This window comes from Bacillus sp. GM2 (genome assembly GCF_056155945.1).
This window is the reverse complement of the sequence record NZ_JBRKSZ010000008.1, coordinates 985,172-1,100,514: the sequence shown is the minus strand read 5'-3', so window position 1 is coordinate 1,100,514 and position 115,343 is coordinate 985,172. Positions and strand designations below refer to the sequence as shown.

The following is a 115,343-nucleotide window of genomic DNA, read 5'->3' as shown; positions in this document are numbered from 1 at the left end:
ATGTTCTGTTCCTAGTCTCGTTAAGCTTAATATGGGTCATGCTTCTGTATCACATGTTTTTGATGCAGGGCGGATTCCGCCACTATATGACCTTCGAACGGAACATTCCGAAGTGGAAAGAGAACGTGAAGGATCTCCCGAAGGTCAGCGTTCTGATTCCGGCGCATAACGAAGAGGTCGTCATTCGGCAGACGCTGAAGGCGATGGTCAACCTCTATTATCCGAAGGACCGGCTGGAGATTATTGTCGTCAACGACAATTCATCCGACCGGACGGGTGACATTGTGGATGAATTTTCCACGCAATACGGCTTTATTAAAATTGACCAAACCGCCGCATGCCGGAAAGGGAAAATCGTCGGCGCTCAACTGCGGTTTTGCCGAGTCAAACGGGGACGTCATTTGTGTATATGACGCCGACAACACGCCGGAAAAAATGGCTGTTTATTACCTTGTCCTCGGGCTCATGAATGATCAGAAAGCCGGAGCGGTGGTGGGAAAATTCCGCGTCATCAATGCGGCGAAAACATTGCTCACAAAATTTATTAACATCGAAACGATTTGTTTTCAATGGATGGCACAGGGCGGGAGATGGAAATGGTTCAAAATCGCCACGATCCCCGGCACCAATTTCGCCATCAGAAGAAGCATTATCGAACAGCTGGGCGGCTGGGATGATAAGGCGCTGGCCGAAGATACCGAGCTTACGATCCGGGTCTACAACCTCGGCTACCACATCCGCTTCTTTCCGGCGGCCGTCACTTGGGAACAGGAGCCGGAAACGTGGAAAGTCTGGTGGCGTCAGCGGACAAGGTGGGCTCGCGGCAACCAGTATGTCGTCCTGAAATTTTTGGCTCAGTTTTTCAAGCTGAAGAGAAAACGGATTATTTTTGATTTGTTTTATTTCTTTTTTACGTATTTTTTGTTTTTCTTTGGCGTCATCATGTCAAATGCGATTTTTGTCATCAATTTATTTTATAATCTGCATCTTTCATTCGGTTTTTTGTCTATCATTTTATGGGTTTTGGCTTTCTTTCTATTTATGACGGAGGTCATGATTACACTGAGCATCGAAAAAACAGAAATGAACAGGCAAAACTTTTTCATCGTTTTTCTGATGTACTTTACATACTCGCAGGCTTGGATTGTGCTCGTGATTTATTCTTTATTCGTAGAAATCAAGCACCGCCTGTTCAAGCAAAAGGTTACATGGTACAAAACAGAACGATACAATCAAAAGAAAAGCGGGTGACTTTTTTGAAATATATCATCATATGTCTGGCAAGCTTCTTGCTGATCACGGCGACGGGACAAGCGGCTGCAGCCAAAGACGTTACAGTAGACGGCTCGATCCTGGGGGAAAACAGCCGGGAACAAGCCAAGCAGCAAGTGCTCACAAACGATCTCTTGACCTTGTACGGGGCAAAAGACAGCGCCGAGCTGACGTATCAAATACCGGCGGGCGCCTCCTCTACCCATCAGCAGCTTACACTTAAATACGAGGCCTCAGACCTTTTAATCTCACCGTCTTCTTTAACAGCCGAGATTGATGGCGAACCGGTCAAAACGGTTAAGCTTGAAGGGAATAACGGGAAGAAAACGCTGAAGCTCTCGCTGAACAAAAGCCAGTCGTCTCCAGGGTTTCACAGCTTATCACTGAAGTTCTACGGAGTGGTTCATGAAGGCGTCTGCGTCAGACAGGACTCCTCCGGGAACTGGATCAAAATTTATCCGGACAGTCGTCTGAATATCGGGGAAAAGAACGAATCTAAAGGAGCGGCGCTCGAACATTATCCTTATCCGTTCGCCCAGTCCGGCAGCTCCGTGGAAAAAACGGCAATCGTCATTCCGGACCATCCAAGTTCGGCTGAAATCGAAGCGGCAGTTAAAACAGAAGCATACCTCAAAACGGTTGACAACAGCATCAGCACGAAGATCTTGGGTGAATCTGACCTGGCGAAGATCGACAGGCCGACGATTGTGATCGGCGTTCACCATCACTGGAGCGGCAAAGTGAAAAAGCTGTTGAAACAAGCGAAACTCGAAGCAAAAGAAGACAAGCTTTTGCTTGCGAAACGGATGCTCAAAGCAAAGGATAAGCAGCAGCCTGTATTGTTTGCGGCCGCAGCATCTGATGATGTGCTTTCTGAAAAAATCAGCGTCATCACCGACAAAACGTATGCCGCCCAGCTCAGCGGCGACACGCTGGCAATCGGCAAACTTCAGCAGCATAGCAAACGGGGCGGCAGCAAGCTGACACTTGAGGATTTCGGGGCGGGGGATTTGACAATCGGTTCGGGACAGACATCTTCCGAGCATTTTTATTATCCCGCGCCAGCTCTATTAGACAAGAATCAGCCTGCAAAGCTTTCGCTTGCGATGAAAAAATCGAAAACGATTCAAAAGCAGGCCGGCCAAAGCGACTTAGCTGCGGAACAGGCGGAGCTGAAGGTCATGATCAATGGCCAGCCTCATTCCGTCGGACTTGACGATATAGGAAAAGAAGACAAAAACGGCTTTTACCATGTTTCTTTAAAAGTCGATCCGAAACTTTTGCAAAAAAGCCGTTACATTGATATTCAATTTGCCGCTTCAGGCTTGAAAGAGAACAACCCTTGCTACGCGGTGAACGAGGACAAATGGATTTTTATCGATAAACAAAGTGCATTGTCTTACCATGTCAGCGACACGTCAGCTTCAGCAGATTTTCAAGCGTGGCCGCTTCCCTACGCGGGTGATCATAACAATAAAACGCTGATGATCCTGCCCGACAATGCGGATCAGTCGAAGATTGATGAGCTTTCGCTTGTAGTCGGCTCCTTCGGCAGCGAAGCCCGGCAGGCATTCACAGTAAAAACATCCTCGGAAGTCAAACCGGATGACGTGAAAGGAAGAAACGTAATCTTCATCGGAAGCGTCGATCAATTCTCTCTGCTGAAGGAAAAAACAGCCGAATTGGCTGTTCCGACGGCGAAAAACGGAACATTTGATGTGTCATCTTTTCAAATGCTGAATGAAACGACAAAACAAGTCGCGTTTACTCAAACGTCGCTGTGGGATTCAAATTACTCGATGGCTGTTTTCGCGCCGTTTAAAGGGCAAGGCACAGCAGTCACAAAAGAAATGATCAACTTTTTGAACAGCAATGATTTCGCAGCAACCGTTGTGAATGAAACGGACAGCCATCAGCTATTTACAAACCATCAACAGCTGACAGCAAAATCCGCCGAAACCAAGACGGATGATAAACAGGAAAGCAATCAGCAGCATGTGCTGTACATTGCCATCCTGATCGTAATCATAGCGGCAGCGGTTATTTTGATCTTGACAACGGCAAGGCGCAGAAAAAGAAAGGCCAATGCCGGCCGAGGGATTGACGAATAAAACAGGGGCTTGCTTTTAGCCCCTGTTTTTTTATAAGTATTCAACCTGTTTCTCATATACACCCTTCGCAATTTTAGCTAAAACATCGATTCCCCTTATAATATCTTCATCCGCCGCGGTTAGGCTGATTCGTATACACTGGTGTGAATGCGCCAGGCGCCGGGATTGACGGTGAAAGAAAGATGATCCGGGAACGATAATGACTCCATCCGCTTTCATATACTCATACAGCGCTGCATCGGTCACCGGCAGGTCTTCAAACCACAGCCATCCGAAAAGCGATCCTTCCCCTTGATGCAGATACCATTTGATGTCTTCAGGCATCTTGCATAAAAGCGTTTCCTTGAGCAGCATGAATTTATTGCGGTAATATGGCCTGACTTCATTCAGCGACACGTCGGCGAGGCGCCCGTCATTCAATACTGATGCAGCCATATACTGCCCCAGCCTTGAAGAATGGATCGCCGCATTCGACTGAAAAGCTTCCATTGCCTGAATATACCGGGACGGCCCGATGGCGATTCCGATCCTTTCGCCAGGCAGGCCGGCTTTTGAAAGGCTCATACAGTGAATGATCTGCTCGTTGAAAATCGGTTCCATGTCGATAAAGTGAATCGCCGGAAAAGGCGGAGCATATGCGGAATCAATGAACAGCGGAACATTCGCTTCTCGGCATGCGTCTGAAATGAATGCTACATCTTCTTTAGGCAAGATGTTTCCGCAAGGATTGTTCGGGCGCGATAGCAAGACAGCACCGATGCACGGATCGGTCCGCATCCTCTCTAAAAACCCCTTACGGTCGAGCTCATATCGAAACGTATGATCATCCAATTTCGATATGAGCGGAGGGATCCCCTCAATCATCTCCCGCTCCAGTGCCGCCCCGCTGTATCCCGAATAGTCAGGCAGCATCGGGATCAAGGCTTTTTTCATCACAGATCCGCTTCCCATTCCGCAAAACGAATTGATCGCCAGAAAAAACAGCTGCTGGCTTCCGGCTGTAATCAACACGTTCTCTTTTCGAATGCCGGCGCTATACCGCTCTGAAAAGAAGCGGACAACACTTGCAATCAGTTCATCGGTTCCATAGCTCGATCCGTATTGGCCGATCACCGAAGAAAACCTGTCATCGTCAAGGAGATCGGCAAGAGCCGACTTCCACATGGCTGACACGCCGGGCAAAATCATCGGATTGCCCGCACTTAAATTAATGTATGACCGTTCACCGCCGGCCAGGACTTCCTGAATATCGCTCATCACAGCCCTGACCCCTGTTTTCTCAATCATTTTCTCTCCGATTTTGCTTAATGGCGGCTTCACGCTTCCAGTCTCTCCCGTTCAAATCGAAGACGGGGAGTTTCGATTTTCTTATTGATCTCGTCAATGAAATACTGTTCCGGGACGCTGAATCGCTCGCCTTCCCGTCCCGGAGGCAGGTATTGTCTGACATAGCGCTCCGCGGCCTCTTTGTATGCCGTGTCATCCTCGATTTCTTCCAGCTGTTCAATTTCGGCCACAAGCTTTCTTAAATCGTCCATGCAGCGTGGAAGGTCAAGCGACACGCGCTTCTCTTCTCCTTTTTGAATGGAACGGCCGTTTTCAATCATCCAGCTGAACAGAAAATAGCCTGTCCCGGAATCAAAATTCCGCGTTGCATTATGCTGGCTCGGATAGCGCAGCAGCCGCTCATACAAAACAAATTCGATAATTTCCTCCCAGCCGTCATATTGCCGCTCCCACAAGGTCAGGATTGCTTGGCAATCGACCTTGACTTCTTCTAAAATGCCTGCGAAAAAATTCATTTTCGCCTGAATATGGAGATGAAAAGGTTTTTTTCCGCAATGATGAAAATAGTCGTGAAGGTAGCCCCACAACACCCTTGCTTCATATGTGCGGTCGGGGGAAAGCTGAGCCGACTTGAAAGGCGCATGTTCAAAAATGGCCCTCGCTCTTTTGAGCGTGTCCTCATGGTAAATGTGATAAAACTTATTAAAGTAGAAAATCGCGAATGTCTGTGATGTGATTTTCTCTTTTGTTTTCACATTTTCAGGGAAGAATACGATGCATTTTTCTTCCGTGAACCCCTTTGTTCCGGCGAGCAGCTTAAGGGATTGGCAGCCGTTTTCAGGATGAGGCAGATCCTCTTCTATCGGCCTCATCATGGCAGGTTCTTCACGAACGGCTAAAAAGGCTTCAAAATAGCAGCCTTTCGCATGAGGCCCATTCGGCGTCACGATCGGCGCCGCAAAAAAGGTCGTCTCCTGATCATGCGGAGCCCGGTAAGCCGTCAATAACCGGTCAAAATACGGCGTCTCCCCTAATCCGCGGCTGATCCAATCCAAAACGTCCTCTTTAAACGCCTCTTTTGCAGCCGTTAAGTGAACCGCTTCATAAATGGCTCCTGCGTCTTCAATCAATTGCAGCAGAAGCTGTTCCGCCCTTTCGTGATGCTCTGTAATCTGTCCTTTATCATTTTGGTACGTCTGCAATTCATGTATGTTCGGTACAATCTGCCCGTTGACCATGTTTACAATGTCCCCTGTCAAAGTCGTCATCGGCTTCCTCCTTCGATTGATTTAAGCCCGTGGATTGTAAAGCACATCGGTACTTCCCCAAAATCTTTAATGACTTTCAAACGGTGTTCATCGGCTGCTTTAATCGTCGTGATGCAGCCGTCAGCCGCGTTTGAAGCGCAGGCCAGGGCCGCTTGAGCATTGCTGGTGACAAATTGGACTTGACTGCTGAACAGCTTTGCCAGATGAGCCGGAGCAGGGTGTGAAGCGACGATTTGAATATCCGATGCCATCGTGTGCTGTTTTGCGGCAAACACCATGTTGTATGTAGGCATCACAAAACTGTCTATAATCTTTAAGTCCGCTAGATTCTCAAATACGATTTGATGCAAAAACGGGTAAACGGCGCAGCCTAAGAGGACTGAATTTTCTGTCGATTTAACATGGAGCAGCGCTTCTTCCAACGTTTCATAAAGCCTGACTTCCCCGCGGACCCCTTTATTTTTGAGCCATAGCAGGCCGGCTTTTTCACAGTTCGTGCCTTTGGGACCGAGCGTATGGACAATCATCACGGCTTGCTCTTTGTGCACTTTAGTCGAGATCATCTTAACCTCCTATTGTACCCGTCAAATTATTTTGATAAATGATATGAAGCTCATCATCCAGCTCCCGGTAGAAAGCTTCACATTCTTCATAAGAATGATGGCTTGTTAATATAAACCCCGGATAACCGGAAAAGTGCGGGTACGGGAGGATCTTTGCGCCTCTTCTCATAAATTGAAACACCCGCTTAACCTCCTGCCTCTGTTTGACTTCTTCCAGTCCGTCGATTTTTTCAAAAGTGCCGGAGCCCTGTACAGGAATGATATAATTGCCGGCTGTCCTTACAGGCCTGATCTCGCCTTCAAACTCGCTGCTCTCCAGCGGCTTTAATGCATTTTGCAAGACAAGCTGCATAAAGTTGATGCCTGTGCTCTCTTTGACGATGTAATGGGAAACCCCTGAACCGCCGATTCTGGCGCCCACCTCGATAACATAAGGTGTTCCATCCTTGTCCAGCCTCAGCTCTGTATGAGCCGGCCCCTGGTGAATGCCCAGCGCTGAAACAGCGCCCGTCACTTCCTTGACGATCGCAAGGCGCGTCTCTTCTTTCAATTGAGCCGGAGCAATATAGACCCCTTCTTCAAAAAACGGCCCTTTGCTGTTCCCTTTGTATCCAATCGAAAGAACATGTACGTTTCCTTGAATCGACAGCGTTTCAATCGCGAATTCCGGCCCATCGATAAATTGCTCGGCTACGATGCCCGTTTTGCCGTGCACGAATCGATTGAGGTCCCTTTGGTTGACGGCCTCGACTTTCCGGACGGCCTCCTCAAGCTCCTTCCGATCATCAACACGGACGACGCCCTGGCTTGAGAAGCCGTTGACCGGCTTGACGACTAATGGATACGACAGTTTCCTGTTTTCCAGGTCAGCGAGCGTATGGAACTCGTGAAAAACCGGCGTATTCAATCCGTTTTGCTGAAGTATGCTGCGGGTTTTATTTTTATTGCGGCAGTTTTCCATTGTTGTGAAAGGAAGCCCCGGCAGATTCAAAGCTTCAGCAGCTTTTGCCGTGAAAGGCAAAGCCGGTTCAAACAGTGTCATCATGCCGTCAAACGGAAATTCGACAAATGTCTGCCTGACGACATCCATCGCCGCTTCTTCATCTTCAAACAACGGCAGCGGCACACAGCGTTCCACAGCCGGAAGATTGCCCGGGAAATCTTCGGCCGAATTGTAAAAGAACGTGACCTTCAATCCTAAACGCTCAGCTTCTTCAAAAATAAATGGCAGGTGCTTATTTTGACAAATGATGGCCAAGTTTTTGTTTCGTTTCGTCAATTTTCGCGATCCTCTCTTCTTTTTTTAAGTTGATGAACATCACACCGAATATGACAAACAGCGTTCCTAAATAAATATTCGCATTCAGTTTTTCATCCAGAAACAGAAATCCGATATAGAGCGCAATGACAGGGGAGATGAACAAGTGGGAAGTCGCTTTTGAGATGTGCCATTTTTTAAGCAGATAAATGTTGATCCAAAAACCCAAAATCGAGCCGACAACCGCTAAATAAAGCAGCGCATAAAGACTCACACCGGAAAACGTTCTTGTCCCGCTTTCAAAGATGAGGCTGCTGATGAGCAATACCGCTCCGCCGCTCAGCATTGAAAGGGAGTTAAAGCTTAAGATCGGAAGCGAACGAATTCTCTGCTGTACTTTGATTTGAATAAAAGCCGAGCCAAACATCGCACACAAAATCACAATCATTGCGACAATTTCAATAACATCGACTTTGATCAGCAGTTGGTTGCCAAACACGATTGTAATGCCGAGCAAAGCCAGGCATATCCCCCATTTCTGCAGTTTCGTCGCCGGTGTCCCTTTGACGAGGCGGTTGATCATCAGGGCAAAGACTGAAATGCTTGCCGCTAATATAGACACCAACCCGCTCGGCAAATAAAGAGAGGCCCAATAAACAGATCCGAATGGAACGGAAAAATACATGATGCCGTTCAAAAACGACAGCACTAGCAGTTCCTTTGACAGAACAAACTGCCTCCGTGCCAACAGAAACGCCGCGATCAAAATGCTTGCGATCATGAACCGCATGCCGGCGGACCAAAATGGAAGGCTGTCACTCAGCCCGGCTTTTTGAAAAGCCCATGTCGTCCCGCCGATCAAACATAACACGATAAATAAAATATGAACCCGATACTTTAAAACGTTTGTCAGCATATAGCATTCACCTGATTTAGTTATTGTCTTGCTGTCATTTATTTTCAGAAAATAAAATCTTTTCTGATCAAAATGGATTATGAGGGAAATTATAACTATTATATCAATTACAGTCAATCATACTTTTGAACCTTTAGAATATCTTTACAAATACTGCGAACAAAAAAACACTCACTTCGATTAAGTGAGTGGAGGCGATATTGGTTTAGCTTATATTTCTATCTTTTGGGTGCATACCGCTTTTCCGGATGACCCGAATTCTCTCATCTTATGTTTAACCGTTTCTTTGACTGCGCTGATCCCTGGCGTCATATAGGCGCGGGGTTCATATAAATCGGGATTGTCTTTAAATATGCTGCGCGTTTTCTCAGTCCAGGCCACCATGCATTCGGTATTAATGTTGATTTTCGCATGGCCCAGACGGATCGTTCTTGCGATTTGATCAGCCGGGATGCCCGAAGCTCCATGGAGAACGAGCGGAATGTCCGTTACCCGTGAGATTTCTTCCATTTCCTTAAATCCCAAATTAGGCTCGCCTTGATATTTTCCATGAACGGAGCCGAGCGCGGCTGCCAAAGCATCGATACCGGTTTCTTTGACAATCCGCTCGCATTCACCGATGTCGGCATACTGCACTCCGCCGATAAGCCCGTCTTCCATGCCCCCTACGGTGCCAACCTCTGCTTCAACCGAAACATTGCGGACCCCGGCATATGACACGACCTCTTTTGTCATGGCGATATTTTCATCGATTGGTGAATGCGAGCCGTCGATCATGACTGAGCTAAAACCCGCGTCTATCGCTTGCTTGCAGCGCTCCGGACTTTTGCCATGGTCAAGGTGAAGCACGACGGGAACGGAGATCGACATTTCCTCAATCAAAGCCGCAACCATTGCGGAAACCGTTTTAAATCCGCCCAAATAATCGATGAGCCGATCTGAAGCGGCTGCGATGACAGGTGACCGTTCTTCTTCCGCTGCCTCTAGAATCGCTTTTGTCCATTGAAGGCCATTAATATTAAATTGACCGATTGCATAATGATGTTCCTTTGCTTCTTGAAGAAGTTCTTTCATGGAAACGAAAGCCACGTTCACCCCTCCTATCCCGTATTAAATCTTGAAGTATTTTGAAACAACTTCAACTGTTGTTTCTTTGGCCGTTCGAATCGTTTCTTCCGCGCTCAGCTTATAGTATTCAGGTCTGAACAATTCAACTGATACGACATCCGAAAAACCGATGTCTTTCAAAGTTGATAAGTGGGCATCCAAGTCGATGGCTCCCTGTCCCGGCCAAACACGGTCTTCATCTCTTAAAAATCCGATTGGAAAGTCTTCCGTGTCATCGATATGATAAATGAAGATTTTCTTGCCGTCCGCCTTTTTTAAATCCTCAAGACTTGAGCCCATTGCATGGAAGTGGAAGCTGTCAAAAACAAGGCCGACATTATCGCGGTTCACGGTCATGACGATGTCATAGGCCTGGCTGAACGTATTGACTGTGCACTCCGGATGACCGACAAACTCGACAGCGATCTTTACACCATACGGCTCAGCGATGTCTGACAGCTCTGTCAGCACTTCGACGGAGCTTGCTTTAATATCTTCTTTTAAGATTTTTTGTTCGGTGACAAGCGGTACCGCGACCACATATTTCACACCAAGCGTTTTGCATGTTTCCATCATGCCTTTAAATTCTTCGATGATTTCACGGCGCCCTTTTTCATCGCGGTTGTTGAAAAAGACAAGGGCATTCAAGGCCAGCGGCTTAATATGATGCGTTTGAAAATACTCGGCTAACTCTGAGAGGGAATGGTCTTTTACATACTCAGGCAGCTTATCCATCGTCCGGATTTCGATATAGTCGTATCCGTGCTTCTCACAGTATTCGAGGTCTTTTGCAAGGTTTGAATTTTCCAACGTCGTTGCTTCATTAAAGCATAGCTTCATATTAGATTCTCCTTATCTAAATATCCTTGTGAAGAGCGAGTTCGGCAGGGCGCCGAACTCAGGGGCTTATCCTAGTAATTCCTGTTTCAACTTTTCAAGCATGAATCTGCTTGATTCATCCGCTCTTTCGTCAACCCAGGCAAACACGGCATTCGTCGCAATTCCGTCGAACTTCATCTCTCTCAGCTTTCTGAAAATCGTATCAAAATCGACCTCGCCTTGGCCAATGTCCAAATGCTGGTGAACCGTTACTTTCGCGTCAGGCGGATTTACGATGTAGCGAAGGCCATGAGCCGCTTTATGATTATAAGTATCTGCGAATAAAACATGTGTGAGGCGGTCGCCGGCTTCGTCAAACATGGTCTCGATGTCGCCTTTTCCGTCGTCATAGAAGAATGTGTGCGCAGTCGAGTAAACAAGATTGATCCAGTCCTTGTCAAGCGCTCGGATCATATCCATCGCACCTTTGTGTGTTTCGATAAAATCGTATGGATGAGCTTGAAGATTGAGTTTAATGCCTTCTTTTTCAAAGACTGGCAAAAGCTCATCCATGGATTTAATAAATTTTTCTTCGCTTGTTAAAGGATCGTATTTTGAACCGCTGAATTCGCTGTTCATCAAATCGACTTCAAGCTCAACCGCAATTTCGATCGCCCTTTTCCAATTGCGCACCGCTGCCTGACGGCGATCTTCATCAGGACCGGCCCAGTGGTAAAGCGGAAGGAGCGATGAAAGCTTAACACCGGTATCTCTTAAAAGCCGCTTTAATTGTTTGATTTTAGCTGAATCGACTTTCGGATATTTATAGAATGGACAAAAATCTTCGCGCGGCGATAGTTCGATATATTCGTAGCCAAGCTCCGCCGTTTTATAGACCGTTTCCTCCAAAGTTAAATCATCGCGATACATCGATGGATCCAATGCTAATTTCATACTTTTCACTCCTCGAAAAGTTTTTATTTTTGAACAGTTGTAAACGTTTGATAGAATTCCGGTTTCTCTTGAAGCGCCACAGGTTCTTTCTGTCCGGATTCCTGAGCTTTCACACAGGCGTCCGTCGTTACGGCGGCGATATAGCCGTCCCATGCAGTCGGCCCGCTGACCTCGCCTTTCTGTTGGATCGAGTCAATGAAATCTTGGATTTCTACATCGTAAGCGTCTACAAAGCGGCGCTGCCAATCCATGAGGATATCCGTCGAGAATTTGCCGGCTTTTCTGAGAGAGATGCTTGATGGTTCAGGAAGCTTCACGATTCCGTCTTCTCCGACGATTTCACACTGGATATCGTAGCCGTATTTGCAGTTGACATAGATTTCCGCATTGATCACGACTCCGCCTTTCGTTTCGATGATGACGATTTTCGGATCACGCAAATGAGGAAGCGCGTTTTTCGATTTTTTCGGATAAATGACCTGAACTGATTCGTAGTCGTCATTGATCAGCCAGTGCAGGGCGTCTATTTCATGGACAAGCGTATCGACAACAGCCATATCTGTCGTATAGTTGTCGCCTACAACCGGGTTGCGGTGCGCACAGTGGATCATGAGAGGCTCGCCGATGACCCGGTTGTCGATCGCTTCTTTCAGCTGTACGTAACCGCTGTCATAACGGCGCATAAAGCCAACTTGAACGAGACGTTTGCCCGCTTTGATTTCTTCATTGACGATCCGCATGCATCCTTCCGCAGTCGTCGCCAGAGGCTTTTCGCAAAATACGAATTTGTTCGCTTTAATCGCTTTCAAAACGCTTGATTCATGAGCCGGTCCCCAGCTTGTGACTAAGACGGCGTCTACATTTTCGGCTGCGATGAGACTGTCGTCATCCGGATAGACCTTGGCGTTCAGGCTGTAGTCTGTTACAACTTGCTGAGCTGCCTCCTGGTTTACATCGGTGACCGCGACAATTTCGCCGCCCGCTAATTTATTTGTGATGCGGTTGATGTGTTCTTTTCCGATTGCTCCTGTACCAATAACACCAATGCGTAATTTCATTGATAGCCACTCCTTCAAAAATAGTTACATAATTTTTCTTGTTTGCACTTGCCCAGCTTGAGCCGGAGGAGTCCCGTACAGCTCTTCCTGAATTTGTTCAAGCGACTTACCGGATGTATTCGGTGCAAAAAAGAGCCCGATGAGCATGCTGGCCGTTACACATCCAAGGAGAATGGCCGCCATAAATGCAATTCCAAAATTCGAGATGATCATTGGAACGAAAAGGCTCCAAGCCCCGATTGAGATACGAACGAGAAAGAACATCAATCCTTGTGCAGATGCGCGATATTCCGTCGGGAAAATTTCACTCGCCCATAACTGATAGTTGGCCTGTTGCCCGGCCCCATTGTTCATGCCGATCATCACGATAAAGAGGATGAGGATCGGCATGCCTTCTGCCGGAAGCAGAAACAATGACCAGCCGATAACCGCTGCAAATGCGGAGATCCCAAACACCGTCTTCCTGTATTTGTCTGCAAACGGCATGAAGATAAAAGCGACGCCAAGCCCGGTGAAAATAAACAGCCCCATCTGCAAAATGTTTGCCATGGTCGCTGACACACCGCCGACCTGCTGATAAATGTAAGGCATGAAAAAGCCCATGACACCTGCAGCCAGATTCCAAATTAAGTACACGCCCATTAAAAATAAAATGCTTTTCAAATACTTAGGCTGAAGCAAATCGAGATAGGACGTCTTCGGCTTCCTGACGGCTTGAGCCGTTTCGGATTGATCCTGCCAGGCATCGGATTCCGGCAGCCTTTTCCGCAGAACATAGGTGATCAATGCGATAACGAGCAAATGCCCAAACACGATTTTATTGCCCAATAAGCCTAAATCACCGAGCAGGACCGACAGCAGCAGAACCACAACCGCTCCCGCAGCCCATGCGACTTGCGCAACACCGCAATGACGGGCCCTGTTTTTCTTAGGTGCGTTCTCTGCGATGATCGTCCAGGAAGCCGTAATATCAGCTCCTACCGATAAACCGATAATCATGTAACCGCTTAACAAAAAGGGAAAGCTGGTGCCGAACAATACTAAACAAATCCCCAGTGCATAAACCAGCATACTGTTCGTATAGACAGCCTTTCGGCCAATTTTGTCGGCCAAAAAGCCTCCGAGCAGCGCTCCGATTGCCGCTGAGATGGCGTTGGCGCTAAACGCGCCGAGCAGTCCGATCTGTGTATCAGAAAGCTTCAGGTAACTGACCCATAAAGATAATCCTGCCGATCCTGCGACAATGGAGCCTGCATCAATGTAATTTGCCAAAGCTGCTGCGACGGTTCGTTTATTGAATGGTGAGACTGCTGCACTTCCATTGCTCAATTTAGAGCCCCCTTAATTGGTTGCTGGGACATTCAACAAGTGACGATCGATGTACTTTCTGGCGATCAATGCGTATTCAAGCGGGTTGGCAACATCGGGATCCTGCTCTGCTTCCACAACGATCCAGCCGGAATAGCCATGCTTTAGAAGCATTTTATAGACTTCTCTAAAATCGATGCAGCCGTCGCCTGGAACTGTGAACATCCCTTGCAAAAATGCCTGTTGGAACGATTTTCCTTCCTGTTTGCATTTCTCCATGATCTTGAGGCGCGCGTCTTTAAAATGAACGTGCCCAATCCGGTCCATATGCTTCTCTAATATGTTCAAATAATTTCCATCTGAAATGTAGGCATGCCCAGTATCATACAGAAGGTGCACGAGTGCAGGGTCAGTTCCCGCCATGAGCCGGTCCACCTCTTCCTCTGTCTGCACGCCTGTGCCGAGGTGGTGATGATAGACAAGCTTCAGGCCGTATCGGCCGGCGATTTCCCCGAGGTGATTTAAACCTGCAAATAGCCGCTGCCATTCTTCATCGTTGAAATAAGGCTTTTCTTTAAACACGTTTTTATCCAAGCCCTGCACACTGTACGTCTGTTCTGATACGACCGCAACATCGGCATGGACGTCTTTCAAGTACTGGCAGTGAGCCGCAAATTCCTTGGCTGCTTCTTCAATGCCGTCCCGAATGATATAGCTGCTGAACCACTTGCCGGCAATCCTTAGGTTCCTCAGCTCGAGCTCTTTATTGAGAATGGCCGGTTCCGGAAAAAAGCCGCCCACTTCTGTGCCTTGAAAGCCTGCAACAACAATGTCGCTCAACAAATGCTGAAGTGTGTTTCCCGCGCCGATTTCCGGAATATCATCGTTCCGCCACCCTATGGGGGCGATGCCCCATAGAATTTGTGTCTTGCCCATCCTGGTGCCTCCTTTAATACTGCTTTGCAGATTTCAGCATTTTTTCTTTTGCTTCATACGCCTTTTGCACGCTTTCCTGTTCGGAAACCTCTGCAACACCTACGTGCCACCAGCTGTCATAGCCGTCCGTCATCGTCTTCGGCAACACCTTCATTTCGATCAATGTTGAGACATCTTGTTTTTTGGCATCTTCAAGCGCCGCTTTTAATTCTTCAATCGTGTTCGCTTTGTAGGTTTTTGCTCCATACCCTTCGGCCACTTTCGCGTAGTCGACATTGAGAATCTGATTGTCTGCTGTTCTGAATTCGCAGAAGTAGCTGCCGCTTCCATGGTCCATTTGCAGGTTGTTGATACAGCCGAATCCTGAGTTGTCAAAGAGCAGCACGTTGATTTTTTTATTATATTGAATTGCTGTAATGAGCTCTGAGTGGAGCATCAGGAAGCTTCCGTCTCCGACCAGTGAATAAACCTCTCTATCAGGATGAGCCAATTTCAAGCCGAGTGTTCCCGATACTTCATATCCCATGCAGGAATAGCCGTATTCCAAGTGGTACGTATTCGGTTCGTTTGAATGCCACAGCCGCTGCAGATCCCCCGGCAAAGAGCCTGCTGAACAAATGACGACGCTGTCCGGATCAACTGTTTCATTGATCGCGAGCAATGCCGTTGTTTGCGGGAGCTCGGTTTGCAGCACATCCGCGTATTCGTTGAGTATTTCTTGAGAAAAATGATCTTTAATTTCAGGTGTGAAGTTTTCACGCTTAAATGTTACCTTGCTCAAACGGTCACGCTCAGCAAGCCACTCGTCTTTCAGTTCCTTGATGATTGAACCGAATTCGCTCTTATAGCCTTCCAATAAACCGTGCAGCTTGCCGAGCGTTACTTTTGCATCGGCAACGACTTGGAAAGCATCCAGTTTATATGCCTGCATTCTGCTGACATTGATGTTTAAAAACTTTGAGTTGTCAAAGTCAAAAGCGGTTTTTGATGATGTCGCGAAATCGGTGTAGCGCGTGCCGATTCCGATGATCAAGTCAGCCTCGCGAGCCGCTTTGTTTGCCGCCAGCGTACCTGTGATGCCCATTCCGCCCAAGTTGTTGGCAAAATCAGCTTCCACTGTGGATTTCCCGGCCTGGGTTTCCACCAGCGGAATATTGTAAGCTTCAGACATGGCGATCAATTCGTCGCGCGCTCCGGAATATTTCGCTCCGCCGCCGACCAAGATGAGCGGTTTTTTGCTCGACTTGATCAGCTCCGCCGCTCCCTTCAGTTCACGCTCGCTCGGCTCTTTGCGATCAATATAGTGAACGCGTTTCTCAAAAAAGCTTTCATCGAAATCATAGGCTTCCCCTTCAACATCTTGAGAAATGCAAATCGTTGCAGGACCCGCCTTTGCAGGATCTGTCATCACTTCAAAAGCGCGAATCAGACTGCTCATCAACTGTTCAGGGCGCGTAATCCGGTCCCAATATCTCGAAACAGGCTTCAAAGCATCGTTCGTCGTAATCGCCGCACTGTATTCCTGTTCTACTTGCTGAAGAACAGGATCAGGCTGTCTTGTTGCAAATGTATCGGCCGGAATCAAGAGGACCGGAATATTGTTCGCAAGCGCCGTACCTGCAGCTGCCACAAGGTTAGCTGCTCCCGGTCCGACTGATGTTGATACAGCATAGATCTTCCTCCTCAGCATCTGCTTGCTGTAAGCCATTGCCGCATGTGCCATTCCCTGCTCATTCTTGCCTTGAAACACCTTTAAATGACCCGCATCCTGTTCAAGCGCCTGGCCGATGCCAACGACGTTCCCATGGCCGAAAATCGTAAAGATCCCCTCGACAAACGGTGTTTCTTCACCATCTACATGGATGTACTGCTGATTTAAGAATTTAATTAACGCTTGTGCTGTGGTTAAACGTATTTTCTTGCCCACAAACGATCCCACCTTTATTCATATTCTTCATTTAAGACTGAGCCGCGATAAGCTCTTCAATCTCGGCGACTGTCGGCATCGCTTCAGATGAGCTGTGCTTGGAAACAACAATGGATGCGGAAGCGCTTCCGTATTTCAGCGCAGTTTCAATATCTTTGCCTGAAACGAGTCCGTAGAGGAAAGCGGAAGCGTATGAATCCCCCGCTCCAAACGTTTTTAAGACCTTCGTTTTGTATGCTTTCGCCCGGAAGATGCCTCCGGATTTGCTGTATGCATATGAACCTTCGACACCGTGCTTGATAACGACAAGATCTGCGGAATGTGCAAACAAATGCTGAACAGATTCTTCATTGCTGCCGCCGCTCTTATTTTCCATTACATCAAACTCATCACGCGTTCCGATGACAATGTCTGATTGTTCGGCAACAAGCGTATAGTAAACGGACGTTTCCTCCGCAGATGTCCACGTATATGGACGATAGTCAAGCTCAAAGACCACTTTCACTTGATGCTTTTTCGCCAGCTGCACGGCTTTCAGCACCGCTTCGCGGGAAGGGCTTTTAGCCAGCGCCGTACCTGACACAAGAAGCATCTTCGATTTTGCAATATAGTCTTCGTTCACTTCAGAAGGGGCAAGGTAAAGATCTGCAACATCATCCCTGTACATTAAAATGCTGCATTCTTCAGGGCTTAAAATTTCTGTGAAAGCAAGCCCCGCTTTATGTCCGTCTTTATCAACCGCCATTTGTGACGTATCGACACCCGTATTTCTCATATAGGTTTCGATGAATCTGCCGTGCTGGTCATCCGGAATCTTCCCGATAAAGCCGGTCTTCAATCCTAATTTGGAACTGCCGATTGCAATATTAGCCGGGGAGCCGCCGACATATTTTGAAAATGTCATCGTCTGCTCCATCGGCCTGTTGTATTCGACTGCGTTTAAATCGATACATGCGCGGCCGATCGCTACAATGTCAAATTCTTTCTCTTCATTAAACGTATACCTCATCTTCAACAGCCTCTCCTTGCCTTATTGTTAGCGTTCCAAAATCCATTCATGGTCAGGGTCGTTATGAAACTTCCATTTCCGCGTCGGCCCTGCCATCACGTTTAAATAATAGGATGTGTATCCGTCAGGCACCCCGACAGGATGGTATCCGGCCGGCACGATGACAACGTTTCCATTTTCAACAGTCATCGTCTCGTCGATAGAACGGTCATCTGTGTAGACGCGCTGAAATACAAAGCCTTGCTGTGGGTCAAGTTCATGGTAGTATGTTTCTTCTAAAAAGGACTCTTCAGGCAGGTTGTCTTGATCATGCTTGTGCGGCGGATAGCTGGACCAGTTTCCGCTTTCAGTGTAGACTTCGACGACTAAAAGGCTGTTCGCTGAAGGATCTGAATCCGGAAGTATGTTATGAACGGTTCGTTTATTGCTGAATTTCCCGCGGTTTTCAATACCGTTGTCTTCAGCTTTGATCAGTTTCGTCGGCAGCTGATTTTCAGAAGGGGAATAGCACAGGGCAACTCTTGCCTCTGTAACCGCGGTAATGCCGAACTTGCGGTCATTTGACACATACACGCTGTCGGTCGGCTTTCTTTCGAAAACGCTTTCTCTCGTGCCGATATTTTCAAATGTCTGTTCATGATCGGTTACGGTAATCTTTCCGGTAAGCGCGACGATGCAGCATTCTTGTTTGCTCAGCGATTCTTCATAGCTGGATCCCGGTGCGAGATCAAGGACTTTAAACTCGACATAACTGAGATCCGAATTCGATTTTTTCACTTCGTGTACAAGCTTCACGCCTTGTGACAGCTCATTCGCCTGCGGCTTGCGCAACAAATGACTCATGGATAAAGCCTCCTTTTCAAACTTGAAACATGATCCGAACAGCGCGGGAACCGCGCCGCTCGGTTTTTTCACAATTAATTGAAGTCAGGCGCCGGATATCTTGCAGTGACGACCTTTTTGCGCGTATAGAAATCGACGCTGTCTTTTCCGTTCGCATGCAATGTGCCAAAGAACGAAGACTTCCATCCTGAGAACGGGAAGAATGCCATCGGAGCCGGTACGCCCAAGTTGATGCCGAGCATTCCCGCATCAATGTTTTCACGGAAATAGCGGATCGCATTCGAATTCGATGTGAACAAACATGCGCCGTTTGCAAATTCGGATTGGTTGGCGATGTCAACCGCTTCTTTCAAGTTCTTCACACGGATGACTGACAATACGGGAGCAAAAATCTCGTCTTTCCAGATCGTCATATCAGTTGTGACATTGTCAAAGATTGTCGGGCCGACGAAATAGCCTTCATCTGTCACATTTTCACGTCCGTCGCAGACAAGTCTCGCACCCTCTTCAACTCCTTTTTGTATATAGCCGAGTGTGCGTTTCTTGTTGTCTTCGCGAATGACAGGTCCGAGGAATACACCGTCGTCTAGTCCGTTTCCGATTTTGACTTCAGATGCTTTCTGAACCAATTTCTCCATGAATTCATCTGCGATCCCTTCTTCAACCGTCACTACTGCACATGCCATACAGCGTTCGCCGGCAGATCCGAAAGCAGCGCCGATAATATTTGTTACCGTGTCTTCAAGATTGGCATCGTTCAGAACGATGGTGTGGTTTTTAGCGCCTGTCAGCGATTGAACGCGTTTCAGGTTTTCGCTTCCTTTTTTATAGACATATTCTCCGACCGGTTTTGAACCGACGAATGAAATCGCTTTAATTTCCGGGTGTTCGAGAATGCCGTTTACTACATCATGAGCACCGTATACGACATTGAAGACCCCTTTAGGAAGTCCGGCTTTTTCAAACAGTTCAACAAGCTTTTCCGTCAGGAGCGGCGTACGCTCGGAAGGTTTCAGAATAAATGTGTTTCCTAACGCAATGGCCATCGGGAACATCCAGCACGGTACCATCATCGGGAAGTTAAATGGGGCAATTCCGCCGACGACTCCGATCGGGTAACGGTAGTTCGCCGCTTCAACATCGGTTGCAATTGAAGCAAGTGAATCTCCCATCATCAGGGATGGCGCTCCAGCTGCAAACTCGACATTCTCGATGCCGCGTCCAACTTCGCCCAACGCTTCTTTCGTGTTTTTTCCGTTTTCAATCGTGATGAGGTGGGCGAGCTCCTCTTTATGCTGAGTCAAAAGCTGCTGAAAGTTAAATAGAATTCTTGCCCGGCGCGGAACGGCCACTTTTGACCATGTCTTAAACGCTTCAGCCGCTGTTTGCGCTGCGTATTCGATATCCTCGCGCGTCGAAATCGGCACCTGGCAAAGCACTTCTTTCGTCGCAGGATTGACTACATCTTCGTATTTGTCGGTTTTGCTTTCAACCCATTCTCCATTAATATAGTTTCTTAACTTTCTGATTTCTGCCATTCTTATAACCTCCTTGAATATTAAACATCTCCTGGTACAGATGGGGCAGGTTCCAACCATTATGTATGAATGCCGAACGGCTCTTCATTGCATAACGGATTTTCGCAAAAAACAGGAATTAAACGCTTACAAAAGAAATTAATGAATAGAACGATGATTTTATCAAAAGAACCGCAACGCAATAAAACGTTTACACTCAGAAATTTCTCAACTTTATCACGTTTTGGTCACTTCTTGGTTATATTCTAATCCGCTCTTACCCATAAGTCAATCAAAATCATTAAATTTTTCTTTTGTAAGATTTATAGAAAACCTTAAAATGATTTAGAAAAACATTGTATAATAAAAAGGAACAGGACAAATCTTGCAAAAAATAATCACCAATGTCATCATTTTTTAAACAATTATTGGTTAACTTTTGGGTTTATTATATATATTTAGCCAAATATACTAGAAGGAGATACTTGGTATGAAGTTAATGCGGATCAAAGAAATGGAAGAATATATTTTGACCAATGGCACCGTTTCGCTTGATGAGCTTTGCCAGGTCTTTAATGTTTCCAAAAACACGGTCAGACGCGACATTAACAAGCTGACCGAGAAAGGAGTCATAAAAAAAGTCTACGGCGGCGTAACGGCGATCGAAAAAACGGCCTTAATCCCATTTGAAAACAGAACCATTCAAAACAAGGATGCCAAGATGAAAATCGCGCACTACGCTTCACGCTTTATTGAAGACCATGACCTGATCTTTATCGATTCCGGCACAACGACCCAATCCATATTGGAAACTCTTGATCCAAATAAAAATGTAACCGTTTTAACGAACAGCCTCGACATTATCAACGCTGCTGCCGCGATGCAAAATATAAACTTGATCATCATCGGCAGCAACTACAAACGGAAAACGCAGTCCTTCGTCGGCATGGATGATCCGGGAACATTGGATAAATATAATATTAATAAAGCTTTCATGTCGGCAACAGGAGCAACACTTACCCATGGACTGACAAACTCCGATCTGCTTGAATATGAAATTAAAAAGAAAATATCCGAAAAAGCAAAACAAGTATACTTGCTGGCCGATCATTCCAAATTCGGGAAGTCGACCTTGCTGACGTACGCGCCGTTTCACAGATTGCACGCGATCGTCACATCTCAGGCGCTGGATGAGGAATATCACGAGTACTGTAAAGAGCGCAACATTGAAATCCATTTGGCAAAACATGTATAGTTGAATTGGACATCCTTGACCGGCTGTATCCAAGCGGCCGGCCAAGTTTATTGATCAACATATCATTTCAGGAGGGGAATCCAATGAAAAAAGTTAAAGTTGGCAAATCAGATTTGCACGTATTCCCGATTGGTTTGGGAACCAATGCCGTCGGAGGACATAACCTTTATCCGAATCTCAATGAAGAAACGGGAAAAGAATTGGTGCGGGAAGCGATCAGAAACGGCGTCACATTTTTAGATACCGCCTACATATACGGCATCGGCCGTTCCGAAGAATTAATCGGCGAAGTCCTCAAAGAATTCAACCGCGAGGATGTCGTGATTGCGACAAAAGCCGCCCATAAGAAAGAAGGCGACGATTTTGTCTTTGACAACTCCCCTGCATTTTTGAAAAAATCCGTTGAAGAAAGTCTGGAGCGTCTGCAAACTGACTACATCGACCTTTTCTATATCCATTTCCCTGATGAGAACACGCCGAAAGACGAAGCGGTTCAAGCGCTCCATGAACTGAAGCAGGAAGGCAAAATCAGAGCGATCGGGGTATCCAACTTTTCGCTTGAGCAGCTGAAAGAAGCGAACAAAGACGGATTGGTGGATGTGCTCCAAGGCGAATACAACTTGCTGAACAGGGAAGCTGAGGCGACATTCTTCCCGTATACACAGGAGCATAACATCTCATTTGTTCCTTACTTCCCGCTTGTCTCCGGATTGCTCGCCGGAAAATACAGCGAAGATACAACGTTCCCGGAAGGCGACCTGAGAAGAGAAATGGAAAACTTCCAAGGCGAACGCTTCAAAGAAAACATTAGAAAAGTGAACCAGCTTGCGCCGATCGCGGAAAAACACAATGTTGACATCGCACATATCGTGTTGGCCTGGTACTTGGCAAGACCTGAAATCGATGTGTTGATCCCGGGCGCCAAACGCGCAGATCAGCTGATCGACAACCTCAAAACGGCAGAAGTCAATCTGTCTCAAGAGGACATTGATTTCATCGACCGGCTGTTCGCCCGCTAAATAATCAGGAAACCTATCTTAAAAGATAGGTTTCTTTATTTTTAAAATCATATTGACAGCGCTTCCATTTTTGGTATGATAGGAAAGAAGTTAATACAAGTGACGTAGAATGGGAGATTCACAATAAGACCCTCTTGTGCCAGGGGTTTTTTTGTGGATCTCTCTTTTTATTCGTCACATAAGGAGGCGAAAAAAAACCGGAAACCAACATTCTGCATACCGACTTGAAAGGGGAAATCATTTGATGAAAAAACTTGTCCGCAGCATCTTCCTTATAACAGCTGCAATCGTTGCCGCCGGTTTTGGACTCAGCGGGCATGCGGAGGCCGCAAGCCATTCCCAGCCGCAGCTCAATCCGAGTCAGCTATTAAATGTCGCACACCGCGGCGCATCGGGTCATGCTCCCGAACATACGCTTTTGGCTTATAAGCTTGGGCAAAAAATGAAAGGCGATTACATAGAAATCGATCTTCAAATGACAAAAGACGGACATTTGGTCGCCATGCACGATGAGACATTGGATCGCACGACCAATGGTACGGGTTTTGTCAAAGACTATACGCTGAAAGAAATCAAACAGCTTGATGCAGGCTCCTGGTTTAACGAAGCATATCCTGAGCGGGCAAAAACGGAGTACGTTGGGCTGAAAGTGCCTACCCTAGAAGAAATCATCCAAACATTCGGGAGAAGCGCGCGCTACTATATCGAAACAAAATCACCGGAAGACTATGATCATATGGAAGAAAAGCTCCTGGACATTCTGAAGCAATACAAACTGACCGGGGCAAACATTCATTCAAGCAAAGTCATCATTCAATCTTTTAGTCCTGAAAGCTTACAAATCATTCATAACGCTAATCCAAACATTCCGCTTGTGCAATTATTATGGTACGACAAACCGGCTGCCATTACTGACGCCGAATTAAAACAATATCAATCTTACAGCGTCGGACTCGGCATGAACTTTGACCGCATTGACCGGGCATACGTGCAAAAAATTCGAAGCACCGGCATGCTGGTCCATCCTTATACCGTGAATGAAAAAGAAGATATGAAGCGGCTGCTCGATTGGGGAGCGACCGGAATGTTCACCAACTTTCCGGACCGGCTGCGCGATGTTTTGCGTGAAAAGAAGTAAATGAATAAAGAAGGGGTATACCATGTTAAAACTGTTTAAACCAGCACCGCCGATTGAGCGGATGCCGGACGATCAAATTGATTCGGAATATAAGAAATTCAGACTGCAAGTTTTTCTCGGCATCTTCATCGGTTATGCGGCATACTATTTAATTCGCAAAAATTTCTCGCTTGCCATGCCTTATTTAATCGAAGAGGGATTTTCAAAGTCGGCGCTCGGCTTTGCCTTATCCGCTCTATCCATCTCTTACGGGCTGAGCAAGTTCGTGATGGCCACGATATCAGACCGGAGCAATCCGCGGATGTTCCTGCCCGCCGGTTTGATCCTTTCCGCTGTCATCAGCTTGTTGATGGGGTTTGTTCCTTTCTTCACCTCATCGATCGCCATTATGTTTATCATGCTGTTCTTAAACGGCTGGTTCCAAGGCATGGGGTGGCCGCCGTCAGGACGCGTCCTTGTCCACTGGTTCAGCGTCAGCGAAAGGGGAAATAAAACAGCCATATGGAATGTCGCCCACAATGTCGGCGGGGGACTGATGGCGCCTATAGCCGTTGCCGGCGTCGCCATCTTCTCAGGCATTACGGGATCTGCTACAGGCTATGAAGGCGTATTTATTTTGCCCGCCTTGGTCGCCATCGCCGTTGCCGTCATTTCTTACTGGCTGATCCGGGATACGCCGCAGTCTGTCGGACTGCCTCCAATCGAGGAATACCGCAACGATTATTCAAGCAAGTCGAAGAAAACATTTGAAACGGAATTATCAACGAAAGAAATCCTCTTTAAATATGTATTAAATAATAAATGGGTGTGGGCGATCGCACTTGCCAACATTTTCGTGTACTTCGTCCGCTACGGCGTTCTGGATTGGGCGCCAACCTATTTAAGCGAAGAAAAAGGCTTTGATATGAGCAAATCAAGTGTCGCTTATTTTCTGTATGAATGGGCGGGGATTCCGGGGACATTGCTTTGCGGCTGGATCTCTGACAAATGGTTTAAAGGGCGCCGCGGACCGGCAGGCTTTGTCTTTATGGTAGGTGTTTTGATCGCGGTGCTTGTATACTGGTTCAATCCAGCCGGCAATCCGATGATCGACATGGCATCATTGATCGCGATCGGATTCCTCATTTACGGTCCAGTTATGCTGATTGGTCTTCAGGCACTTGACTTTGTTCCGAAAAAAGCGGCAGGTACGGCTGCAGGATTGACGGGTCTGTTCGGATACCTGGGCGGAACCTTGACGGCAAATGCGCTGATGGGTGTTATCGTCGATGCATCCGGCTGGAATGCGGGCTTTACGCTCTTAACCGCTTCATGTGCAATCGCAGCACTCATCTTTGCGATGACATGGAATGTGCGGGGACAGGAAGTTGTGAAACATTAACATCAAAAAAAGATACATCTCGCCTAAAGCTGAGATGTATCTTTTTTATTTTTATGCCATCACTTTGCATATATCATTCGTAAATTCAACGGGGTCTTCGATTGGCAAGCCTTCTATCAGCAGCGCCTGGTTGTACAGGATGCCGGTGTACAGCTTGAATTTATCTTTGTCGTTTTCAAAAGCATCCTGCAGTGTTTTGAAGACTTCGTGATTTGTATTGATTTCCAATGCTTTATCAGCCTTTACGTGCTGGTTGTCAGGCATTGCGTTTAAGATTTTTTCCATCTCGATGGTGACTTCTCCGTCAGCGGCAAGGCATACAGAGTGTGTCTTCAGCCGTTTTGACGCCCTTACGCTTTTCACTTTTCCATCCAGGGTCTTTTTCATCTCTTCAAAAAGGTCTTTGTATTGGCTGTCGTCCCCGTCTGATTGATTTTGCTCATCATCGTTTTCGATTCCGAGGTCGCCGCTGGATACCGACTTGAATTCTTTTTCTTGATAATTCGCCAGCATTTTGATGGCGAACTCATCGATGTCCTCGGTGAAATAAAGGATTTCATACCCTTTTTCCGAAACCAGCTCGGTTTGAGGAAGCTTTTCAATTCGGTCATACGAGTCGCCTGACGCATAGTAAATGTATTTTTGATCTTCAGGCATTCTGGATACATATTCATCAAGGGTGACCAGCTTTTTCTCTTTTGATGAATAGAAAAGCAGCAGGTCTTTCAGCATATCTTTATGAGCTCCAAAATCATTGTATACCCCAAATTTAAGCTGTCTGCCAAACGATTGATAAAAAGACTCGTATTTTTCTCTGTCATTTTTCAGCAAGCTTTTCAGCTCATTCTTGATTTTTTTGCTGATGTTTTTGGCAATCAGCTTCAGCTGCCTGTCATGCTGGAGCATCTCCCTCGAAATGTTGAGCGATAAGTCTTCTGAATCGACCATTCCTTTGACAAAGCTGAAGTGGTCAGGCAGCAGGTCCGGACACTTTTCCATGATCAGTACACCGTTCGAATACAGTTCAAGACCCTTCTCAAATTCCTTCGTGTAGTAGTTGAACGGAATATTTTCAGGGATGAATAAAATCGCATGATATCTCACTGCGCCGTCCACGCTTGTATGGACGTGAGCGAGCGGCTTGTCAAAACCGTAACGCTTTTCCGTATAAAACGCCTCGTATTCTTCATCTTTCAGTTCGCTTTTGTTTTTTCGCCAAATCGGCACCATGCTGTTGACTGTCTGTTCTTCCTGAACTTCTTCAAATTCATTTTCAGCGTCTTCTTTCGGCTTGTTAACGGTGACATCCATCTTGATCGGATAGCGGATGAAATCAGAATATGTTTTGATGATCGCTTTTAAGCGATGAACATCCAAGTATTCATCATAGTTTTCGTCGTCTGTATTTTCTTTCAGCTTCAAAATGACATCGGTTCCCGCTGATTCTTTCGCAGCCGGTTCGATCGTATAGCCGTCGGCCCCCGCTGATTCCCATTGATACGCTTCATCGCTGCCATGGGCTTTTGTCATGACGGTGACGGTGTCCGCAACCATAAAAGCGGCGTAGAAACCGACGCCGAACTGGCCGATAATATCGTGCCCGTCTTTTAATTCGTTTTCTTGTTTAAACGCAAGCGAGCCGCTCTTGGCAATGGTTCCAAGATGTTCTTCAAGCTCTTCTTTCGTCATGCCGATCCCGGTGTCCGCAATCGTCAGCGTTCTGTTTTCTTTGTCTGCGGAGATTTTTATGTAGTAATCATCTTTGTTAAACGTCAGTGAATCGTCTGTCAGCGCTTTGTAGTAGATTTTATCGATGGCATCGCTCGCATTGGATATCAGCTCCCTTAAAAAGACTTCCTTTTGGGAATAAATCGAGTTGATCATGATGTCCAGCAATCTCTTGGATTCTGCTTTAAATTCTTTTTTAGCCATCTGTCTCTCTCCTCTTTTGCTCATATGATATACATATATCGTTCGATTCTGTTCACAAATTAAATAACACACTGCCTGCACGATGTCAATTCATATGGCAGCGGTTTGACAACCGGCACTCCGCTTCATATAATGTGTGGTGAAGGTAAATTTGACCAAAACGAGGTGGAAAGGAATGAAAATCTTATCAACTGTTCTTAAAAGAGAATTGGCTTAAAGACGGGAGAAGTCTGCCCTTTTTTAGACAAGCCATCTCGGGAACAGTTTGATATGATTTGACATCCTTTCTTGCTGTATTTTAAATATGTAGCGGGTAAGGTGTAGTTTGCCTTACCCGTTTTTTTTGCCGGACAGGATAGCGAGGCTTCACGCTGTTCTCTTTTGATGGCTTGTTTTTTCAAAAAAAATAAGCCTGAAGGAGAGAATCACCATGAGTATTGTTCATGTCACGAATCTGACCCATATATATGGAGACCGTATTATCTTTCAAGACGCCGGGTTCCGCCTGCTGAAAGGCGAACACGCCGGCCTTGTCGGTGCAAACGGAGCCGGAAAATCGACATTGCTGCGGATTTTGACAGGCAGCCTTCTGCCCGATCACGGAAACATTGAATGGCAGCCAAACATTCGGGCCGGCTTTCTTGAACAGCATGCCAAGCTGACGAAAGGCACAACCATCCTTCAGTACATGGAGCAAGCGTACGACCGGCTGTTTGAAATCGAAAAGCAACTGAATCGGCTTGCCGAAAAAATGGCCGACGCCGAAGACAATCTGGAGGCCATTTTGAAAAGATACGGAGAGCTCCAATCCGAACTGGAGAGTTCAGGATTTTACCAAATCGGAACGAAAATTGAGGATGCCGCTCAAGGCCTCGGCTTTACGGAAATCGGGCTTGATCAGGATGTCGCGGCTTTAAGCGGCGGGCAGCGTACGAAGCTCCTGTTGGCCAAACTGCTGCTTGAAGAACCTGATGTGCTGCTGTTGGATGAGCCGACCAACTATTTGGATGCGGCCCATATTGAGTGGCTGACGGGGTATTTGAAAAACTATAAGCACGCCTTTCTCGTGATCTCACATGACGAACACTTCTTAAATGAGATCACGACGGTGACATTCCATCTGGAGCATCAAACGATCAAACGGTACTCCGGCAGCTATCAATATTTTCTGAAGGAATATGTGCAAAGCAGGGCACAGGCTGAAGCCGCATACGCCAAACAACACAGGGAAATTAAAAAGCTAGAGGGGTTTATCGACCGGAACAGGGTCCGAAAGGCGAAGCAGGCCAAAAGCAGGGAGAAAGCATTAAGCAAAATCAAGCGAATCGAAAAACCGACAGATTCTTATGTCCCCAGCTTTTCATTTAAAACGGGGCGAAATCCGGCGATGACCGTACTCAAAACGGAAAATCTTGAGGCGGGCTACACCGTTCCATTATTTAAGCCTCTTTCTCTGACCGTAAAACGGGGCGATAAAATCGCCATTACCGGAGAAAACGGCGCCGGAAAATCGACGCTCATTAAAACGCTGCTCGGTGATCTCAAGCCTCTTAGCGGCACCGTCACAGCAGGACAGCATTTACAGGCGGCCTATTTCAGACAGGAAAGTCCGGCTTCTCATCATACACCGCTTGAAAAATTGCGGGCGTTCTTTCCTGATCTATCGGAAAAAGACATCAGGCAGACGCTCGCGATATCCGGTTTGACGCCAAAGCATATCAGCCAGCCCCTTGCTACGCTAAGCGGCGGTGAACAGGCAAAGGTCCGGCTGGCGGAACTGATGCTTTCAAACAGCAATCTGCTTGTTCTTGATGAACCGACAAACCATCTTGACACATCGGCAAAGCGTGCGTTAAAGCAAGCGCTCTGCGACTACAAGGGAACGATTTTGCTCGTTTCCCATGAACCGTCTTTTTATGAAGACTGGGTGACTCATATTTGGCGGATTGAAGCATGGCGCCGCAAATAGGTAAAAGCCGGCCTTTCGAAGGGCCGGCTTTTTCATTTGGACAATACAAGCTCATGAATGGCGTGAGCAACGCCGTTTTCGTTATTCGTACGCGTTTCATAATCGGCCGAAGCTTTTACCTCAGGGATCGCATTCCCCATGGCGACTCCGCATCCAGCCCATTCGATCATCGACATGTCGTTTCCGTTGTCTCCAATACAGATCACTTCTTCTTGCGCGATGCCTAATATGTCGGCAAGCTGCTGAACGGCATTTCCTTTACTTGCCGCAGGGTGAAGAATTTCATAAAAGAACGGCGAGCTTTTCACCATTGTATAACGTTCCTTGACGTCTTCCGGTATTGCTGCGATCGTCCGATCCAGCTTTTCCGGTTCATCAATGTACATCGCCTTTGGCGCGAGAAGGTCTTTCGGGATTTCTTTGATCGTCCGGAACCGGAGCGGCACTTTGGTGACGTATGATTCGTGAACAGTATACGGGCTGATTTCCCGGTTTGGCGTATATAAATAAGCAGAATCAAAAAAATGCATCGGCGTATCAAGCTTTTGGCTAAGCTCATATAACGATTTCACATCATCATAGCCCAGTGTCAGCTCTGACACGACTTCTTGAGTGTGCGTATTTTGAACGAGCGCTCCGTTATAGGCGATGACATAATCGCCGTCTTCATTTAGATTCAGTTCTTCCAGATAGCGGCTTACACCGCCGAGAGGACGGCCCGTGCAGAGAACGATTTTGACGCCTTGCTTTTTTGCAGCATGCAGGGCATTCCGAACTTCCTCTGTTACTTCATGAAGATCATTCAACAATGTTCCATCCATATCTATCGCGATTAGTTTGTACATTTTACACTCTCCCTGATCAGAATCGAGCCCTAACGTCGTACTTATGACCCATACCTTCTTTATTGTATCACAGCTTTTCCCCGTCATTTTCGTCTGATGCCCACGGAAAAAACGCCTTACAGCAAATAAGGCGTTTTTCGAGCCGCTTGGCCTGCTTAAAATATTTCCTGCAGAATCGGATCTTCATCAAGGATGCGAAGCGCTTTTTCGCGATAGCCGGCTTCATGCAAGTACGTATAGCGGTTCGGCTTGACAGTGTGCGACAAATTGATCGCTTCGCGAAACTCATCTTTGTTCAGATTCAGTGTTTTCACATATTGAAAAAAGCCTGTTCTCGTAAACACCTTTTCAATCCGCTCAGCCCGGTGATCCTGTACATGAGCCATGATGTAGGTGGCTACCCCGACTTGAATGCCGTGCATCTGCGGTTTTTCCGCAATTTTGTCCAACGCATGGGAAATCAGGTGCTCAGAACCGCTGATCGGCGCGCTGTTTCCGCTGATTTCCGTGGCGATGCCTCCCATTGTCAAAGAGCTGACAAGCTCTTTTAAAAAGATCGGCTGTTTAATATCCTGCATCGGTGTACGGACAAAGCTGTTGACCGCTTTCTTGCTGAGCATCGACGCAAACGCATTTACATCGCTGACCCCGTGCCGCTCTTCAAACTCCCAATCATAAAGTGCCGTAATATTGGACATCAAATCGCCGATCCCCGCCAAAATAAAGTGCTCCGGCGCTTTTTGAATGATACTCAAATCAGCTATGATTCCATACGGAACCCTTGCCGGCACGGTTGTTTTTTTTCCTTCGACTTGAAGCGAGCAATTGCTGCTCGCAAACCCGTCATTGGATGCCGACGTCGGAATGCTGATGAACGGGGTCCGCTTGGAAAAAGCGATGTATTTTCCGCAATCGACAACATACCCGCCGCCCATGGCAATGATGACATCGTAATTCCCGATTGAAAATGCCTGCTTCAAAAGCTCCTGTATGTCCAGGTTGGACGGCAGCAAAACAGCTTCTACTTTGACATGTTGAAAGGCGGCTTTTAATGAGTGCTCATACTGCTGATAGGAAAAATCGTCAAAAAACATGATCGCCTTGTCAAACTGATGCTTTCTCAATATCTCATCCAACCGGCCAAGCACGCCTTCACTAATGTCCAAAACCGCGGGAATGGCTATGCTGGTAACCTGGCGCGGCATTAGACGATCCGCCCTTTTTCTTTAAGATACTGTTCAATGTCTTCAAATGTTTCAACGGCTACAAATGGCACCCCCTGCTGACGAAGCAAATCCTGGAGCGCATCCTTTGCAAATGTTACATCCGCAAATTTAGCCGGGTGGGAATCCGGTTCACTGTCACCTGCAAAATAAATCGTCTCGTACTCTTCTTTCAGCTTCTGAATGACCTTTGATTTATCAATCCCATAGCGCTCAGAGTAATGCCAATGATTCTCATCAATGTCCAAATGAACATTGTCTTCTTTAAAAAAGCCTTTATTTGAAAAGACCTCAACGTCTGTAATCCCGTATTTCTTTAAAATATAATGAATGTAATAATTCGTGCCGGCGCTTAAAATGTAGAAATCGCCGCCGTTTTTCTGGACATGCTGAATGAAGTCTGGCACATATTCATCAATTGGTATGGAATGAATGTCATCAATGATTTTTTGCTCGCTTTGATGAATTGAAGCAAAAACAGTTCCCAAAAACTCGATATCTTTTAATTCTCCGGCCTTCCACTTCTTGAACAATTCACGGCCTTCCGGAAAATATTTATCAATGACCATCCAGTAAAAATCCTGTTTGGAAATCGTCCCATCAAAGTCTGATACAAATGCCCATTTCTTCATACTGCATACCTCTTTTCTATGGTATTTTAAAAGATTAGATTCATTATACAAAAAGTTTGCGAAACATTGAACATAATATTATTTCTTTTTTGTGTACTTTCGTTCACAAGCTGAATCATCTGCCTCTCTGAAAAGAGACATATATGATCATTCTTGATCTGTACGCTGTTTACCTTTTTCCGTCACGGCAAATTTGCGCTTCATCGTTTTAATGTTTTCCGTCTTGCGAAACCTGAGCGCAGACCAATCTTCATCTATTGCAATTTGCCGAACCGGTTCATAGCCTTGGTCCGCAAGCAGTCCGGCTACTGTGTCGCGGCTGCAGTCCGATCCTTTGTAGACTTTCGAAGATTTTTTCGGGTAGCAAAGCCAAAACAGTCCGTCTTCAGCCAGATGACGCTCAGCCTCTTTAGCTAAAGCCTGCAACTTTGCGTTGGTCGCTGCGAATACCTGAACAAAATCGTACCGGTCAGCTTCGGCCTGATGATCGACATGGCCTTGAAATTCAGCCATGATGCCGCTGTATGCCTCTGGCGGATTCACGATCAGTACAGGCTGTCCATTATCCTTGAACTGCAGTTTTTTGATCACCGTGTTCGTTTCTGCCATACTTCATCAATCCTTTTTCTGTTTATAGTAACAAATTAACCAAAACAGCACTAATCATACTTAGCAAAAAAAGTGATAGACGAAAGAGGGATTCATTTGCTATATTTACATTGATAATGCGAATCATTATCACTTAGATAATTTCATATGCTTTATATCAACAGGAGGGTCAAGTGAAAAAGAACTTATTGATAATCGGTTTAGTTATGCTGTTGTGTATCGTGATCAGCGCCTGTGGAGGCGGCAATTCGTCAAACAGCAACAAAGAAAAAGCGTCTGAAGAAACGACAAGAACATATCAATCAACGCGTGGAAAAGTAGACATTCCAACACATCCAAAGCGCATCGTGACAGACTTTTATGCCGGTGAACTGTTCACGGTCGGCGCCAATGTCGTCGGCTCCGGCTCGTGGTCTTTCTCCAATCCGTTTTTAAAGGACCGTATGAAAGATGTGACAGATTTAGGCGACCCAATTAATGTGGAAAAAGTCATGAAACTGAAGCCGGATTTAATTGTTGTCATGAACGATGAAAATTACGACAAACTGTCCAAAATCGCACCGACCGTTGTGATTCCTTATAATACGGCGAAAAATGTTCAGGAAACCGTTAAGATGTTTGGCGACATTGCAGGAGCTAAAGAAGAAGCTGAACAATTCCTTGCCGATTTCGAACAGAAATCGAAATCAGCAAGGAAAAAAATCGCTCAAGTCGTCGATAAAAAGGCTACTTTCGGTATTTATGAAAACACAGAAAAAGGACAATTCTGGGTGTTCAATGACAACGGCGGCCGCGGAGGCCAAGCCGTGTACAACGCGCTCGGCTTAAAAGCGCCTGAAAAGATTCAAAAGGACATCTTCAAAAAAGGCGACATCAAAGAACTATCCTTGGAAGTCGTACCTGAATATGCTGCCGACTACATGTTTGTAACAGACTATAACCCGAACGGCGACAGCAAGACGCTGGACAAACTCAAGCAGTCTTCCATTTGGAAAAACCTTGACGCCGTCAAAAACAATCGTGTCTTTATCAACGACTTTGACACGTTCTACCCGTACGATCCGATCTCTGTCAGCAAACAGGTTGATTTGATTACGGAAATGCTGGTGAAGCGTGAGAAAGAGAATAAGTAAAAAAGCTGGAATTTCCAGCTTTTTTTATTGTTTTCTTTCTTGAATGTTTGAAATCTTAAAAGCAAATTGAAAGATAAAAAAGAAAGGAATGTAGAAAAGAAAAAACATCAATATTTGAAATGATAACCCTTCCAAAGTAAATGGATAAGAAATGTCATGAAACAGAAAAGATAATGCCATCCAAACGACAAAGGCAAACAACCCGGCTTTAAAGCCAAGTCCCCTCTTTTTTCTCAACAGACCTTTGCTCACAAGCCTAATAGAATAATAGCCGCTGCCAATGAAAAAAAGAATGATCAGTAACAGATTGCTCGGTATCTCGTATGAGGTCGTGATAAAGATGGAAATAAAGATGAGTGAAAGAAGAAGCACAAACCCTTCATATCCAACTTTTCTTTCCTGGTCAGCCTTTTGATTTTCACTCATTACGTTCGCCTCCTCTCTACTATTTCTATTTAAACCAACAGAAACCATGTTAACAATAAACATCCATGAAAACAATGATTTAACACGCATGCCCCCCGCTGTTTCACGTGAAACAAAAAACACAGCGAAAAATAGATATTTTGGAATCAATTGCGTAAAATGAAAATAATGACAAAAAAGGGAGGGATCATGATGGGAATCAAAAAGGTTGGACAAATTGGGGTACCGGTTCAAGACCGCGGCGGGCTGCGGCTTCTTCTCAGTCTCCCGGAAAAAGATGAATTTGCTCATGCAAGCTCCGTCATCTATTTTCAAGTTGAAGATTTGCCGGCAGTATATAATGAAATCGCTACAAAAGGCGTTTCTTTTCCAATAGAGCCGCATGTGGCGGCGAAAATCGAGCAAACGGAAACCTGGATGGCCTTCTTTAAAGATACCGAAGGAAATACCCTCGCTTTGATGAGTGAAATGCAAGTCTAAAAAACAGCTGAGCACCTCAGCTGTTTTTCACATCATCACAAGCCGATTGACACGTACGATTTAATTCACAGGCGGCGCATTTTCCTTTCCGGCTTCGTCTGACAAATTTAATAAGCGTCCATGCCGCATAACCGAAGATGAGCGCTCCGATCGTGATATTAAACAACATGCCCTCACATCCTTCCTATGATAACCCAAGCAATCTTCCGCCCTGATAAATCAAGAACGCGATCGCATACGCAATGGCCAGTCCGTAAACAATGGACAGGAACATCCACTTTTTCGAGTTTGTTTCTTTTTTAATCACCGCGACTGTCGCGAGGCATGGTACGTATAAAAGAACGAAAGCCATAAATCCGTAAGCGGCCAGCGGTGTAAATTGCTCAGCCATCATGCCTTGCAGCTGGGCTTCAGGTACGAAATAGATGATGCTCATCGAAGCAACGACAACTTCCTTCGCCAGAAAACCGGTTAATAGTGATGCCGCTGCCTGCCATGTGCCGAACCCCAGCGGCATCAACAACGGTGCGAGCACTCCGCCGATCATTGCTAAAAAGCTGTCATCCATCTCAACGCCCGTTCCACCGGGCCCTGTATACGATAAAAGCCAAATGAGGACAGAACCGCCAAAAATGTAAGTCCCGGCTTTGCGGACGAAACCTTTGCCCTTTTCCCATGTTGCCCGCCACAATGTACGCGCTTGAGGCAAACGATAAGGCGGCAGTTCAATCACGAAAAACGACTTTTCTTCTTTGAGCTTGGATGAGGATAAAAACTTCGCCAGCACCAGCGCCGCAGCAATGCCCAGCACATACAAGGTCAGGACGACGAAAGCCTGATGAGCCGCAAAAAAAGCCCCTGCAAACAAAGCATAAACCGGCAGCCTTGCCGAACAGGACATAAATGGCGTCAGCATAATCGTCAAAAGTCTTTCCTTAGGCTGCTCTACAGTTCGTGCAGCCATGACGCCCGGAACATTGCAGCCGAAGCCGATGATCAGCGGTATAAAGGCTTTACCGTTTAAACCGATCGCCTCCATCAGACGGTCCATCACCATGGTCACACGCGCCATGTACCCGGAATCTTCGAGCACCGAAATGAAGAAAAACAGAATAAAAATCTGCGGGACGAAAACGAGGACACCGCCGACACCGGCAATGATCCCATCGAGAATGAGCGCCTCGATAAACGGGCTGGCTCCCATTGCCGACAGTGCCGAAGCCGTCCATTCCGTCAGCGGTCCGCCGATGAAACCGTCCAGTGTATCAGACAATGGAACACCAAGCCAGTCAAACGTCAGCATGAACATGAGATACATGAACAACAAAAAAATCGGAATGCCAAGCACCGGATGCGTAACGATCTGATCCACGCGTTCAGTCAGCGTCTGTTTTCGATCTGACTGATATTCAACAGAGGATGACATGATGCGGTCAATCCATCGTTCTCTCTCATTGTAAATATGCTGATGCAGCGATTTTGCGGATTGTTCCTGAAGAAGGCGTTTTTCTGTCTCCTCGTAAATTTCCTTTAACCGTTCGCTGTCGGCCGCGTCTTCCAGCTGCTCTTTCATTTTCGAGTTGCCTTCCAAATATTGAAGAGCCATCCACCGTTTTAAAACGCCGGGACGTTCCGGTATGATCGACTCGATCCTGCCAATCGCTTCTTCTACTGTGCTTCCGTAATTGATGACGAGCGGCTTTGTTCTCTTTTCTTTTTCAAGAAGCAAATGCCGGCTCAGTTCATCACACCCTTTGCCGCTACGGGCAATCACAGGAATCACCGGAACATCTAGCGCTGCAGACAACTTTTGATGATCAATGAAGACGCCTCGCTGTCCTGCGACATCGATCATATTTAAACCGATTGTGAGCGGATGACCAAATTCGAGGAGTTGCACAGTTAAGTGCAAATTCCGCTTTAATTGGGATGCATCGACAATATTCAATATGTCTGAAAATGATTCGTTGAGCAGGAAGTCAGTGACGACCCCTTCATCGCGGGACAGCGGGCTCAATGTATAAACGCCGGGGAGATCGACCATCATTCCTTGTTTATGGCGAAGCAGTCCCACCTTTTTCTCAACGGTCACCCCGCTCCAATTTCCGACATACTCATAGGAGCCTGTCAGCGCATTAAACAATGACGTCTTCCCCGTATTCGGATTTCCGAAAAGGGCAATCTGCCGGCTGTTCATAGTTTTTCAATCCTGATCTTTTTTGCTTCTTCAAGCCGTATGCCGAGGCACTGTCCGCCTGACTCAAACATGAACGGTCCGCCAAACGGCAATTTCCGCTGCACGCAAATTTCAGCTTCTTCTTTCATCCCGAGCTGTATGAGCCTGCGCTGAACAAGTTCATTCACTTCTGAAAAATCTATGATTCTTGCTCTCTCTTTTTGTTTTAATTCAGCTAAAACCATTGTTGAGGCCTCCACCTTATGAAAATGATAATCGTTATCATAATATGATTATAGGCAATAAGCCACCTTCCATTTAAAAGAAGATGTGTCAAAACCGGAACATTTTTGCGAGAATATAAAAAAGCGAAAAGCTCCGGCGGTGCAACCTGCCGTTCTGGCTTTTCGCTCTATCAATCTAAGTCGTTAACCGGCATGATGGCTCACTTTTTGCTCGATTCTCCTCTTTTTCGGCACGTAAATTTTTCCGACAAACATATAGCCGTACTTCAATTTATTTACAGCCCAAGATATGAAAACCGCAACGCCTGTAGAGATCGAAAACAAGAGCAAAACAGCCGAAACCGTACCGATGCTTTCAAAGCTCGTTAAAATGACCAACCCGAAAATCAGGATAAAAGCGTGCAATAAATAAATAGAAAAAGAATAGTTGCTGATCATCATGATCAGCTTCGGCACCGACTTCAGTTTTGAAAACAGGTGAAAGCATAAGAAAATGATGCTTGTTGAATAAAGCAGGATATCCGGACGCTTTGACGTCACTGCGATGTCTTGTCCGAAGTAGGAAACCGCTACAATGAAACATCCGGTCACAGCAGCCGCTGCATATACCGCATGCCTGTATCGTTCCAGCAATGCCAAAAAGCGCTCGTAATTTTTGCCGCAATAATAGGCCAAACAAAAATAAAAGAGCCAGCCGGGAAACGGCACCCATGAAAAAGGAAACGGCGCCTCTTCCTGTACAACCGGAGGTTGAATGAACGTGAAATAGCTCAAATAAGCCGCTGTGACCGCAAAAGAAATCGAAAGCACCCATTTAGGCGACGCCTTTTGCAAAAATGAATGGAAGCACATGTGCAACAAGTAAAATTGAAAAATGACGAGGATGAAATATCCGATGAAATTCCCCAGGAAAATATTCGCCAACAGTTTTTTTAAAATGACCGATGCATGAAATTGCTGCATCATCAGACCAGCGGTCATAAAAGCATCCAAAACAGCGATAAATAGAAAAGGGATGAAAATCGTTTTAAACCGCTTTTTTAAAAACCCTTCCGGAACGCCGCCAGGGTAAGCATGCGCGAGCAAAAATTCGGAAATAAAAATAAACGCAGGCGTACTGAACATCAGAAGCGTCCTGAAAGATTCAACAACCCGGAAAACCGTATCTCCAAGCATGTCCGCCCGCACCATGAGCACCATCGATATCGCATGAAGCAAAACAACGCTTAAGCAGGAAATAAAGCGAATAACAAATATTTCTTTTACCTGCAAATCGATCACTCCTCTTTCAAATTTGAAATAATATCAAATTAACATAATCATCCAAATGAAGAAAGAGGCAAAATACATAGGTCCCAAATTTTCCGGCTGCAAGTATAAAAAAAGCTTGTAGAAAAACACAGGTTTCTCTACAAGCTTCGGTTAGACGCAGTCTAATCTTTTTTAAATCGCCGCTTTTATCTGTTTTGTATAGTAGAAGCGGACAATGAAGTAATATATAACCTGGATGGCGAAGAACACGCCGAGCACCATTGCAGATTCCTTGAAGAGGTTGTACTGAAAGGCATGCGATAAAGCGGTCAGCGCCACAGCTCCATGGACAAGGGCAACAGCGATAGGCGCGAAGAACAGAATGCCGATCTGCCTGTTCAGCACTTTATGCAGTTCCCGGTCTGTTAAGCCCATTTTGGCAATCGATTTGAATTTCTGCTTATCATCGTCCAAATCAGTGTACAATCGGAAGTAGAGAAAACTTCCTGCTGAAACGAAGAAGACGATTCCGATAAACAGTCCAACAAATAATACCGGGCCATACCCTTTGCTTATATCATATACCTCATAATCTACAGCCGCGAAATAAATCCGATCCAGTTTCTTTTGCAGAACCTCCCCGGCTTTCACTAAAGCCATGCCGTCAGATTCTTTTGCCTGCCAGGCATAGAACCGGTTTTCGCTTTTCGGTTTTTTCAACTGTGCGAAATCTTTGTCTGTCACAATATAATAACTGTTTTCAGATAACGCTTTTGAACGGACCGTTTTGTCAGCCTGCAGCTTTTGTCCGGTTGCAAGAGGGATTGATGAAGGGAGCGGCTGGTCGTCTTCTCCCTCTAGGCCAACCTTGACATCATACTCGGCAGCTGCGGCTTTCCCTTCTTCAAGCTTGACGTGGTCGGCCCCGACCAGATCGGCAAACTTGTTATAGTCAGATTCTTTCACAATCAGCATGTCATGGCCATCGACATCGAAATATTGAAGGACAGCTGATGCTTTGTCAGTTTTGATATTTCGTTCTTTTAGCGTGTCGTTGATGAAAGCCACGTCTTGTTCGGTGTCTTTGTTTGTTTTCGGCGGTTTATACGAGAACGTATGCGGGTTCATATCTTTAATTCCGTTTGTCAGCAGAGTTTGGAAACCATACAGCGTCCCAATCGCACTGAACGCGACAGTAGAGATAATGGCCACCATAAAAAACGTCCGCGCATTGTCTTTCATCCGGTAAGACAGATCAGAAAACAAAATCATATTCGTTTTCCGCCAAAACAGGCTTTCCCGTTTTTTGAGCCTGCGGATCACATAAACACTCAGCTGCGTAAACAGCAGATATGTGCCGATAATGACAACAATCGTCACCGGAACCATCGCCACAAGAACGCCTATTTTCTTGACAATCAAAGCGGTGTAATAGCCTCCGGTAAGCAGAACAGCTGCAACCACTGTAAGCAAGGCAGATGCTTTCGGCTCCCCTTTGGAGATTTTGTTTCCTTTTAGCAGAACAATCAGCTTCTCGCTCCTGAGCACAAATGACACAAGAAAAGAAATAAATAAGAACAGGCCGTTAAAAGAAATAAACGTCACAATGATCGCCATCAACGGAAAATAAAAATCGAGCTTGTTATCAATAATCAGCACATTTTCCGCTGTGAGCAGTATCAATTTGGCGAAGACAAGTCCGAGCACAATCCCGCCGATTGTCGCAAAAAAGCCAATCAGCATATTTTCAAGAAATACCATCATGCGAATTTGGCGCATGGACATCCCCTGGATCATTAAAACGCCGAATTCCTTTTTTCTCGATTGAAGAAATGAACTCATCGAGTACAGCACAAAGAAAAAAGAGAAGACAAAAATAATGCCGCCGGCGACCAACAGGCCAAAGGATGCATGCTGCCCGATGCCGGAAGTCAAAGAATCACTGGTCATCACCGGGTGGAAAGCAAAAATCGCAAATGCGAAAAAAACCATCACTGTAAACATGCTGCTGAGAAAATAAGCGGCATACAGCCTTTTGTTGCGAATGACGTTGTTAAACGCGAACTGACGAAAGGTCATTTGCATCCCCTCCCAACAAGGACAGTGTATCGAGAATCTTTTGGAAAAACGCTTGGCGGTTATCGCCGCGGTTGATCTCCGAATACAGCTTTCCATCCTTAATAAAGACGACCCGGTTGCAATAGCTTGCCGCCTGAGGGTCATGCGTGACAAGCATCATGGTCGCTTTTTCGTTGCGGTTGATCGATTCAAGCATTTCCATCACATCTTTGGATGACTTTGAATCAAGGTTGCCTGTCGGCTCATCGGCAAGCAGAAGCTTCGGCGAATGAATCATCGCTCTCGCTACAGCAGCGCGCTGGGCCTGACCGCCCGAAATCTCATATGTGCGCTTTTTCATAATGTGGGTAATTCCAAGCTTTTCAGCTAAATCGTTTGCCCTCCGCTTCATTTCCCTGACCTTTTCACCGTCAAGCGTCAAAGGAAGTACGATATTTTCTTCAACGGTTAATGTCGGCAGAAGATTAAAGTCCTGAAACACAAATCCCAGCTCTCTGCGGCGAAATTTAGCCAATTTTTCTTTTTTGAGAACATGCGGGTTTTGGCCGCTGATCAATATTTCGCCCGTCGTCGGTTCATCGATCGTTGCAATCATATTTAATAGGGTCGTTTTTCCGCTTCCGGACGGCCCCATGATGCCGACGAATTCACCTTTATCAATCGTTAGGTTAATATCCGTTAACGCGCGATACGCAATTTTTCCTTCGTAAATCTTACTGGCTTGTTTGACCTGAAGCATCACAAGATCCCCTTTCACCTTTAACTTTTGATCTGTGATCAGTTTACCTAAATTTCTTGTTGATGAACTATCGATTCTTCTTTCACTTTCATTACATCGATGTAAGGTTTTGTGTAGCCGTGAAAATCAGCCGGATTGTCGTGCCTTGCCCTTCTTGTGAGTCAAGTTCGATTCGGTGTCCAAGCTGGTCAGCCGCCGCTTTTGCCAAATAGAGACCCATTCCGGTTGATTCTCTGAAACGGCGTCCGTTTTCTCCTGTGAAAAACGGGTCGAATACCCGCTTTTGATCTGTATCCGGGATGCCGGCGCCGAAATCTGTCACTTCCAATACCGCCTCCGAATCGTTTTCACCAATAGAAATAATAACCGTATTGCTTTTTCCCGCTGAGTATTTGACCGCATTGTTGACAAATTGGGAAATGATGAAAAACAGCCACTTTTCATCTGTTTCGACTGTGATGCCTTTTTTGACTTCCTTGAACTTAGGATAAACTTGACTGCGAATATAGAAGCGCTTGTTTTCACGATTGACCTCGTGAACGATATCCGCCAATGCGACCGGTTTTATCCGGAAATCCTGCTCGATCGTCCGCAATCTGGCCATATAGAGAATCGTATTGAGGCCCGTTTTCATCCGTTCGGTCTCCTCGCGGATGCTTGATGATTCCGGTTCATCCAAATTTTGAGCCGTCAGTTCGATGACCGACAGCGGCGTCTTCATTTGGTGCACCCATTGATCCATGAAGGTCAAATGCTCTTTTTGTCCAAGCTCCAGCTTCTTTAATTCTTGACGGTATTGCCTGTACTGGCTTTTCAGCAGCTGTTCAAGCGCTTCTGAAAGAGGGGATTGGGGCTGATTCGATTGCCTGAAGGTGTCATCCAATGATTCCAGCCCGCTCGTCATCCGTTTGTAGAACTTCCGGCGCGTATAGTAATGGTAGAAAAGATAGCAGACAAGAAAGAAAAAGCCGAGAAAAACGGCATAAAAAGCCGGCCTGATGTGCTGATACCCATCAAGCCAGTACACCGACAGCATCGTGATAAACTGCAGCACTTGCACGGCAATCAACAAATAGTGTTCTTTGAAAAAAAGCTTCATTCCTCTCCCGCCTTCACCCAGGATATATTCAAGCGGTAGCCTGCGCCCCGCACTGTTTCCACCGCATCTTCAATTCCGAGCTCCTGAAACTTTTTTCTGACGCGTGTAATGTTGACATTAAGCGTGTTTTCATCCACATAGGCCTGATCATCCCACAGTTTGGCCAGCAAATCTTCCCGGCCGGAAATCCTCGGGTGGCGTTCCATTAAGCTTTCGATAATATCGGCTTCTTTTTTCGTCAAAGCAGCCGTTTGACCGCCGAATGTCAGTTCAAGTCTTTCCGGATACAGCCGCAGTCCTTCTTTTTCGAGAAGCCGTTCCTCCGCTTTTGCTGCATACTCCCCGTAAGCTCTGCGAAGCTGGCTGCGTATTTTTGCCATCACGATTTCGGCGTGAAACGGCTTGGTGATAAAGTCATCCCCGCCGTTTTCCAATGCCATGACCTGATCCATTTCGCCCGTCCGCGCCGAAATAAACAAGACAGGGCAAATCGATTCCTGGCGGATTTGCCGGCACCAGTAATAGCCGTCAAAGCTCGGCAAATTAATATCAAGCAGAACAAGATCAGGCGCCGTGCTTCTGAACTCATCGATGACACGGTCAAAGTCTTTCACGACATGAACGTTGTATCCATATTTGACAATATGCGATTTTAACAGATCGGCAATCTTCGGGTCGTCTTCTACAATCATCACTTTTTGCATCTCGGTCTCTCCTTTTGTTTGGATATATTATGACACGAAGCTGTCTGATAAACAAAAGCCGCCGCGATTCGTCCTACCTTACAATCATGTAATTGTACTGTAATATGAATCAATTTCTTCTCCTTGCGCCTTTTTTATAAAATAATACCATTCACAAACTGAATGAAAGAGGAGAAGGTATATGAAGACACGGGCAGGCGGCCTGATTGCCGCGGTTCTGATCGCCGTTGCCGGCGTTTTTATTGCCGGTGTTTTTATCCTGCAGAAAGCGACAGGGGGCCTTGTGCCGCTGGCCGATCATTTCATACAAGGCCAGGGAAAGCCTGAGGCTTATTATCTCAAAGCCGAAGATCATGCAGAAAAGCTGAATAACGGAAAGTACAACTACACATTAACCGGATATGACGCGAGCGGACACAAACAGCAGATTGAAGCAGAGGGGGACGAAAAACTGCGTCCCGGCGCTTTCATCAAAGTATGGGCGTACGGAACGAAAGCCGGAAGCTTGACTGAAGTACACGAAGAGGAAATCCCCGAGGGCGCTTTGGCTGCCATGAAAACCAATTAAAACCCCATCGCCGGATGGGGTTTTCTGCTTAATATTTAAATCGATTGATAATGGTTTGAAGTTCTTCAGCCAATTGGGACAGCGATTCCGCTGCATATGAGATTTCTTCCATTGAAGCCAGCTGCTCCTGGGTTGAGGAAGCAACCGCTTTTGTGCTGGCTGACGTTTCCTGTGATCCGGAAGCTAATGTTTGAATGGTGTTTTGAACCATTTCGACACCTGATGTCAGCTGCTGAGTAGAAGCTGCGACTTCTTGGATTTGAGAAGCAACCTGTTCCACCAAGTTCAAAATTTCGTTGAAATTGCCGGTTGTCTCCTGGGACAGAGCGATTCCGGAGCTGACATTTTCTTGAACGACTTTAATATTATTCACCGTTTCTACCGATTCATTTTGGATCGTTGTGACTAACGATTGAATATGGTTCGCCGATTTATTCGTTTCGTCCGCCAATTTCCGGACCTCTTCCGCCACGACGGCAAACCCTTTTCCTTGTTCTCCCGCTCTTGCTGCTTCAATTGCCGCGTTTAGCGCCAGCAAATTCGTCTGCTCCGAAATATCGGTGATAAGCGAAGAAATGTTGCTGATTTCCGCCGTGCTGGACACGAGCGCCTCGAGGCCGCTGCCGGCTGAGTCGACGGATTTATCAATGAAGTTCATTTGCTCGAGCATTTTATGAACGGATTCGGAGCCGATTTCGGCTTTGTCTCTCATCGAAGACGACAGATCCGCTATGCTGCCTGTATTGGAGGCAACGGATGATAAACGGTCCAGCAATTCATGAATCGATTCCGAGCTCTGTTCTGTCATTTCGCTTTGCGTCATATTGCTGTCAGCAATCGCCTGCATCTCTTCCGAAATCAGTTCGGAGGTCGATTTCGATTCCTCCGCGCTTGCCGACAACTGTTCAGAGGATGCGGCGACTTGCTCAGACGAACTGCTGATCTGCTTCACAATTTGCGTCAGCGACTGAACAAAAGCATTGAAAGAATTTGCAAGCTGGCCGAACTCGTCTTTATTTTTGACGATCACTTTCTTGGTTAAGTCCGCCTCACCGTGAGCGATGTCCCCAAGCTGCTGATTCAGGCTTCTCAACGGTACCAGAATAGACTTCAAGAGCAGCAGACTCAAGACAATTCCAACTATGGCTGATACTGCTGTGACAGTGATGATGACCCATTCGCTCATCGTCCCGTTGGCGCTGATCTCTGCTTTCAGATCTTCCACCTCTTGTTCCAGGCTTTCGACCAGCTGGTTGACAGACGGATCGAGGACTTCTTTTCTTAATGTTCTTTCCTCTCCGAAATGAATCGATTCAGCTTTTTTAGAGCTTGAAGCGTAAGACTGTATAACTTGTTGATTTAAACCCCAATAAGCCTTAAAATTTTCTTTAATTTCTTCGACGTTCGCTTTGTATGTGTCTTCCCGGATCAGTTTTCCTGCGCGGTCAAGACTCTTTAAAACATCGTCGGCCTTGTCCTTCATTCCTTCACTGTATTCATTATCTCCGGTCATAATAAGGCCTCTTTCGTCATTCGACAAACCGGTCAGACGATATTGAATATGCTTAATCTCTTTTTGAAATTCCATCTTGTCCTTAAGTTCTTCATTCTTTTTCACCGTAGAAGAAATCATAAAAACAGAGGAACCTCCGATTCCAATAATGGAAACGACTAAAATTGATATAATTCCCAGCAGTTTTGTTTTTACTTTCATGATGGTGATCCTTTCTCCTTTATGTCATCAATGATAAAATGCAATTTTCAAATTAAAGATCTTCTTCATTTCATAGTATCGACATTTTTCGTCAAAATTTGAGATCTTGTATGATTGTAAACAAAGAAAAAGCTCTGCCTGGAAGGCAGAGCTTTCAATTGATTAATGAATTGGTTTACTTGGCGGACCCGCCGATTTGGTATGTTCATAGAAGTGATGAAAATAATCATTTGTCTCTGCTTTGATAACTTTCCAAAGCAGCAGGATGGCGATCAGGTTTGGAATCATCATCAGCGCATTCGCCATATCGGCAAATGCCCAGACGGTGACGAGGTTGGCGACCGTCCCGATGCCGCAGGCGAGGATGTAGACCAGCCTGTAGCCCGCAATTCCTTTGGAACCGGCCAAATACTCGAAGCATTTTTCTCCGTAAACATACCAGCCGACAATTGTAGAGAACCCAAAGAAAATCACCGACAGCGACACAATATATTCGCCTGCCGCGCCGAGTACTGAGGCAAATGCCGCGCTCGTCAATGCCCCGCCTTCAAGGCTGGCATTATGGGCCACGCCGGATATCAAGCCGCCAGACGGATCCCAGAAACCGGTAATAATAAGGGTTAAACCGGTCATCGTACACACCACGATCGTAACGATAAATGTCCCGGTCATTGCGACGAGCGCCTGTTTTACCGGATGATCTGCACGCGCATTTCCGGCGATTAGCGCAGCCGTCCCAAGGCCTGCTTCGTTTGAAAAAATGCCGCGGGACACCCCGTTCCGAACGGCTTCAGATACGGCAATTCCAAGGAAACCGCCGGCTGCTGCCACAGGGTGGAAAGCATAATAGAAAATCAGTTCAAAAGCCGGAATAATCTTGTCATAATTCAAAATCAGAATCAAGATCGCCCCGCCCATATAAAGAAAAGCCATGATCGGCACAAAGAAGCTGGCAACCGTGCTGATCCGCTGGATGCCGCCGAAGATGATGATGCTGACAAGAATGACGAGAATCAGCCCTGTCACCCAGTTTTCGATACCGAAGCTGTTCTTTGTAATATCGGCAATCGTATTGGATTGGACGCTGTTGCCTATCCCCAAAGCGGCAAAAGCTCCAAACAGCGCAAAAGCGATGGCGAGTCCTTTAAATCTGCGTCCGAGTCCGCGTTCGATATAATACATCGGCCCGCTTGAATATTCCCCTTTTTCATTTTTTACGCGGAATTTAACAGCAAGCAAGGCTTCCGCGTATTTCGTTGCCATGCCCAACAGCCCGACAACCCACATCCAGAAGATCGAACCCGGTCCGCCGAGTGTCAATGCCGTCGCGACACCTGCGATATTTCCGTTTCCGATCGTGGCGGCGAGCGCTGTCATTAAAGCTTTAAAATGGCTCACATCCCCTTCGGCAGCTGCGTCTTTGCTGTCTTCCTTGCCAAATCCGATCTTAAACGCATAGATCAGGCGGCGAAATTGCAGTCCTTTTAAAACAAACGTTAAAAATAAGCCTGTCCCAAATAATAAAATTAAACTGGGCGGCCCCCATAATACCTTATTAATCTTGCCTAGTATTTCTAAGATATCCATATGACTCACTCCCAACAAAGATAACGCTTTCATAGCTGCAAGAGATATTCTATCACAACGAAATATGGTTATGTTTGTGAAACGACACAAAATGTAATCCCTTACATTTGTTTTTTTAACAAAACTATTTTTTAAAGAAAAAAATTTTAATAGATAACTCCTCATATCAATCCTTTCACTTCATTCAACGTTCACCAATTTGTTAAATTTCACAAAAAAGCGCTTACATTTTTAATTTTACACACGATGCTCTTGCCGGTTCAGAGATTTATACTAGCGGTAGAATCATATTTCATTTGAGGGGGACGACATCATGATCATTGGAATTCCGAAAGAAATTAAAAACAATGAGAACCGTGTAGCCATTACGCCGGCCGGAGTAGTCGCGCTTAAAAAAAGCGGTCATCAAGTTTTAATCGAACAGGGAGCCGGACTTGGAAGCGGCTTTGAGGATGCTGACTACAAAGCAGCCGGGGCAGACATTTTGGTTGAAGCGAAGGATGTATGGGCAAAAGCGGATATGGTCATGAAGGTGAAAGAGCCGATCAGCTCTGAATACGGCTATTTCCGAAAAGGACTTGTTTTATTTACGTATCTGCACTTAGCAGCTGAGCCTGAGCTTGCGAAAGCGCTTGTGGACAGCGGCGTCACAGCCATCGCCTACGAAACGGTCGAAGTGAACCGGACGCTTCCGCTCCTGACTCCAATGAGTGAAGTCGCCGGACGCATGGCTTCACAGATCGGCGCGCAATTTCTTGAGAAATCAAAAGGCGGCAAAGGCATCCTGTTATCAGGCGTACCCGGCGTAAAACGCGGCAAGGTTACGATCATCGGCGGCGGAGTAGTCGGTACGAACGCTGCCAAAATCGCAGTCGGACTTGGCGCTGACGTCACTTTGATCGATTTGAGCGCTGAGCGCCTCCGCCAGCTCGATGACCAGTTCGGCAAAGACATTCAAACGCTTATGTCCAACCCGCTCAACATTGCGGAAGCCGTAAAAGACTCTGACCTTGTCATCGGCGCCGTCTTAATCCCTGGTGCAAAAGCGCCGAAACTTGTCACAGAAGAGATGATTCAGTCGATGTCCCCAGGCTCAGTTGTTGTAGACGTGGCGATTGACCAGGGCGGCATTATTGAAACGGTTGATAAGATCACTACGCATGACGATCCGACTTATACGAAGCACGGCGTTGTCCATTATGCAGTCGCCAATATGCCGGGAGCCGTTCCCCGTACTTCAACGATCGGCTTAACAAACGTCACTATGCCTTACGCTTTGCAAATCGCAAATAAAGGCGTTGAACAAGCAGTCGCCGAAAATCAGGCGCTCGCTCTCGGCGTCAACGTTGCAAACGGAAGCATTACCTACAAGGCCGTCGCGCGCGACCTTGGATATGAATACGTATCTGTAGAAGATGCATTTCAAACGGTAACCGCTGGTTAAGCGGACCCTATCTTTCTGTCAATTGAATGAAAACATTTTAATTACGCTTTCTGACTGTCCTTTCACGAAAAAAAGCCGGATATCATCCGGCCTTTTTTCATTCTGCTTTAAACCGCTTTCCGGCAAACGGCGTTCGCCTTCATCCGAGAAATCGGCTGCAAGTCAATTTTTGAATGGTGTTCCCGTATCAACATACTTAAATACATTCAGAGACGGCAATGGACGTCCTTTAAAATCAAACAATGCCTGATTGTCTACGGCGCTGCCGCCAAACCACTTTCCTGCGTCTTCCGGGTCGTATTCAGCGGCATAGCTTGTGGCCCAGCCTGATCCGTATGTCTCCCAAAGCGCTTTATTTTTCTCAAGCTGGCGTGCCGGTCCTACTGGAATCCATGCCGGTTCCCAATAGAAAACGCCGATTCCGGCTTCTCCTACATCGCTGACCGCTTGAATCACATCACGGACCGCGTTCGCCTGTCCTTGAACGGTGACCGGGTAATTGAGCGTTTGACCGTTTTTAGGGGCTGTATTTTCGTGTCCGTCTCCGTCTTCAGCCGTATACGTATAAGATGTCTCGGCTACCATGACCTTTTTGCCGTACGTATCCGCGACGGATGTCAGGACGGATGTTAGATTCTTCAGTGTGCCATGCCAAAATGGATAATACGAGCTTGCAAATACATCATAGTCGACATGGTGCTGGTGAAGCGTCTCGGCAATCCAAGCGTACCTGCCGGACGTCTCCGGATTGGTAAAATGCAAGGCGACTAAAATATTCGAATCCGTCTCCCGGACCGCTTGGCTCCCCGCATTGAATAATTGGCTCATCTTCGCCCAGTCCGTTTCACCGGCAAGACCCCCGTTTGTTTCGTTTCCGACCTGCACCATGCCGACGTTGATGCCCGCTGCTTTCATCGCTTCAAGGCTTTGTTTTGTATATTGGTAAAGCGCCGTTTTTTTATCTTCAAAGTTTAGGTTTGCCCATGCTTTTGGCGCTTTCTGTTTCGCCGGGTCCGCCCAGAAATCGGAATAGTGGAAATCCGCCAGCAGCTTCATTCCGTTGGCAGTGGCCCGTTTTCCGATCTTAATCGCTTTTTTCAGATCATTATTGCCCCCTCCATAGCCATTGCCGTTGGCATCATAGGGATCATTCCAGATGCGCACCCGGACATAATTGACGCCTGCTTCTTTCAGCGTTTTGAATATATCCTGTTTCTTTCCGGATTCATTGTAAAAGGCGACGCCGCTCTCTTCCAAAGCGATGATACTCGAAACATCAACCCCTTTTATAAAATCCTTGTGAAGCCCTGAAACCTTTTCGACAAAAAGGCCGCTTTCTGCCGCCTTGGAACCTCTGGCGGCTTCCGCCGGACCGCCGGTTCCAAGTGCGCCCAAAACAACAATCAGCACCACAAAAACAGCCACCACGTTTTTCATGAATCTCGCTTCTCCCCTTTCATGATTGACACACGCCAAAACGAAAACGCTTTCATTTTTTTAAGAGAAACACCCACATTAAAGCGGATGTCCCCCGGGCTTATTTTTTTGTTTTTACCGCTATTCTGGCTTCATATTTTTCCAATGTGATTTCGCCGGTCAGCGTTTCTCCGGTCAGCATATCTTTAACGGCCGACTCCAACACGACGGGCTGGCGTTTTTCTGTGAAATTCATGATGAAAATATAATCATTTTCTTCATCCTGTCTGACTTGAACGGAGACGCCAGGCTGATGTTTCACATCAAAAGCCGGTTGAATCGATAGCTCTTTGATCAATGTTTCATAAAAATCCCGATGAAATTGACTGCTTAAGCGCGCACCGATATAGTACGTCTTCCCCTGTTTGTATGAATGGCATGTAACAGCCGGCGTGTCCACATAAAAATCGTCCTCATAGAATCCCACGGGATCTGCCGTATCCAGCTTCAGCACGGTCGCATAATCTTTCAGCTCATAGGACCGGTTTTGATAACGGACCCTATTTTTGTCGCCCGGATAGAGCGTATCGGTTTCAACAGGTTCCATGCCAAACATCTCTTGCAGATCTTGCGGCCATCCGCCTAAATAGGTCAGGTCAGATTCGTTGACGATTCCGCTAATATACGTCATCACCAATGTGCCCCCGTTTGCAGCAAAGGCTTTTAAACGCGCGATTGTTTCTTCACTTGCTAAGTAAAGCATCGGAACGATCAGCAGCCGGTACGGCGAAAAATCCTGTTCCTTCGTAATCACGTCGACTGGAATATCACGCTCCCAAAACGCGCGGTAGTGCTCGTGCAAGGTTTGGGGATACCGCTTGGTTTTCATCCCGAATCCTTGTGCATCTTCGAGCGCCCAATGGGTTTCCCAATCATAGAGGATCGCGACATTCGCGGGCCGGGTCGTTCCGGTGACTTCAGACAGCTCTTCAAGGGTTTGCCCCACTTTTGCCACTTCTTTAAATACGCGGTTCTCGGAACAATTGTCATGACCGACAACCGCACCGTGAAATTTTTCCGATGAGCCGCGTGATTTCCGCCATTGAAAATAGAGGATGCTGTCAGATCCGTGGGCGATCATCTGCATAGAAGACAAGAGGTGCATGCCCGGCCGTTTCGCTTTATTAAAATCGTGCCAATTGACAGCGCTTGGCGTCGATTCCATTAAAAGAAACGGCTGCTGTTTCAGGCTGCGGTACAAATCATTGATAAAGCCGACTTTCATGGCCAAATCAGCTGTGCTTTCCCAATCATTGTGCCAGGCGGGATACGCGTCCCAGCTGATCACGTCCAGATGCTTGGCAAACTTGCTGTAGTCCAGCCCTTGAAATGGAATGAGATCATGCGTGTCAGCCATAAAGTTGGTCGTAATCGGAATATTCGGCGTGATTTCCTTCAACGGAACGATTTCATTTTGAAAGAAAGAGATCGTCTGATCAGTGACGAAGCGGCGCCAGTCCAAACTCAAGCCGTGCACCGCATTTTCACCGATCGGAGACGGCGATTCAATCTGTGACCAATCGTTGAAGGTATGGCTCCAAAAAGGCGTCCACCATGCATCATTCAAAGATTTAAGATCATTGTTGTACTTCTTTTTCAGCCAGTCTCTAAAAGCGTGCTGGCATTGATGACAATGGCATTCTCCTCCGTATTCGTTGGAGACATGCCACATCAAAAGGGCAGGATGGCTGCCGTACCTTTCAGCCAGCAAGCGGTTGATCTTTCTCGTTTTTTCACGGTATACGTATGAAGTGAAGCAATGATTGTGCCTTCCGCCATGCAGCTGTTTGACACGTTCCGCATTGACGCGCAGCACTTCCGGATATTTTTGCGACAGCCAAGCAGGACGGGCGCCGCTCGGTGTCGCCATTATAATCCGTCCGCCGTTCCGGTGAATGTTCTCAAACATATCATCCAGCCATTCAAACGTATAGACGCCTTCCTCCGGCTCAAGAGCGCTCCATGAAAAAATCCCCACTGAAAATGTATTCGTATGGGCAAGCTTCATCAGCTTGATATCATCTGCAAGAATATCCGGACGGTCAAGCCATTGATCCGGATTGTAGTCTCCCCCGTGAAGCATGTATTTTGCTTGTGTCGTATAAATTTTTGGCATAATACTCTCCTTTTTTAGACCATATTCTTCTCCGACTATCCTTTCGTTCCGCCTGCGGTCAACCCTGATACAAAGTTCTTTTGCAGCATGATAAAGATGACGGCTACCGGAATGCTGATCAAAATGGCGCCGGCGGCAAACGTCGTATAGCTGGCTCCCATGACTTCATTGACTAAATTGTATAAACCGATCGGCAATGTATACGACTCTGGCGTCCGCAATATGGTCGAAGACAAAACGAAATCCCCGAGCGGTCCGGTGAATCCGTTCATGGCGACGACCGCGATCATCGGTTTGGATAGCGGCATAATAATCTGCAGAAAAATCCTTGTATTGCTAGCGCCGTCAATCTTAGCGCTCTCATCCAAATCGATGGGAATGGAATCCATATACCCCTTCATCAAATACGTGTTCATCGGTATAAGCCCGCCGATGTACAGCAAAATCAGCAGCCAATGGCTGTTCATCATTCCGAGCATCTGCGCTAAAACGAAGAGCGCAACCAAAGCCGAAAATTGAGGAATCATTTGCAGCAGCATGAATAAAACTAAAGCGTTTTTTCTACCTTTAAAACGAAACCGTGAAAAAGCATAAGCTGTAAAAGAAACACTGATGATTGATCCGATCATCGTAAAGATGCTGATTTTCAGCGAGTTTATATACCATTGCCCGTATTGAAGGCTCTCTTTTCCTGCAAATAATTCTCTATAGTGATCCAATGTCGGATTTGCCGGAATGATAGAAGTACTGACCAAACTGTTGCCGGGATTAAAGCTGGCTCCCACCGTCCAAAGCAGAGGATATATGATAACGGCTGTCATAAAAACCAACAGAGAATAGGTCAGAAGGAGCCGAAAGAATCTTCTTTTCTTCATATGTTAAGCCCCCTCTTTGAAAGAATTTGTCCGTCTGAACTGCCACAGCGCGATCGAGATGACAAAGACCGACAGCAGGATCGTCAATGCGGCGGCTAAAGAGTACTGGCTCGACTGCATCGTCAATTTGTAAATCCAGGACACCAGAATGTCGGTTCCTCCCGCTGTTGACCCGGGAACAGCCGGACCGCCTCCATTGAATAGATAGATAATGTTGAAGTTATTAAAGTTAAAAGTGAATTGCGTGATGATAATCGGCGCCATTGCGATTAAAATCAGCGGCATTGTGATATGCCTGAATTTCGAAAACGCGGACGCGCCGTCAATTGTCGCCGCTTCATACAGGTCGTCCGGAATCGACTGCAGAACACCGGTCGTCACAATAAACACATAAGGAAAACCGAGCCACCCCTGCATGAGGATAAGCGCCAGCTTCGTCCAATTGGCATTCGTCATCCAAGGAATCGGATCGATGCCGAATGCGGCGAGGATTTGATGATTGAATGCACCGAAGCTGTCATTAAAGAGGCCGGCAAACACAAGAATGGTAACAAAGCCGGGCACGGCCCAAGGCAAAACCAGAATCGTCCGGAAAAATTTCTTGAAGCGGACTTCCTTCTGATTGACGACAACCGCCAACAAAATTCCCAACCCGACTTGGAGCGTGGAAGCGACAAGCGTCCAGACAATGGTCCAAGCTAAAACATCCAAAAAGGTCGACCGCCAAATATCAACGGTGAAAATTTCGGAAAACGTTTTAAGCCCTACCCAATCGACAAGGTGGGCAGGCGGAGAATGGTAGAGGTTATAATTTGTAAAAGCTAATGCAAAGCTGAACAAAATCGGAAAAACAACGGCGAAAATCAAAATGAACAGTGATGGTCCGCTGATGAGATACGGATATCCCTGAGCCATTAAATTATGATATTGTTCCTTGAGTGAACTGAGCTCCTTTTGTTCATCGCGCCGCTTTCCGTTTTGGTAGGCATCCCGCAAATTGGCGTAATAGACAGCCAGCCCAAAACCGGTGACAATCACGGCGATGATGCCTTCTGCCAATAGAAAAATCGAGTTATCGCGCGGCACTTCGGTTCCAAGCGTAAACAGGCCCCACAGCCCCATATTCAGCAAATCGCCAAAAACCGCAAAGAACGCGACGCCTAAAAGAAGGAATAACAGACCCTTTATCCATTGTTTATTGTAGAATTGGCCCAAACCGGGAATGATTGATAATAGTAAAGCTTTTTTGCGATGCTGCACCTTCTCTTTCACCTCTTTATATGGACGTCCTGATCATAAATGGCGCCAAACTTAAGACAAGTTTGACACCAATGCTGCGGCTTATTTGCTGCCGCTGTGCTTCGCTTTGATCTGTCCTTGTATCGTTTCCGCGGCTTGATCAAGCGCTTTTTTCGGTTCCGCTTTTCCGGTTGCGATCGTTTGCAGAGCCGCATCCGCCGGCGTCCATACTTCATTCATCTCAGGAATATTCGGCGTCAACTCTGAGTACTGAGATTGCTCGGCAACAGCTTGAGCCGCTTCGCTTTTTGTGACGGCAGGATCATCCGCCAGTTCTTTGACAGCGGGAACTTCTTTTGTGATCTCATATCTCTTCTTTGAGTTTTCTTTATTGGCGAGAAAGACGGCTAATTCTTCCGCTAGATCGGCATTCTTCGAATAAGCGCTTACATTGTAGCTCTTCACGCCGACAAAAGAACTCATATGTTTGCCGTTGGACAGCTTAGGCAGCTTGGCAACCCCGTAGTCGATGCCCGCTTTTTTGAACGGTTCCAGATTCCACGGACCAGAAATAATCGCTGCTGCTTTTCCTTCCGTAAACAGCGATTCCAGCACATTGATGCCTTGCTCCCCAATAATTCCGGCAGGGAACAGCCCTTCTTGATAAAACTTCTGAATGTACTCGGCTCCTTCAACTGCACCTTTGTTATTCAAGCCGAGATCAGCCGGATCATAAGTGCCGTCTGCATGGCTCTTAAAAATGTAGCCGCCGTATCCTCCCATGACGCTCTGTGCATAATAAATCTGGTCAAACAGCGCCAGGAAGCCGAATTTTTTGCCGTCAGCCGTTTTTTTCGAATACTCATACCATTCATCCAGCGTTTTCGGCAGTTCTTTTTCAGAAATCAAATCTTTATTATAGTAGAGCATCGTCGTTTCGACCGCTTTCGGCAGGCCGTAGACCTTACCGTTTGTCACCTGGGATCTCATTGCTGGTTCCGTATAGATCGATTGGATCTCTTTGTCCACCTTTAATTCCTTGATCAAACCTTCCGTTACCGCTGTTCCGATTTGATCTCCAGGCATCGTTAACACATCAGGCCCCGTTCCTGCCGGTCCATCCATCCGCAAATCTTCGATCTGCTTTGCGTAAGGCTTTTCCACGACTTTGACAGATACGCCGTGCTCTTTTTCAAACTGGGCAACGGCATCTTTAATGCCTTCGCCTTTTTCTTTATCTTCCCAGACCACGAGTTCCTTTTGCTTCGCGCCTGATGCTTCATTGCTGCTCTCTTTAGGTCCGCAGGCAGTTAAAGACAAACTGAGAGCAATCACACTGCTGATTCCAACATATTTTTTCATATTCATCATTTGTCTCATTCCTTTTATTGGATTGAAAGCGTTTCACAAAAACAATATAGCATGTCTAAGAAAAAGTGTAAACAATTATTTTACCGACTATAGTAAAATGTTTTACGAAAAAGGCGCGGCTTATGAACAGCCCGCGCCTTTTTTTAATTGGTGCTTTTCCTGACCACCAGTTCTGCACCGATATATAGCGTTTTTACAGCTTTTCTCTTTTCAAGTATTTGTTCAAGAAGCAATTCAATGGCGTTTTTGCAAAGTTCTTTAATATCGATATGGAATGTCGTCAGCGGCGGAGATACGTATTTCGCCACACTGATGTTGTTGATGCTGATGACGCTCACCCTGCCCGGGATGGCGACCCCTTTTTCATTTAAAGCCTGAAGGCAGCCTACGGCGATCGGATCCGCCGCTGTAAAGAAGGCCGTCGGCAGCTTTTCGCCCAATGTTTCAACCGCTTTATCCATCAGATGGTAGCCGTTTTCCACAGAAAATCCCCTGCGGCAAAAAATAAAGCCTTCCTCCAAGAGCCCTTTTTCCCTCATATAATCGCGAAACGTTCGTTCCCTTACGTCCATTTCGTCTTCATCGGTATTGGGATTGTGGTACGTGCCTCCGATAAAGCCGATCTTTTCATGCCCTTTTTCGATAAGAAAGTCCACCGTTTTCCTCGTCATCTGCTTTAAGTCCGGCCTGACTGAATCAAAATGATTCGGATCCGGCGTCGAATCGATAAATACTCCGTGAGGCGTCATCTGCCTTAACCGGGTTAATTCATCATCTGAAAATGATCCGACCGCAATGAATCCTTCAATGTTTTCGGGGATGGCGTCAATACCCCCCGAAATTTTATACGTCGTCAGTTCAACGTTGAATTGCTTTGCGAGCTTCTTGATTTCCAGCCTCATCGTTTTAAAATACACGTCTTCGAGTTCCTCTTTATCCGTCAGCCAGTACAGAAACGCGATGTTTTTTACCAGTGTTCTGATCGTTTTTTTGCGGTAGTTCAGGCTTTCCGCCACTTCAAATATTTTCTCCCGCGTCTCATCGGGTACGGACAGGCTTTCGTCGTTATTTAATACGCGGGAAACCGTCGAGATGGAATACCCCGCCTTTTCTGCAACATCTTTTATCGTCGCCACGATTGCAAAACCTCCATGAACATCTTTCATATTTTTTAGTAAAATATTTTACTAATTTAACGTTGATTTTTGTAAAAGTCAAGTGCTGATTGCCCTATCCCCGCCAATAAGGATTTTACATGAAAACGTTTCATTTGAAAAAACACTTTTTATTGCACCAATTGAAAACCCGTAGTAAACTGGGGTTAAACTTAATTAAATTAATTTATTAAGTCTGCACGTCAAACGAATGGGAGGATATATGAATACTGCAGCCGCTTTATCAAACGACTTTCGCTCTATTTTTAAGACAGAACAGACACCGCAAACCTTTTTTGCTCCGGGAAGAATCAACTTAATCGGCGAACACACGGATTATAATGGAGGGCATGTTTTCCCCGCTTCGATTTCATTTGGCACCTATGCCCTTGGCGTGAAACGAGATGATCAAATGATCCGTTTCTATTCAAAGAACTTCCCTGACAAAGGCATAATTGAATGCAGCTTGAGCGATTTAGCCTTTGACCGGTCTGACGGCTGGGCCAACTATCCGAAAGGAATGTTCCTTTTGATGAAAGCAGCAGGCCACCAAATCGTTCACGGCGCCGATATTTTGTATTACGGAAATATTCCGCACGGGGCGGGCCTCTCTTCTTCCGCATCGATTGAACTTGCGACAGGCGTTCTTTTAAAAGGGCTTTATGGTTTGCAGACAGACACGATCTCCATGGTTAAGCTTGGACAAAAAGTCGAAAACGAATACATCGGCGTAGGCAGCGGCATTATGGACCAATTTGCGATCGGCATGGGGAAAAAGGATCACGCGATTTTGTTAGACTGCCAAACACTTCATTACACATACGCTCCCTTCGTATTGAAGGAACACGATGTGATCATCATCAATACAAACAAACAGCGGACGCTGGCCGGATCTAAATATAATGAAAGGCGTGCCCAATGCGAAGAGGCGCTCCGCGATCTGCAGCAGGAGTTACCGATTGCAAGCCTGGGCGAAATGACGGCGGAAGCATTTGAAGCTCATCAGCACCTCATCCGAGATGAAATTAATCGAAAACGTGCCAGACATGCGGTGTACGAAAATGCCCGGACGCTGAAAGCGCTGGAAAAACTTCGCGGGGACGACCTCGCCGGGTTCGGCAAGCTGATGAATGAATCTCATATGTCTTTAAGGGATGATTATGAAGTGACAGGGCTGGAGCTTGATACCATTGTCCAGGTGGCTTGGGAACAAGACGGCGTCCTGGGTGCACGCATGACCGGCGCCGGGTTCGGCGGCTGTGCGATTGCGATTGTAGAAAAAGACCGGACAGACAGCTTTAAAGAACGCGTGAATGCCGTCTACCGCGAAACGGTTGGCTATGATGCCGCATTTTATACTGCGGCGATAGGCGACGGCGCCAAAGAAATATAGAAAGGGGAATGGATATGAGTGTGTTGGTTTTGGGCGGTGCCGGCTATATCGGTTCACACGCCGTGTATCAATTATTGGACAGGGGCGAAACCGTCGTTGTCGTTGACAACCTTGAGACCGGCCAAAGACAGGCCGTACATCCTGAGGCAGTCTTTTATGAAGGGGATGTGCGCGATCGCGACTTCCTCCGCACTGTTTTCAAAAAGGAACGTATTGAAGAAGTGATCCACTTCGCCGCCAGTTCACTTGTCGGCGAATCAATGAAAGATCCGCTTAAATACTACGACAACAATGTATCCGGGACACAGGTTTTGCTTCAGACGATGCTTGAGCACGATGTGAAAAAAATCGTATTCTCCTCGACGGCGGCCGTCTACGGAGAGCCTGAATCGGTGCCGATCACAGAAGTCATGCCGACGCGGCCGACAAGCACCTACGGGGAAACGAAACTGATCATGGAGAAGCTCATGAAGCGGACTGAAGAAGCCCATGGAGTCAGCTTTGTGTCTCTCAGGTACTTTAATGTCGCAGGAGCAAGGGAAACGGGAGAGATCGGAGAAGACCATCATCCGGAAACACACCTGGTCCCCATCATCCTGCAAACCGCTCTCGGACAAAGACCGCATATTACGATTTTTGGGGATGACTATGATACGCCCGACGGCACGTGCATCCGCGACTATGTTCATGTCGAAGACCTGATTGACGCTCATCTGTCGGCTTTGGACTATTTAAGAGAAGGCGGCAAAAGCGATATATTCAACCTCGGCAGCAGCGAAGGATTTTCGGTGAAAGAAATGATTGATGCGGCGAGAAAGGTCACCGGCAAAGACATTCCCGCCGAGATCGGCAAGCGCAGAGCCGGCGACCCGAGCATCCTGATTGCCGGCTCTGACAAAGCAAAGCAGGTCCTAGGCTGGAGGCCTTCGCGCACTTCTGTAGCAAAGATCATTGAAGACGCCTGGAAGTGGCATTCATCACATCCAAACGGGTACAGGAAGGAAGTGTCAACATGATTGAACAAGACATAGCCGGACTCATTCAAAAAGCGCTTGAAACAGGGTTAATCGAACCGGATGACGTGAACTACGCACGCAACCAAGTGATGAACCTGCTGGGTCTGGACTCGTTTCCCGAAGAAGCCCCTGCGGCTTCCGGCGACTCCATCCCCGACCTTTTGGAAAGACTCGCCGCTTATGCAATTGAACACGGCGTCATAACCGACGACGCAGACGCGAAAGACATGCTGGCGGCAAATGTGATGAATTGCTTTGTTGTAAGACCTTCTGTCATCAATGCCGTGTTTCAGCAAAAATACGAGCAATCGCCGCTGGAGGCGACCGCCTATTTTTATCAGCTCAGCAAAAACAGCAACTATATCCAGACAAGACGAATTGAAAGAAATATTTCGTATCAGGCGGATACACCTTACGGCACTATGGATATTACGATCAATTTGTCAAAGCCGGAAAAAGACCCTGAGCAAATCAAACGGGAGCGCGCCGCTGCAAAACAATCGCGCAGCTATCCGACGTGCCTGCTGTGCAAAGAAAACGAGGGGTATGCGGGACGAATCGGGTATCCTGCCCGGGCAAACCACAGGATTATTAAAGTCCCGCTCGCCGGAGAAAACTGGTATTTTCAATATTCTCCATATGCTTACTATAACGAACACAGCATTTTATTTTCTGAGCAGCATCGGCCGATGAAAATTGATAAGCTTGCCTTTCACAGGCTGCTTGCTTTTACTGAGCTGTTTCCGCATTATTTTATCGGATCGAATGCCGATTTGCCGATCGTCGGCGGGTCTATTTTAAGCCATGACCATTATCAGGCCGGACGATATGAGTTTGCGATGACGCGCGCGGAAGGCGCGTTCTCCTTTCAAATCAAACAGCATCCGGCCATCGAAGCTTCCGTTTTAAAATGGCCGATGTCCGTCATCCGCTTGAAAGGAACTGCGATCAACAGCCTTGTTGAAGCGGCGGACCATATTTTTCAGACTTGGAAAAACTACTCGGATCAACAAGCGGATATCTCGGCTTTTACAGATGGCACGCCACATAACACGATTACGCCTATCGCAAGAAACGTGAGCGGCGTTTATGAAATCGACCTTGTGCTCAGAAACAACCGGACATCTGCCGAGCACCCATACGGCATATTCCATCCGCATGCTGACGTTCACCATATTAAGAAAGAGAATATCGGCTTAATCGAAGTGATGGGCCTGGCCGTCCTTCCTCCCCGCTTAAAGACCGAATTGGCGGCAGTGAAAGAATTCCTGCTCGGTCAGTCAGATGCCGTTGAAGCGCATCACCGGGAATGGGCCGAACAGCTCAAAACCGAATACGGAGAGATGTCCGAACCGGAGCAGGCTGAATCAATTGTACGAAAAGAACTTGGCAAGAAATTTGTCAAAGCCCTTGAGGACGCCGGAGTATTCAAAGACCGCGAAGCTTTCATGCGCTTTATCCGCACAGTCAATCATCAGGGGTAAGGCTTCACCGGTGTTAAAATAGGCGAAAAAATAAGCTTATTTTAGCACCGGATCAAACAGCTCCGCCAGCAGCAATGAAACGGCTCCGTAAAGCGTCGCTTCATCGCCGAGCTTCGTTATCGTCACTTCTGTCTGCCTCGCTTCGGCTGTTAAAGCTTTCTGCTGTATCGTTTCTCGTATCGCCGGCAATATGAACCTCCCGCCCTTCATCACTCCTCCTCCCAGCACGATTTTGCCCGGATTGACAAGATGAATGAAATTGGTCAGCCCGATTCCGATGATCACACCGGTTTCCTGAAAAAGTTCGATACATGTTTGGCAGCCGTTCTCGGCCATTTCAAACAAATCTTTGGCTGTCAGGCTGTCAGTGCTTTCTTTCAACCGCTTTTTCCCCCGTTCGGCAATTGCTTTTCCGCTCACAATCGTCTGCAGGCAGCCGCGGTTGCCGCACTCGCACTTTTCTCCATTGATATCAATGATCATATGGCCCAGTTCACCCGCGATCCCTTCAGCTCCATGGTACAGTTTTCCGTTGATGACGATCCCCGCACCGACGCCGCGGCCGATATTCACGGCAGCCATGCTCCCTGCGTCATCGCGGCCGCCGAACCACGATTCGCCAAGCGCCATCGCCCGGGCATCGTTTTCAACTCTTACGGTTAAGTTGAATTCTTGTTCCAGCACATCTTTGATGGGGATATTGGTTAAGTTTAAAATCGGTGCGATGCGCGACATTCCCGTTTCAGCATCGACCACACCGTGCATTGCAATGCCGATCCCGATGATCTTTTCTTGCTCGACATCGGCACGTCCCAAAATGGCATAGACACTTTCTTTTAAAACTTCCATGAACCTCTCGTTTGTCAGCGGTTTTTTCAGCAGGCTGGACGTCCGCTGCAAAATCCCTCCGGCTAAATCGGTTAAGACGCACTCCACCGTCTCAGGCCCGGCATCAATGCCAATGACATAATAGGCACCCGTGTTGATGTGGAGCATGGTCGGCTTTCTTCCGCCGCTCGAATGACCGAGCGTGCTTTCTTTAACGAGTCCTTGTCCGATGAGCTCTTTGACGATGCTTGAGACCGTGGGAGGGGTGATCTTTGTTTCCTTGGCGATCTCAGCTCTCGAAATCGGCTCTGATGTTCTGATTTTATTAAGAATGATCGATTTGTTCACCGATTTCATTAATTGAAATGTACCGCGCTGCATGTGAAATCCTCCATTTACACCATATCGTAGGTTTTATTGTACCATGGTTAATTAATTAAATTAACAAACGAAAACAAGATAGGTGTTTCCGAAGGCTTTGTACAACATTGCCACAGAAATGGTCAAAACATAAAGGGCACCTGCTCCCTTTACTTTTTTGCTTCAGGGGGGCTTTCAAAGCGCTTCTGCAAAACAAATGGTTTCTAAATGGAAAAATTTTTCGAAAAATTTAAAATGAAAGTGTTTGCATAATCAAAATAATCGCGTTATCATACTTGTATACAAGTATACTCGTATAACTAGGAAGGTGAGTGTATGAGCGAATCTAAAGGCCTTTTATATCCGGAGAAGTGGCTTTCTAGAGCTTCAACTGGTGTTCGCGTCGCATGCGAGCTGAGAATGCGCATTATTTCCGGTTTGATTGAAAGCGGTACCATTTTATCTGAAAATAAATTGGCTGCGGAATTCTCGGTGAGCCGGTCTCCCATCCGCGAGGCTTTAAAAATACTGGCATCGGAAAAAATCATCCGTTTGGAACGGATGGGGGCCGTTGTCATCGGTTTAACCGAAAAAGAAATAGGAGAAATTTATGATGTGCGCCTGGTGATGGAAACATTCGTATTCGAACGGCTTGGACAGGCCAATGTCGACGAACTGGTAACAGACCTCAGCAAAATATTGGAGATGATGAAAGTCTCCATCAAATACAAAGATGCCGACGAGTTCTCATTTCAAGACGTCTTATTTCACGAAACGATTGTCCGCTCCATCAATCATTCTTACATTTTGATGATATGGAACAATCTCAAACCTGTGATGGAAAGCTTTATTCTTTTATCCATGCGGGCCCGCTTAAAAGAAAAATACGAAGACTTTGAACGAATTCTCGATAACCATGAACTTTATATTCAAGCGATCAAAACGAAAGACAGGGATCTGATGCTTAAATCCCTACATCAAAATTTCGATGACGTACAAGGTAAAGTTGAAGATCTATGGCTGTCGCAACAAATGCTGGCGAAAGGAGCCGAACAACAAAATGACTAGTTATATGTTAGGCATAGATATCGGTACGACAAGCACGAAAGCGGTTTTATTCAGTGAAAAAGGGGACGTGATCCAAAAGGAAAGCATCGGCTACCCGCTTCACACGCCGGACATCTCGACCGCTGAACAAAACCCGGATGAGATCTTTCAGGCCGTCATCCAGTCAACGGCGAAAATCATGCAGCAGCATCCCGACAAACAGCCGTCATTCATTTCATTCAGCAGTGCGATGCACAGCGTGATTGCGATGGACGAAAACGACAAGCCGCTCACCTCCTGCATCACTTGGGCAGATAACAGAAGCGAAGGCTGGGCTCATAAAATCAAAGAAGAAATGAACGGGCACAATATCTACAAACGGACGGGAACGCCGATTCACCCGATGACGCCGCTAAGCAAAATCACGTGGATTGTGAACGAACATCCTGAAACCGCTGCCAAAGCGAAAAAATATATCGGAATCAAAGAATATATTTTCAAAAAACTATTTGATCAATATGTCGTTGATCACTCATTAGCTTCGGCGATGGGAATGATGAATCTCAAAACCTTGGCCTGGGACGAAGAAGCACTTGCGATTGCCGGCATCACGCCCGACCACTTATCAAAGCTCGTTCCGACAACAGCAATTTTCCATAATTGCAATCCGGAACTGGCGGCGATGATGGGAATCGATCCGCAAACGCCGTTTGTCATCGGCGCAAGCGACGGCGTGCTGTCCAACCTCGGCGTCAACGCGATTAAAAAAGGCGAAATCGCCGTCACCATCGGGACAAGCGGCGCGATTCGCACGATTATCGATGAGCCGCAAACCGATGAAAAAGGCAGAATCTTTTGCTATGCCTTAACTGAAAACCATTGGGTCATCGGCGGGCCAGTCAACAACGGCGGGATCGTCCTTCGCTGGATCAGAGATGAATTTGCTTCATCAGAAATCGAAACCGCAAAACGCCTCGGCATTGATCCATATGATGTCTTGACCAAAATTGCCGAACGCGTCAGACCGGGTGCCGACGGACTGCTGTTCCATCCATACCTCGCTGGCGAACGGGCGCCGCTCTGGAATCCGGATGTGCGCGGTTCATTCTTCGGCCTCACCATGTCCCATAAAAAAGAACACATGATCCGCGCGGCATTGGAAGGGGTTATTTACAATCTGTACACCGTCTTCCTGGCGTTGACAGAATGCATGGACGGTCCAGTTGCCCGAATTCAGGCGACCGGAGGCTTCGCAAGGTCTGATGTGTGGAGGCAAATGATGGCCGATATTTTCGAATCGGAAGTCGTCGTGCCGGAAAGCTATGAAAGCTCTTGTCTCGGAGCCTGCATTTTGGGACTGTACGCGACGGGAAAAATCGATTCGTTCGATGTCGTCTCCGACATGGTCGGAAGCACGCACAGACACGCGCCGAAAGAAGAATCGGCCAAAGAATACAGAAAATTAATGCCGATCTTTATCAACTTATCTCGAGCACTGGAAAACGAGTATACACAAATTGCAAATTATCAAAGAAGCTTAACCAGCAAAAAATAGGGGAAGAATTGGAGGCGTTATCATGCCATTATTAATCGTAGCAATCGGGATTGTCGCATTATTGCTTTTGATTATGGGGTTAAAACTGAATACGTTTGTTTCCTTGATTATCGTATCGTTCGGTGTTGCATTGGCACTTGGAATGCCGTTTGACGACATCGTCAAAACGATTGAACAAGGCCTTGGCGGAACGCTCGGCCATATCGCATTGATCTTCGGGCTCGGCGCCATGCTGGGCAAGCTGATCGCGGATTCAGGGGGCGCTCAGCGCATTGCGATGACCCTCGTCAACAAATTCGGGGAGAAAAACATCCAATGGGCGGTCGTCATCGCCTCCTTTATCATCGGGGTTGCTTTATTCTTCGAAGTCGGATTGGTTTTATTGATTCCAATTGTATTCGCAATTTCAAGAGAATTGAAGATTTCTATTTTATACCTCGGAATTCCGATGACGGCGGCCTTATCCGTCACACACGGCTTCCTGCCTCCGCATCCGGGACCGACGGCTATCGCGGGAGAACTCGGCGCCAATATCGGGGAAGTGCTGCTCTACGGTATCATTGTTGCAATTCCAACCGTTCTTTTGGCCGGACCTTTATTTACGAAACTGGCGAAAAAAATCGTACCGCAATCATTTGAGAAAATGGGCAGCATCGCTTCACTCGGTGAACAGAAAACGTTCAAGCTTGAAGAGACGCCAGCCTTTGGCATCAGCGTCTTCACAGCTATGCTTCCAGTCATTATCATGTCGATTTCGACTATTATTACTCTCATTCAAGAAACAATGGGACTTGCAGACAACAGCTTCCTGGCAGCGATTCGTTTAATCGGGAATGCCTCGACTTCGATGGTCATCTCCCTGTTGTTCGCGATTTATACGATGGGTATCGCCAGAAAGATCCCGATCAAACAAGTGATGGATTCCTGTTCAACCGCCATTACTCAAATCGGAATGATGCTCTTGATCATCGGGGGCGGCGGCGCATTCAAACAAGTCTTGATCAACGGCGGAGTAGGCGACTATGTAGCTGAATTATTCAAAGGAACGGCCATGTCGCCGATCTTGCTCGCCTGGGTCATCGCCGCGATTCTGCGAATCTCTTTAGGTTCCGCGACAGTTGCTGCATTAAGCACGACCGGACTCGTTCTTCCGATGCTCGGACAAAGCGATGTCAATCTTGCACTGGTTGTGCTTGCAACAGGGGCAGGAAGTGTAATCGCTTCCCATGTCAACGACGCGGGCTTCTGGATGTTCAAAGAGTATTTCGGCCTGAGCATGAAAGAAACATTCGCCACCTGGACACTGCTTGAAACAATTATCGCGGTGGCCGGATTAGGATTTACTTTATTGTTAAGTCTATTTGTATAAAAAAGTTTTAGTGAAGGAGCAGGTACTACATGTGCAATACAATCGGTGTCATAGGTTTGGGGGTCATGGGGAGCAATATCGCCCTGAACATGGCAAGCAAAGGCGAACAAGTCGCCGTCTATAACTACACAAGGGATTTAACCGATCAACTCGTCCAAAAAACGGGAGGCCAAACAGTCAAGCCATACTATGAGCTTGAAGATTTCGTACAGTCTTTAGAAAAGCCGCGAAAAATCTTTCTTATGGTCACAGCAGGCAAACCGGTCGATTCTGTCATCGACTCGCTCGTCCCTCTGCTTGAAGAAGGGGACGTCATCATGGACGGCGGCAACTCCCACTATGAAGATACAGAACGACGATATGACAGTTTGAAAGTGAAAGGAATCGGCTACTTGGGAATCGGCATTTCCGGCGGCGAAATCGGCGCTTTAAAAGGCCCATCCATTATGCCAGGCGGAGACCGGGACGTCTACGAAAAAGCCGCTCCGATTCTCACAAAAATCGCCGCCCAAGTGGATGGAGATCCATGCTGTGTCTACATCGGTCCGAAAGGCGCGGGTCATTTTGTCAAAATGGTGCACAACGGCATCGAATACGCAGACATGCAGCTCATCGCCGAAGCATATACGTTTTTAAGAGAAAAGCTTCTTTTGCCGATAGATGAAATCGCTGACATTTTCGACACGTGGAATCAAGGAGAGCTGAACAGCTATTTAATCGAAATCACGGCGGAGATCCTGCGGAAAAAGGATGAGAAGACGGGCGCTCCACTCATCGACGTCATCCTCGACAAAACCGGCCAAAAAGGCACGGGCAAATGGACGAGCCTGCAGGCCGTCGACAACGGCATTCCATCATCGATTATCACGGAATCCCTGTTTGCCCGTTACCTGTCATCATTAAAAGACGAACGGACAGCTGCGGAAAAAGTATTGGCCGGACCTGCAACAGAAGAACGGCGCCTGGATCAAAACGTGTGGATCGACCGCGTCAGACAGGCATTATATATGGGCAAAATCTGCGCCTATGCACAAGGCTTCGCTCAATACAAAATGACATCTGACCTGAACGGATGGAACCTGCCGTTAAAGGACATCGCCCTCATCTTCCGCGGCGGCTGCATCATCCGCGCACAATTTTTAAATCTCATCAGCGAGGCGTTCGACAAACAGCCGGACCTGTCCAACCTGCTGGTCGCACCTGACTTCGCTGAAAAACTAAAAGAATACCAGTCCGGCTTGCGGAAGGTCGTCTGCGAAGGCATCAGCTCAGGCATCTCATTCCCGTGCCTAAGCACTGCCCTTTCCTATTACGACGGCTACCGCACAGGCCGCTCAAACGCAAACCTCCTGCAGGCCCAGCGCGATTATTTCGGCGCTCACACGTATGAGCGGACGGATATGGAAGGCGTGTTTCATACGGACTGGTATTAAAAACTGCACCCCGGATCTCGGGGTGCATTCTTATTTCACTCAAATGGATTTTCATACTTTGTTCAACATTTCACAAACTTATATTTCAAATTCGTGCTATGATAAATTCAACAACAGAAAAGGAGGATTGATGCCAAAATAAACCAGATATCCGCTTCAGGGATAAAAATTTTTAACCTAACTTGTGAAATGTTTCACAAACTTTACCGACTTCATTCATCCCTGGACATCCTGTTGTAATCAAATTCCTATTCATTCACTGGAGGGTTTACAATGGCAATCGAAGAAAAGAACATGAAACAAAAGCAAAATGCCTCAAACATGATTGATCAGCTAGTCGAAAAAGGCCTAAAGGCATTGGAAGAATTCCGCAGCTTTGATCAGGAGCAGATTGATGAGATCGTCAAACAGATGGCGCTTGCCGGCCTTGATCAGCACATGCCTCTCGCCAAACTTGCCGTCGAAGAAACGAAGCGCGGCGTTTATGAAGATAAAATCATTAAAAACATGTTTGCCACAGAGTATGTCTACCATCATATCAAATACGATAAAACAGTGGGCATCATCAATGAAAACGAACACGACGGAGTCATTGAAATCGCGGAGCCTGTCGGTGTCATCGCCGGCGTGACGCCGGTGACCAACCCTACTTCCACCACCATGTTCAAGTCCCTGATATCAATTAAAACAAGAAATCCAATCGTGTTTGCTTTCCATCCATCCGCCCAAAAATGCAGCCGCGAAGCGGCGAGAATCCTTCGGGACGCAGCCGTCAAAGCAGGAGCACCCGACAACTGCATCCAATGGATCGAGACGCCTTCTCTGGATGCAACGCAAGCCCTAATGACCCACCCGAACGTTTCCCTGATCCTCGCAACAGGAGGCGCAGGCATGGTGAAATCCGCTTACAGCTCCGGAAAACCGGCCCTTGGCGTCGGACCTGGAAACGTTCCGTGCTACATCGAGAAGTCTGCCAACCTGAAGCAAGCCGTCAATGATCTGATCTTATCCAAAACATTTGACAACGGCATGATTTGCGCATCAGAGCAGGCCGTCATCATAGACAAAGGCATCTACTCAGACGTCAAAGCCGAAATGACAAGAAACAACTGCTATTTCTTAAATAAAACCGAAAAATCAAATGTCGAAAAATTGGTCATCAATGAAAATACTTGCGCGGTAAACGCTGATATCGTCGGCATGCCAGCATTCAAAATTGCTGAAATGGCCGGTATCAAAGTGCCGCAAGATACAAAAATCCTCATCGCCGAATTAGAAGGTGTAGGTCCGGATGACCCGCTGTCCAGAGAAAAACTGAGCCCTGTTTTAGCGTGCTACAAAGTCAGCGGGCTTGAAGAAGGATTAAAACGCGCCGAAGAGATGCTGGCGTTCGGGGGAACCGGCCACTCGGCGGTGATTCATACGAACGATCAAGAAGCCGTTAAAGAATTCGGCTTAAGGATGAAGGCCGGCCGGATCATTGTCAATGCACCGTCGTCACAAGGAGCGATCGGCGACATTTACAACGCCTATATGCCTTCTTTAACGCTCGGCTGCGGCACATATGGCGGGAACTCCGTCTCGTCAAACGTAGGGGCCGTTCATTTAATCAACACGAAAAAAGTGGCGAAAAGGAATGTCAATATGCAGTGGTTTAAAGTGCCTCCAAAAATCTATTTTGAAAAACACGCAACCCAATATTTAGCGAAAATGCCTGACATCTCAAAAGCGTTTATTGTGACCGATCCGGGAATGGTGAAACTCGGATATGTAGACCGCGCCCTTCACTACTTAAGAAGGCGCCCGGATTACGTTCATTGCGAAATTTTTTCTGATGTCGAGCCTGATCCTTCAATCGAAACGGTGATGAACGGCGTCGACATGATGGCCAAATTCCAGCCGGATGTCATCATCGCCCTCGGCGGAGGTTCGGCAATGGATGCCGCAAAAGGAATGTGGATGTTCTACGAGCACCCTGATGCTGAATTCTTTGGCTTAAAGCAAAAATTTCTGGACATCCGCAAGCGCATCGTCAAATACCCGAAACTGGGAGGAAAAGCAAAATTCGTCGCAATCCCGACGACATCAGGCACAGGTTCTGAAGTCACTTCATTCTCTGTCATTACAGACAAAGAAACGAATACAAAGTACCCGCTGGCCGATTATGAATTAACACCGGATGTCGCGATCATTGACCCGCAATTTGTCATGACCGTGCCGAAACATATCACGGCCGACACAGGAATGGACGTATTGACACACGCAATTGAATCATACGTATCGTGCATGGCCAACGACTATACTGACGGCTTGGCCATGAAGGCCATCCAGCTGATCTTCGAATATCTGCCAAGAGCATACAAAAACGGCAGCGACGAGCTGGCCCGCGAAAAAGTGCATAATGCATCAACGATTGCCGGAATGGCATTTTCCAATGCCTTCCTTGGCATCAACCACAGCTTAGCCCATAAGCTTGGCGCCGAGTTTCAGATCGCTCATGGACGGGCAAACGCCATCCTTCTGCCGCACGTGATCCGCTATAATGCAGCGAAGCCGAAAAAGTTCACGGCATTTCCTAAATACAGCCACTTCATAGCCGACCAGCGCTACGCGGAGATTGCCAGAACGCTCGGCCTGCCTGCAAAAACAACTGCAGAAGGTGTTGAAAGCCTCATCCAGGAGATCATCTCGCTTGCCAAAGAGCTTAAAATTCCGATGAGCATTAAACAAAACGGCGTGGATGCCGCCGCATTCGAAAGCAAAGTAGATCTCATGGCCGAGCGCGCCTTTGAAGATCAGTGCACGACAGCCAATCCTAAGCTGCCGCTCGTTTCAGAGCTGGCTGAGATTTACCGTTCCGCGTATAAAGGAGTTTAGCCAAAAAAGCCGTCATTCCGACGGCTTTAGTTTGTTGACAAAATCCCAAAACGACTTTTAGTTTTGGGATTTTGTCATCCTTTCAGCGTGATTGAAAACCCTTGCAGTCTAGGAAGGCCGAGCATCGGAGCGCAGCGAATGTTGGAATTCGTGAGCACCGACGCGCAGGCCTGACAACGAATGCGAGGATTTGTCGACACGCTGAAGCCGTCATTCCGACGGCTTTTCTTTATTTTCAATTAGGCCTCTTTATTCTCACTTCTCTATCATTTGTGCCAATCATACTATATGAAAATGAAACTCCAACTCTTTTCTTTAGCTGAAATACTTAACAAAAAAATAAAGGTCTTTCCCCTTGACAAAAAATATTTATTATTTGATAATTTGTATATAATTATAATAATTACAGAGAAATAAAGTTTACAATTTTATTTCTCTTAAACTACATTCAGGAGGACGATATTATGTCTCTAATCGGAAAAGAAGTACAACCATTCGCAGCAAAAGCTTACAAAAACGGTGAGTTTATCGATGTTACACACGAAGATCTGAAAGGCCAATGGAGCATTTTCTGCTTCTATCCAGCGGATTTCTCATTTGTTTGCCCGACTGAGCTTGAAGACCTTCAAAACCACTACGAAGCTCTAAAAGAACTAGGTGTCGAAGTATACTCTGTTTCTACAGATACTCACTTCGTACATAAAGGATGGCATGACAGCTCTGAGAAAATCGGCAAAATCACTTACGCGATGATCGGCGACCCATCTCAAACGATCTCCCGCAACTTTGAAGTGCTGAACGAAGAAGAAGGTCTTGCTGACCGCGGAACATTCATCATCGATCCGGACGGCGTCATCCAAGCTGTTGAAATCAACGCAGGCGGTATCGGCCGTGATGCGAGCATCCTGATCAACAAAGTAAAAGCGGCTCAATACGTCCGCCAAAACCCAGGCGAAGTTTGCCCGGCTAAATGGGAAGAAGGTTCTGAAACACTGACACCAAGCCTTGACCTAGTAGGCAAAATCTAAGGAGTGCATTCAATTGGTACTTGAAGCAAATATCAAAGCACAATTAAACCAATACATGCAGATGATTGAAAATGACATCGTCCTTAAAGTCAGTGCAGGCGATGACAGTGTCTCTAAGGATATGCTGGCTCTTGTAGAAGAGCTGGCTTCCATGTCATCAAAAATCACTGTTGAAAAGGCGCAGCTCGACAGAACGCCAAGCTTCAGCGTCAATCGTGCCGGAGAAGATACAGGCGTGACATTCGCCGGGGTTCCGCTCGGTCACGAATTCACATCTTTGGTGCTGGCACTCTTGCAAGTAAGCGGCAGACCGCCGAAAGTCGATCAAAAAATCATCGATCAAATCAAGAACATCAGCGGCGAGTACCGCTTCGAATCTTATATCAGCCTCACATGCCACAACTGCCCGGATGTTGTGCAGGCATTGAACATGATGAGCGTGCTCAACCCGAACATCTCTCACACAATGATCGACGGTGCGGCATACAAGTCAGAAGTCGAAAGCAAAAACATTATGGCTGTGCCGACTGTATACTTGAACGGCGAATCCTTTGGAAGCGGCCGAATGACGCTTGAAAAAATTCTTGCGAAGATGGGCAGCGGCACAGATGCGTCTGAGCTTTCTGATAAAGAACCGTTCGATGTACTCGTTGTCGGAGGCGGGCCTGCCGGCGCCAGCGCAGCAATCTATGCGGCGCGCAAAGGCATCCGTACGGGAATCGTTGCCGAACGCTTCGGCGGCCAAGTCCTTGACACGATGAGCATCGAGAACTTCATCAGCGTGAAGCGCACCGAAGGGCCTAAGCTTGCGGCAAGCCTTGAAGAACACGTGAAGGATTATGATATCGACGTCATGAACCTGCAACGAGCAAAAGGCCTCGAGAAAAAAGACCTTTTCCATCTAGAACTCGAAAACGGCGCTGTTCTGAAGAGCAAAACCGTCATTCTTTCAACTGGCGCACGCTGGCGCAATATCGGCGTACCCGGCGAACAAGAGTTCAAAAACAAAGGTGTCGCATACTGCCCTCACTGTGACGGACCATTGTTTGAAGGCAAAGACGTAGCCGTCATCGGCGGCGGCAACTCCGGCATCGAAGCGGCGATTGACCTTGCAGGCATCGTCAACCACGTGACTGTTCTTGAGTTCGCGCCGGAGCTGAAAGCAGACGAAGTTCTGCAAAAACGTCTCTACAGCCTCCCTAACGTGACTGTTGTGAAAAACGCCCAAACAAAAGAAATCACGGGCGATGAAAACGTAAACGGCATCACTTACGTAGACCGTGAAACAGGAGAAGAAAAACACGTCGAGCTCCAAGGCGTCTTCGTCCAAATCGGTCTTGTGCCAAACACGGAATGGCTGCCTGAAACCGTCGAACGCAACCGCATCGGCGAAATCGCAGTCGACAAACGCGGAGAAACAACCATCCCTGGATTGTTCGCTGCCGGCGACTGCACAGACGGACCATATAACCAAATCATTATTTCAATGGGGTCCGGAGCGAATGCTGCGTTAGGAGCATTTGATTACCTGATTCGGAACTGATATAAAAAAGCCGTTATACCCCTATTGGTGGTATAACGGCTTTTTTTGAAGATCGAAAAATTTAACCTGTCATATCAAACATATATAGGATAATCTAACCTTGCATTTTTGAAATCCATCCAAAAATACTTCTTTTTTTACAAATTTGAGGTATAATGCAATTATAATCTTGAAATGGAGGATTGTTTTGAATGAACCAATTTCATGAATTCAAGATTATTTCCATATTCAACCATAAGAGTGGGGGTAAGTAAAACAACAACAACCTACAATATTGGTTGGAAATTGGCAGATAAAGGATATAAAGTTTTATTAGTAGACGGAGATCCTCAGTGTAATTTAACAGGCTTATTATTGAAAGATGAATTTGAAGATTACTATACAGGAGAAAATAGATTACATAATATAAAAGATGCAGTTCGTCCTGCATTTGAAGGAGCACCCCAACCTATTGAAGCCATTAACTGCTATTCTCCTTCTGAAAATCAAAATCTTTTTTTAATACCAGGGCACATGGATCTTTCGGAATATGATCCTTCCCTAAGCTTATCACTAAATAGTAATAACGCAATTACAACTCTACAAAATCTTCCCGGGGCATTTTATGAACTTATAAAACTTTGTGTCGAAAAATATTCTATTGATTATGTATTAATAGATATGAACCCTGGTTTGAGTGCTATTAATCAAACATTCTTCATTTCTTCAGACGCATTTATTATACCAACAAATCCGGATCCATTCTCCATAATGGCTTTGAAAACCATGAGTAAAATCTTACCGAGATGGAGACAATGGGCTGAAAACTCTGTGCCTTTTTTCGGTAATGCAACATATCCCCTCCCACAAAGGAGTCCAAAGTTTGCTGGTGAAATTATTCAGAGATTTAATTTACGTAATAAAAAACCGGCCGCTGCTTATAATGACAAAATTACTGAGATACAGGATTTTATTGAAAATGATTTCGTCTCTACATTAAAGTCTTATAATATGGTATATGATATTGCATCTGCCAAAGCGGCTAATTTCATTGATTCTTATTGTTTAGCTCAAATTCCTGATTTTGGTGCTTTGAATCAAAGATCTCATGAACATGGTGTCCCAATTTTCACATTAAATGATAAGCAAATGGGTACTACGGGACCGGTTAAAACCCAAATGTTAGAGAAACAGAGAGAGCTAAATATCATTTTTGAAAATTTAGTAAACGCTATAATAAAAACAGTAAAATGAATTTGGCACGTAATCAATTCAAGTTAATTATTAAAGATACACACCAAATTTCAACGGTTTATGAGCATTTTAAAGTACCAATTTTAGATGATTTATTGAGATGGCAATGGACGCAGGCTGTATCAGCTTTAGATAAATATATACATGATATAGTAAAAATTGGTTTAATCAAAACATTTAATAAGGAAATTACTCCAACAAATAGTTTTAATAATTTTTCCGTGCCTGTTTCTATTTTGGAAGATTCGTTGCTCGTTTCAAACGCTTTCGAACAGTTTGTAATCAAAAAATTGTCTTTTGTTTCCTTTCAAACTGCAGAAAAAATTAATGAAGGACTATCATTAATATGGACAGAACCACACAAATGGCAAAAGATAGCCGATAATTTAGGGTTAGAAAAGAAATACCTTACTAATAAGTTGAATCTTATTGCTCAAAGACGTAATCAAATTGTCCATCAAGGCGACTATCCTTCTTTTAATTTAGAAAAAGAAAAACTTAACACTAAAGAAACTTTAGACGTGATTAATTTTATTGACCAAATAGTTGATGTGATACATTGTGAATTAGAAAAAGAATTCATTAAAAGAAAAATGTAAATGTTAAAATAAATATTATTTTCCCCCTCGAATACCTTGCTAGGAATTTTGGTTTCTAAACATTTTTTTTCAGACAAGCCAAAAAACACACAAACAAAATAGTCAACAAACGCGACGAAAAACCATCCCTAGCTTATTCACTGCAGGCGATTGCACAGACAGCCCGTATAACCAAATCATCATTTGAATGGGATCTGGTGCGAATGCACGTTAGGAGCATTTGATTTCCTGATTCGCAACATACAAAAGCCGCTGTGCTGCTTCAATGGCAGTACGGCGGCTTTTTTCGGATCTTTAAAAACCCGAACACAGTTACGCTTCATTCGGGTCTCGATTCACGCATTACAACTCTTCGCCATTCGTCTGAATGACTTTTTTATACCATTCAAAGGAGATCACATCTGACTCCATATTCAATTATATTTTGAGAAGGATTGATAAGAGAGTTTCCCGGAACTTTCCCCCCTAAAATTCAACTGGGTGCACCGTATAAAAATGGTCCCCCGAGGAACCTCTTTTCTTTGCATCAATCACTTAGACACAGACTGATAAATTCATTACTTATAATAATTATAATCATTAAAAGTCGCGATCATATCGTTTTGCGTCCCGCTTTTTCCGCGATTCGTATTAAAGTAAAGCGTCCCGTCATCAAAATCGACAGCCTCTATTTCAAAAAGCGTGTATGCACTGCTGGTAATTCTGAAAGATAAATCGCTGCGAGTAAACAATTCCTTCGAAAAGTCCTGAATCGGGTTTGTTTTTTGCTCTTTAATCATTTCATTGATATTTAAAGGGTACGTCAATATAATGCTCACATTTGAAGCATTGCCATTGCTGTCCGGTTTTGTAAGCGGCACATACAATGTCCCCTGGTAAAAGGAAATTCCTTGCTGAATGAAATGCGAAACATCCATTGTCTGATGATTCACAACAGCTTTCGAATAGTTTAATTTAAACGTTGCTTCATAGTCGAATTTTCCGGTTGTATCATTGAATGTCCCAATAAAGAACCTTTTTCCCGATCTTACGATAAATTTATCCGTCCCAACCGAGTATGTGATACCGCCAATCGACAAATTCGAACCTTGATAATTCAGCACATATGTTTTAGCCACTTTATAAGTATTTTTCGTTGTATCGACGCTGAGCTTCACGATTTTATTGGCATACTTAGTGCCGTCAGACATCGGCGCCACATAAACGCTGACGCTTTTATCGCCCGCAGATGCTTTGACAGCCAAGTCATTGGCGTGCCCTAAATCATAGCTCGTAGTATTGGTATCCGAATTTTTAAGAAGTGCAACGGTTCTATTGCTTGCCGTACCGCTCATTTTCACAGAGAATAACTGCGTCGTGTGATTCGTGTTATTCAATTTTGCAGCGTAGATCACATTGTTATTGCGGTCGACGCACATCCCCTGCATCGCCGTGAAATACCCCGACTTAGACATGGAAACATAATCGGTATACGTATTAAAGTAGCCTGATTGCGCATATGCAGCCGTCCCCGCAAAGCTGCTGAGAGCTAAGATAACCGCTGCTATGAAAACTTTTGGTTTTTTAAACACCATGCCATCCCCCCTTAAATGATTTCCATATTATATCCTTGAAGGAATATTGCGTCAATATAAGATTGATGTCCCCCTCCTTTCTATGCAATATGCCCTCAGAAAGCTTCCTGTTTGTTAAAATTTAGATTAATTTATCATAAATATGGTACTATTATTTTAAAAAAGAGATTCAGAGGCTGAAACAATGAATGAACTTGTGTTTGAAAAGAGAGAATTTACTCAAGACCATGTGAATGTTGTAAAAGCAATGCATATAAATAACTATCCGATTGTTTATATCCTTTATAACGAGAAAAAGAAACCGACTGCATATATTGGACAAACGGTTCAAGCTGCACGGCGTTTGAAAAATCATATAGATGATGAAAAGCGAAAGAGTTTGAATCGCTTTATTTTAATCGGCCATGAGAAATTTCATCAGTCTGCGACATACAATATTGAATCAAATTTAATTAACTATTTTATCGCCGATAACCGCTACCAGCTGCAAAACGTAAGCCAGACCAGGTCTAGGGAAATGCACAATTACTATCAGAAACCCTTTTATAATGAAAATATCTTTCAAGTCATTTGGGAGAAGCTGAGAAAAGAGAAAATTGTGAACGATTCTCTTGAAAACCTTAGGAATAAAGACATTTATAAGTTATCTCCTTATAAAGAGCTCTCGCCTCAGCAGCTTGATATTAAAAATAAGATCCTTGATTTCTGTAAAGAACGTATACAAAAAGAAGGAAATCATGTCATTGTTATTGAAGGAGATGCCGGCACAGGTAAAAGTGTCCTGTTAAGCTCTCTGTTTAATACGATTCAAGATTTGGCTAAGAGTGAAGACTCTTTTTTGAAAGAAACAGATAATTACTTGCTGGTAAATCACAGCGAAATGCTGAAGACTTATAAGAGCATCGCCAACAGCTTACCGAATTTAAAGAAAAAGAGTTTCATGAAGCCGACACCATTTATTAATGAGAAGACCAAGACGGGAGCAACAGCGGATATCGTATTAGTAGATGAAGCTCACCTGCTTCTGACAAAGGAAGATTCCTATAACCATTTCCGCTACCAAAACCAGCTGGATGAAATCATTAAGCGAAGTAAAATCACTGTGGTGATCTTTGACCCAAAACAAGTCTTAAAGATTAAAAGTTATTGGAACGAAAGATTGCTCGAGGAAATCATTAATCAGTATGATGCGAAAACCGTAAAACTGACAGACCAAATGAGAATGAACGCCAATCCAGAAACAATCAAGTGGATTGACAGCTTTGTTGAAAAGAAAGTTCTTCCCTTTCCGACTGAAGACTCCTCCTTCGAGCTTAAAATATTTGAAGATGCTGCTGCGTTTAAAACAGCTATTGAACGCAAAAACAGTGAAGACGGTCTCTCCCGGATTGTCTCGACCTTTGATTATTTACATAAAAAAGATAAAAAGACTTACATCGTTGATGAAGAAGGGATTAACATGCCCTGGAACAGCACCCAAGATAAAGTGACATGGGCGGAAAATCCGAATTCTATTAAAGAAGTCGGCTCCATTTATACCGTTCAAGGGTTTGATTTAAATTACGTCGGCGTCGTTCTCGGCCCTTCCGTAAGCTATGATGAAGAAAAAGACGAACTGGTAATTGATACTTCCAAATACAAAGATACAGGGGCATTCGTGTTACGTACAGATTTGTCTCCAGAACAGAATGAACAAATTAAAGAACAAATCATCCTAAATTCAATAAATGTCCTGATGAAGCGGGGCATACAAGGCCTCTATATTTATGCGACAGATCCTAAATTAAAAAAGAGACTACTCGAGTTAGAAAGGGGAAAATGGTCATGAACGATATCCAAAGCCTGATCAACGCAATCAACGAATTCAGAGATGAACGAAACTGGAGGCAATACCATAACCCAAAAGACCTCGCCATCTCAATCTCCATCGAAGCAGCAGAGCTGCTCGAAGACTTCCAATGGATCAGCAGTGAAGAAGCACTCAAAGCCAATAAAGAAAACATCCGTGAAGAAATCGCAGATGTTTTAATCTACTCATTCATGTTATGTAACGATCTTGGATTGGACGTGAAAGAGATTGTGGAAGAGAAGATTGTGAAGAATGGGAGGAAGTATCCGGTTAATCATAATGGTTGAGACTCTCCTTTTAAGTAGAGAGAGCTTCTTTCCCAATTGAAGACCGCTCTCTCTATCTCCATGATGCGTTGATGATGATGGCGCTCTGCTCGTTTACTTACCGCAATCCCCCCACTTCATTTGCTTTTTAGCACCGTTCGCTAGCTCCCTGTTATTTTTTTAAAAAATGACATTTGTCACCCGATTTTCATGACATCACTTACTAAAATCCGCCTCCCTCAGCTTATACAATGGAATGAGTAAATCAGGAGGTGGTCTGTAAGCCATGAGCGATGTTGTGAGCTTGACGAATGTAACAAAGACATTCCGCCAAAAAACAGCGGTTGATCAGATAAATTTTTCAATTAAAAAAGGAGAAATTGTAGCCATTCTCGGGCCAAACGGCGCCGGGAAAACAACAACAATTTCAATGATATTGGGGCTGTTAAAACCGACGGCAGGCAATATCACATTATTCGGTTCCATGCCGCATGAAAAACGGGTGCGTGAAAAAATCGGCACGATGCTGCAGGAAGTCAGCGTCATGCCTGGGTTGCGTGCAGGTGAAATCATCGAACTCGTTAGGAGCTACTACCCAAAGCCTCTATCCTTTCAAAAGCTTAGAGCGTTGACAGGTTTAACAGACAAGGATTTAAAAACACAGGCGGAAAAATTGTCAGGCGGGCAAAAGCGGCGTCTCGGCTTTGCCTTGGCGCTTGCCGGTGATCCAGAACTGATGATCTTTGACGAACCCACGGTCGGCATGGATATCACTTCAAGAAACCGCTTTTGGCAAACGGTTCAAACGCTCGCAGAGCAAGGAAAAACAATCATTTTTTCTACACACTACTTACAGGAAGCAGATGATGCCGCGCAACGAATCTTGCTGTTTAAAGACGGCAGCATAGTAGCTGACGGGACGCCGCTCCAAATAAAATCAAGAATATCGAAGCATTCAGTTTCATTTATAGTCGATCCCGAACAGTCGCTTGAAAAGCTGTATCAGCACCCGGAAATCAAACAGATTTTTCGTAAAAACAACCGGGTTTACATCGACACGGCCAATACGGACAAAATATTGGAACTCATTTTCGCAGAAAAGATCGGCGCTTATGATATTCAAATTGAACGCGGAAACCTTGAAGAGGCGTTTCGCCAGCTGACAGGCAAAGGAGACGATGTAAAATGAATGTATTTCAGATGCAATGCAGAATGGAAATCAAAAGAATGCTTCGAAACCGATATTTTGTCTTTTGGTCATTGGCCATGCCGATTGCTTTTTATTATATTTTTACAAATGTCGTCAATACGAATGCTCCGAATCCTGCGGCTTGGAATGCGCATTATTTAATGTCAATGACAACATTCAGCATCATGGGCTCTTCGATCATGACGCTTGGCATCCGCATGGTTCAAGAACGGACACAAGGATGGTCGACGTTCATACGCGTAACGCCTCTTCCCGACCATATTTATTTTATCGCTCAAATGGCGGGGCAAAGCGTCATTCATATTCTTTCGATTACAGTCATCTTCTTAGCCGGCGCCTTGATTAACGGCGTTTCTTTATCCCCGTTGGAATGGTTCCTGTGCGGATTGTGGGCCCTGCTTGGCTCGCTCCCCTTCCTGGCGATTGGGACATTGATCGGGATGATGAAAAAGGTGGATACAGCAGCCGGAATCAGCAATGTGTTATATATGGGGCTCGCTGTATGCGGAGGGATGTGGATGCCGCTTGAAATTATGCCAAAAATGATGCAGAATATCGGCTATTGGCTGCCGTCCTATCATTATGGCAGCGGCGCCTGGGAAATCGCTCGAGGTCAAATGCCAAACTGGAAAAATATTCTCTTCCTATTAGCCTATTCAATCGTTATTATGCTACTATCTAAATATATAAGAAGAAAACAAGAAGCGGTGTGAACAAGAATGAAAAAAAACTTCAGCATGTTTCCGAAACGGTACGGCTTTTTTCCTTATATCTTTTTAATCTATTTACTGCTGCCCATTTCTTATTTGACAAATCAGACCTCGGGAATCAAACAGCTGATCGGTTTTGGACTCGTGCTGCTTTTCTTGGTGACGTACCGCCAGCTTTTTTTATTCCGCCGCAAAAAAAATTATTTACTTATTGGCTGGCCATCCAGCTTTCAATCATTTTAATCTACACTGTATTTTATGATATCAACTTAGTATTTTTAGGCTTTTTTTCAGCGAACTTTATCGGCTATTACCGGGAAAAAAAGACGTTCCGGTGCGGCCTTGCCAGCCTGGTTGTTGTATTGGTCGCCCCTTTTATCTATCATCTGCTGAAAGATCCATCCCTGCTTAATCGGCTCTTTTATTTTCTGCCCTTTCTTGTGATTATGCTCATTTCACCATACGGCATCCGCTCCATGAACCGCCGCATGGAACTGGAACAAAAGCTTGATGAAGCAAATCAGCATATTAAGGAACTGGTCAAGCGCGAGGAGCGTGTACGAATTGCCCGCGATCTGCACGATACACTTGGCCATACTCTTTCACTGCTCACATTAAAAAGCCAGCTTGTCCAGCGCATCATCGCCAGCGCCCCCGAACGGGCGCGAAAAGAAGCAAGAGAAATGGAAACCACATCAAGAGCAGCCTTAAAACAAGTCCGGGAACTCGTGTCTGATATGAAAACGGCAACTATTGCAGAAGAGCTCATCCACATCCAGCAAATCCTGCGGGCTGCAGACATCACATTCGAATACATGGGAGGTTCCGATTTTTCAAATATCCCTCCTGTCACACAAAACATTGTCAGCATGTGTATACGCGAAGCCGCCACAAATATCGTCAAACACAGCCGCGCCACCCATTGCACCATTTCCATCTCTCAAACAGATGATAAAATGCATTACCATCAAAGACGACGGAATGGGGATGGATCAGCAAAAAACACCATTTGGTAACGGCTTGCGCGGAATGAAGGAAAGACTTGCATTAATCGACGGCGCTCTCGACGTTTCAACCCATGACGGCACAGTTTTATGCATCGCCGTTCCAAATGTAAAGAAAGCTGAAGGAAAGGAAGCAATCCAATGATTCGTTTATTTATTGCCGAAGACCAAAGAATGCTGTTAAGCGCGCTGGGATCCTTGCTTGATCTTGAAGAAGACATGGAACAGGCGACAAACGGCGAAGAAGCGCTCACCGCCATTCTGAAGCTAGAACCGGACGTCTGCCTCATGGATATCGAAATGCCGGTCAAAAGCGGACTGGAAGTGGCCGAAGAGCTCGCAAAGCAAGGCGCAAAAACGAAAATCATCATCCTAACGACGTTTGCGCGTCCCGGCTACTTCGAACGCGCCGTCAAAAGCAATGTCCACGGCTACCTGCTCAAGGACGGGGAAATCGACGATCTCGCAGACGCCATCCGAAAATGCACGGAAGGCAAAAGAACCTTTAGTCCGGAACTTACCTTCAACGCTGTCCGCGAAACAAACCCGCTCACCGAACGCGAACAGGACATCTTGCGACTGGCATATATCGGAAAGACGACAAAAGAAATTTCTGAGGAGCTTTTCTTGTCGTCAGGGACCGTCCGGAATTATATTTCTGAGATTATGCAGAAGCTGGATGCGAAAAACCGGATGGAAGCGGCAAGGATTGCGGAGGGGAAAGGATGGATTTGAGTGGGGTCTTGAGATAAGCAGCCATCATGGTACAATGGTATTTTAGGAGCTTTGACATTGGCCTTTATAGCTTATCAACTAACTCCTTTTAACATTCACACTCCTGTTTTAAGAGGTATTTCCTTAGTCGATTAATTCACCAGAATATTCTTTTGGTTGTTCAATGTCGCTCTTTTCTCTGTATCACTCAGTGATATACCTTGTTTGATTGGAGTCCAATACTCATATGCATACTCGGTATCCCATTCAATCCATTTAGAAACTACCTTACTAAAATCTCGTACCTGTGTTGACATATCAACGGCTTATCTTTATACATACTCTTAATATGATTAAGCTCTGTCTTCTCCTCTCCTTTTCGAAATCAATACAACCATTTTCTTCAACTATTTTTATTAGTCCTTCTTGAAACGATTGACAATATTCAGCTTCTTCATTTATAAGCTTTTGATTAAAAATACTATTCAGAAATTTCTCTTTCCTATCTGTAATAATCACCGTATAACTAATCGAAAATTATTTCGCTCGGACCAACCAGGGTGCCGTCATGATCCCGGGCGAAAGACGAACGGTCCGTGACGTCAAGCACGGACCGACCGCCAATTGTACTGAAACGCCCTGGGCTTCATCCGACATCTTACCTCCGGTCAAATTCGCCGTTTGCTGGCTCTATCAAAACACCAACGTACAGCAAACAGATGACTCAGCGGCACAACAAGCAACCCATACACCGCGGCCACTAGTACAGCCCCTATCTCATCAGGCCTTTGGAGCAAAACAACAACGCCCACAAGGCCGACCCCAACAAGCATTTCTTTGGCTACACGGCTCCGGAGAATCCGTACCCATGACTGGCCTGCCACCCGCAGCGGAAAGTCACGCTTCGCCTGCAGCAGCGCGGTTATCAATGCACTAATCGCAGCAGCGACAGTGAAAGCAATAACTAATGCAATCAGCGCAAGATTCAACAACCATACAACGTACGCTGCGAACTGCGCGCGGAGAATCCCCTCTTCGGCAACATAGACAACTTTCAGTTCACCGTTGATATCTCGATCACGCAGTGCCTTCACGTCAAAGCCGTGTTTCCCTAACAATTCCTGCGTAGCAGTTACACCAGTGAATACGATGTTGCTACCTGAGACCATGGAAGTCAAAGCAGAATCGTTATAAGTATCGTAGAGCGAGGGCACGACAACAACTAGGACATCGTCCGCAAAGTGAAGTCTTTCCCCTCCTCCTCCTTGGGCTACCGGCAACCGGAATCCGTCGATCGGCCGCAAGAACTTGAACTTACCGAACTGCTCATCGGAAAGCTCTTTCCTCGACAAAAGCTCGGCCTCTTCTCGAATCATTTTGACAAGCCCTTTTGGAATGCTATGATAAGGCACCTTTGTAACAGCAGGCTGTGGTGCATCCATGGTCACCATATCAAGCCAACGCTGGTTCACGTAAGAGATGGCCGAGTACTCTCCAAAATCGGCTGGCATTGGCATTTCTTGAGTATATGTGTAGGAAAAAGCTACCTTATCAAGCGATTCCGCATCCTTTACCAGTTTACCAATCTGCGGCTCCATGTGGTTCATCTCGTCAACGTCTGTCGCAAACACAATCGCAACTTGATCTGCGAGTTTCTTCCACTGAGCCATTTCAGCAGCTATAGCTGAGGAATGTTTGTATGCGGACCAAGCAGGTCCAGCCGCAGCTACCACCAGGAGGAACGTTAACGCCTGGATCACGATGGCAGCTGAACGCAAGCTTTTAACAGCAGGTTGTCTGGTGGCGATCATGGTAGCGCTAGGCCATGCGGAAGCTGACATGATCAGCGTAGCCAACAGGGATACGGTAATAACAGCGACCTGCAGACTGAACAGCGCCTTGAGGAAGGTACCGACATATATCCAGCCATGAAACAAACCTACGTAGCAAGACGCAACCAGTGCTACAGCCACCGCCGAAACCAGCAGCGCCCCCCCGAACCCGGCCAGGTCCTGAACCTGAATCCGCGAGGTCGGGCACCCGCCCAGAACCCGAAGAGCACGCCCACGCGCTCTTAACGACAACCAGAACAACGCAAGCGCCGCAATCAGCGCAAATGCTGCAAGAACAGCGGCAGCAAATCCTCTTTCTCGCACAACGAATTCAAGGCTTTTAAAAATGGACGCATCCCCGCGACCGACCTTCACGCCTTCACTTTTCAGCGTGTCCTCAAACTCGCTCAAGTGAGCCTTTTCACCGGTCACGAGATAGAACCCATCGGGGTAGGAGGTTTCAAGCCGGTCCTTACCGACAATCTTGCCTGCACCATCGCCGCCAAACCAAGTAAATTCGTCGGGCAGATCTCTATCGTTAAGTGCTACGTAGACCTGGCCATCGCCGTCGCTTGCAAGGTCTGGCGCAACCTTGACCAGCCCAAGATTCCAGCGTGCATCGAGCTTCTCCAGCTTCGCAAACGCTTCAGTAATAGAAAGCCCCGATTCGCTGAAATCAAGGTTTAACCTGCTCTCGGCACCAATCGCCTGAGGAAAGTCTCGATCATATAGGTCGGTGATAATCGCCGCCAGTAGCGCAAGCAGAGCAAACAACGCGCCCGCGACAGCCACTATAATACGTTTATACACAAGCTGGACCTCCAAGAACTATTTGAAAATTGCCATGCTAAGCCCCGGCGAACACAACCGGTATCGCCGGGGACTGGCGTAATTGCCTGGATTAACAGATAATGTTCCCCCTTCATTTCATTCCTCCTCATTTATTCAACTATTTTTGTCAATATTTCTACTCCTCAACTCGTTTGTCTCTGCCTCCAATCAATCCTCCAAGGGCTCATATGTAAAGCCTAGCCAGCGCCTCTTGCTTGGCGTAGTTGGTCTGCATCAGGTTCATACTGCTTGACAAAAACGGGGAGCCAGTCTTGCCGTAAACAGCAGGAAACGATTACACCGAGTGAATTGTGTAGAAGTTGAGTTAGCGCTTCACCAGGTGCACTGGGACCCCAAACCCGTCACGGCGGCTGAGCAGGTCGGAGATTGCGTCATGCTCGGATCTTGAACCATAGCTAACCATGACCAGCCCTCGGTTCTCGTCATCAGGACACGGCTTTCCTACTTCGACCGTAATGTCATCACCCAAAGCTTTAATCTCCTCGACGAGGTCTTGATGTCTGGAAAGCGCTGCATTGGCCTCTGTTACGTTCGGCAGCTGATCGCACGGCGGATGAGTGTCTCTTGACACTGTGATCCATCCGTTTAGGAATGCAATTGTTCCAACTGCAAGCAATAATCCTATGACGACACCGATAATGATCTTCGTGGTTGATTTCATGAGTTACCTCCTAAGTTGCCGGGATCGTTGGTCGACAATGGTTTTGACGAACTGCTGGAACCGACCTTATGCCGAGCACCACACGCGTTGATCATCTCAGAGTCGTGCGTAGACACAATAACCGTGCGGCCACGCGCAGCGAAGTCCGCAAACAGATCGATAACCTTTCGCCGATTGGTTGAGTCAAGCGAGGCGGTCGGCTCATCGACAAACAAGAATGCAGCGTCCTTGTAGATGGCACGAGCCAGTGCGAGTCGCTGCTTCTCGCCCCCACTAAGGTGGCTAGCCAACTCACCTTCTCGACCCTGGAGACCCGTCTGCTCGAGCACCTGCGCCAACCGCTCTTGGTTTCCCGTGACACGCCGCCCAAGGATGCTCGCCTGCATGGTGACATTGAATGCCACCGACTCCTCATCCATAATGCCGTAATCCTGAAGAATGAACGCCGCATGATCACGCCAAAACCGCCGCCGCGCCGCAGTACCGTAGCTTGTGACATCGTGTCCGTCTATCAAGATGCGTCCCTGATTAACCGGGAGCAATAGCCCGAGGCAGTGCAAAAGTGTAGTCTTTCCACATCCGCTTGGACCAACGAGGGCTGTCATGACCCCTGGCGGGCACTGAACGGTCTCACCATCAAGCACGGTCCGCCCACCAATTGCTACTGAAATGCCCTGTGCTTCAATCAACATCTGTACCTCCCATCAAATTCTACGCTATAAAAAGCGGCACTCATTTATTCCATTCCTCCTCATTTACTTAACTATTTTTACTCTTCAAGCCGATTAATCATCACCCACCTACCACATTAATAGGGGAACGTTTTTTTCTCTCTTGTAGACAGTGTCGTGACATACTATCTCTTCTTCGTCACAAACATTAATTCCTTTTACAACTAGCAAATTTCACTTGTTGTACCATAAGTAACCTATTGACTGCCGGGGCACAAAGAATTTGTTTCTTGTCAAATTTGCTGAATAACGGCCGGCATCAACACTAAACCTGGAAAAGTAGAGGATTGCACCGCATAAAATAACTTACTGCTAAGGCTACCAAGATAAAACTACAAAATTAAATAAACCTATTGCTTTCCAAAAAATGTTAGTTGCATTTTATGTTTTTTCCTGCAGATATGCACTATCTTTTGTGGAGATGCTTTGGCAGTACACCGAAAGCATCTCCTTTTTATATAGATACATTAATTTAAAAATTTTAAGAATAAATACTCGGGGCGCATAAAATGCCGCGCCCCTCAAAGCGGGGTATTACCCCTATTGAATTCTCAGAGTTTATGAAACTTTGCAATCACCGGAATAAAAAACTATCAATCGGTAAGTGCTTCTGGTAAATTGCTCCCGCATCGACACGGTAGTGGGCGAAAAGACAAGCTAACTCGACCGGTAATCCAAACCTAAAATCCGGTATGTCCTTACCAAAATAAAAACAATGAATATAGATTTAACTCTCTCGAAAATAACGGCCTGCTGAAATCTCGATTTCATAGATAGGGATGATTGCCGTCAGCAGGTGCAAGAAGTGTAAACAACAAAGCCCGCGTCATCCACTATAATACGCTTATGCAAAGCGGGATCTCCCAGAACTTTTCTGGGTCTTGCCATGCTAGCCCCGTTGACAGCAACCGTTTTCCCTTTGATTAGTTGGTGCGATAGTAGTAACGACCCTTAAGACCAGGTGAGTTTATGGCTCCGACATAGGCATTAGAGTAGCGGCCCGCAGCCGTATCAATACTTCTATTCGTTTTATCCACTTTTCCATCGATGAGCTTTTGCACTGTCGAGCCGTGGACCTTTGTCGGGTGGTTGTACTCAGAACGGAGCCCGGCGTTTACGAATCCATACCTCCATGTACCACCTTCCGATGGGTACTGGTAGTGATAACCCGGATTCACCCATGCAAATGAAGGCACCGTAGCGCCTCCCACCAAAGCGATGGACATTGTCAACACGGCGAGCGTCGCTTTAATTGTCCGAGTCAAAGGTTTCCTCTTTTTTTCTCATACAAATGATTTTTCATTATTTCATTCCTCCTCTTTCATTCGACTAATAAATTTACTCTATAAGTTAGTTTGTCACCGCCCACATACCGTGTCGATGCGGGAAGAGTTTTTTCCCTCGTTGGCGGTGCCATATCATGACTCCTCTTTGTCACCAGACATCAATTTTTTCCTCCATGACCAACCCTCGATCCGAGGTCATTTGGTCACGACTTGTCCACTTCGACGAAATACTGTCACCTAGCATTTTGATCACCTCCTCAATACCCTAATGGCTGGCAAGCACCACAGTGTCCTTTACTGCATTCGGTTAGTGACCGAATGGTGCATGTCAGAAACCTCCTAATCTGTTAAAAGCCCTGCTTTTCCCAGTTTGGATTAGTCAGAAAATGAAAGAAGAAGAACAAAAGCAAGTCACCAAATTCAAATCTTATCTACCTGAACTGGATGTATTATGCTGACTCCTGAAGATCATTTGATCCGGTTAGCCAGTGAGAACGTGGACCGTGTGGCTCTATCATTCAGAAATACTCCGAATGTGGAGGAACTCGTACAATCCGCCTATGCTGTTTAATTTATGGTTATATATATCACGGGTGTTTCAGCTTCCGGAAAATTCAGACGGCTATCCTTAAATCTGTTCACTGGTTGTAAAAGGGGAGCGTCGTGGTTTTCGCACTATCAGCGATTTTCGGAAAAGCAATCTGGATGTGTTCCAAAATTGTTCACGCAAAACAGATAAATCGTTATGTAAGCAGATAAAATGGTAATCTCAGCGTTTCGAAAAAGAGGTCAAGCAGATGGTGGAAGAAGTCAAAGAAGCGGATGTCAAAGATGAAGGACTGCTCTCTCTTTTCCCGAAGACGATCCGCCGCTTGTTAAAATTGCAGATTGAATGCCTTTTGTACCTTTTTCTTCCTGTTCACTTATAACATTTATATCTTTTCCACCATATAGGTAAGGACTAAAGAACAAAATGAATTGTTCAAATATCTCAGCGATTTGTTCAAATGTTTCTTCATAGGTTTGCAATGGTTGAAAATAAACACCGACTTTCCGATCTTTAAATATGACTTGAGAGTGTATTTTTTGTCGAATTGTTTGCTCCATATTTTTAAATCTCTCATATTCTTTTCCTCTTGAGGAATCGAAATTTAGTTCAACAAATGCCAGTGATTTTGCGTTATTTGCCGAACAACGATAAGAGATGTTGCTTCGACCAGATCCAACTGTAAGCACGTGATCGTGGAGGTTCGTTTTTTTCCGATAATGAAAGTTTAAAAAGTACGGCAATCTCTTTTGCAATACTTCGAACATATCTCCTCTTTTTCTACATAGGTTAATGACACTTTCCTCATGTCATTAACCTTGATAACCTCAAAAATTCACTACGAAAGGAAGATCCCCAATGAAAGAATCCCCTACTTTAAATCTCCATGAAGAAATTGAAAAACAATTATTAATTGGAGCAGAGCTGGAAAAATACAATGCCCGAAAATTTCTTAACTTACTGTCCGATATGATTGTCAAATATGAATCTACTATTTACGACAAATTTAAGGAAAGCAGATTAGGAGCGTGAATGATTTATGCGAGCTGTTGGTTACGTTCGAGTAAGTACCGATAAACAATTAGACAATACTTCTATTGGAAAACAAAGAGAGGAAATTGAAAAATACTGCAAAAATAATGATATTTCCCTCGTTCACATCTTTGATGAGGGGGCGAAATCGGCTGAATCATTTAAAAATCGTACTGAATTTAAAGAGTTGTACTCATTTGTTTTAGATAAAAAAACAAAATAGATTACGTTGTTGTTTATGATTCTGATCGTATATCGAGGGATAATTTAGAATCCCTTTATATTTATAAGCGATTAACACAGGCGGGAATAAACCTTATCTGTATAGCTGACAATATTGATACAAGAGATCCAAGAGCGAAAATTCTTTACCAAATCATGTCATTAGTTGCTGAATTAGAAAGAGATATGATTATTTTCCGAACAAACTCTGGCATGGAAAAAAGAGCTTCTGAAGGACATTTTAATGGAGGCGTAATTTATGGATATGCATCAAAGAATAAGAAACTTAAAATTGTGCCTGAAGAAGCAAAAGTCATAAATTATATTTTTGAGAAGTATGCGATAAATCAGTGGGGTTATAGAAAAATAGCGTCACACCTAAATACTTTAGGTATCACTACTAAAAAAAATAATTTATGGTCAATAACTGCCGTAAAAACGATACTAAGTAACCCCATATATATTGGCAAAGTAAAGTGGCGGAATGAACTGAGAGATGGAAAACATGCTCCCATCATAGATATAGAATTATGGGAGAAAACACAGCAAGTAATGGATCTAAACAGTTATGTGCAAGAGAAGTTGCATCCTGGAAGCTTCCCCTTATCAGGTTTGTTAAAATGTCCAGAATGTGGTTCAGCCATGGTACAAGGAAATAGCAGTCCAAAATACAAATACTACCAATTCTCCAGAAATAAGAACAGTGGTAGTAAGGCATGTTCCTCAAACCTTGTAAAAAAGGATTATGCTGAGCAACATGTATTTGATCAATTATTTTGTGATTTGCAAAAATACAATGTTAAAGAGCCATTGATTAAAATGATTCACTCATACGCCATGAGTGAAATTGAGCCATTGGAAACAACTATCAAGACGTATGAAGTTGAGTTAGAGGAATTAAAAACGAAGAGAAAAGAACTTATAAATTGGAGGCTAAAAGATATTATTTCAGAAGAGATTTTAAAAGAGGAAATGGAAGATTTACGAGAGGAAGAAAAATTAATAATAACTCGAATTGAAAAATTACAGCACCTCATTAAACTCAGAGATAAAACCTTTTTAACCAATATCATTTCAACTTCACTACACGATCTAAAGAACTTTTTCAATATTATCGAAGATGATGACAAAAAGGAATTACTTCGTTCTCTCATTGAAGAGATTCACGTAAATCCAGGAAAAACTACTAAGGATAGAACGATCAAAGAAGTGATTTATAAGTTTGATTTAAAATATTTGAAATCAATTGAACTAAGAGAAGGGGAACATCTTTTCTCTTTTTTGTGTTTCATATTATAATTACAAGGAAGGGAGGATTATTATGCACGAAATAAAACGTGTCGCAATTTACTGTAGAGTTTCTACCGAAGAGCAGGCAACGGAAGGATACAGCATATCTGCCCAATTACAAACTTTACGTCAATATACTCAGTTATATGGTTGGGAGATTGCAGAGGAATATGTAGATGAGGGAATAAGTGGAAAGAACATTAGCGGTAGCCCTGCAATGCAAAAACTTATTTCAGATGTTGAAAAGGATAAATTTCAAGCTGTTCTTGTTTGGAAGATCTCACGCCTATCACGAAATATGTTAGATACTCTCACTCTATTAGACAAATTCGAAGATTATGGAGTAAAGTTCATCTCTTACTCTGAAAACTTTGATACAGGCAGTCCAATTGGTCGTTTAGTTGTTCAACTAATGGCTTCCATTGCAGAAATGGAGCGTAATACGTTATCTGAGAACGTTAAGCTCGGAATGAAACAGAGAGCATTAGAAGGTTCATGGAATGGAGGCGTTGTATTTGGCTACGATACAATTGAAAAAGAGCTTGTGATCAACAAAAAGGAAGCTGAGATTGTACAACAAATCTATCAACTATATGCCAATGGTAAAGGCTTAAAGTCAATCGCAAACTACTTAAATAAAGCAGGTTACAGAACTAAACGGAATTGTTATTTTTCGATAAACGGTGTAGCTCAAATCTTAGACAATGTTATCTATAACGGGAAGATCAGTTGGTTAAAAGTTGAAAATTGGGATACAAAACGGAGGAGAGGGAAAAATCCAAATCCTATCCTTGTAGAAGGACAGCATGAAGCCATTATTTCCGATGAATTATGGAGTATGGTACAAGCAAGGCGGAAAAGTAAATCATTTAAACAAAGGCAATCTAATGAACCATTTTTACTTAGCAGTCTTTTACGTTGCCCCGATTGTGGTCAAGGTATGGTTCCTGCCATTACAACAAATAAACGAAAGGATGGAACAAAGAAGAAATATCGTTATTATGTTTGCTCTAACTTTCATAACAAAGGTTCATCTGCATGTAGAGCAAATTCAATAAAAGCATATGATGCAGAATACGAAGTAATTAATAAGATTGAGAAGATCCTTTCCAACCAAAATCAGTTATTCTCTAAACTTCAATCTATAAATACTACTTCGATTGAATCTTTAAACCAACTCAATAGTGAATTGAAACAATTAGAAAATCGCCTATCAGAAATACAAGAGTACAGAATCGTTACTTGGAAGCATTTGAGCAAAAGACCTTACCAATAGCAATCTTGCAAGAACGATTACAGCATGTCTCTAAAGAAAAAGCAGAGTTAGAACAAAGGCACAATGAAATCACTGGGCAATTAAGCTCGAACGATGCAAAAGTAATAAAACCAGAACTGATTCAAAAGCTTTTAGAAAAATTCCTTTTAGTCTATAAACAATCATCAAGAGAAAGGCAAAAACAGTTACTTCAACTTTTGCTTAATAAAATTACAGTAAAGCATCCAATTGGTCAATCACGAATGGTCGATCAAATTGAACTCGACTTTGACTTTTCAGAGGTCAATATTTCTAAGACCTTTACACTTATCCACATGTTGTATAGAGAAACGGATAATGCAAATGGTTTTCCAAAGCCAATACCCGCTTCCGACAACAAAATACCACCATATTTACATCATTTTTTGCCTCTATTTATGGTACGGTTCCCCTCGATTAATCCTAAAAGCCCGATAAACCTGCTCGAGCAAAATCAGTCTCATCAGCTGATGCGGGAACGTCATCCGTGAAAACGACAGCTTCTCATCTGCGCGCTTCAGGACGGCGTCGCTTAAGCCGAGCGAGCCGCCGATGACGAAGGTTACCTTGCTCTTTCCATATGTGGCGAGTCTATCCATATTATCGGCTAATTCTTCCGAACTTTTCATTTTTCCTTCGATCGCCAGGGCGATGACGTGGGCGTCTGGGCTGATTTTGGAGAGAATTCGTTCGCCTTCTTTGTCTTTGACGATTTTCATGTCCTGGTCGCTTAGGTTTTCCGGTGCTTTTTCGTCCGGAAGTTCGATGATGTCGACTTTTGCGTATGCCGAAAGCCGTTTTATGTATTCATCGATTCCTTGTTTTAAATATTTTTCTTTTAGTTTTCCGATTGCTACGATTGATATATTCACAGGTCATCCCCACTTTAAGAACAAGTTATTCAGATGCATTATCCACAATTGTGGATAAAGGTTGTGTATTTAGTGTCCGATCATTCGTTCCCCACTATATATACTGCAGGCTTATCACACAATTCACAGGTTGTGGATAAACTGTGTGTATGTTCGATTTTTCTGATTTCCGGGGCCAATTCTTCCTCATCCACATACATGTCAATGACCGTTTCAATATGCTCTTCGCAAGACTTCATAAAAGTCCCTCCAATATCTGTATCATTGGGCTCTTTTATAAAAAAGCTCCTTATTCAATATACCCTATTTATGCACATGTTAGTAGGTTTTAGCATGACTTCACGCGGTTATCCACAAGCTTTTATATTCCTCTGGATAACTCTGTTCTCTCCAAATAAAAAACACCAGCCAATCTCGCTGATGCTTTAATCTTGTTTTTATACTGCTTCTCTTTTTTCCTGAACAACTAAAGAATGCTGATTTGTAATATACTGCAAATATGAAACGTTAAGAATGAAAGTCCAAAACCCGTTAACCTGCTTTTCCGACAGCCCAATAAACGCTTTTCTAACCTTAAATGCACTATATAAATTTACCGTCCAAAAAAGGAGGAATGAGAGCTGCGGGAGAAAGCTGTGTCCGGGGCGCAGCGGGAGAAGCAAAATGCTGTTGCTGTATGGCAGCAGGTCTTCACTTTGAAATGTGATTGAATAAAAAGTCCAAAAAGGCTCCAAAATTGAAAAGACGCTTAACAGCAGCGTCACTTTAATGGCGACATACGGGAGCTTAATTTGGCATCGTTCTAAATTCTTTCTTCTTGAGAGAAACCAATACGGGATGTATATGCCGGACGTTATGATCGTTAATAACACCGCATATAAGGGTTTTATTTTCGGAAATTCCTCTAATTCCTTACTCATGCTGAAACACTCTTCTTTCCTTAAAACTGTTCTTCCAGGTCTTTTTATCCTTGTCATCTATACTTTTCCACTTTCCATATCAAAATGTACTATATTGAATCCAATAAATCAAAATCCATTGAAGTGTTAAATTGGGATTTTCTTAGGTATATGGATTCTTTTTTTTGACCGGAATAAAAAAACTATATCCTTTTGCCCATTCCTTATTTCGTGTTCATCTGCAGAAATTCGACAATCAATAGGACATTATTCGTCATATTTTTACCTTTGTAATATGCAATCTGTCATTACGCAACATAAAGGGGTTCTATCGAATCATTTTGTCTTTTTTTCGTTATTTTTCGTATCTCTCAACTAGGAATAATGACACGCTATGTTCCATGTGGAACATTGGATATGAAAAAAGATCAAAGCTTTCACAGCTTTGATCTTACAGTCTCTTGCTCATATGCAAATCTGTCGTCTCGAAATTCATTTTTTCATATAGTCGCTTCGCTTTTTTATTATGGGCGAATACATGCAGGGACAGCTTTTTGACTCCTAATTGCTTTGCCTCCTCTTCTAAGACGGCTAAAGCCTGCTGGCCGATTCCCTGGCCGCGGTACGCTTCATAAAGCCCGAAATCGTAAATAAACGCTTCCTTTTGAGGGTGGTGCGGATCAGCGTAGATCCAAACCCAGCCTGCGGCGTTCCCGCTGTCGTTCATGATTGACCATAGATAATGGTTGATCGTTTCAATGCCGTTTGGCAAAAGGGCCGCAAACTGCTCTTCTGCTTTCTCCATAGCTTCCGCCACTGTCCATGTGCCCGCTTTTACTTTCTCCATGGCGTAATGCTGGATGGAATAGGTCTGGTATATCTTAAAGTCCTCTTCCGTCATTGGCGTCAAACGGATTTCCGGCTTTTTTCTCGGTTTGTTCAAGTCAATTTTAATTTTCGATTTCAACATCAAATTGTACTTCACTTCCTTGTTTATAGATCATGATGCTTTGCTCAGCCATTCGCTTTTCGGCTCGGAAAGTTTATTGATTCTGTGCTGAATGTAAATGATATTCAAAAGGAAGGCAAAAATCGATCCATTCGCAGGTTCTTTGCCTGAAAGCTTGTTTAATGAAGCAGTCACCACCAGTGCGCAGTATATCAAAACACCTGCGGACAGAATCAAAATCACGCGGTCGAGCAACATATACAGGCTGTAATGCATGTCAGGAAAAGCGATTTTTGCTGATATTCTAATTGGAATAGAAAATAAATGATAAAATATGATAGCTTTTAACGTGGTGTAGGGAATATCATGATAAGGCAGCAAATCGAAGCTTTTTTTCCTGGATAGAAACCAGTATGGTATGTAAACCCCCAGTGTGATCAGACATAGCACAAAAACGGACAAGATACTTCTGCTCTTTACATTAGACAGCGTTTTCAACGCAGCCTGCACATTGTCGTTCATATCATTCCTCCGGACACTCGTTTTCCAAACAAATGAATTGAATGAATTTTTTCATAGCAGCGGCACACCCCCTCAATATATTCTTTTCTCTTGTTTTAGACAATATGACTTAGGTACCAATGTGACAAAAGAACCATTTTTTGAAGAGGTTGCTGTCTTCACGATTAGCTGAAAAATGTGTGACAACCGTTTTTATGTCATAAGAATGACACAAAAGCAAGAGCCTGACTGGAAAATCAGGCTCTTTTGTCTAACGCTATATACTTTTTCGAAGAGAAATCCGCCAGTTGATGCCTGTGCCAATATGGTATGTTTTAGCAAATGATCCTTGGTTGAGGGCAATGCCCAAGCGGTCTAATGAATTGATATAAACAACCGGCTTGCCTACAGGCATATCGGCAAACGACCGGCCAAATGCCAACGTTTGCTGATAGACTTTTGTGTCTTCATGCTTGATGACGACTTCTACTGGATCTCCGTATTGAACATCAAGTGACTTGAAGAGCGTCCGGCTGATATTCGTCCAAAGGTTTCCAAACCGGACATCTAAAATATCGATCGTTCCGGTTATCCAATCATTTTCGATGTACGCTTCCATGACCGGCAGTTTGACGATGGAATCTATAGAAACTTCCGGACCGATCCTGTCGAAGCTGAGAGCGCCGGCTGCCAGTCTTGCCCCGGTGTAGGCGTAAATGTCGCGTCCATGGAATGTATGTGATTCGCCTGATTTTGGAAGCCTGTTTTGCGCTTCATCAAGATAGCGCGCCTCGGCAATTCCATTTTGCCGGCTGATGTGGGTGAGTGTTCCGTTGTCTGGTGTGATGATATATTGATTGGAAGAGGTTCTGACTGCGACGCTGCGGCGTTCTGAGCCGACCCCTGGATCGACGACCGACACGAAGACAGTGCCTTCAGGCCAATAAGAAACGGACTGCAGCAGCCGATAGGAAGCTTCACAAATGTGAAAAACGGGAATGTTGTGCGTCAAATCAAAAATCCGAATTGAACTGTCAACCGAATAAGCCACACCGTACATCGCATTTACCGCCCCGTCATCAAGGCCAAAATCAGATTGTAATACAAGTGCATGCTGACTCATCCTATCTCCCTTTCCGCCCTGATCTTTAAATCCTGCATTAAATCGGCCATTTGTCAGAATATTAAAGTCATCATATCGTACGCAAAATTGAAACGCAATATGATGCTTTGTCCATTTTTTACAAACTATAATTTTTGCAGGGCAAAAACTTGGAATTCACACCCAAAAATTCGATTATTCACTCAGAAAAAATCTCATTTCACTCTCCAAAAATCACATTTTTTCCTTTTGACGATCATTCGTTGGGCGCTTCATAATAAAAAAACAGCCCGGCAGTACCGGCCAGACTGTCTTTATCAGCTTCCTAATTGGGATCGGGTCAGCTTTACTTCTGTTGTCTTTTCTTTTCCGCCCCGCAGGTATTTGATTTTTACCTTGTCGCCGACGTTTTTGGTGTAAAGCTTTTTACGCAGATCAACGATATCGTAAACACGGTCACCGTTAAATTCGACGATGACATCGAGCTCTTTCAGACCGGCTCTGCCTGCAGGAGATACCGGCTGAACACCCATCACAACTACGCCTGATGTTACGTTTTTCGGCAGTTTAAGCGTTTCCTGCCAGTGGTAGCTTGCGATATCGCCAAGTGATTTCATCTCAATTCCGAGATACGGCCGTCTCACTTCACCGTACGTTTCCAAATCTTCGATAACCGGAATGGCAAGGTTGGCCGGAATGCTCAGACCGATGCCTTCGACGGCTGATTCAGCGATTTTCATCGAATTAATGCCGATGACTTTTCCATCAATATTAAACAGCCCGCCTCCGCTGTTACCCGGGTTAATGGCAGCATCCGTCTGCAGTACTTCGGCGTTCCAGTCCGGCTGTCCGTCTCCGTTGGAATCGACCGGCACAGCGCGTTCGGTTCCTGAGATGATTCCTTGTGTAACAGAGCCTGAAAACTGCAGGCCGAGCGGGTTTCCAATCGCGATGACAGGCTCGCCTGTCTTCACTTTATCAGAATCTCCAAATTCGGCAGCTGCTTTTATTTTGTTGCTGTTGACTTGCAGGACGGCCAGATCCATCAGCTTATCGCTGCCGATCAGTTTTGCCGGAATCCGTGTTCCGTCATTCAGGCTGATTTCTATTTGGGACGCCCCTTCAATGACATGGTGGTTTGTCACAATGTGGGATGTGTTGCCGTCCTTTTTATAAATAACGCCCGAGCCTGTTCCCGCTTCGCTGTCACCATCCCATACACCTGTCTTTTGGATGTTGATAACGCCGACAACAGAATCAGAAACCTTAGAGACCATTTGCGTGACTTCATTATTCACGTTGACGGATACATTGCGGACCGTCCCGCCCTGCTGTGCTCCTTGGCCGCCGCGCGCTTCGATGACTTGCAGATTATACGGCAGCCATCCCTGCTGCGAGAGATACGGCAAGGCAAACACTGTTAAAAGAGCGCCGATGACGGCGCCGACCAGGCTTGAAAACAAAAAGCTTCTCCAACTTCTCACCGGCTTTTCCCGAACGAATTTTTCCTCATCATGATTAAACTCCACTATATTCAAATCCTTTCAAGGAACGATATATGTATATAGTGTGGATCATCTGCCTGCAGATTAATCATTCAATCAGGAAAATTTACACCGCTACGAGAGGCGTCGGTTTCTTAGGATCGGTATCATATAAGTCAAACGTTTCTCCTGCCGCAAATCCTTTGGCAGCCAGCGTTTGCTGCACAGACATTCTTGCCAGCTCTTTCATGTTGTTGTCCTGGCTTAAATGAGCCAAATAAATTCTCGATGTCTCATCGCCGATTACATCGGTCATTGCGAGTGCCGCGTCCTCATTGGATACGTGTCCGACGTCGCTTAGAATCCGGCGCTTGATGTTCCACGGATAGCGGCCCATTTGCAGCATGCCGACATCATGATTGCTTTCAAAAACAAAAGCGTTTGCCGAGCGGATGATGCCTTTCATTCTGTCGCTGACATAGCCCGTATCCGTAATCAAAGCGAGCTTTCGGCCATTGTAATGAAAAACGTAAAACATCGGCTCTGCGGCATCATGGGATACCCCGAACGATTCGACATCAAGGGAGCCGAATGACTTGACGGTTTCCATTGGAAAAACGAACTTTTGGCCGTTATCCATTTTGCCGATATGCCCTTCCATCGCCTTCCACGTTTTTTCATTGGCGTAAACGGGCAGCTCATATTTTCTTGCCAGCACGCCAAGCCCTTTTATATGGTCACTGTGCTCATGTGTAACAAAGATGCCGTCGAGCTGATCAAGCTTTCGATCAATTTGCGCCATCAGCCCTTCCATCGCCTTCCCGCTAAGTCCTGCGTCAACTAAAAAAGCGTGGTCATCGGTTTCCAAATATAAAGCATTACCGGTACTCCCGCTCGCAAGTACGCTAAATTGCAGGCTCATGGTTTCTCACTCCATTATGATTTTTCCTTTTTCTCTTGTGATTGAAGAAGCGCTCCGTCCCGTGCATCCACGATAAATTCTTCGTGAATGGTTTTATCGTCCGTTTTGCGCTCCACTTCGATCCGCCAAACGGGCACGAAAATTTGAGCGCTTGCCAGCGGATACTGCGTGAAATAGCCAAGCTCGGCTGATTTAATTTTGCTGTACTTCTTCAAATAATCCGGGTAGTACAAAGCTTCAACCGCGCCGACTGCAGAGATCAGATTTTCCGTTTTGACTTCTTTAATATCCTGCAGCATTGACTGCTTATAAGACACGACTTCGTTTTTATTATTCAGGTACAGAACGACTTCGCCCATCTCGTTGTTATCATCATTTTGCCGGTCCTGAAAAATGTAATTCCCATTATAGGTTTGGAAGAAAACGATCTGTTTTCCGGACTTATCGACCTTCCAAAGCTTGTACTTATTGCCGTCGATAATCTCTTCATTCACGATTTCCTTTGCTTTTGTCTTCATATCCGTTTTCGGAAGCGCAATGGGTGTTTCAAACTCCATTTCTATTTCTGTCAAAGCGTTCTCTTTTGCGGTATTCATTAACGCCTTCGGCTTTTGCCCTTTTAACGATTTAATCTCGCTTTGCTTAAAGACTCGCTTTTGTGCAGAGATTGAGGAGCCTTTTGACGTCTCTTTAGACAAATTGCCGTATGAAATATGGTCTGCTTTCATATCCTCCTGCAGCGTTGATTTTTCTAAAATCGGAAACTGATTGTTGCTGCGCTTATCAAAGTATTGAAAGGCCAAAAAGATATCAAGGATGAGGAAGACGATAATGAAGATTGTTTTTGTTCTATTCCACTCCATTTTCTATGCCCTCCTTCACCGCTGAATCCTTCTTTGATACCGGCTTTACCGTACCGTTTATTTTAATGCACCATGTCGGCACAAGTTTGACAAGAGGGTCTTGTTCCTCTGATACTGAGACCATTTCATAGGCGGGGAAAATTTGCTCAATCTTATCAAAGTCATACTCTTCATTGTCTTGCAGGAACTGAATCAATTCTTCTCCGCTCATGATTTCTTTATCCTTTTTGCTGACCGGATTTGCGTTTGCGCCCAAGACATATGTCGGGTGTTTATAGTCCAATATGTCGTTGTTTGCCCAGCGAAGTTCAATCGATGTCGTTCCGAAAGGCTGGTTTTGGCTGTTAACGACCGGCAGCTGATCCATAAACAGATTAAAGTTGATCTGCTGATTTTCATTCAAACCGAAAAATTGATAATCATCCGTCCAGCTTCCCGTGTCGTTTAAATATTTGAAGCTTTTATTGATCAGCTCTCCATTTTGATAAGAAGTACTCGGTTCCAGGTTGCGGTGCTGGAACTTAATCTGTCTGTTGTTCGAGTAGATCTCCAAAAGGCTTGTTCCATCCGTATATACCGGTCTGTTTAAGTTGGTTTCCTGCCGCACGGTTTGCGGATCATCAAATAAAGCTTTTTTAAAACGCGTCGGGCTGATCGTTTCTGTAAAATACTCTTTTTCAGACAGCTTCAGCCGATTAACCGGAAGCAAGACATCTCTGCGCGAATTGATTGCAAAATCCTCATAAAGAGGCATCTGCGACTTTTCTTTTTCAATGTCTGAAAGGATGTTGCGGTAATTTGCCGATTCAATCACCGCTTCAACAACCGTCTCTTTGCTGAAGGATACAAAATAGATCTTCTTCATGCCCCGTCCTTCATTGAAAGGAAGAACGATTCTGTCAAAAGAGTTGTATTCATAAGAATTGGCGGACCATTTGAAAAGCGGCTGCAGCACATCGATCGGAATGTTGTCGCTGAAGACGAGATCCAATTTGGAGTCTTTATTTTTAGCGTATAGCCAGTTTTTGAACTGCTGCCTGTCAAATTTGTCCGAGATATCCTTTAACGATTTGACTTCCCATCGTCCCATGTCATCCCAGAGCTGAGAATAGAGCGTCGTGTCATTCAGCAAATAATGCTGTCCATTCTCATGAATGAACATTTGCTGCGGTTTGACGGCTTCATTTAACAACTTTGTCTGGTTTGTAATCGGCTGTTTGTCGCTGACCTGAGCCTGTGAGTCTTCAACTTTTTCGTAATTCCCCTGAAATCCCCAAATATTAAAAGTAAAAAGAAGACTGATCAAAACCAAAAGGGACAGTATTATCGTTTTAATTGTTTCACGCTTCATCCCAATCATCCTCTTGTTCTTCTTTATACGGCAGGGTAAATGTGATCGTTGTTCCTTTTCCTTCGATGCTGTCGGCCCAGATGTCGCCGCCATGGGCTTGTACCATTTCTTTTGCGATCGCAAGACCGAGTCCCGTACCGCCGAGTCTTCTTGTTCTGGCTTTATCTACACGGTAGAACCGCTCGAAGATCTTCTCCACGTCTTTTCTCGGAATGCCGACACCTTCGTCTTTGACACTGACATAAAGAAGCTCTTCTTCTTCATTTACATCAACAGAGAACGTGATATGGCCTCCTTCAGGGGAATATTTCAATGCATTTGAAATGATATTATCCAGCACTTGCGTAATCTTGTCCGGATCGATTTCAACATACAATTCTCTATCCGGCAGATTGCTGATAAACTCAACATGCTGCTCTTTCGTCATTTCAAAGCGTTCAATAATCAATGAGAAGAAACGGATAAAATGAATCCATTCTTTATTGAATTGATAATCTTTGCTATCAAACTTTGAAAGCTGCAGCAGGTCGTTGACAAGCCTGATCATGCGCTCTGTTTCATTCTGTGTCACATTCAAGAAGCGCGGCGCAATGTTTGGATCCTGCCATGCCCCTTCCGCAAGCGCTTCTAGGTAGCTGCGCATCGTTGTGAGCGGCGTTCTGAGCTCGTGGGAGACATTTGCAACAAACTCTCTCCGCTCTTGATCGATCTGCTCTTGTTCTGTGACATCGTAAATGACCGCAATCAATCCGTCGATCTTTCCGTGTTCTTTTTGGATGACCGAGAAATTGACGCGGAGCACAGACGTCCGTTCTTCCTGTTCAATTTCAAGAAGCAGGGAATCCTGCTGTTCAACCAAATCTTCAAACGTGTATTCGTCTTCAAGGCCGAGCAGCGAAGTGATCGGCATTTCAAGAGCCGTTTCACGTGAAACATTTAGAAGCTCCAGCGCCGGCGTATTAAGCAAAATAATCGCGCCATTTCGGTTAGTCGCGATAACTCCGTCTGTCATATACGCAATAACAGAAGATAGTTTTTTTCGTTCGCCTTCTGTCATGGACTGAGCTTCTTTCAGCTCTCTTGTTAAATAATTAAACGTTGTGGCCAGCTGGCCGATTTCGTCGTTTCCGTACTTCCTGACTTTTCTTGAGAAATTTCCTTTCGCCAGTTCAATGGCCTGTTTTCTCATATCTGACAGCGGATGTGTAATCGTTCGCGCGACAAAAATCCCGAGAAAAGCAGTGATTCCAAGCGCAATAAAAGTTCCAGACGCTAAAATGGTGTTGATCGTCCGGATTTGATTGTAGACATTATCCATCGATGCCACGACGTAAATGGCCCCGATTGTCTCTTGATTCGATTTTTTAATCGGTGTGACCGAAATCCGCACTTTGCTGTCCCGCTCCGGGTCGAAAAATTTATTTTCGTATGGAATGCCGACAAGCAGCGTCCTTTTGATAATGCCCTCTGTTGTCTTTTTCCCCGCCACCTCCCGGTTATAAGGATTGGAGGTCGCGATGACTTCATAGCTTTTATCAATCAGACTGACTTCGAGAATTTCTCCTTCTTTGCTGAAATCATTTAGAATCCGCTCTGCATCTTCCTTCAAGGTAGACGAGGAAGATGTGCTTCTATCCTTCGTCATTTCCTGTTCCAGATAATACGATAGGTTGTTCACCCGCTGATCAAGAGAGTCATTATATGATTTAAGAAGTGACTTCTCCATCTCATTGACAAAGTAGACGCCGATAATCTGCATGGCGACGATAATCAGCAGAACGTATATTAAGGTAAACTTAAAATGAATCGAGCGAAAAAAACTTACTTTATTCATTTGTGTATTAGTCCTGTTCCGGATTTCTCAAATAGTAGCCGACACCGCGCCTTGTAACGATCCAGCTTGGGTGACTCGGATTATCCTCGATTTTTTCGCGAAGGCGTCTAACCGTAACGTCAACTGTCCGGACATCCCCAAAGTAGTCGTATCCCCACACGGTTTGCAGAAGATGTTCACGCGTCATGACTTGCCCGATATGTTTTGCAAGGTAATGCAGCAGTTCGAATTCCCGATGTGTCAGCTCGATTGTCTCGTCGCGTTTTGAAACGACATAGGCATCCGGAAAAATGACGAGCGATCCGATTTGAATTTCGTTTGAAGACGATTCTTCTTCGGCAGGAGCCGCTGTGTTCTGTCTTCTCAGGTTCGCTTTGACACGCGCCAGCAGTTCGCGGGTGCTGAACGGTTTTGTCACATAATCGTCAGCGCCCAGTTCAAGGCCGATGACTTTATCGATTTCCGAATCCTTTGCTGTCAGCATAATGATGGGCATATCATATTTTTTGCGGACTTCACGGCACACTTCCACACCGTCTTTATTCGGAAGCATGATGTCGAGCAGAATCATATCAGGGTTGAGATCCTCAACCATCTGAAGCGCTTCATTGCCGTCGTATGCGCAATGGACTTCATAGCCCTCTTTTTTCAGATTAAACTCTAAAATATCAGCAATCGGCTTTTCATCATCTACAACTAGTATCTTTTTTTCCATTATTCATTCCTCCTGGTTCAGAGTTTGGATACAGCCAGCGGATGGCTGTCTATGTTTTATATCAAAGTACACTGCATGTCATCATTAAAAAAACACTTTCTAGAAATCGAAATAGATTTCTTATACATTATAACGTTTATGAAGCAAAAGTTAAAAAAATAGTTCAAAGGAAAACGTTTGGAAATTAAATCCACGCTCTATTTTTCCGCTTTTATCACAACAATTAAATTTTTGTGACTTTTTTTACTGAAAAATGAAACATTTTATGCTTTAAAGCCGTCTATATAGTAACGTCTTCTTCTTCGGCCGGGTTACCGGCCTCCCTTTTTTTCTCCTTTTCATTCCTTCAGCATTTTTATTTCATTGATTTCAGCTAAAAGAAAACGCATCTGCTTAAAAACAGACGCGCTTTTTAGAGTGGCTCGGGACGGAATCGAACCGCCGACACACGGATTTTCAGTCCGTTGCTCTACCAACTGAGCTACCGAGCCGGGTATGTATGTAACTTTTTATAAAATGGCGGTCCGGACGGGACTCGAACCCGCGACCTCCTGCGTGACAGGCAGGCATTCTAACCAACTGAACTACCGGACCTTGCATGATTACAGTACCTGCTTCAGAGAAGAATCGTGGTCTCCTCCGAAGCAAGCGGGGATTTAGCAATAACGCTAAAGTAAATCAATGACCCGTACGGGATTCGAACCCGTGTTACCGCCGTGAAAGGGCGGTGTCTTAACCACTTGACCAACGGGCCAGGGAAATGGTGAGCCATGAAGGACTCGAACCTTCGACCCTCTGATTAAAAGTCAGATGCTCTACCAACTGAGCTAATGGCTCAAGATTAAATGACACCCTTAAAATAACGACGTCCACATCTCAGGAAGCTTTTTCGGGATGTCTCTCGATGTGTACGCTGAAGCGAATTCTCCGAAGCGTATTCGGACGTGCTCTACCAACTGAGCTAATGGCTCGTCTCGTTGTTTTCGCAACAACGAGATTTATATTATCATAGAACGAACAGAAGTGGCAATATATTTTTTTATTTTTTTCTATTATTTTTTCCCTTCGTGATGATACTCCGCCCCTTCGCGGTTCAGCCAGTGCATGATTCCATTCGGATGGAATACAGACAACAGCCGGTCAGCTTCATGAAGCGGCACCCACTTGGCTTCAACAATGTTCTCGTCAAACGTGATGGCATCCGGACGGTCGGTGATCCGTGCTCTAAAGACGATGAAATATACATGCTCGCTGCTGATCACCGCTTCATTTACGGCTAAAATATCAAGAGGCTGAATTCCATAGCCAGTTTCTTCCTTCATTTCTCTCGCCGCGGCTTCCGTCAGCGATTCTCCAGCTTCCACCTTGCCGCCCGGCAATGTCCATGATTGATTTTTCTTGTTTTTCACCATCAGAATGTCTCCGTTCTCTTCCGCGAATGAATATACAACATCGACACGTTCCACCCGTTTGCCCTCCTTGTCATTGAAAAACAAAGCCCCTGCGGACTGCAGAGGCTCTTCTAGAATTTAGTTCGGACGATAAACGCTTCTCACCACATTTGTTTGAGAGCGGTCAGGACCGACTGAGAAAATGGAAAGCGGAATGCCTGTCAGCTGAGAAACTCGCTCAAGGTAATGGCGGGCATTTTCAGGCAGGTCGCTCAAGCTTTTCGCGCCCGTGATATCTTCGGTCCAACCCGGCATTTCTTCATAGACAGGCTCACATTCAGCGAGCGCTTTTAAGCTTGCCGGGAACTCTTCCAGGATCTCGCCGCGGTATTTGTAAGCGACACAGATTTTCAATGTTTCAATACCGGTCAATACGTCAATTGAATTTAATGAAAGGTCGGTAATTCCGCTGACGCGGCGGGCATGGCGGACAACCACGCTGTCAAACCAGCCGACGCGGCGCGGCCGACCTGTAGTTGTTCCGTATTCGCGGCCGACCTCACGGATTTGGTCTCCGATCTCATTGTTCAGCTCTGTTGGGAACGGACCGTCTCCGACACGCGTTGTGTAAGCTTTCGACACACCAACGACGTGCTGGATTTTTGTCGGTCCTACACCTGAGCCGATCGTCACGCCGCCGGCGACAGGGTTTGAAGACGTGACAAACGGATATGTCCCTTGGTCGATATCAAGCATAACCCCTTGCGCCCCTTCGAATAAGACGCGGCGGCCGTCATCAAGTGCGTCGTTTAAGACGACGGACGTATCGCAGACATATTGTTTGATCTGCTGGCCGTACTCATAGTATTCGTCTAAAATGTCTTCTATTTTAAATCCTTCCGCATCATACATTTTTTCTAGCAGACGGTTTTTTTCTTCCAAATTGCGGGCGAGCTTTTCTTCGAAAACGTCCCTGTCCAACAGATCGGCGATCCGGATTCCGACGCGAGCGGCTTTATCCATATAAGCCGGGCCGATTCCTTTTTTCGTCGTGCCGATTTTATTGGCCCCTTTCCGCTCTTCTTCGACCGCATCAAGCTTTAAGTGATACGGCAGAATGACATGGGCCCTGTTGGAGATTCTCAAGTTGTCCGTGCTGACGTTCCGCTCATGAAGATAAGCCAGCTCCGTTACCAATGCTTTCGGATCAACAACCATTCCGTTGCCGATCACACACGTTTTATCCTTATAAAAAATACCGGATGGAATCAAATGCAGTTTGTACGTTACCCCGTTGAATTTAATCGTATGTCCTGCGTTATTTCCGCCTTGGTACCGTGCGATTACCTCTGCATTTTCGGAAAGGAAATCGGTGATTTTGCCTTTTCCTTCGTCACCCCACTGCGTACCTACAACAACTACTGAAGACATATCCGTGCACCTCCGTTAACCTTTTCAAACGATATCAATATCAAACACATTCAGTTTATCAGTGTCATCCCGTAAAGTCAATTGTAAATCCGAACATTAATTTTAACGTTGAACATTTTTGTTCGTTATTATAAAGCGAATTTCATATATTTTCTTTTTAATAGACAGTCTGTAAGTCAAATCTTAAAAAAACCGTTTTTCTTGGACAATGATACATAAAAAACCGACAACGCAAATATTCAATAAGTAAGGAGGGAGATGCCGATGGAGACGGTATTAATTTTTGCATCAGTTTTATCGCCGATCATTTTGGCTTTGGTCGAATTGGTGAAGAAGACGGTCAAAGTGCCGAAAAATTTGATTCCGCTCGTTTCACTCTTGATAGGTTTGCTGATCGGTGCCGCAGCATATCCTTTTACAGACCTTGAACTGGTGCTCCGTTTATGGTCAGGAGGACTGGCCGGATTAACAGCGACGGGTTTATTTGAAATCGGTAAAAACCGCAATGCAAGAAAAAAGAAAAATCCCTGAGAACATGTCTCAGGGATTTATGCACCAGGCGCAACACCCGCGTCATCAAACCGGCGTTCCAGGTTGACGAACTTATTATATTCTTTTACAAAAGCGAGTGAGACGGTCCCGACCGGGCCGTTCCTTTGTTTTGCAATAATGATTTCAATGATGTTTTTATTCTCAGATTCTTTGTCATAGTAATCATCACGGTACAGGAACGCAACGATATCGGCGTCCTGCTCGATACTTCCCGATTCCCGGATGTCCGACATCATCGGACGCTTATCCTGGCGCTGTTCGACGCCCCGGGAAAGCTGTGAAAGGGCGATGACCGGAACTTCAAGCTCCCTCGCCAGCGCTTTCAGCGCACGGGATATTTCCGATACTTCCTGCTGGCGGTTGTCACTTGATCTGCCGCTTCCTTGGATCAGCTGCAGGTAGTCGATCAAAATCATGCCGAGGCCGTTCTCCTGCTTTAAACGTCTGCACTTGGAACGGATTTCGCTGACGCGGATTCCCGGTGTGTCATCGATGAAAATTCCGCTGTTTGATAAGCTTCCCATCGCCATTGTCAGCTTGCCCCAATCCTCTTCCGTCAGGTTTCCGGTCCGGAGATTCTGGGCGTTGATGTTGCCTTCCGCACAGAGCATCCGCATGACCAGCTGCTCGGCGCCCATCTCAAGGCTGAAGATCGCGACGCTTTCATCGGTTTTCGTCGCCACGTTTTGGGCGATGTTTAAGGCAAAAGCGGTTTTGCCGACTGACGGACGGGCGGCTACGATGATCAAATCGTTTCTTTGAAAGCCCGCCGTCATCCTGTCAAGCTCGGTAAAACCTGTCGGAATCCCGGTGATGTCCCCTTTTCTGTTGTGGAGCTGTTCAATATTATCGTAGGTTTGAACGAGAACATCTTTAATATTTTGAAAGGCCCCGGAGTTTTTGCGCTGGGCGACTTCCATAATCGTTTTTTCTGCTTCGCTTAAGAGGTCTTCGACTTCATCCTCCCTTGTATATCCGTCTTGGGCAATCGTCGTTGCTGTACGGATCAAGCGGCGGAGAATCGATTTTTCTTCCACGATTTTTGCATAATACTCTATATTAGCCGCAGTCGGCACAGAATTTGCAATATCCGTCAAATAAGAAATGCCGCCAACCTCTTCCAAAAGGTCCGTGTTCGCAAGCTCTGATGTCACCGTCACCAGGTCTACAGGCTCGCCGCGGTCTCCAAGAACAAGCATGGCGTTAAATATTTTTTGGTGCGACATTCTGTAAAAATCATCTGGAATCAAGACTTCTGACGCCAAAGTTAAAGCTGATGGTTCTAAAAAAACAGCACCTAACACGGCCTGTTCGGCTTCGATATTTTGCGGCGGCAGCCTGTCATTCAGAAGATCTGTCATGTTAAGCACCGTCCTCCCATTTAAAAATAACCCAACGTCTATTTTACCATTTTTACAGAAAAAAAATAGACTCTTGCAGAATCGCATGTTGTAGAAATATTTTCATAGAAAGGGAGAACAGCTGTCGGAATGTTTGCTTCCCTGATCTATACGGGAAACAAATCAGTAAACAAGTTTCGGGAGGTTGTTTTTCATGAAGGTTTATACGGTATCACCAAATGCCGAGACAGACGGGTGGTTTTTGAAACTGGAAGATACGGCGCCTGTTGAGCTTTATGATACAAGGACAGAGGCCGTGGAAAAAGGAGAAGAGATGGCGAAAGAGAACCGTCCTGCGAAGCTTGTCATCTATGACCGGCAGGACAACAAAGAAGACGAACGGTCTTATTAAACACCTCGGCCGAGGTGTTTTTTTAAAGATTCCACAATTAATCCACCCGGCTGTTCCAACTGTTTTTCAAGAGAATGCTGACCATCAAATCGGTCGCATGTTGGTACAAATCCCATTCTTCATAGGCCGCAAATTTCATCCGCAGCGTTTGCAGCACATTGCGCATATCTTTGTACTCTTCAAATGTGTAAAGCCCTTTTGCTCTGATCTGCTGTTCATACAATTTCTTTTTCAGCTCCGATATCGTCGATTTCAAGACGATCACCTCCGCTTTATTTATATCGCTTTTTTCTTTTTCTTCCAACTCACTTGTCATATGATGTTACAATATATATTGGAGTCAATATTCACTGTTGCGTACTCTGCGCGCTGGGGTACAATATAAAATGGAGGACTTTATGAAACCTTTACAAATTTCTGCCGAAACGGCGCAAAAACTTTCGGAAACCTTAAATCTTCCTCTTGAACAAATCATGCATTTGCCGCAGCATATCCTGCTTGCGAAAATTGCCGAAATTCAGAAGAAAGATCAATAGTAACCTTGGATGATGGTCCGGGTTTCTTTTTCATGTCACTTTTCCACCTGGAAGCAAAGGAGAATACAGCATGCATTACATTGACGCTCGACGCGCCCGTTTGAACAATATCTTTTTGATTGCAGGAATCATATTTATCGCTTTTAATTTAAGACCGGCTATTACAGCTGTCGGGCCATTGATCAGTTCGATCCGCTCGGATATGGATTTGACGAACGGCATGGCCGGCTTCTTGACGACGCTGCCGCTGTTATCGTTCGCCGTCCTGTCCCCGGTCGCCCCTAAGCTCGGACAGAAGCTTGGCAATGAGAGAACCCTCTGGGTCGGATTGGTCATCTTATTGATCGGAATTTTGCTGCGCTCTTACGGAGAATCTATTACATTATTTGCAGGAACCGCATTGATCGGAGTCGGCATCGCAATCTGCAATGTGCTGCTGCCCAGCCTGATCAAACATAAATTTCCTGACAAAGCGGGAATTATGACAAGTTTCTATACAACAGCCATGTCGATTTTTGCGGCGCTCGCATCAGGGATCAGCATTCCGTTGTCGCACGGCTTAGCGTGGGGATGGAGCGCGTCGCTCATGGTTTGGGCGGGCCTCGCGTTTGTTGCGATTTTGATCTGGGTTCCCCAGCTCCGCTATCATGATACGGGAAACCGCACGGTCAGCTTAAAGGCAGACGGCCAAACGGTCTGGCGCTCGAAAATTGCCTGGCAGGTCACATTCTTTATGGGCATACAGTCGTTTTTGTTTTACTGCACGATCGCCTGGCTGCCTGAAATTCTCCGCTCGCACGGGATGAGCATGTCGCTTGCCGGCTGGATGCTGTCGCTGATGCAGTTTGCCAGCCTCCCGTCGACATTTTTGACTCCGGTTCTCGCCGGGCGGTTTCAAAACCAGAAAAGCATCGTGCTCGCCCTCGGCATCCTATACTTGGCGGGGATGTCAGGGCTATTGTACGGAGGCAGTACAGCGATGCTGACGCTATGGGTCATTTTAATCGGAATTGGACAAGGGTCCAGCATCAGTTTAGCCTTGACTTTAATCGGGCTGAGAAGCGAAAATGCCGATCAAGCCGCGGCATTATCAGGGATGTCGCAATCCGCCGGATATTTGCTGGCAGCGATTGGTCCAAGCTTTGTCGGTTTTCTTTACGATCACATGCACTCATGGAACGGACCGATTTTACTGTTCATCGGCGCGCTGGTCGCTTTGATCGGTGCAGGACTCGGTGCGGGAAGAAATCAATATATCTATGCTAAAGCAGCATAACGAAGCCGGCAGATAAGCCGGCTTTTTTTTTGAATATAACCTGACAAACCAGCGGCCAAATAAACCGTGATGCCGTATGATCAGATTTGACAAAAATAATTCACTTATTGGTCTAGACAACTAGAGTTGTAATGTTCTATACTGATGATAACGTTTTCAAGAAAGGACTTTTGACTGTGAAAACCAAACCATCTCAACGCTATATTTTTAAACATCTTCATATTTACAGTGAAAATGGAATGATAGAAGACGGTTTTCTTCTGACGAATGGAGAAAAAATCGAGGCTTACGGACCAATGGCTGATATTCCAGCTTCCGCACAAACGGCAGAACAGCTGACATTTCCGGAGAACTTCAAAGTGCTGCCGGGCATGATCGATGTCCACATTCACGGGGCAAACGGCGCAGATGTCATGGACGGAACAGCCGAGGCTTTGCAAACAATGGCTGAAGCCCTGCCGAAAGAAGGAACGACAAGCTTCCTTGCGACGACGATGACCCAAGATAAAGCCACGATCGAGCATGCGCTGGCAAACGTTCACCGGTATAGGGAAGCCGGCGGACGGCCCGGAACAGCCGAAGTATTAGGCGTTCACTTAGAGGGCCCTTTTATTTCAGAAAAGCGGTGCGGCGCCCAGCCGCCGGATGACATTATAGCGCCGGATCTTTCGTTATTTAAAGAATGGCAGCGCATCTCAGGGAATAACATTAAATTAGTCACACTTGCGCCAGAGCTGGAAGGGTCTTTGGAACTAATTTCCTTTTTGAAGGAAACAGGGGTCATCGCATCCGCAGGCCATTCCGACGCCGGACTCAAAGAGATGGAAGCCGCGATTAAGGCCGGCCTCTCCCATGTCACCCATTTGTTCAACGGCATGCGAGGGCTGCACCACCGCGAGCCGGGGACTGCCGGTAGCGCTCTTCTGCATGATGAACTGAAGGCTGAAGTCATTGCCGACGGCATCCATGTTCACCCTGCCGTCATCAAGCTGGCATTTCAGCAAAAACAGAAAGAAGGCATCATTTTAATTACGGATGCCATGCGCGCAAAATGCTTGAAAAATGGAACCTATACATTAGGCGGACAGGAGGTGTTCGTAAAAGGCGAAAAAGCCGTATTACGGGATGGTACGCTTGCCGGCAGCATCTTGAAGATGAACCAGGCTGCACTGAACATGATGGATTTTACGGGATGTTCACTCGAAGATATCGTCTACATGACAGCAGTCAATCCTGCCAGACAGCTTCATATTTATGACCGGAAAGGCAGCATACGGAGCGGGAAAGATGCCGATTTGATCATTTTAAATGAAAAAAATGAAGTTGTGATGACGCTTTGCAAAGGCGTGATTGCTTTCAGCAAAAGGGAGGTTTCACCATGAAGATCATTGAAGCTAAAGATTATCAGGACATGAGCCAAACAGCCGCCCGATTCATCATCGAGCAAGTGAATCGCTTATCTGCACCTGTTCTCGGCCTTGCAACCGGAGGAACGCCTCTCGGCACATATCAGGTTTTAAGGGAAGATCATGCGCGTAATAAAACGACTTACAAGCACGTCTATACTGTTAACTTAGACGAGTATGTCGGCGTTTCCCCGGATCATGAAAACAGCTATACATTCTATATGAAAAAACAGCTTTTCGATCACATTGACATCCCGCTCAGCCACACCCATCTTCCGAACGGGATGGCTTGTGACCTGGATGCCGAATGCAGCCGCTATGAAGCGCTGATCGAGCGGCTTGGAGGCATTGATCTTCAAGTGCTCGGCCTCGGCTTGAACGGCCATATCGGATTTAACGAGCCGGGCACCCCATTTTCATCGAAAACGCATACGGTTGAACTGACACAATCAACGAAAGAAGCCAATGCCCGCTATTTTGATTCCTATGACGCCGTCCCGTCGCAAGCAATAACGATGGGCATTTCCACGATCATGAAAAGCAAGCAGATCCTGCTGCTCGTTTCAGGAGAGAAAAAAGCCGGCATCTTGGCGAAGCTGCTCACTGAAGAACCAAATGAAGACACCCCCGCTTCCGTCTTAAAAACGCACCAAGACGTCGTCATCATAGCGGACAGCGATGCTTTATCAATCGTGAAAGAAAGGGGTATGGCCTTTTGATCAAAAAAGATTCCCACATTCCGATTTACTATCAGATTGAGACCGAAATTAAAAAGCTTGCCGAAACAAAAGATTTGAAACCCGGCGACCTCATTCCTTCTGAAAGAGAGTTCGCAGAAAAATATGAGGTGAGCAGGATGACCGTTCGACAGGCGGTTAACAATCTCGTCAATGAAGGCATTCTCGTCCGGCAGCGGGGAAAAGGGACATTTATTGCCGAGCCAAAAATTGAGCAGCCTCTCAAAGGATTGACAAGCTTTTCCGAGGACATGAAATCAAGGGGCATGAGGCCCGGCACGAAAATGCTCGGCTTCGGCGTCATCCCGTGCGACCAGAGCACAGCGCGCAAACTGGAGATACGTGAAGGGGCTTCCGTCTATGAAGTCAAACGGATCCGCCTCGCCGATGACATCCCGATGGCTTATGAAATCTCCTATTTGCCCGCCGACTTCATTAACGGCCTGACCGAAGACATTATGAGCGCATCTTTGTACGACTATGTCGAAAATACGCTCTCCCTTACGATCGACCGGGCCGCGCAAACACTAGAACCGGCGATTGCCTCTCAGGCAGAGAGCGAGCCTCTCGACATAGAGGAAGGCGCACCAGTCCTGCTCATTGAACGCTTGAGCTATTTGGACGACGGCAGACCGTTTGAAGTGGTCAAATCCGTTTACAGAGGCGACCGCTATAAATTCGTCATTGATATGAAGAGGAAAGACCAATGAGGAAGACAGAGGATACGAACGACAAAAGCACAGCACTTGATGAAATGAATGCTTTAGATATCGTCACCTTGATGAATGAGGAGGATCACACAGTCCCTCGCGCCATTACGCCCTGCCTTCCCCTGATCGCTGAAGCGGCGGAGACGATTGTCAGCCGTTTTGAGCAAGGCGGAAGAGTGTTTACCGCAGGCGCCGGCACAAGCGGCAGAATCGCAGTTCTTGATGCCGCGGAACTGCCGCCGACCTTCTCTATTGACGAGAGCCGTTGGACCGGCCTGATCGCCGGCGGATATGACGCAATGTGGATGCCTCTTGAAGAAAATGAAGATGACCGTGAAAAAATCGTCGCTGACCTGAAAGCGCAATCATTCTCGAAAGATGACGTCTTAATCGGAGTCACTGCGAGCGGTTCGACCCCTTATGTCCTCGGCGCTTTATCCTATGCCAAACAGATCGGAGCCGCTTCTGTTTCGATCAGCTGCAACGCGGATACAGAAGCGGGCAAATTAAGCGATATCGCGATTGAGGTTCAAACAGGACCGGAAATTATCCGCGGTTCAACGCGGCTGAAAGCAGGAACCGCTCAGAAAATGATCTTGAACATGCTGTCAACAGCGGCAATGGTGAGGCTTGGCCGCGTCTATCAAAACGAGATGGTGAATATGAGGCTGCTCAATCAAAAATTAGCCGGGCGCGCTGTCACCATTCTGATGAATACCACCGGGTTATCGGAGGATGAGGCTCTGCAAGCTTTAAAAGAAAGCGGCAATGACATCAAGGCAGCGATCTTTATGACGTTGACAAACGGAACGCTTGAAGATGCCCGCCGCTGTTTATCCCATGAAAATGGACATTTGAAAAAAGCGATTCAATATCATCGAAAGGGGTTTTAACTATGTTGGGATTTCTTCAAAATATCGGCCGCGCGCTCATGCTGCCGATTGCCGTTCTTCCTGCTGCGGGCCTCCTGCTCGCACTGGGACGGGAAGACCTGTTAAACATTCCGTTTATCGCTGCTTCAGGACAATCAATTCTTGACCAACTTCCGATCATCTTTGCGATAGGCGTTGCGATCGGATTGTCAAAGGATGGCCACGGGGCCGCCGCTCTGTCCGGAGCCATCGGTTATTTTGTCCTGACAGGCGGCTTAGCAGCCATCAATAAGGACCTGAACATGGGAGTTCTCGGCGGGATTATTGCAGGCGTTGTCGCCGCCGTCATGTATAACCGCTTTAAAGATGCAAAGCTGCCTGACTGGCTCGGTTTCTTCGGCGGAAAACGCAGTGTTCCGATTATGACAGCCTTCTGTTCCATCATTCTTGCAGGCATTTTCGGCTTCGTCTGGATTTATGCACAGCAGGCAATTGACGCCATTGGAGGATGGATCATTCATGCGGGGGCATTAGGGGTCGGGATATTCGGTCTTTTAAACAGGCTGCTTTTGCCGCTCGGCCTTCATCACATCTTAAACAACATGGTCTGGATGGTCTTTGGAGAATTTGCAGGCAAAACGGGTGACATGAACCGGTTCTTTGCCGGAGATCCAAGCGCCGGCGCCTTTATGACAGGGTTCTTCCCGATCATGATGTTCGGTCTTCCTGCGGCGTGTCTGGCGATGATTGCCGCTGCGAAAAAGCATCGCCGCAAAGCAACGGCCGGGTTGCTGATCGGATTGGCGTTCACATCATTTTTAACCGGAATCACAGAGCCGATTGAGTTCACATTCATGTTCCTGTCGCCGCTTCTCTTCGGTATTCATGCCTTGTTAACCGCAAGCGCCATGACCGTGACCAATATGCTCGGCATCCATCACGGCTTTACCTTTTCAGCCGGGACGATCGACTATCTCTTAAACTTTGGAATCGCCACAAAGCCGCTGCTCTTGCTGCCGCTTGGTCTTGTTTACGGCATTATTTATTTCATCATCTTTTATTTCTTGATAACGAAGCTCAATTTGAAAACGCCTGGACGAGAAGATGACGATGAGCAGGAAAACACCGCTGTCAGCCCTGACACAGGATCGTCTAAATACGAAACCCTTGCGGACAAATACATCGAAGCGCTTGGCGGAAAAGAAAACATCGAGACGCTGAACAACTGCGTGACCCGCCTCCGCCTCAAGGTCCGCGATGCTTCCAAGCTGGATGAAAGCGCGATGAAATCCATGGGAGCGAAGGGATTCGTCAAGCTCAATCAGCACGAGGTGCAGGTGATCATCGGTACAGACGTCGAATTCTTGGCGAATGAAATGAGAAAACGTACGGAATAAAAGATAAGCCCCTTCTGAGGAAGGGGCTTTGTTACTTTATGATTGCTCTTTCACGTGAACTTTCAGTGTTGCTTGTACTTCCGGATGGAGCTTCACGGGAACATTCGTATATCCCAATGAGCGAATCGCATCGTTTAATTCGATTTTGCGTTTGTCGACTTTTAACTGATGGCCTTTTTGCAGCGCATCTGCAATTTGTTTGCTTGTCACGGAGCCGAATAAACGGCCGCCTTCTCCGGACTTGGCTGAAAGCTCCACCGTAATCTCCTCAAGCTGTTTTTTCAGCTCTTTCGCAGATTTTAGTTCTTCAGCCGCTTCTTTCTTCTCTTTTTTCTTCTGACCTTCAAGCGCGCTGATATTGGCGGATGTCGCTTCAACAGCCAGCCCTTTTTTGATCAAAAAGTTGTGCGCGTATCCATCCGCTACATTTTTCACTTCGCCTTTTTTCCCTTTGCCTTTAACATCCTGTAAGAAAATTACCTTCATTTCTGAATGCCTCCTTCGAAATACTCGTCAATCGCTTCTTTCAGTCGGCGGAGCGTTTCTTCAACCGTGATATCGGTCAGCTGTGTCGCAGCATTGGTTAAATGACCGCCGCCCTCGAGCGCTTCCATAATGATTTGAACATTTACTTCGCCGAGCGATCTTGCGCTGATACATACCGTGTTCTCGTCTCTTCTCGCCACAGCAAATGACGCTTCGACATCGCTCATAGACAGAAGAGAATCCGCGGCTTGTGCAATGATAACCTGGTCAAAGTATTCGTCCGCCTCATCGTCCGGCAGCGATGCAATGGCGATGCCGTTTTGATAAAAAACGGTATGCTGGATAAGCTTCGCCCTTTTAATATAATGATCGGCCGTTTCTTTTAAAAACTTTTGCACCAATACAGTGTCAGCGCCTTTTGCGCGCAGATAAGA

102 protein-coding genes, 4 tRNA genes and 4 pseudogenes (3 of these 110 only partly in view) are annotated in these 115,343 nt (G+C 45.7%); 44 read left to right on the top strand and 66 right to left on the bottom strand.

Translation table 11 applies throughout. From position 1 onward, the window contains the following. Nucleotide 1 (top strand): annotated as a pseudogene (locus tag ACVC9U_RS20260) (DUF2334 domain-containing protein) (it extends 1,731 nt beyond the left edge of the window). Beyond that, a pseudogene (locus ACVC9U_RS20255) lies at nucleotides 1-1,251 on the top strand (glycosyltransferase family 2 protein); it begins 7 nt to the left of the window's first position. Before ACVC9U_RS20260 ends, ACVC9U_RS20255 begins: the two co-directional pseudogenes overlap by 8 nt. Nucleotides 1,252-1,256: 5 nt before the next feature. Further along, nucleotides 1,257-3,383: a cellulose biosynthesis cyclic di-GMP-binding regulatory protein BcsB gene (locus ACVC9U_RS20250; RefSeq protein WP_034292315.1), complete on the top strand. Its 2,127-nt coding sequence runs from the start codon at nucleotides 1,257-1,259 to the stop codon at nucleotides 3,381-3,383. A gap of 30 nt (nucleotides 3,384-3,413) precedes the next feature. On the opposite strand, the gene ACVC9U_RS20245 is transcribed toward ACVC9U_RS20250, so the two are convergent. From ACVC9U_RS20245 to iolA, 15 genes are all read right to left on the bottom strand, one after another. Next, complete coding sequence (locus ACVC9U_RS20245; RefSeq protein WP_009329973.1) at nucleotides 3,414-4,703, bottom strand: valine--pyruvate transaminase; 1,290 nt, start codon at nucleotides 4,701-4,703, stop codon at nucleotides 3,414-3,416. Then, nucleotides 4,700-5,938: a DUF6421 family protein gene (locus ACVC9U_RS20240; protein ID WP_441391427.1), complete on the bottom strand. Its 1,239-nt coding sequence runs from the start codon at nucleotides 5,936-5,938 to the stop codon at nucleotides 4,700-4,702. Before ACVC9U_RS20240 ends, ACVC9U_RS20245 begins: the two co-directional genes overlap by 4 nt. Further along, nucleotides 5,935-6,501: a prephenate dehydratase domain-containing protein gene (locus ACVC9U_RS20235; RefSeq protein ID WP_003177795.1), complete on the bottom strand. Its 567-nt coding sequence runs from the start codon at nucleotides 6,499-6,501 to the stop codon at nucleotides 5,935-5,937. Before ACVC9U_RS20235 ends, ACVC9U_RS20240 begins: the two co-directional genes overlap by 4 nt. 1 nt (nucleotide 6,502) lies before the next feature. Then, the gene (locus ACVC9U_RS20230; protein WP_016885638.1) at nucleotides 6,503-7,780 is read right to left on the bottom strand and encodes an ATP-grasp domain-containing protein; all 1,278 of its coding nucleotides are present in this window, start codon (nucleotides 7,778-7,780) and stop codon (nucleotides 6,503-6,505) included. After that, nucleotides 7,737-8,675, bottom strand: coding sequence for a DMT family transporter (locus ACVC9U_RS20225; protein WP_003177801.1), 939 nt, complete (start codon nucleotides 8,673-8,675; stop codon nucleotides 7,737-7,739). The genes ACVC9U_RS20230 and ACVC9U_RS20225 overlap by 44 nt, the downstream gene beginning before the upstream one ends. Before the next feature lie 210 nt (nucleotides 8,676-8,885). Next, nucleotides 8,886-9,764 carry a class II fructose-1,6-bisphosphate aldolase gene (gene fba, locus ACVC9U_RS20220; protein WP_003177802.1) on the bottom strand — a complete coding sequence of 293 codons (879 nt, stop codon included), beginning with the start codon at nucleotides 9,762-9,764 and terminating at the stop codon, nucleotides 8,886-8,888. A gap of 21 nt (nucleotides 9,765-9,785) precedes the next feature. Further along, nucleotides 9,786-10,622, bottom strand: coding sequence for a 2-keto-myo-inositol isomerase (gene iolI / locus ACVC9U_RS20215; RefSeq protein WP_441391426.1), 837 nt, complete (start codon nucleotides 10,620-10,622; stop codon nucleotides 9,786-9,788). A 66-nt stretch (nucleotides 10,623-10,688) separates the two neighbouring features. Next, on the bottom strand, nucleotides 10,689-11,555 hold the full coding sequence (locus tag ACVC9U_RS20210; protein ID WP_026589371.1) for a sugar phosphate isomerase/epimerase family protein: 867 nt from the start codon (nucleotides 11,553-11,555) through the stop codon (nucleotides 10,689-10,691). 23 nt (nucleotides 11,556-11,578) lie between these two features. Beyond that, nucleotides 11,579-12,613, bottom strand: a complete 1,035-nt coding sequence (gene iolG, locus ACVC9U_RS20205; RefSeq protein ID WP_441391425.1) for a bifunctional inositol 2-dehydrogenase/D-chiro-inositol 1-dehydrogenase — start codon at nucleotides 12,611-12,613, stop codon at nucleotides 11,579-11,581. A gap of 24 nt (nucleotides 12,614-12,637) precedes the next feature. Beyond that, a complete protein-coding gene (locus ACVC9U_RS20200) occupies nucleotides 12,638-13,942 on the bottom strand; it encodes an MFS transporter (RefSeq protein ID WP_441391424.1) in 1,305 nt (434 codons plus the stop codon). A gap of 12 nt (nucleotides 13,943-13,954) precedes the next feature. Beyond that, on the bottom strand, nucleotides 13,955-14,857 hold the full coding sequence (gene iolE, locus ACVC9U_RS20195; RefSeq protein ID WP_441391423.1) for a myo-inosose-2 dehydratase: 903 nt from the start codon (nucleotides 14,855-14,857) through the stop codon (nucleotides 13,955-13,957). 13 nt (nucleotides 14,858-14,870) lie between these two features. Further along, complete coding sequence (iolD, locus tag ACVC9U_RS20190) at nucleotides 14,871-16,784, bottom strand: 3D-(3,5/4)-trihydroxycyclohexane-1,2-dione acylhydrolase (decyclizing) (protein WP_020453544.1); 1,914 nt, start codon at nucleotides 16,782-16,784, stop codon at nucleotides 14,871-14,873. A gap of 31 nt (nucleotides 16,785-16,815) precedes the next feature. Next, nucleotides 16,816-17,793: a 5-dehydro-2-deoxygluconokinase gene (gene iolC / locus ACVC9U_RS20185; RefSeq protein WP_020453545.1), complete on the bottom strand. Its 978-nt coding sequence runs from the start codon at nucleotides 17,791-17,793 to the stop codon at nucleotides 16,816-16,818. 27 nt (nucleotides 17,794-17,820) lie between these two features. Further along, nucleotides 17,821-18,636 carry a 5-deoxy-glucuronate isomerase gene (gene iolB, locus ACVC9U_RS20180; protein ID WP_020453546.1) on the bottom strand — a complete coding sequence of 272 codons (816 nt, stop codon included), beginning with the start codon at nucleotides 18,634-18,636 and terminating at the stop codon, nucleotides 17,821-17,823. Between the two features lie 74 nt (nucleotides 18,637-18,710). Further along, nucleotides 18,711-20,174 carry a methylmalonate-semialdehyde dehydrogenase gene (gene iolA, locus ACVC9U_RS20175; RefSeq protein ID WP_020453547.1) on the bottom strand — a complete coding sequence of 488 codons (1,464 nt, stop codon included), beginning with the start codon at nucleotides 20,172-20,174 and terminating at the stop codon, nucleotides 18,711-18,713. Nucleotides 20,175-20,643: 469 nt separating this feature from the next. On the opposite strand from iolA, the gene ACVC9U_RS20170 reads away from it, so the two are divergent. From ACVC9U_RS20170 to glpT, 4 genes are all read left to right on the top strand, one after another. Next, the gene (locus tag ACVC9U_RS20170; RefSeq protein ID WP_020453548.1) at nucleotides 20,644-21,408 is read left to right on the top strand and encodes a DeoR/GlpR family DNA-binding transcription regulator; all 765 of its coding nucleotides are present in this window, start codon (nucleotides 20,644-20,646) and stop codon (nucleotides 21,406-21,408) included. Nucleotides 21,409-21,491: 83 nt separating this feature from the next. After that, nucleotides 21,492-22,427, top strand: coding sequence for an aldo/keto reductase (locus ACVC9U_RS20165; protein ID WP_020453549.1), 936 nt, complete (start codon nucleotides 21,492-21,494; stop codon nucleotides 22,425-22,427). A 244-nt stretch (nucleotides 22,428-22,671) separates the two neighbouring features. After that, entirely contained in the window at nucleotides 22,672-23,565 is an 894-nt protein-coding gene (locus ACVC9U_RS20160) for a glycerophosphodiester phosphodiesterase (RefSeq protein ID WP_020453550.1), read from the top strand. A gap of 22 nt (nucleotides 23,566-23,587) precedes the next feature. Then, nucleotides 23,588-24,946: a glycerol-3-phosphate transporter gene (gene glpT, locus ACVC9U_RS20155; RefSeq protein ID WP_020453551.1), complete on the top strand. Its 1,359-nt coding sequence runs from the start codon at nucleotides 23,588-23,590 to the stop codon at nucleotides 24,944-24,946. Between the two features lie 51 nt (nucleotides 24,947-24,997). Here glpT and htpG read toward each other — a convergent pair whose 3' ends face one another. Beyond that, nucleotides 24,998-26,878: a molecular chaperone HtpG gene (gene htpG / locus ACVC9U_RS20150; protein ID WP_020453552.1), complete on the bottom strand. Its 1,881-nt coding sequence runs from the start codon at nucleotides 26,876-26,878 to the stop codon at nucleotides 24,998-25,000. A gap of 430 nt (nucleotides 26,879-27,308) precedes the next feature. Between htpG and ACVC9U_RS20145 the strand changes: the two genes are divergently transcribed. Beyond that, nucleotides 27,309-28,847, top strand: a complete 1,539-nt coding sequence (locus tag ACVC9U_RS20145; RefSeq protein ID WP_020453553.1) for an ABC-F family ATP-binding cassette domain-containing protein — start codon at nucleotides 27,309-27,311, stop codon at nucleotides 28,845-28,847. Nucleotides 28,848-28,879: 32 nt separating this feature from the next. Here the strand turns inward: ACVC9U_RS20145 and yidA are convergent, their stop codons facing one another. From yidA to ACVC9U_RS20125, 4 genes are all read right to left on the bottom strand, one after another. Continuing rightward, a complete protein-coding gene (gene yidA / locus ACVC9U_RS20140; protein WP_441391422.1) occupies nucleotides 28,880-29,692 on the bottom strand; it encodes a sugar-phosphatase in 813 nt (270 codons plus the stop codon). A 155-nt stretch (nucleotides 29,693-29,847) separates the two neighbouring features. Then, the gene (locus ACVC9U_RS20135) at nucleotides 29,848-30,897 is read right to left on the bottom strand and encodes an iron-containing alcohol dehydrogenase family protein (protein ID WP_020453555.1); all 1,050 of its coding nucleotides are present in this window, start codon (nucleotides 30,895-30,897) and stop codon (nucleotides 29,848-29,850) included. Beyond that, on the bottom strand, nucleotides 30,897-31,547 hold the full coding sequence (locus ACVC9U_RS20130) for an MtnX-like HAD-IB family phosphatase (protein WP_020453556.1): 651 nt from the start codon (nucleotides 31,545-31,547) through the stop codon (nucleotides 30,897-30,899). The genes ACVC9U_RS20135 and ACVC9U_RS20130 overlap by 1 nt, the downstream gene beginning before the upstream one ends. A gap of 147 nt (nucleotides 31,548-31,694) precedes the next feature. Further along, on the bottom strand, nucleotides 31,695-32,156 hold the full coding sequence (locus ACVC9U_RS20125) for a DUF3052 domain-containing protein (protein ID WP_441391421.1): 462 nt from the start codon (nucleotides 32,154-32,156) through the stop codon (nucleotides 31,695-31,697). A 173-nt stretch (nucleotides 32,157-32,329) separates the two neighbouring features. Between ACVC9U_RS20125 and ACVC9U_RS20120 the strand changes: the two genes are divergently transcribed. Then, on the top strand, nucleotides 32,330-33,289 hold the full coding sequence (locus ACVC9U_RS20120) for an iron-hydroxamate ABC transporter substrate-binding protein (protein WP_043054517.1): 960 nt from the start codon (nucleotides 32,330-32,332) through the stop codon (nucleotides 33,287-33,289). Nucleotides 33,290-33,313: 24 nt separating this feature from the next. Here ACVC9U_RS20120 and ACVC9U_RS20115 read toward each other — a convergent pair whose 3' ends face one another. Beyond that, nucleotides 33,314-33,715 (bottom strand): hypothetical protein, encoded by a 402-nt coding sequence (locus ACVC9U_RS20115; protein ID WP_020453559.1) that lies wholly within the window; start codon nucleotides 33,713-33,715, stop codon nucleotides 33,314-33,316. Between the two features lie 192 nt (nucleotides 33,716-33,907). On the opposite strand from ACVC9U_RS20115, the gene ACVC9U_RS20110 reads away from it, so the two are divergent. Continuing rightward, nucleotides 33,908-34,195, top strand: a complete 288-nt coding sequence (locus ACVC9U_RS20110; protein WP_043054518.1) for a VOC family protein — start codon at nucleotides 33,908-33,910, stop codon at nucleotides 34,193-34,195. A 16-nt stretch (nucleotides 34,196-34,211) separates the two neighbouring features. Here the strand turns inward: ACVC9U_RS20110 and ACVC9U_RS20105 are convergent, their stop codons facing one another. The 8 genes from ACVC9U_RS20105 to ACVC9U_RS20070 all read right to left on the bottom strand — a co-directional run bounded on the left by ACVC9U_RS20105 (nucleotide 34,212) and on the right by ACVC9U_RS20070 (nucleotide 42,488). Beyond that, entirely contained in the window at nucleotides 34,212-34,364 is a 153-nt protein-coding gene (locus ACVC9U_RS20105; protein ID WP_026580385.1) for a FeoB-associated Cys-rich membrane protein, read from the bottom strand. A gap of 15 nt (nucleotides 34,365-34,379) precedes the next feature. Continuing rightward, nucleotides 34,380-36,392 carry a ferrous iron transport protein B gene (feoB, locus tag ACVC9U_RS20100; RefSeq protein WP_441391420.1) on the bottom strand — a complete coding sequence of 671 codons (2,013 nt, stop codon included), beginning with the start codon at nucleotides 36,390-36,392 and terminating at the stop codon, nucleotides 34,380-34,382. Next, a complete protein-coding gene (locus ACVC9U_RS20095; protein WP_020453562.1) occupies nucleotides 36,389-36,616 on the bottom strand; it encodes a FeoA family protein in 228 nt (75 codons plus the stop codon). The genes feoB and ACVC9U_RS20095 overlap by 4 nt, the downstream gene beginning before the upstream one ends. Before the next feature lie 183 nt (nucleotides 36,617-36,799). Beyond that, nucleotides 36,800-37,888 (bottom strand): acyltransferase family protein, encoded by a 1,089-nt coding sequence (locus ACVC9U_RS20090; protein WP_020453563.1) that lies wholly within the window; start codon nucleotides 37,886-37,888, stop codon nucleotides 36,800-36,802. 171 nt (nucleotides 37,889-38,059) lie between these two features. Further along, nucleotides 38,060-39,946: an FtsX-like permease family protein gene (locus ACVC9U_RS20085; protein ID WP_441391419.1), complete on the bottom strand. Its 1,887-nt coding sequence runs from the start codon at nucleotides 39,944-39,946 to the stop codon at nucleotides 38,060-38,062. Further along, on the bottom strand, nucleotides 39,921-40,685 hold the full coding sequence (locus tag ACVC9U_RS20080; protein ID WP_020453565.1) for an ABC transporter ATP-binding protein: 765 nt from the start codon (nucleotides 40,683-40,685) through the stop codon (nucleotides 39,921-39,923). Before ACVC9U_RS20080 ends, ACVC9U_RS20085 begins: the two co-directional genes overlap by 26 nt. 91 nt (nucleotides 40,686-40,776) lie before the next feature. After that, a complete protein-coding gene (locus ACVC9U_RS20075; protein WP_020453566.1) occupies nucleotides 40,777-41,784 on the bottom strand; it encodes a sensor histidine kinase in 1,008 nt (335 codons plus the stop codon). Further along, complete coding sequence (locus tag ACVC9U_RS20070; RefSeq protein ID WP_020453567.1) at nucleotides 41,781-42,488, bottom strand: response regulator transcription factor; 708 nt, start codon at nucleotides 42,486-42,488, stop codon at nucleotides 41,781-41,783. Before ACVC9U_RS20070 ends, ACVC9U_RS20075 begins: the two co-directional genes overlap by 4 nt. 181 nt (nucleotides 42,489-42,669) lie before the next feature. Between ACVC9U_RS20070 and ACVC9U_RS20065 the strand changes: the two genes are divergently transcribed. Then, entirely contained in the window at nucleotides 42,670-43,056 is a 387-nt protein-coding gene (locus tag ACVC9U_RS20065; protein WP_441391418.1) for a YxeA family protein, read from the top strand. Nucleotides 43,057-43,084: 28 nt separating this feature from the next. On the opposite strand, the gene ACVC9U_RS20060 is transcribed toward ACVC9U_RS20065, so the two are convergent. Both ACVC9U_RS20060 and ACVC9U_RS20055 read right to left on the bottom strand, forming a co-directional pair. Next, on the bottom strand, nucleotides 43,085-44,770 hold the full coding sequence (locus ACVC9U_RS20060) for a methyl-accepting chemotaxis protein (protein ID WP_441391417.1): 1,686 nt from the start codon (nucleotides 44,768-44,770) through the stop codon (nucleotides 43,085-43,087). A gap of 162 nt (nucleotides 44,771-44,932) precedes the next feature. Further along, nucleotides 44,933-46,357, bottom strand: coding sequence for an alanine/glycine:cation symporter family protein (locus tag ACVC9U_RS20055; protein ID WP_020453570.1), 1,425 nt, complete (start codon nucleotides 46,355-46,357; stop codon nucleotides 44,933-44,935). 313 nt (nucleotides 46,358-46,670) lie between these two features. On the opposite strand from ACVC9U_RS20055, the gene ald reads away from it, so the two are divergent. After that, on the top strand, nucleotides 46,671-47,801 hold the full coding sequence (gene ald / locus ACVC9U_RS20050) for an alanine dehydrogenase (protein ID WP_020453571.1): 1,131 nt from the start codon (nucleotides 46,671-46,673) through the stop codon (nucleotides 47,799-47,801). Between the two features lie 162 nt (nucleotides 47,802-47,963). On the opposite strand, the gene ACVC9U_RS20045 is transcribed toward ald, so the two are convergent. The 6 genes from ACVC9U_RS20045 to ACVC9U_RS20020 all read right to left on the bottom strand — a co-directional run bounded on the left by ACVC9U_RS20045 (nucleotide 47,964) and on the right by ACVC9U_RS20020 (nucleotide 56,014). Continuing rightward, on the bottom strand, nucleotides 47,964-49,238 hold the full coding sequence (locus tag ACVC9U_RS20045; protein ID WP_441391416.1) for an arabinogalactan endo-1,4-beta-galactosidase: 1,275 nt from the start codon (nucleotides 49,236-49,238) through the stop codon (nucleotides 47,964-47,966). Nucleotides 49,239-49,338: 100 nt separating this feature from the next. Then, nucleotides 49,339-51,393, bottom strand: coding sequence for a beta-galactosidase (locus ACVC9U_RS20040; protein ID WP_441391415.1), 2,055 nt, complete (start codon nucleotides 51,391-51,393; stop codon nucleotides 49,339-49,341). A 35-nt stretch (nucleotides 51,394-51,428) separates the two neighbouring features. Further along, nucleotides 51,429-52,268 carry a sugar ABC transporter permease gene (locus ACVC9U_RS20035; protein ID WP_020453574.1) on the bottom strand — a complete coding sequence of 280 codons (840 nt, stop codon included), beginning with the start codon at nucleotides 52,266-52,268 and terminating at the stop codon, nucleotides 51,429-51,431. Between the two features lie 3 nt (nucleotides 52,269-52,271). Then, the gene (locus ACVC9U_RS20030) at nucleotides 52,272-53,528 is read right to left on the bottom strand and encodes a carbohydrate ABC transporter permease (protein WP_441391414.1); all 1,257 of its coding nucleotides are present in this window, start codon (nucleotides 53,526-53,528) and stop codon (nucleotides 52,272-52,274) included. An 81-nt stretch (nucleotides 53,529-53,609) separates the two neighbouring features. After that, the gene (locus tag ACVC9U_RS20025) at nucleotides 53,610-54,878 is read right to left on the bottom strand and encodes a sugar ABC transporter substrate-binding protein (RefSeq protein WP_020453576.1); all 1,269 of its coding nucleotides are present in this window, start codon (nucleotides 54,876-54,878) and stop codon (nucleotides 53,610-53,612) included. A gap of 143 nt (nucleotides 54,879-55,021) precedes the next feature. After that, nucleotides 55,022-56,014: a LacI family DNA-binding transcriptional regulator gene (locus ACVC9U_RS20020; protein WP_441391413.1), complete on the bottom strand. Its 993-nt coding sequence runs from the start codon at nucleotides 56,012-56,014 to the stop codon at nucleotides 55,022-55,024. A 241-nt stretch (nucleotides 56,015-56,255) separates the two neighbouring features. Between ACVC9U_RS20020 and ACVC9U_RS20015 the strand changes: the two genes are divergently transcribed. Genes ACVC9U_RS20015 through galT form a run of 3 tightly spaced genes read left to right on the top strand, consistent with a single transcriptional unit; the run spans nucleotide 56,256 to nucleotide 59,925 of the window. Then, complete coding sequence (locus ACVC9U_RS20015; RefSeq protein WP_020453578.1) at nucleotides 56,256-57,425, top strand: galactokinase; 1,170 nt, start codon at nucleotides 56,256-56,258, stop codon at nucleotides 57,423-57,425. Nucleotides 57,426-57,439: 14 nt separating this feature from the next. After that, the gene (gene galE / locus ACVC9U_RS20010; protein WP_020453579.1) at nucleotides 57,440-58,441 is read left to right on the top strand and encodes a UDP-glucose 4-epimerase GalE; all 1,002 of its coding nucleotides are present in this window, start codon (nucleotides 57,440-57,442) and stop codon (nucleotides 58,439-58,441) included. Beyond that, nucleotides 58,438-59,925, top strand: a complete 1,488-nt coding sequence (gene galT / locus ACVC9U_RS20005) for a UDP-glucose--hexose-1-phosphate uridylyltransferase (protein ID WP_441391412.1) — start codon at nucleotides 58,438-58,440, stop codon at nucleotides 59,923-59,925. Before galE ends, galT begins: the two co-directional genes overlap by 4 nt. A 36-nt stretch (nucleotides 59,926-59,961) precedes the next feature. Here the strand turns inward: galT and ACVC9U_RS20000 are convergent, their stop codons facing one another. Continuing rightward, the gene (locus ACVC9U_RS20000) at nucleotides 59,962-61,134 is read right to left on the bottom strand and encodes an ROK family transcriptional regulator (RefSeq protein ID WP_017474422.1); all 1,173 of its coding nucleotides are present in this window, start codon (nucleotides 61,132-61,134) and stop codon (nucleotides 59,962-59,964) included. Nucleotides 61,135-61,449: 315 nt separating this feature from the next. Here ACVC9U_RS20000 and ACVC9U_RS19995 point away from each other — a divergent pair, with 315 nt between their 5' ends. The 10 genes and pseudogenes from ACVC9U_RS19995 to ACVC9U_RS19950 all read left to right on the top strand — a co-directional run. Then, nucleotides 61,450-62,181 carry a GntR family transcriptional regulator gene (locus tag ACVC9U_RS19995; protein WP_003177902.1) on the top strand — a complete coding sequence of 244 codons (732 nt, stop codon included), beginning with the start codon at nucleotides 61,450-61,452 and terminating at the stop codon, nucleotides 62,179-62,181. Further along, nucleotides 62,174-63,715, top strand: a complete 1,542-nt coding sequence (gene gntK / locus ACVC9U_RS19990; protein ID WP_009329998.1) for a gluconokinase — start codon at nucleotides 62,174-62,176, stop codon at nucleotides 63,713-63,715. Before ACVC9U_RS19995 ends, gntK begins: the two co-directional genes overlap by 8 nt. A gap of 22 nt (nucleotides 63,716-63,737) precedes the next feature. Next, nucleotides 63,738-65,084 (top strand): GntP family permease, encoded by a 1,347-nt coding sequence (locus tag ACVC9U_RS19985; protein WP_003177906.1) that lies wholly within the window; start codon nucleotides 63,738-63,740, stop codon nucleotides 65,082-65,084. Nucleotides 65,085-65,113: 29 nt separating this feature from the next. Beyond that, nucleotides 65,114-66,517: a decarboxylating NADP(+)-dependent phosphogluconate dehydrogenase gene (gene gnd / locus ACVC9U_RS19980; RefSeq protein WP_003177908.1), complete on the top strand. Its 1,404-nt coding sequence runs from the start codon at nucleotides 65,114-65,116 to the stop codon at nucleotides 66,515-66,517. Between the two features lie 273 nt (nucleotides 66,518-66,790). Further along, the gene (gene adhE, locus ACVC9U_RS19975; protein WP_095325122.1) at nucleotides 66,791-69,394 is read left to right on the top strand and encodes a bifunctional acetaldehyde-CoA/alcohol dehydrogenase; all 2,604 of its coding nucleotides are present in this window, start codon (nucleotides 66,791-66,793) and stop codon (nucleotides 69,392-69,394) included. Between the two features lie 464 nt (nucleotides 69,395-69,858). Beyond that, nucleotides 69,859-70,422: an alkyl hydroperoxide reductase subunit C gene (ahpC, locus tag ACVC9U_RS19970; RefSeq protein WP_003177913.1), complete on the top strand. Its 564-nt coding sequence runs from the start codon at nucleotides 69,859-69,861 to the stop codon at nucleotides 70,420-70,422. Nucleotides 70,423-70,435: 13 nt separating this feature from the next. Further along, nucleotides 70,436-71,965 carry an alkyl hydroperoxide reductase subunit F gene (gene ahpF / locus ACVC9U_RS19965; RefSeq protein WP_441391411.1) on the top strand — a complete coding sequence of 510 codons (1,530 nt, stop codon included), beginning with the start codon at nucleotides 70,436-70,438 and terminating at the stop codon, nucleotides 71,963-71,965. A gap of 204 nt (nucleotides 71,966-72,169) precedes the next feature. Next, complete coding sequence (locus tag ACVC9U_RS19960) at nucleotides 72,170-73,198, top strand: ParA family protein (RefSeq protein ID WP_141234521.1); 1,029 nt, start codon at nucleotides 72,170-72,172, stop codon at nucleotides 73,196-73,198. Further along, a complete protein-coding gene (locus ACVC9U_RS19955) occupies nucleotides 73,195-73,797 on the top strand; it encodes a HEPN domain-containing protein (RefSeq protein WP_009330004.1) in 603 nt (200 codons plus the stop codon). Before ACVC9U_RS19960 ends, ACVC9U_RS19955 begins: the two co-directional genes overlap by 4 nt. 121 nt (nucleotides 73,798-73,918) lie before the next feature. Next, nucleotides 73,919-73,984 (top strand): annotated as a pseudogene (locus ACVC9U_RS19950) (hypothetical protein); the annotation flags it as partial. 370 nt (nucleotides 73,985-74,354) lie between these two features. Here ACVC9U_RS19950 and ACVC9U_RS19945 read toward each other — a convergent pair. Further along, nucleotides 74,355-75,371 carry a hypothetical protein gene (locus ACVC9U_RS19945; protein WP_009330005.1) on the bottom strand — a complete coding sequence of 339 codons (1,017 nt, stop codon included), beginning with the start codon at nucleotides 75,369-75,371 and terminating at the stop codon, nucleotides 74,355-74,357. A 184-nt stretch (nucleotides 75,372-75,555) separates the two neighbouring features. Between ACVC9U_RS19945 and ACVC9U_RS19940 the strand changes: the two genes are divergently transcribed. From ACVC9U_RS19940 to ACVC9U_RS19915, 6 genes and pseudogenes are all read left to right on the top strand, one after another. Next, nucleotides 75,556-77,199 carry a DUF2075 domain-containing protein gene (locus tag ACVC9U_RS19940; RefSeq protein ID WP_044789555.1) on the top strand — a complete coding sequence of 548 codons (1,644 nt, stop codon included), beginning with the start codon at nucleotides 75,556-75,558 and terminating at the stop codon, nucleotides 77,197-77,199. Continuing rightward, nucleotides 77,196-77,507, top strand: coding sequence for a nucleotide pyrophosphohydrolase (locus ACVC9U_RS19935; RefSeq protein WP_073425180.1), 312 nt, complete (start codon nucleotides 77,196-77,198; stop codon nucleotides 77,505-77,507). The genes ACVC9U_RS19940 and ACVC9U_RS19935 overlap by 4 nt, the downstream gene beginning before the upstream one ends. A 265-nt stretch (nucleotides 77,508-77,772) precedes the next feature. Next, complete coding sequence (locus ACVC9U_RS19930; protein ID WP_075212815.1) at nucleotides 77,773-78,675, top strand: ABC transporter ATP-binding protein; 903 nt, start codon at nucleotides 77,773-77,775, stop codon at nucleotides 78,673-78,675. Continuing rightward, nucleotides 78,672-79,409 carry an ABC transporter permease gene (locus tag ACVC9U_RS19925; RefSeq protein ID WP_441391410.1) on the top strand — a complete coding sequence of 246 codons (738 nt, stop codon included), beginning with the start codon at nucleotides 78,672-78,674 and terminating at the stop codon, nucleotides 79,407-79,409. Before ACVC9U_RS19930 ends, ACVC9U_RS19925 begins: the two co-directional genes overlap by 4 nt. 6 nt (nucleotides 79,410-79,415) lie before the next feature. Next, nucleotides 79,416-80,555, top strand: a pseudogene (locus ACVC9U_RS19920) (sensor histidine kinase). Then, a complete protein-coding gene (locus ACVC9U_RS19915; protein WP_016885630.1) occupies nucleotides 80,552-81,145 on the top strand; it encodes a response regulator transcription factor in 594 nt (197 codons plus the stop codon). The pseudogene ACVC9U_RS19920 and the gene ACVC9U_RS19915 overlap by 4 nt, the downstream one beginning before the upstream one ends. A gap of 647 nt (nucleotides 81,146-81,792) precedes the next feature. On the opposite strand, the gene ACVC9U_RS19910 is transcribed toward ACVC9U_RS19915, so the two are convergent. From ACVC9U_RS19910 to ACVC9U_RS19890, 5 genes are all read right to left on the bottom strand, one after another. Beyond that, nucleotides 81,793-83,766, bottom strand: coding sequence for a hypothetical protein (locus ACVC9U_RS19910; protein WP_069500891.1), 1,974 nt, complete (start codon nucleotides 83,764-83,766; stop codon nucleotides 81,793-81,795). Nucleotides 83,767-84,112: 346 nt separating this feature from the next. Continuing rightward, nucleotides 84,113-84,469: a hypothetical protein gene (locus ACVC9U_RS19905; protein WP_009330012.1), complete on the bottom strand. Its 357-nt coding sequence runs from the start codon at nucleotides 84,467-84,469 to the stop codon at nucleotides 84,113-84,115. Then, complete coding sequence (locus ACVC9U_RS19900) at nucleotides 84,466-85,161, bottom strand: ABC transporter ATP-binding protein (RefSeq protein WP_003177927.1); 696 nt, start codon at nucleotides 85,159-85,161, stop codon at nucleotides 84,466-84,468. The genes ACVC9U_RS19905 and ACVC9U_RS19900 overlap by 4 nt, the downstream gene beginning before the upstream one ends. Nucleotides 85,162-86,123: 962 nt before the next feature. Continuing rightward, nucleotides 86,124-86,426 (bottom strand): lactococcin 972 family bacteriocin, encoded by a 303-nt coding sequence (locus ACVC9U_RS19895; protein WP_232287634.1) that lies wholly within the window; start codon nucleotides 86,424-86,426, stop codon nucleotides 86,124-86,126. An 885-nt stretch (nucleotides 86,427-87,311) separates the two neighbouring features. Continuing rightward, a complete protein-coding gene (locus ACVC9U_RS19890) occupies nucleotides 87,312-87,800 on the bottom strand; it encodes a DUF4268 domain-containing protein (RefSeq protein WP_231133620.1) in 489 nt (162 codons plus the stop codon). Between the two features lie 91 nt (nucleotides 87,801-87,891). Here ACVC9U_RS19890 and ACVC9U_RS19885 point away from each other — a divergent pair, with 91 nt between their 5' ends. From ACVC9U_RS19885 to ACVC9U_RS19870, 4 genes are read left to right on the top strand one after another with little or no spacing between them, the layout of a single operon-like run. Next, a complete protein-coding gene (locus ACVC9U_RS19885) occupies nucleotides 87,892-88,065 on the top strand; it encodes a hypothetical protein (RefSeq protein ID WP_011198487.1) in 174 nt (57 codons plus the stop codon). 7 nt (nucleotides 88,066-88,072) lie between these two features. Beyond that, a complete protein-coding gene (locus tag ACVC9U_RS19880) occupies nucleotides 88,073-88,288 on the top strand; it encodes a recombinase family protein (protein WP_011201781.1) in 216 nt (71 codons plus the stop codon). After that, the gene (locus ACVC9U_RS19875) at nucleotides 88,285-89,586 is read left to right on the top strand and encodes a recombinase family protein (RefSeq protein ID WP_306453979.1); all 1,302 of its coding nucleotides are present in this window, start codon (nucleotides 88,285-88,287) and stop codon (nucleotides 89,584-89,586) included. The genes ACVC9U_RS19880 and ACVC9U_RS19875 overlap by 4 nt, the downstream gene beginning before the upstream one ends. Nucleotides 89,587-89,608: 22 nt before the next feature. Continuing rightward, entirely contained in the window at nucleotides 89,609-90,853 is a 1,245-nt protein-coding gene (locus ACVC9U_RS19870) for a recombinase family protein (protein ID WP_441391409.1), read from the top strand. 410 nt (nucleotides 90,854-91,263) lie between these two features. On the opposite strand, the gene rlmH is transcribed toward ACVC9U_RS19870, so the two are convergent. The 18 genes from rlmH to ACVC9U_RS19780 all read right to left on the bottom strand — a co-directional run bounded on the left by rlmH (nucleotide 91,264) and on the right by ACVC9U_RS19780 (nucleotide 105,185). Then, nucleotides 91,264-91,743: a 23S rRNA (pseudouridine(1915)-N(3))-methyltransferase RlmH gene (gene rlmH / locus ACVC9U_RS19865; protein WP_003177946.1), complete on the bottom strand. Its 480-nt coding sequence runs from the start codon at nucleotides 91,741-91,743 to the stop codon at nucleotides 91,264-91,266. Between the two features lie 80 nt (nucleotides 91,744-91,823). Next, entirely contained in the window at nucleotides 91,824-91,982 is a 159-nt protein-coding gene (locus ACVC9U_RS19860; RefSeq protein ID WP_003177948.1) for a CxxH/CxxC protein, read from the bottom strand. Between the two features lie 198 nt (nucleotides 91,983-92,180). Beyond that, a complete protein-coding gene (locus tag ACVC9U_RS19855; RefSeq protein WP_009330015.1) occupies nucleotides 92,181-92,663 on the bottom strand; it encodes a DUF4234 domain-containing protein in 483 nt (160 codons plus the stop codon). Nucleotides 92,664-93,093: 430 nt separating this feature from the next. Then, the gene (locus tag ACVC9U_RS19850; protein WP_011201784.1) at nucleotides 93,094-93,612 is read right to left on the bottom strand and encodes a GNAT family N-acetyltransferase; all 519 of its coding nucleotides are present in this window, start codon (nucleotides 93,610-93,612) and stop codon (nucleotides 93,094-93,096) included. Between the two features lie 30 nt (nucleotides 93,613-93,642). After that, a complete protein-coding gene (locus ACVC9U_RS19845) occupies nucleotides 93,643-94,113 on the bottom strand; it encodes a membrane protein (protein WP_003177954.1) in 471 nt (156 codons plus the stop codon). A 256-nt stretch (nucleotides 94,114-94,369) separates the two neighbouring features. Beyond that, nucleotides 94,370-95,215, bottom strand: a complete 846-nt coding sequence (locus ACVC9U_RS19840; RefSeq protein ID WP_011198491.1) for an SAM hydrolase/SAM-dependent halogenase family protein — start codon at nucleotides 95,213-95,215, stop codon at nucleotides 94,370-94,372. Between the two features lie 296 nt (nucleotides 95,216-95,511). After that, a complete protein-coding gene (locus tag ACVC9U_RS19835; RefSeq protein WP_011198492.1) occupies nucleotides 95,512-96,723 on the bottom strand; it encodes a S1C family serine protease in 1,212 nt (403 codons plus the stop codon). 82 nt (nucleotides 96,724-96,805) lie between these two features. Next, nucleotides 96,806-97,600 (bottom strand): MBL fold metallo-hydrolase, encoded by a 795-nt coding sequence (locus ACVC9U_RS19830; protein WP_003177960.1) that lies wholly within the window; start codon nucleotides 97,598-97,600, stop codon nucleotides 96,806-96,808. Between the two features lie 14 nt (nucleotides 97,601-97,614). Beyond that, nucleotides 97,615-98,463 (bottom strand): two-component system regulatory protein YycI, encoded by an 849-nt coding sequence (locus tag ACVC9U_RS19825; protein WP_021837842.1) that lies wholly within the window; start codon nucleotides 98,461-98,463, stop codon nucleotides 97,615-97,617. Then, a complete protein-coding gene (locus tag ACVC9U_RS19820; protein WP_003177963.1) occupies nucleotides 98,450-99,814 on the bottom strand; it encodes a YycH family regulatory protein in 1,365 nt (454 codons plus the stop codon). Before ACVC9U_RS19820 ends, ACVC9U_RS19825 begins: the two co-directional genes overlap by 14 nt. Further along, nucleotides 99,804-101,648 carry a cell wall metabolism sensor histidine kinase WalK gene (gene walK, locus ACVC9U_RS19815; RefSeq protein ID WP_003177965.1) on the bottom strand — a complete coding sequence of 615 codons (1,845 nt, stop codon included), beginning with the start codon at nucleotides 101,646-101,648 and terminating at the stop codon, nucleotides 99,804-99,806. The genes ACVC9U_RS19820 and walK overlap by 11 nt, the downstream gene beginning before the upstream one ends. A 7-nt stretch (nucleotides 101,649-101,655) precedes the next feature. Then, nucleotides 101,656-102,363, bottom strand: a complete 708-nt coding sequence (walR, locus tag ACVC9U_RS19810) for a cell wall metabolism DNA-binding response regulator WalR (RefSeq protein WP_003177967.1) — start codon at nucleotides 102,361-102,363, stop codon at nucleotides 101,656-101,658. 418 nt (nucleotides 102,364-102,781) lie between these two features. Next, nucleotides 102,782-102,854, bottom strand: a tRNA-Phe gene (locus ACVC9U_RS19805). A gap of 26 nt (nucleotides 102,855-102,880) precedes the next feature. Continuing rightward, nucleotides 102,881-102,957, bottom strand: a tRNA-Asp gene (locus ACVC9U_RS19800). An 88-nt stretch (nucleotides 102,958-103,045) separates the two neighbouring features. Next, nucleotides 103,046-103,117 (bottom strand) — tRNA-Glu (locus ACVC9U_RS19795). A 7-nt stretch (nucleotides 103,118-103,124) separates the two neighbouring features. Then, nucleotides 103,125-103,200 (bottom strand) — tRNA-Lys (locus ACVC9U_RS19790). A gap of 215 nt (nucleotides 103,201-103,415) precedes the next feature. Beyond that, on the bottom strand, nucleotides 103,416-103,829 hold the full coding sequence (locus tag ACVC9U_RS19785) for an NUDIX hydrolase (protein ID WP_009330020.1): 414 nt from the start codon (nucleotides 103,827-103,829) through the stop codon (nucleotides 103,416-103,418). Between the two features lie 63 nt (nucleotides 103,830-103,892). Beyond that, a complete protein-coding gene (locus ACVC9U_RS19780; RefSeq protein ID WP_003177974.1) occupies nucleotides 103,893-105,185 on the bottom strand; it encodes an adenylosuccinate synthase in 1,293 nt (430 codons plus the stop codon). Between the two features lie 264 nt (nucleotides 105,186-105,449). Here ACVC9U_RS19780 and ACVC9U_RS19775 point away from each other — a divergent pair, with 264 nt between their 5' ends. Then, entirely contained in the window at nucleotides 105,450-105,716 is a 267-nt protein-coding gene (locus ACVC9U_RS19775) for a holin (RefSeq protein WP_003177977.1), read from the top strand. A 17-nt stretch (nucleotides 105,717-105,733) separates the two neighbouring features. On the opposite strand, the gene dnaB is transcribed toward ACVC9U_RS19775, so the two are convergent. Then, on the bottom strand, nucleotides 105,734-107,098 hold the full coding sequence (dnaB, locus tag ACVC9U_RS19770) for a replicative DNA helicase (RefSeq protein WP_003177980.1): 1,365 nt from the start codon (nucleotides 107,096-107,098) through the stop codon (nucleotides 105,734-105,736). 193 nt (nucleotides 107,099-107,291) lie between these two features. Here dnaB and ACVC9U_RS19765 point away from each other — a divergent pair, with 193 nt between their 5' ends. After that, nucleotides 107,292-107,489: a DUF2188 domain-containing protein gene (locus ACVC9U_RS19765; RefSeq protein WP_003177982.1), complete on the top strand. Its 198-nt coding sequence runs from the start codon at nucleotides 107,292-107,294 to the stop codon at nucleotides 107,487-107,489. A gap of 37 nt (nucleotides 107,490-107,526) precedes the next feature. Here ACVC9U_RS19765 and ACVC9U_RS19760 read toward each other — a convergent pair whose 3' ends face one another. Beyond that, complete coding sequence (locus ACVC9U_RS19760; RefSeq protein ID WP_369878904.1) at nucleotides 107,527-107,754, bottom strand: hypothetical protein; 228 nt, start codon at nucleotides 107,752-107,754, stop codon at nucleotides 107,527-107,529. A 133-nt stretch (nucleotides 107,755-107,887) separates the two neighbouring features. Here ACVC9U_RS19760 and ACVC9U_RS19755 point away from each other — a divergent pair, with 133 nt between their 5' ends. The 7 genes from ACVC9U_RS19755 (at nucleotide 107,888) to nagE (ending at nucleotide 114,423) form a co-directional block, all read left to right on the top strand. Beyond that, on the top strand, nucleotides 107,888-108,025 hold the full coding sequence (locus tag ACVC9U_RS19755; protein WP_009330022.1) for a YycC family protein: 138 nt from the start codon (nucleotides 107,888-107,890) through the stop codon (nucleotides 108,023-108,025). Between the two features lie 70 nt (nucleotides 108,026-108,095). Next, nucleotides 108,096-109,301, top strand: a complete 1,206-nt coding sequence (locus tag ACVC9U_RS19750) for a CynX/NimT family MFS transporter (RefSeq protein ID WP_003177989.1) — start codon at nucleotides 108,096-108,098, stop codon at nucleotides 109,299-109,301. Between the two features lie 131 nt (nucleotides 109,302-109,432). Then, nucleotides 109,433-110,683, top strand: coding sequence for an N-acetylglucosamine-6-phosphate deacetylase (nagA, locus tag ACVC9U_RS19745; RefSeq protein ID WP_016885627.1), 1,251 nt, complete (start codon nucleotides 109,433-109,435; stop codon nucleotides 110,681-110,683). Further along, nucleotides 110,680-111,426, top strand: a complete 747-nt coding sequence (gene nagB, locus ACVC9U_RS19740) for a glucosamine-6-phosphate deaminase (RefSeq protein WP_003177993.1) — start codon at nucleotides 110,680-110,682, stop codon at nucleotides 111,424-111,426. Before nagA ends, nagB begins: the two co-directional genes overlap by 4 nt. Then, entirely contained in the window at nucleotides 111,423-112,154 is a 732-nt protein-coding gene (locus tag ACVC9U_RS19735; protein WP_003177996.1) for a GntR family transcriptional regulator, read from the top strand. Before nagB ends, ACVC9U_RS19735 begins: the two co-directional genes overlap by 4 nt. Continuing rightward, nucleotides 112,151-113,047, top strand: coding sequence for an N-acetylmuramic acid 6-phosphate etherase (gene murQ, locus ACVC9U_RS19730; RefSeq protein WP_016885626.1), 897 nt, complete (start codon nucleotides 112,151-112,153; stop codon nucleotides 113,045-113,047). Before ACVC9U_RS19735 ends, murQ begins: the two co-directional genes overlap by 4 nt. Nucleotides 113,048-113,049: 2 nt before the next feature. Continuing rightward, nucleotides 113,050-114,423, top strand: a complete 1,374-nt coding sequence (gene nagE, locus ACVC9U_RS19725; protein ID WP_003178000.1) for an N-acetylglucosamine-specific PTS transporter subunit IIBC — start codon at nucleotides 113,050-113,052, stop codon at nucleotides 114,421-114,423. A 36-nt stretch (nucleotides 114,424-114,459) separates the two neighbouring features. Here the strand turns inward: nagE and rplI are convergent, their stop codons facing one another. Then, nucleotides 114,460-114,909, bottom strand: coding sequence for a 50S ribosomal protein L9 (gene rplI / locus ACVC9U_RS19720; protein WP_003178003.1), 450 nt, complete (start codon nucleotides 114,907-114,909; stop codon nucleotides 114,460-114,462). Beyond that, on the bottom strand, nucleotides 114,906-115,343 hold the 3' end of the coding sequence (locus ACVC9U_RS19715; RefSeq protein WP_020453634.1) for a DHH family phosphoesterase. 1,545 nt of this gene lie beyond the right edge of the window; the window shows 438 of its 1,983 coding nt (coding positions 1,546-1,983); its start codon lies off the right edge, out of view — the gene reads right to left on this strand; its stop codon occupies nucleotides 114,906-114,908. Before ACVC9U_RS19715 ends, rplI begins: the two co-directional genes overlap by 4 nt.

Excerpts from the sequence above, each read along its gene's own strand:
- ACVC9U_RS20240 (WP_441391427.1), bottom strand. The coding sequence starts at position 5,938 with ATGACGACTTTGACAGGGGACATTGTAAACATGGTCAACGGGCAGATT.
- ACVC9U_RS20235 (WP_003177795.1), bottom strand. The coding sequence starts at position 6,501 with ATGATCTCGACTAAAGTGCACAAAGAGCAAGCCGTGATGATTGTCCAT.
- ACVC9U_RS20225 (WP_003177801.1), bottom strand. The coding sequence starts at position 8,675 with ATGCTGACAAACGTTTTAAAGTATCGGGTTCATATTTTATTTATCGTG.
- iolI (WP_441391426.1), bottom strand. The coding sequence starts at position 10,622 with ATGAAGCTATGCTTTAATGAAGCAACGACGTTGGAAAATTCAAACCTT.
- ACVC9U_RS20210 (WP_026589371.1), bottom strand. The coding sequence starts at position 11,555 with ATGAAATTAGCATTGGATCCATCGATGTATCGCGATGATTTAACTTTG.
- iolG (WP_441391425.1), bottom strand. The coding sequence starts at position 12,613 with ATGAAATTACGCATTGGTGTTATTGGTACAGGAGCAATCGGAAAAGAA.
- iolE (WP_441391423.1), bottom strand. The coding sequence starts at position 14,857 with ATGGGCAAGACACAAATTCTATGGGGCATCGCCCCCATAGGGTGGCGG.
- iolC (WP_020453545.1), bottom strand. The coding sequence starts at position 17,793 with ATGAGGTATACGTTTAATGAAGAGAAAGAATTTGACATTGTAGCGATC.
- iolB (WP_020453546.1), bottom strand. The coding sequence starts at position 18,636 with ATGAGTCATTTGTTGCGCAAGCCGCAGGCGAATGAGCTGTCACAAGGC.
- iolA (WP_020453547.1), bottom strand. The coding sequence starts at position 20,174 with ATGGCAGAAATCAGAAAGTTAAGAAACTATATTAATGGAGAATGGGTT.
- ACVC9U_RS20170 (WP_020453548.1), top strand. The coding sequence starts at position 20,644 with ATGAAGTTAATGCGGATCAAAGAAATGGAAGAATATATTTTGACCAAT.
- ACVC9U_RS20165 (WP_020453549.1), top strand. The coding sequence starts at position 21,492 with ATGAAAAAAGTTAAAGTTGGCAAATCAGATTTGCACGTATTCCCGATT.
- ACVC9U_RS20160 (WP_020453550.1), top strand. The coding sequence starts at position 22,672 with ATGAAAAAACTTGTCCGCAGCATCTTCCTTATAACAGCTGCAATCGTT.
- glpT (WP_020453551.1), top strand. The coding sequence starts at position 23,588 with ATGTTAAAACTGTTTAAACCAGCACCGCCGATTGAGCGGATGCCGGAC.
- htpG (WP_020453552.1), bottom strand. The coding sequence starts at position 26,878 with ATGGCTAAAAAAGAATTTAAAGCAGAATCCAAGAGATTGCTGGACATC.
- ACVC9U_RS20145 (WP_020453553.1), top strand. The coding sequence starts at position 27,309 with ATGAGTATTGTTCATGTCACGAATCTGACCCATATATATGGAGACCGT.
- yidA (WP_441391422.1), bottom strand. The coding sequence starts at position 29,692 with ATGTACAAACTAATCGCGATAGATATGGATGGAACATTGTTGAATGAT.
- ACVC9U_RS20135 (WP_020453555.1), bottom strand. The coding sequence starts at position 30,897 with ATGCCGCGCCAGGTTACCAGCATAGCCATTCCCGCGGTTTTGGACATT.
- ACVC9U_RS20130 (WP_020453556.1), bottom strand. The coding sequence starts at position 31,547 with ATGAAGAAATGGGCATTTGTATCAGACTTTGATGGGACGATTTCCAAA.
- ACVC9U_RS20125 (WP_441391421.1), bottom strand. The coding sequence starts at position 32,156 with ATGGCAGAAACGAACACGGTGATCAAAAAACTGCAGTTCAAGGATAAT.
- ACVC9U_RS20115 (WP_020453559.1), bottom strand. The coding sequence starts at position 33,715 with ATGAGTGAAAATCAAAAGGCTGACCAGGAAAGAAAAGTTGGATATGAA.
- ACVC9U_RS20110 (WP_043054518.1), top strand. The coding sequence starts at position 33,908 with ATGGGAATCAAAAAGGTTGGACAAATTGGGGTACCGGTTCAAGACCGC.
- ACVC9U_RS20105 (WP_026580385.1), bottom strand. The coding sequence starts at position 34,364 with ATGTTGTTTAATATCACGATCGGAGCGCTCATCTTCGGTTATGCGGCA.
- feoB (WP_441391420.1), bottom strand. The coding sequence starts at position 36,392 with ATGAACAGCCGGCAGATTGCCCTTTTCGGAAATCCGAATACGGGGAAG.
- ACVC9U_RS20095 (WP_020453562.1), bottom strand. The coding sequence starts at position 36,616 with ATGGTTTTAGCTGAATTAAAACAAAAAGAGAGAGCAAGAATCATAGAT.
- ACVC9U_RS20085 (WP_441391419.1), bottom strand. The coding sequence starts at position 39,946 with ATGACCTTTCGTCAGTTCGCGTTTAACAACGTCATTCGCAACAAAAGG.
- ACVC9U_RS20080 (WP_020453565.1), bottom strand. The coding sequence starts at position 40,685 with ATGCTTCAGGTCAAACAAGCCAGTAAGATTTACGAAGGAAAAATTGCG.
- ACVC9U_RS20075 (WP_020453566.1), bottom strand. The coding sequence starts at position 41,784 with ATGAAGCTTTTTTTCAAAGAACACTATTTGTTGATTGCCGTGCAAGTG.
- ACVC9U_RS20070 (WP_020453567.1), bottom strand. The coding sequence starts at position 42,488 with ATGCAAAAAGTGATGATTGTAGAAGACGACCCGAAGATTGCCGATCTG.
- ACVC9U_RS20065 (WP_441391418.1), top strand. The coding sequence starts at position 42,670 with ATGAAGACACGGGCAGGCGGCCTGATTGCCGCGGTTCTGATCGCCGTT.
- ACVC9U_RS20060 (WP_441391417.1), bottom strand. The coding sequence starts at position 44,770 with ATGAAAGTAAAAACAAAACTGCTGGGAATTATATCAATTTTAGTCGTT.
- ACVC9U_RS20055 (WP_020453570.1), bottom strand. The coding sequence starts at position 46,357 with ATGGATATCTTAGAAATACTAGGCAAGATTAATAAGGTATTATGGGGG.
- ald (WP_020453571.1), top strand. The coding sequence starts at position 46,671 with ATGATCATTGGAATTCCGAAAGAAATTAAAAACAATGAGAACCGTGTA.
- ACVC9U_RS20045 (WP_441391416.1), bottom strand. The coding sequence starts at position 49,238 with ATGAAAAACGTGGTGGCTGTTTTTGTGGTGCTGATTGTTGTTTTGGGC.
- ACVC9U_RS20040 (WP_441391415.1), bottom strand. The coding sequence starts at position 51,393 with ATGCCAAAAATTTATACGACACAAGCAAAATACATGCTTCACGGGGGA.
- ACVC9U_RS20035 (WP_020453574.1), bottom strand. The coding sequence starts at position 52,268 with ATGAAGAAAAGAAGATTCTTTCGGCTCCTTCTGACCTATTCTCTGTTG.
- ACVC9U_RS20025 (WP_020453576.1), bottom strand. The coding sequence starts at position 54,878 with ATGATGAATATGAAAAAATATGTTGGAATCAGCAGTGTGATTGCTCTC.
- ACVC9U_RS20015 (WP_020453578.1), top strand. The coding sequence starts at position 56,256 with ATGAATACTGCAGCCGCTTTATCAAACGACTTTCGCTCTATTTTTAAG.
- galE (WP_020453579.1), top strand. The coding sequence starts at position 57,440 with ATGAGTGTGTTGGTTTTGGGCGGTGCCGGCTATATCGGTTCACACGCC.
- galT (WP_441391412.1), top strand. The coding sequence starts at position 58,438 with ATGATTGAACAAGACATAGCCGGACTCATTCAAAAAGCGCTTGAAACA.
- ACVC9U_RS20000 (WP_017474422.1), bottom strand. The coding sequence starts at position 61,134 with ATGCAGCGCGGTACATTTCAATTAATGAAATCGGTGAACAAATCGATC.
- ACVC9U_RS19995 (WP_003177902.1), top strand. The coding sequence starts at position 61,450 with ATGAGCGAATCTAAAGGCCTTTTATATCCGGAGAAGTGGCTTTCTAGA.
- gntK (WP_009329998.1), top strand. The coding sequence starts at position 62,174 with ATGACTAGTTATATGTTAGGCATAGATATCGGTACGACAAGCACGAAA.
- ACVC9U_RS19985 (WP_003177906.1), top strand. The coding sequence starts at position 63,738 with ATGCCATTATTAATCGTAGCAATCGGGATTGTCGCATTATTGCTTTTG.
- gnd (WP_003177908.1), top strand. The coding sequence starts at position 65,114 with ATGTGCAATACAATCGGTGTCATAGGTTTGGGGGTCATGGGGAGCAAT.
- adhE (WP_095325122.1), top strand. The coding sequence starts at position 66,791 with ATGGCAATCGAAGAAAAGAACATGAAACAAAAGCAAAATGCCTCAAAC.
- ahpC (WP_003177913.1), top strand. The coding sequence starts at position 69,859 with ATGTCTCTAATCGGAAAAGAAGTACAACCATTCGCAGCAAAAGCTTAC.
- ACVC9U_RS19960 (WP_141234521.1), top strand. The coding sequence starts at position 72,170 with ATGAATTCAAGATTATTTCCATATTCAACCATAAGAGTGGGGGTAAGT.
- ACVC9U_RS19955 (WP_009330004.1), top strand. The coding sequence starts at position 73,195 with ATGAATTTGGCACGTAATCAATTCAAGTTAATTATTAAAGATACACAC.
- ACVC9U_RS19945 (WP_009330005.1), bottom strand. The coding sequence starts at position 75,371 with ATGGTGTTTAAAAAACCAAAAGTTTTCATAGCAGCGGTTATCTTAGCT.
- ACVC9U_RS19940 (WP_044789555.1), top strand. The coding sequence starts at position 75,556 with ATGAATGAACTTGTGTTTGAAAAGAGAGAATTTACTCAAGACCATGTG.
- ACVC9U_RS19935 (WP_073425180.1), top strand. The coding sequence starts at position 77,196 with ATGAACGATATCCAAAGCCTGATCAACGCAATCAACGAATTCAGAGAT.
- ACVC9U_RS19930 (WP_075212815.1), top strand. The coding sequence starts at position 77,773 with ATGAGCGATGTTGTGAGCTTGACGAATGTAACAAAGACATTCCGCCAA.
- ACVC9U_RS19925 (WP_441391410.1), top strand. The coding sequence starts at position 78,672 with ATGAATGTATTTCAGATGCAATGCAGAATGGAAATCAAAAGAATGCTT.
- ACVC9U_RS19915 (WP_016885630.1), top strand. The coding sequence starts at position 80,552 with ATGATTCGTTTATTTATTGCCGAAGACCAAAGAATGCTGTTAAGCGCG.
- ACVC9U_RS19905 (WP_009330012.1), bottom strand. The coding sequence starts at position 84,469 with ATGAAATCAACCACGAAGATCATTATCGGTGTCGTCATAGGATTATTG.
- ACVC9U_RS19900 (WP_003177927.1), bottom strand. The coding sequence starts at position 85,161 with ATGTTGATTGAAGCACAGGGCATTTCAGTAGCAATTGGTGGGCGGACC.
- ACVC9U_RS19895 (WP_232287634.1), bottom strand. The coding sequence starts at position 86,426 with ATGTCCATCGCTTTGGTGGGAGGCGCTACGGTGCCTTCATTTGCATGG.
- ACVC9U_RS19890 (WP_231133620.1), bottom strand. The coding sequence starts at position 87,800 with ATGTTCGAAGTATTGCAAAAGAGATTGCCGTACTTTTTAAACTTTCAT.
- ACVC9U_RS19885 (WP_011198487.1), top strand. The coding sequence starts at position 87,892 with ATGAAAGAATCCCCTACTTTAAATCTCCATGAAGAAATTGAAAAACAA.
- ACVC9U_RS19880 (WP_011201781.1), top strand. The coding sequence starts at position 88,073 with ATGCGAGCTGTTGGTTACGTTCGAGTAAGTACCGATAAACAATTAGAC.
- ACVC9U_RS19870 (WP_441391409.1), top strand. The coding sequence starts at position 89,609 with ATGCACGAAATAAAACGTGTCGCAATTTACTGTAGAGTTTCTACCGAA.
- ACVC9U_RS19860 (WP_003177948.1), bottom strand. The coding sequence starts at position 91,982 with ATGAAGTCTTGCGAAGAGCATATTGAAACGGTCATTGACATGTATGTG.
- ACVC9U_RS19855 (WP_009330015.1), bottom strand. The coding sequence starts at position 92,663 with ATGAGTAAGGAATTAGAGGAATTTCCGAAAATAAAACCCTTATATGCG.
- ACVC9U_RS19850 (WP_011201784.1), bottom strand. The coding sequence starts at position 93,612 with ATGTTGAAATCGAAAATTAAAATTGACTTGAACAAACCGAGAAAAAAG.
- ACVC9U_RS19845 (WP_003177954.1), bottom strand. The coding sequence starts at position 94,113 with ATGAACGACAATGTGCAGGCTGCGTTGAAAACGCTGTCTAATGTAAAG.
- ACVC9U_RS19840 (WP_011198491.1), bottom strand. The coding sequence starts at position 95,215 with ATGAGTCAGCATGCACTTGTATTACAATCTGATTTTGGCCTTGATGAC.
- ACVC9U_RS19830 (WP_003177960.1), bottom strand. The coding sequence starts at position 97,600 with ATGAGCCTGCAATTTAGCGTACTTGCGAGCGGGAGTACCGGTAATGCT.
- ACVC9U_RS19825 (WP_021837842.1), bottom strand. The coding sequence starts at position 98,463 with ATGGAGTGGAATAGAACAAAAACAATCTTCATTATCGTCTTCCTCATC.
- ACVC9U_RS19820 (WP_003177963.1), bottom strand. The coding sequence starts at position 99,814 with ATGAAGCGTGAAACAATTAAAACGATAATACTGTCCCTTTTGGTTTTG.
- walK (WP_003177965.1), bottom strand. The coding sequence starts at position 101,648 with ATGAATAAAGTAAGTTTTTTTCGCTCGATTCATTTTAAGTTTACCTTA.
- walR (WP_003177967.1), bottom strand. The coding sequence starts at position 102,363 with ATGGAAAAAAAGATACTAGTTGTAGATGATGAAAAGCCGATTGCTGAT.
- ACVC9U_RS19780 (WP_003177974.1), bottom strand. The coding sequence starts at position 105,185 with ATGTCTTCAGTAGTTGTTGTAGGTACGCAGTGGGGTGACGAAGGAAAA.
- ACVC9U_RS19775 (WP_003177977.1), top strand. The coding sequence starts at position 105,450 with ATGGAGACGGTATTAATTTTTGCATCAGTTTTATCGCCGATCATTTTG.
- dnaB (WP_003177980.1), bottom strand. The coding sequence starts at position 107,098 with ATGACAGATCTTCTGAATGACAGGCTGCCGCCGCAAAATATCGAAGCC.
- ACVC9U_RS19765 (WP_003177982.1), top strand. The coding sequence starts at position 107,292 with ATGAAGGTTTATACGGTATCACCAAATGCCGAGACAGACGGGTGGTTT.
- ACVC9U_RS19755 (WP_009330022.1), top strand. The coding sequence starts at position 107,888 with ATGAAACCTTTACAAATTTCTGCCGAAACGGCGCAAAAACTTTCGGAA.
- ACVC9U_RS19750 (WP_003177989.1), top strand. The coding sequence starts at position 108,096 with ATGCATTACATTGACGCTCGACGCGCCCGTTTGAACAATATCTTTTTG.
- nagA (WP_016885627.1), top strand. The coding sequence starts at position 109,433 with ATGTTCTATACTGATGATAACGTTTTCAAGAAAGGACTTTTGACTGTG.
- nagB (WP_003177993.1), top strand. The coding sequence starts at position 110,680 with ATGAAGATCATTGAAGCTAAAGATTATCAGGACATGAGCCAAACAGCC.
- murQ (WP_016885626.1), top strand. The coding sequence starts at position 112,151 with ATGAGGAAGACAGAGGATACGAACGACAAAAGCACAGCACTTGATGAA.
- nagE (WP_003178000.1), top strand. The coding sequence starts at position 113,050 with ATGTTGGGATTTCTTCAAAATATCGGCCGCGCGCTCATGCTGCCGATT.
- rplI (WP_003178003.1), bottom strand. The coding sequence starts at position 114,909 with ATGAAGGTAATTTTCTTACAGGATGTTAAAGGCAAAGGGAAAAAAGGC.